A 115343-nucleotide genomic window follows, 5' to 3' on the forward strand; every position below is an offset into this window, starting at 1 on the left:
CCTCCGGTGAGCACCGGTGCGGCGTGGGCCGCGTTTCACGCTACCGGGCGAGGCATACCCCGTCCGTCCACCGGAGCCGCGGCTGGCGCGTCAGTCCACAGTTGGACTTGAGCCCCGCCTCCTCCTGCCACGCCTTCTCCGCCTTCTCGAGCGCCTCGAGCCGGGTCCGCAGCGTCTTCGCGTCCGTCGTCCGCGAGCACCAGGCGATGTACTCGCGCGGCCCGCCGCAGGGCTTGTGGCCGAACCCCGCCATCTCGCACTCCTCCACCTTCTCGCACCCGCGCGGATTGGCCAGCGCCCGAGCCTCGCTCGCGAGCGTCTCCGCCCGCTGCTTCAACTTCGAGCCACCCTCCTCCTCCGCCCCGCCGCCCGAGCCCATCAGCAACATCACCGCCCACGCCCCCATCTGAGCTGTCAGCAACGCCATGCCACACCTCCTCGCCTTCAAAAGAAGAACGCGCGGGTGGGGAGTGCCCCACACCCGCGCGTTCCAGTCAACCGGCTCGTCTCTTCAGCAACCGGGCGGAGCGCACCGCCCCACCCGGCCCGGTCCCGGCTTCACCCCTCAGGCGGCCTTGCGCGTCTGACGCCGCCGCAGGGACACGTACCGCGCCAGGGCGAACAGCCCCAGGTACAGGCTCGCGTCCGCGCCCGAGGTGGCGCCGCAGCCGCAACGCTCGGCCTTCACGGTGATGCCCACCGGAGCGGAGCCCACCACGTTGCCCGCGCTGTCGGAGAACACGGCCGTCACCGTGTGCGCCGTGCCACCCGCCACCTTGGAGCTGTCCCAGGCCGCCGTCAGCGTCGCCTCCGTGCCGGTGGCGATCACCTGGCCATCCACCAGGATGGAGAGCCGGGCCGGCGTGGTGCCCGCGGCCACCGCACCCACGGCGGTGATGCGGACCTCACCGGACACCTCCGTACCACCCGCCGGCTCCGTCACCGCCACGGTGGGCTGTGCGAAGGGCGTGACGTTGGTCTGCGCGACACCGTTCAGGCGATCCTGCTCGGCGTCCGTCAGGGTGAGCGTCCTCAGGCCCGAGGACATGAACGTCACCTTCAGGCCGGAGAGCACCCCGTCCACGAAGGCCGCGTTGGCCGGGAGGACTCCCGCCGCGTCCGAGCTCGTCACCCGGACCGCACCCGCGTAGGGGGTGGCCACGTTGCCATGCATGTCGTACGCCGTGGCGGAGAACGTCACTTCCTGGCCCGCGGTGACACTCGCCGGGAGCGTCAGCGCGTAGCCGGCCGCCGGGCCCGGCGTCACCACGAACCCCGTGGTGGTCCCACCCGTGAAGCCCTGGGCGCTCGCCACCAGCGTGTAGCCGAAGCCGGCCTTGCGCAGGGACACGCCCTCGAACTTCGCCACGCCGTTCACCGCGGACACCGGAGCCGCGCCGCGCAGCATGTCCGCCGCCGGGTTCGCCCCGAGGCTCAGCGACACCTGGGCCGTGCTGTTCGTGAGCACGTTGCCCAGGGCGTCCTGGAGCTCCACCTCGATGGGATCCAGCGGGACACCCGCCACGACCCGGGCCTGAATGCCGCGGAAGACCAGGCGCGCCAGAGCCCCGGTGGAGACCTCGAACGCCGAGCTCGTCACCGAGGACAGCGAGGCCATGCTCGCCTGGAGCGTGTAGCCCCGGGCGGAGCGGTCGAGCGACAGGTCCGTGAAGGTGGCCACGCCGTTGACGGCCGCCACCGCGGTGGTGCCCGTCAGCGTCGCACTGCCCGGGTTGGAGCCCAGGGAGAGCGTGATGATGTCCGACGCCCCCGTGACGACGTTGCCGAAGGCATCCAGGATGGACACCCGGATCGCCGGGCCGATCGCGGCACCCGCCTGGGTGGCACCGGGCTGGACCGAGAAGGCCAGCGCCGCCGCCGCACCGGGCGAGACATCGAACGTGCCGCTGGTGACGTCCACCAGACCCTCCGCGTGCGCCAGCAGCCGGTAGCCCGCCGCCGCCCGGGTGATGGTCAGGTCATTGAAGGCCGCCACACCGCCGCTCGCCGTCACCGTGGTGGTGCCGCCCAGCGTGGCACCCGTGCCGCCCTGGAGCGTCAGGGTGATGCTGTCCGCCGCCGCCACCGGGTTGCCGAAGGCATCGCGGATCTCCACCTCGACCGGGGCGAGGACCGCGCCCGCCGGGGTGTGGGCCGGGGCCGTCCGGAAGACCAGCCGGGAAGACTTGCCGGCCTCCACGTCGAACGCCGCGCTCGTGGCTCCCGAGAGCGAGCCCGAGGCAGCGACCAGCGTGAAGCCCGAGCCCACCCGGTTGACGGCCAGGTCGTTGAAGGAGGCCACGCCGTTGACGGCCGCCGCCTTCATCGTGCCCGCCAGCGTGGCACCCTCCGGGTTGCTCGCCAGGGACAGGGTGACCTCGTCATGGGCGCTCGCCACGACGTTGCCGTACTCGTCCTGGATGGAGACCTTCACCGCCGGGGCGAAGGCCGTGCCCGCCGCCACGTTGGCCGGCTGGACGGAGAAGGCCAGTGCCGCCACCGCGCCCGGAGCGATGTCGAAGGCGCGGCTGGTGGCCCCCGTCAGGCCCGTGGCGTTCGCGCTCAGCGTGTAGCCCAGGGCCGCCCTGCGGATGAAGAGCGACGGGAAGGTGGCCACGCCGTTGACGGCCGTCACCGTGGTGGTGCCGCCGAGCGAGCCGCCCGCCGGACCACCCAGGGACAGCGTCACCTCCGCCGTCGAGCCGGTGTTGAGGTTGCCCTCCAGGTCCTGGAGCTCCACCGTCACGAGAGCGAGCGCCGCGCCCGCCACCGCGTTGGCCGGAGGCGCGCGGAACGCCAGCCGGGCCGGAGCACCCGCGCTCACGTTGAAGCCCACGCTGGTGTCCAGGAAGAGCCCGCTGCCGCCCGCCTGCAGCGTGTAGTTGACGCCGGGGCGGGTCACCGTCAGGGCATCGAAGGTGGCCACACCATTCACCGCGTCCACGGTGGTGGTGCCACCCAGGGCGCCGCCGCTGGCGTTGTAGGACAGCGACACCGAGACGGGCGAGTTGGACTGCGTCGCCAGGTTGCCGAGCCGGTCATACAGGGAGACCTCCACCGCCGGGGAGATGGGCGCACCCACCGCCACGTCGGAAGGCTGCCGGGTGATGAGGGCGCGGTACGGAGCACCGGGCGTCACCTCGAACAACTCACTGCTCGCGCTGGTGAACGAGCCCGACGTCGCCGTCAGCCTGTTCCCGGTCCCCATCTTGTTGAGCGACAGGTTCGAGAAGGTGGCCACCCCCTTCACCGCCGCCACCGTGGTGGTGCCTGAGAGCGTGGCGCCGCCAGGGCTGGCGCTCAGCGCGAGGACGACGTTCGCCGTGGAGGTGGTCACGTTGCCGAACCGGTCCTGGATGGCCACCTGCACCGCGGGATCGATGGTCGCGCCCGCCCCCACGGTGGAAGGCTGGGTCACGAAGGCCAGCTTGTTCGCCGCGGCCGGGGTGATGTTGAAGGTCGAGCTGGTGGCGCCGGTGAGGCCGGTGGCGCTGGCCGTCAACGTGTAGCCCGTGCCCACCTTGTCGATGGACAGGTTGCCGAACATGGCCACTCCGCTGCTCATGGCCGACGTCGTGGTGCCGGACAGCGTGCCACCGCCCGCGTTGTCGCCAATGGCAATGGTGACGCTGGTCGTGCCCGTGGACACCGTGTTGCCGTACGCATCCAACAGGCCCACCCTCACGGGGGGCGCGATGGAAGCACCGGCCGCCACCGAGGAGGGCTGGATGGTGAAGACCAGGCGGGTCGGAGGGCCCACGGTGACGGTGGTGCTGGCACTGGCGGTCAGACCCGGGCTCGCCGTGTCCGTCGCGGTGACGGACTGCGCGCCCACGGTGCCGAAGGCAACGGGGATACCGCTCGCCACGCCCGCGGTGAAGTTCGCGGTGGAGGGCATCACCGCCCGGGAATCCGAGCTGGTGAGCGCCGCGCTGCCATTGTAGCCGCTGGCCACCACGCCCACGGCGTCCACCGCCGACACGGTCATGGACGACTCCGTGCCCACGGCCACCGTGGCAGGCAGCCCGGTCACCCTGTAGGCCACGGCCGGTCCCGGCGGCGGCGTGTTCGTGGTGCAGGTGGCCGCCGAGTCCGCCGTGATGCGGACGTCATCCACGTAGAAGCCCTCGTAGTTACCGGTGTTGTCACTGTGGAAGCGGAACCCGAACCACACCTTCTGCCCGGCGAGCGCGGACAGGTTGACGGTGACCGGCTTGAGCGCACCGTTGGCGTTGAGGCTCTGGTAGGTCCAGATGCGCGTCGTCGTGCTGCTGCTGAGCACGTTGTCGTAGCCACCCGCCGAGACGTAGGGCTGCGTCGACGACACCGTGTCGGACACCGCGGTCCACGGACCGCTCGCCCCCGTGGTGCTGTAGACGAGCCAGGCACCGTCGTACCGGGACTCGAGGTTGTACCAGACGTTGAACGTCATCTCCGGGCTGCGGGGAGTGGAGGGGATGGAGAAGCCGTTGATGTCCGCCGACACCGAGCCGTTGCCACCCAGCACCAGCACGAGCTGCTGGTTGGTGGAATAGGTGCCGCCGCACGTGGTGCCGGTCGAGGCCATCCGGTACGCGTTCGTCGCCGACTGGTAGTGGCAGCCGGAGAAGATCTTCATGCTGGCCGCGCTGCCGGTGGTGACCGTGGGAATCCAGTACGCGGACGCGCTGGCCGGACGGTTGGCGTCGAAGTCATCGAAGTAGCGAACACCCGGAGACACGGCGCCGGTGGGCGAGGCCCCCAGCTGGGCCGTGTTCGTCTCCTCGAACGTGGCCGTGCTCGTCTCGGTGGCGCGCACCACGTAGTAGTACGGCGTGCCGTGCGTCAGGTTCAGGTCATCCGAGAACGTGGTGCCCGTCACCCCGGTGGCGATCCGGTTGGCCGCCGAGGGAGTGAAGCCCGGCGTGGTGCTCCGGTACACCGAGTAGCCGAGGGTGCCACCGCAGATGGGCGAGCCCGCGGACCAGGCCAGGGTGTTGGCGCAGGTGCTGGAGGCGCCGTTGTTGACGGAGGTGAGACCCGCGAACGTGGGCGGCAGCGTGCACACGCCCGTGGCCGTCACGGAGGCCTCGTTGGAGTCCGGAGACTCGGCGCACTCCACCGCACGCACCACGTAGTGGTACGTCGTCCCGCCAGACAGGCCGGTGTCCGTGAACGGCGGTGCCGCCACGGTGCCCACGCGCGTATAGGGCCCGCCCCGCGTGGTGGAGCGGTAGACGTTGTAGGAAGCCGAGCCATTGGGCGTCCAGCTCACGTCGATGGCACCAGTGCCACCCGGAGCGGCCGTCACGCCGGCAAGCGTGCCACCCGGGGTGGCGCAGGCGTTGTAGACGACGAGCGCGAAGTCCTGATCCACCGCCACGCCGTTGTTGGGCACGCCGTCCGAGTTGAGGTTGGTGGCCGTCACCGTCACGGTGACGGGCCCCGTGGTGCCCGCCGGCAGGAAGACGCTCTCCACGTTGTTCTGGGCATCCGCGCTGCCACCGGTGACGGACGTGCCGCCGGTGAAGACGTTGCCCTTGTACGTGTTGCCGCCCACCGTCACGGTGAGGTCCAGGTTGTTCTTCCAGGCACTGCCGGTGGTGGAGCCCGGGGCGTCCGTCCACGCCAGCGTCACGCGGAAGGGCTTCGTCGCATCACCCACCCGGCTGGAGAAGATCCGCGTCTCACCGGTGGTGCGCAGGAGGTTCTCCGGGCGCTGGTCATCCAGCAGGCGCCCGACCCCGTCGAACGCCATGCCCAGATCCATCAGACCGGTGCCCTGGTTGTTGGAGTAGAGCGAGTCGTTGGCCCCCGTGCCCGTCATGTAGCGGGTGGAGCCCATCAGGAAGGCCTTCGTCATCGCCGGGCTGGGCGGAGTGCCGCCCTGGTTGATGAAGTACTGGCGGACGAGCGCCGCCGCTCCCGCCACCGCGGGCGTGGAGTGGCTGGTGCCGGAGGAGGCCGAGTACCACTGCTGGCCCGTCGGGAAGTAGAGGTTGGAGCCAACGCCACCGCAGACGCCGGTCCCATCGAAGCAGGAGAGCGCCGCGCCATTGGGGTTGCCTGGCGTGGTGGCGCGCTGACCCGCCGCCTGGGCCACGCCACCTCCGATGTGCGTACCCGGGGCCTGGATGTCCGGCTTCTTGCGGCCGTCGGCGGTGGGGCCGCGGCTGGAGAAGGACGCCACGTCATAGAGGCTGTTCGCCTCGCTGTCCGGGGTGCTGCAACCATCCGAACCCCCAAAGGGCCGGACGTTCTCCGAGGCGCCCACGCTCATGACGTTCTTCGCCGTGGCGGGGGTGCCGATGGAGCCCACGGTGGGGCCGTCGTTGCCCGCCGCGAAGGCGATGAACATCTCCTGGTTGCCCGCGTTCGGCACCGCCGAGCCCGTGGGCTGCGCGTCGCGCACCAGCGCGTCGTACCGCTGCGCGTCCGCGTCGTACAGATCGGAGGCGGCGCCCCAACTGTTGGAGCTGATGCGCATGCCGTCCCGGTACGCGCGCGACTGCAGATCCTCGTAGTCCGGATCCGTGAAGCTGCCCGGATCGAACACCACCGAGGAGCCCACCTTCACGAAGGGCGCCACGCCCAGGCCGTGGGTGAAGCCGCTGGTGTCCGTGTAGGGCGCCGCGGTCTGGTTGGAGAAACCCGCCACGATGTGGGCATTCAGGGTGCCGTGGCCATCGCAGCCCTGGATGGTGCTGCCCGAGTTCGCCGAGCCCTCCAGCCGGGCGTAGACGACGCGGCTGGCCGCGTTGACATCCCCGCTGACGTACAGGCCGAAGTGGTTGGGCAGCCCCGTGCCGTTGTCCAGGCCGCTGTCACTCACGTCCACGCCGAAGCCGGATGCGGTGAACTGCGCCTGGGTGAACCCCTTGGACGCCAGCCACGCCAGGTAGCCCGGCCCCGCCGGTCCGTTGCCGGTGATCTGCCCGGCGAGGATCATGTTCTGCCGCTCGTCGAACTTCTTGCGCTGCGGGCGCGGCTGGATGGACAGCACGTCCGGGCGCTGGACGATCTGATTGAGCGCCGCCTGGTCCACCCAGGCCACCACGTTCACGTAGTCCATCGCCTCCTGGACGACGCCCTCGCGCGACTGCAGCCCGCGGATGAGCGCCAGCGTCGCGCTGTTCGCCTCGTCATCCTTGATGAGCTGGATGGCGTAGGTGGGCGTGTCGATCGTCCGGACGGTGGGGTGCAGCTTGTAGTCGTCCAGGTACTCGCCGTCCCACTGGATGGTCCGGGAGGCGGTAATGTGCCGCTGCAGGCTGCCCAGCGCGGCGGAATCTCCATAGACGAGGTAGGCGTTGTTGGGGACGTACGTCACCACCTTGACGCCCGTGGCCGCCAGCTCCTCAAGCCACTCGGCACGCACCGGGCCGGAGAAGTGCACCAGGTGGAAGCGCTTGCCGCTGGTGGCCACCTGCTTCCGCATGCCCCGCAGGGACTGCGCGCTCGCGGACGCGGTGTCGATCACCCCCGCGTTCAACAGGATGTGATCGTAGTCATCGCGCAGCTCCACGTCCGGCGTCGCGGGCAACGACTTCAGCGTGGCGTCGTCCACCTGCACCAGCTTGAAGGTGCCGTAGTCCCCGAGCACCTTGGCGCCCTGCTTCTCCAGCGCGGCCGCCTGCTGCGCGCTGAGCTGCACCTTGTGGAACGGCGCCTCTGAACGGTAGCCCTCAAGCCGCTGTCCGGGCTCGTTCCCCGAGCCTCCACACGCCAGCGCCGTCGTGAGCCATGCGACTCCCAGCACTCTCGTGGATACACCACGAGCGCGCATACCGGCCGTCCGGTACGCCGATTCCTTCATTGTTCTACCCCTTGAAGACGAGCGGCCCACGCCCGCTGCCGTGGCTCCGCCCGGTGAAGACCGGTGGCTGCTCCGCTGTCGGCGCGTCCCCTTGAACGCCGGAGTTCACACGCCCGCTACCCACCACCGGTGTCTGATGAAATATCACACTCCCCCTGAAACTGACAAGAAGCGGACATTGCAAGGCTTTGATTGACGTTCAATCCATTGAACACTCAAAGATAACCGTTGCGAGAAGCTGCCCGGCAGCCAGGCGTCGCGAGCAGTGCCACGTTCTCAGAAGCCAAGAACCCCCGCGACGCTTGATGCTTGAACGAACGGCGGATTTCCGGAACGGTGCGGCCCGGCGGCCACAGTGGCCCCTGCCCCAAGGTGCTTCGACATGCCTTCCACCGTGCTCATCGTCGATGACGAGAAGAACATCCTCCTGACGCTCCAGACGTCGCTGCAGCTGGCGGGCTACCGCACGGAGCTGGCGGCCAGCGGCCAGGTGGCCCTGGACGTGGTGTCCGCGCGCCCGGTGGACGCGGTGCTGATGGACGTGAAGATGCCGGACATGGACGGGCTGACGGCCCTGGCCCGGTTGATGGAGCTCAAGCCGGAGCTGCCCGTCATCATGATGTCCGGGCACGGCACCATCGACACGGCGGTGAAGGCCACGCAGCTGGGCGCGCGCGACTTCCTGGAGAAGCCCATCGCGCGAGACAGGCTGCTGGTGGCGCTGCGCAACGCGCTCAAGCAGCAGGCGATGCTCGAGGAGTTGCAGGCCCTGCGCGCGGAGGTGGGCCGCTACGACATGGTGGGCAGCGGCCCGGCCATGCAGCGCATCTTCTCGCTCATCCAGCGCACGGCGCCCTCGGAGGGCCGGGTGCTCATCACCGGTGAGAACGGCACCGGCAAGGAGCTCATCGCCCGGGCGCTGCACCAGAATTCCAAGCGGAAGAGCGGGCCCTTCGTGAAGCTCAACTGCGCGGCGGTGCCACACGAGCTCATCGAGAGCGAGCTGTTCGGCCACGAGAAGGGAGCCTTCACCGGCGCGGTGAGCGTGCGGCGCGGCAAGTTCGAGCTGGCCCACGAGGGCACGCTCTTCCTCGATGAGATTGGTGACATGCCCCAGGCCATGCAGACCAAGCTGCTGCGCGTGCTGCAGGAGGGCGAGCTGGAGCGGGTGGGCGGCGCGGAGACCCTCAAGGTGAACGTGCGCGTCATCGCCGCGACGAACAAGAACCTGGAGAAGGAAATCGAAGCCGGGCGCTTCCGCGAGGACCTCTACTACCGCATCAACGTGGTGCAGATTCACTCGCCGCCCCTGCGCGAGCGGCGCGAGGATCTCCCGGCGCTGATCGACGCCTTCCTGAAGGAGGCGTGCACGAAGAACGGGCGCCGGCCGCTGTCGCTGTCCCCCGAGGCGCTGGCGGTGATGTCCGCCTACGACTACCCGGGCAACGTGCGCGAGCTGCGCAACCTGGTGGAGCGGCTGGCCATCCTCTGCGAGGGCCCCGTCGTCCAGGGCCAGGAGGCCGCCGAGCTGCTGCCTCGGGGCAAGGGAACGGTGCCGCAGTCCGCGGCTCCATCCGCCGAGGCCTCCGCGCCGCGAGCCCTTCCCCCTCCGATTCCCACGGCGGCTCCCGCGGCCCCGGCGCCTGGCGGCGGCTTCCGGCCCCGCGTGGACCGGACCTTCCGCGAGCAGGTGGAGGACGCCGAACGGGAGATCATCCTGTTCACGCTCGCGCACACGCAAGACAACGTCACCGAGGCGGCGCGGCTGCTCGATCTGGAGCGCGGTCACTTTTATAAAAAAATGAAGGCATTGGGCCTGCGGCGCGGCGCGGAGAAGGACGCGGGAACCAGCGGAGGAGAGGGCTGAGATGAATACGCATGGAGCCGCCATCGGTTGGACCCTGGTGCGGGTGGTGTTCGGCCTGACGCTGGCGCTTGCACATGGTCTGCCAAAAGTGACGGGAGACATCAGCCGCTTCGCCGAGGGCGTAGCGGGGCTTGGCTTCCCCTTCCCTGTCTTCTTCGCCTGGTGCGCGGCGCTGGCGGAGCTGGTGGGCGGGCTGCTCGTGGCGCTGGGCCTCTTCACCCGGCCGGCGGCGGCCTTCGCGGCCTTCACCATGGTGGTGGCGCTCTACCGCCACCGCGTGGACCCCTTCGGGCGCATGGAGCTGGCGCTGCTCTACCTGGCGGTGTTCGCCGCAGCCGTGCTGGTCGGCGGTGGGCCCTACAGCCTCGACGCGAAGGTGCGCGGCCGCAAAGCCTGACGCGGACCTCCGCAGGTTCTGCACCCGGCCGCCCGCACGCATGCAGGATTTGCGGGCAGCCGGGCGCCTCTCCGGAAGGCCCATTCCTCGCACGCTTGCTGCATCGCGGCGTCACCGGTCCCAGATCGTCTGTGATCCGCCGCGAGGTCCCCGAATGCTTCCGGTCCCCCACTTCCGCCCCGCCCGGCTGGCGCGGTCATCGAAGCAGCAGCGCTACCACCGGGCGGCGCTGACGCCCGATGATCGCGCGCTGCTCGACACGTGGCTGGCAGAGGTGCGGCGGCATCCCCTCCTGTCCCGCGAGGAGGAAGCGGCGCTCGCCCGGCACTTCCGCGAGCGCCGGGATCCCAAGGCCCAGGCCCGGCTGGTGGCCTCGAACCTCCGGCTGGTGTTGAAGCTGGCTCGCGAGCACCACCGCCCTCCCCTCCTCCTCATGGACCTCATCCAGGAGGGCAACCTGGGCCTCGTCATCGCCGTGGAGCGCTTCGAGCCCGAGCGAGGCGTGCGGCTGTGTACCTACGCGGCCTGGTGGATCCGCGCCTACCTGCTGCGCTTCATCATGGAGAACTGGCGGCTGGTGAAGCTCGGGACCACGGACGTGCAGCGCAAGCTGTTCTTCCGGATGCGGCAGGAGGAGGGCCGCCTGCTCGCCTCGGGCAGGGAGGTGAGCCCCCGGCTGCTGGCCGCGCGGTTGGGCGTCCCCGAGGAAGACGTGGTCGAGATGGATCAACGGCTGCGCCAGGACGAGCTGCGGCTGGACGCGGCCGCGCCCGAGGACGACTCGGGACGCCCCGCCCCGGCGCGTGCACTGCCCTCGGGCGAGCCGGACGTGGACGAGGAGCTCGGACGGCGGGAGCTCACACACTGGTTCCAGGCGAAGGTCCACGACTTCGCCCATGCGCTGCACGACGAGCGCGAGCGCTACATCCTGGAGCACCGGCTCCTGGCCGAGGAGCCCGAGACGTTGCAGACCATCGGAGATCACTTCCGGGTCAGCCGCGAGCGGGCGCGCCAGGTGGAGGCCGGGCTCATCTCCAGCATGCGGCAGTACCTGCACGAGCACATGCCGGACTTCACCTGGCTGGGCGCCGGGACCGGAGCCGGCCTGCACGCACCGGCCTGAGCCGGGCCTTCCTATACGCGGCGGAGGAATGGCACGTGAGCAGCGGGGAACACATGGGGACGCGGAGCGCCCCGAGGAGGCGGCGGATGCGCATCGGCGAACTGATGACCCAGGGCCTGGAGACCATCGAGGCGGATGCCACCCTCCGCGCGGCGGCCGAGCTGATGCGCTCGTACGGTATCGGCGCGCTGCCCGTCATGGACGGAGAACAGCTCGTGGGAATGCTGACGGACCGGGACATCACCGTGCGCGCGACGGCCGCGGGCAAGGATCCGAACCGGACGCGGGTGCGCGAGGCGATGACCCATGCCGTCATCACCTGCGACGCGGACGCCCCCCTCTCCGAGGCCGAACACCTGATGGAGGAGAAGGCGGTGCGGCGCCTGGTGGTGCTCGACGCGTACAAGAAGCCGGTGGGCCTCATCAGCCTGGACGACCTGGCCACCATCCCGGGCGAGACGCGTCACGCGGGCGAGGTGCTCCGCGAGCTCAACACTCCTCAGTAGGCGCGGTGTCGAACCAGTCGAAGATGGACAGCGTGTCGCCGCTCAGCCGGGCCAGGGTGTCCTCCATGGCTTCCTGGTTGCCCCAGAGGATGTCCCCGTCCCCGTGCTTCTCCAGCAGCTCGCGGATGAAGTGGCACCAGTTGCCCTGGTCCCGGCTCATGTAGAAGCCATACGTCCGGCAGGCCATGGGCCGATGCGCGTACACCCGGCAGCCGCCAGACTCGCGATCCAGGAAGGGGCAGGTATAGGGCCGCTGCGTGCCCTTCAGCCCGGCCACGCGGGCCCGGACCTCCGCCCGCGCCTCGGGAGGCAGGGCCTGGAAGCCCTCCCAGAGATACGTCCACTCCAGCCGGGTGACGGGCAGTGGCGCCGCCAGGTGACGGCAGCAGTGGTCGCACCCCTTCCGGCAGGGCCACCAGGCATGAGCCGCGGTGATGGGGGACACACGCTCGTCGATGCGCCGGTAGAGGTCTTCCAGTGTCTTGCGTTGCGCTTCGGTGAGTGGCTCCATGACGGGGGACCTCGCGGCGGCGGGAGGCTCCCACAGGAGGCGCCCAGACGCCATGTGTGAACGAGCGGCCCGGAGGGCGGATGGCGGGAAGCGCGGTTCGGACCCTGGTCCGGCGGCCAAGCGACGCGGGCACGGGAGCGCATAGACTGCCGCCCCATGTCCGAGCTCTCCGAGCCGCTGCCCACTCCGCCTCCCGAAGCGCCGCCCCCGCCGGCGCCCCAGCCGGAGCCGGAGATCATCCTCCGCACCCAGGGACTCACCCGCGCCTTCCACGACGTGAAGGCGGTGAACGGGGTGGACCTGGAGCTGCGGCGGGGCGAGGTGTACGGATTTCTCGGCCGCAACGGCGCCGGGAAGACGACCACGCTGCGGATGCTGATGGGCATCCTCCGTCCGGACACGGGTGACATCGAGCTGATGGGCCAGCGGGTCCGCCGGGTGGGCGCGGCCCAGAAGCGGCACCTCGGCTACGTGTCGCAGGAGCAGGTCTTCTACCCATGGATGACGGCGCTCGAGCTGGGGCGGTTCGTCTCCGGCTTCTACCCGCACTGGGACGACGCGCGCTTCCAGCACCTGCTCCACGTTCTGGACGTGCCGAAGGATCGCAAGTCCGCGCAGCTCTCCGGCGGCACGCGGATGAAGCTGGGGCTGGCGCTCGCGCTGTCCCACCGCCCTCCGCTGCTCATCCTCGACGAGCCCACCGCCGGATTGGATCCGGTCGCGCGGCGCGAGTTCCTCGACATCCTCCGCGACCAGGTCCGGCGCGAGGGGCAGACCGCGCTCTTCTCCTCGCACCTCGTCGGCGAGGTGGAGGAGGTGGCGCACCGCATCGGCATCCTCCACGAGGGCCGGCTGCGCTTCCAGGGGAGCCTCGACACGCTCCGGCAGTCGGTCCGGCGCGTGATGGTAATGGAGAGCGCACCGGAGCCGCTCCCGCCCGGCCTGTCGCTCGTGAGGCGCGAGCGCCCGCCGGATGGACGCCTGGCCCTGGTGCTCTTCGGGACCCCCGGGGACTGGGCCAACAGCCCCTTCGCGCCGGAGACGGTGGAGACGCTGTCCCTGGAGAACATCTTCCTCGCCTACGCGCGGCGGTCGGACGAGTCATGAGCCGGACCCTCCTCGTCAAGGAGTGGCGCGAGCACCGGGCCGCGTGGCTCCTCCTCAACCTCTTTCTCGGGATCGTGCTGTTCCTCCTGCTCCGGGCGCAGAAGGACATCGAGGACAAGGGCAGCGTGTTCGCGCTGCTCCAGGTGCCCGCCGTCTTCCTCTCCACTGTGGGAGCCCTCTTCGTGGGCCACCGGCTGGTGGTGCGCGAGTACGGCCAGCGGACCCAGCTCTTCCTCGAGGCGCTTCCGCTCTCGCGCCCGCTCATCCTCGCCACCAAGCTCGTGCTCGGGGCGGCCGTGCTGCTGCTCCCGCTCGCGGCGTTCCTCCTCTACCTGTGGAACAGGGCCCAGGCCCACGAGGACGTCACCGCCCGCTTCCTCCTCCTGCTCTCCCTTCGCGCGGGCACACCGGTGCTGCTGGGCTGGAGCTTCTTCGCACTCGCCGGGCTGCTCGGCCGCTACCGCAACCCGCTCTACATCATCCTGTTCATCTCCGCCGTCACGCTGGACCACCTCACGGAGTTCGATCTCTTCAAGGCCGGGCCCTTCGCGCTGCTCGGCAACGACTTCGCCTTCGAGCGTCAGCGCATTCCCTGGGACGACCTGCTTCCGTGCTGGGCCCTCATCGCTGGAGCGGTGGCGCTCTGCTTCGGGCTGGTCCTCTACCGGGAAGGAACCCTGACCGAGCTGTTCTCCCAGAAGATGAGCCACCGGGAGAAGGTGTTCATCGCATGCCTCATCACCGGATTCATGACGGCGAGCACCATGCTCGGCAAGGCGAAGCACCGGGAGCCGTTCGCCCTGCACGACGCGGAGCAGACCCGCGTGAAGAAGTCGGCCATCCAGGTGGGCGCGGGGGTGGGCTTCCCACGGGAGCGGGCCCAGGCACTCTCGGAGCGGCTCGCGCGGGAGCTGCTCGCGCTGAGCGACTACCTCGGGCTCGAGCGGCTTCCGGCCGTCGCGGTATTGCCCATCCGTGAGCTCGATGCGGACGTGTTCCAGCGCGCGAAGCTCGAGAAGGCCGATGGCATCGTGGTGCGGGCGAACCTCTCGGCACCGGACTTCGATGTGCATGCCTTCGAGGCCTTCCTGTTCCGCGAGGTGCTCATCCACGTCAGCGAGGGCGTGGTGCTGCGCGAGGAGCGGCAGTGGTTGCTCGATGGCTTCACCACGTGGTGGGCACACCGGAGCGGACAGGAGGAGCGGCTGCCGGTGAGGGCCGCGGTGGCCTCACGGGAGGGCTTCGACGCCCGGAGCTGGTTGACCACGCGCGAGCGGCTCGGGCCGTGCCTGTCGGGAGCACTGGCCGCCCGGGGAGTGCGGGCGCTGCACACGCGGCTCGGCGAGCCCTCCTTCCAAGCGCTGATGCGGCACCTCCTGGCGAGGCCACCCGGCACGGGCTTGTGGGGATTCTGGACGGAGCCACGGCTGGCCTCGCTGCTGCGCGAGCGGGACGGGTTCTCCGAGGAGGAACTGCTGCGACGCTGGTCCGAGACACTCCGTGAGGACCGCGAAACCCACGCGAAGGAGTTGGAGCGGGTGGCGGGGATGAAGCCCTCGCTGTCCCTGGTGGCGGAGTCGGCGGAGACCTTCCGGTTGGAGCACACCCTCCAGGCGGCGGAAGGCCAGACGCTTCCCCCCCGGTATGCCCTGCTCCACCACAAGCTGGAGCCCTTCGAGAACGAGGTGGCCGCGCACGAGCTCTCCCGGCAGGACACGGTGCCCTCGGCGAGCGGGGCGCGGCTTCCCCTGGGGCTCGCGCGAGGAGACCGGTGGCTCTTCGTGGTGCAGGTGGAGTCCGAGACACTCGGGTGCCCCATCCGCCTGCTCGCGGAAAGGAAGGAGATCCGATGATCCGCCCGCTCGTGGCCAAGGAGGTGCGGGACCAGCGGCCGTTCCTCTGGCTCGCGCTCTTCTTCATCGCGCTCGACGTGGTGTCGGACCTGTGGACCGAGCCCCTGGGGTTCTCGCCCTACGCGGACACCTTCGAGCGGTTCAAACCGGACGGCGATCTGTCCCTGATGACGTTCATCCTCGCCTTCGCGCTGGGCTGCGGCCTGCTCGTGCGTGAGCAGGATGACCGCACGCTGGAGTTCCTCGACGCGCTGCCCACCTCCCGCTGGACACTCTTCTGGGTGAAGCTGCTCGTCGCGCTCGCCACCGTGCTGGTGTTCCCGCTGGGAACGATGCTGTGGATGATCTTCCACCAACTCGTATCCAGCACGTCGCTGGAGCCGGGCCTGCACCTCGACATGATGGCGGCGGCCACCGTGCTGCGGGTGGCGCAGGCGTTCACGGCCCTGGCCCTGGCGCTGGCCCTCGCGCCGTTGCGGCGGCTGTGCTGGACGGCGCTGGCGGTGCTGATGCTGACCCAGTCGATCCTCGAGGAGCGCGAGCCGTGGTTGGCCGTGATCAACCCGTTCCGCCTCACGGCGCCGCGATTCGAGGGCATCACCTGGCGGTGGCCCATGGAAGCCCTGCGCATCCAGCTCTCGGTGGCCATCGTGCTGCTCGGCCTGGCCCTGGCGCAGTTCCTCGGGTGGGGCGAGCGGCTCACGGCCTCCGTCCAGCGGCGGATGCAGGGCTCGTGGCTGGGGACACTGGCGACGCTCGCCACGGTGGGCCTGTTCCTGTGGATCTTCGGCCGGTGGTCCGGGAACGACGACACGAAGAAGGACGGTGACGGCAAGGGCCCCACGGTGGAGTTCCCCACCGCGGCCACCGCGCAGGCGGAGACCGGGCATTACCAGTTCAGCTACCCCGCGAGCCTGCGCAAGCGCGCCGAGCCGCTGCTGGATGGAGCGGACGGAGTCTTCGAGAAGACGCGGGCCTTCCTCGGAGTGGAGGCGGGAGACACCATCCGAGCGGACCTCAACGGGAGCGCGAGGCACACGGCGGGCACGGCCTACTGGAACACGCTCCGGATGAACCTCGCCGGGCTCTCCGATGCCGAGGAAGGGCTCGCGGTGCTCGGACACGAGACGACACACGTGCTCGCCCAGCGCATCGCCGGAGTGGACGCGGCTCCGCACCTGTCGGCCCTGAAGCTGCTCAGCGAGGGACTGGCCAGCTACGTGGAGTACCGCCTCTTCTACCCGCCTGGAGCGGAGGAGGAGTTCCAGCTCATCGCCGCGGCGCTCCGGGCGCGGCGGGAGGTGAGGACGGAGGAGTTGCTGGACTACGAGAAGCTCGCGGCCGATCAGGACGAGAATCAGGTGTACCCACTGGGGAGGGCCTTCATCGAGGTGCTGGTGCGGCGGCATGGGGACGGAGCCCCGGCGCGTGTCATCTCCGCGCTCGGGAGGAAGGACGCACCCGAGGGACTGGAGGGCGCACTGGCGTGGCAGGACGCGTTCCAGACAGCGGGGATCGACCTGTCCCAGGTGTTCGACGACTTCTTCGTGTACCTGGACGAGCAGGTGGAGCTCCGCCGAGAGGTCATCGACGCCCTGCCGCGCCCGCGAGGAGCCGTGGAGCGCGAATCGGGGCGGGTGGGCATCCGGGCCATCGTGGATGGGACGGTGCCCGATGGCTGGGAGGTGGTCTGCCGCTTCCGCTCGAACGAGACGTCCAACCGCCACACGTTCGACGGTCCCCACCTCGGAACGGGCCCACATTGGCGAGCCCCGGCGGATATCTCGGAGGGGCGGCTCTGGTACCAGCTCGGGCTCAGGACTCCCCGAGGGCTGGTGCTCTACGAGCCGTGGACGATGGTGCGGGTGGAGTAAGGAACGAAAACGGCGCGGGGGGCCTCATTGCCTCCCCCGCGCCGCCGGGAACTTCGAGTCTGAATCGAGTGACTACCGGGTGATGTTCAACGCGGTGTCATCGAGGAAGAAGCTCGTGGCCAGCGACGAGTCCTCCGTGCCGTTGAAGTACACGCGGATGGTCTGGCCCTTGTACGCCGACAGGTCGATCGTCTTCTGCACGTAATCCGTCGACTTGTTCAGGTTGCTGTAGGTGGCCGGCGTCGCCAGCACCGTGCCCGAGCTGTTCCGCACCTGCACCGCCAGCTTGTCGTAGGCCGTGGTGGTGGTCGTCTCGGAGGTGGTGATCTTCACCCAGAAGCTCAGCGTGGCGCTGCACGCCGTCGAGGGGATGGTCACCTGCTGGTACGCGTACTCGGTCCGGGTGTAGCCGGCGCCGCCCAGCCACACCTTGTAGCTACCCGTGCGCGCCGCGCCTCCCGTGGCCGTGTTGTCGATGACGCCCGTGCTCGCCGTCCAGCTCACGTTGCCGCTCTCGAAGCCGGGGTTGGCCAGGAGCTGCTCGGTGATGGAGCAGCTGCCCGTGCCGTTGCTCACGGTGACGGACACCGTGGACGAGCTGCCCACGTTGCCCGCGGCGTCATACGCCTTGGTGCTCAGCGAGTACGCACCATTGGCCACGCCAGTGGTGTTCCAGTCGAAGCTGTACGGGGCCGTGGTGTCGGTGCCGAGCAGGCTGCTGCCCAGGAAGAACTCCACTCGGCTCACGCCCACGTTGTCGGAAGCGTTGGCGCTGATGGTGGTGGTGCCGCCCACCGTGGAGCCGCCCGCCGGAGCGGTGATGGAGGTGCTCGGCGCCGTGGTGTCACCACCGCCGCCGCCACCGGTGATGAACAGGCTGTAGAGCAGCAGGTTCGGCGAGCCGGTGCCCGGGCTCGTCACCTTGCTCGGGGTGGCGTTGGTGAGGATCGCCGCCATCGTCTGGGCCGGGGTGGACGAGGGGTTGGCCTGCAGGTACAGGGCCGCCACGCCCGCCACGTGCGGCGACGCCATGGACGTGCCGCTCATGGAGGTGCTGGCGGTGTTGCTGGAGTACGAGGACGAGGTGATGCTCGAGCCCGGCCCGAAGATGTCCAGGCACGTACCGTAGTTGGAGAAGGACGAGCGCGCGTCGCTGCTCGTGGTGGAGCCCACCGTGAGGGCGTTGGGCGTGCGGGCCGGCGAGTAGTTGCAGGCATTGTCGGTGTCGTTACCCGCGGCGACGGCCGTCACCACGCCCGCGGCGATCATCCGCTCCACCGCGTCATCCAGCGCCTGCGACGCCTCACCGCCGAGGCTCATGTTGGCCACGGCCGGCTTGACGTGGTTGGCCGTCACCCAGTCCAGGCCGGCGATGACCTGGGCGTCGGAGCCGTAACCGGTGCAGTCCAGCACGCGCACCGGGTGCAGCGTCACGTTCTTCGCCACGCCCCAGGTGGTGCCGCCCACGGTGCCCGCCACGTGCGTGCCGTGGCCGTGGCAGTCCGCCGCCGTACCGCCCGCGGTGATGGCGTCGAAGCCGTTGCCCACGCGCCCGGTGTACTGCGAGTGCGTCAGCCGCATGCCCGTGTCGATGATGTACGCGTGCACGCCGGTACCATCGAAGTTGTAGTTGTACGTCGAGTCACGCGGCAGGTTGCGCTGATCGATTCGGTCGATGCCCCACGTCGCGCTCGTCTGCGCGGCCGACGTCGACACCACGCCGTTCTCCTCGACGTAGGCCACCCGGGGGTCCGCCAGCAGCTCGCGCACCTGGGCCTCGGACATCTTCGCCCAGAAACCCTTGAGCGCACGGTCGTACGTGTGCAGCACCTGGCCGCCACGCGCCGCCACCATCTCGCGCGCCACGTCCGGGGAACCGCGCAGCGCCACGTCCTTCACGTCCTCGCGCAGCACGACGATGTACTCGCCCGGAATGGCCCTCGGCTTGCGCAGGAGCTGGGCCATCTGGCCCACGTCCTTCGACGGGAGGATTCCCTCCTCCTCGGGCAGCGGGCCACCGCAAGCGGCCACGCTCAACAGGGAGCAGGTGAACAGCGCACGGCTCAGCTTCATCTTCATGAACGGCCTCCGGGGGGAGTCGAGGACTCCAGGTGAAGAAAACGAGCGCGACCGGTGGAATTAGTCATTCCTGGACCCACCGGTCAAGACGGCTAATCTCGTTTTCTCCGATTCCGTCTCCCCGGAAGCCGGAGGCCTACTGACCCGGAGCCACGTTGGGCCCGAAGCCCAGGGCCAGGGTGGGCAGCACCTTCCACTCGGTCCACGCCGGGCGGGCCCAGGAGGCCTCGGACGAGGCGCTCGCCCCGAGGCCCAGGCGCATGGAGCCGAAGCGCCAGGCCACACCCGCGTGCGCGCCGTAGGGCATCAGCAGCCGCGTGTGCACGCTGGCCGTCCAGAAGAGGCCGCGTCCGTCCTCGGAGCGCCACAACGGCCCCTCGTAGGAGAGCGACTGCGAGGCGATGGAGGCCCCCGCGTACAGCCCGCTCACCGGCAGGGAGAGCACCACCTTCACCTGCGTGACGAAGCGCAGGGCCGTCATCGCCGGGTAGGCGGGCGCCATGGGCACCTCGTAATGCAGGAAGGTGCCCGAGTCCTCGCTGAGCACGTCCACGCGATCCAACCGCACCGGCGCGGCCAGGGTGAGGCCCGCGGCCACCAGGGAGAGGGTCAACGGCATGGCGCACGCTCCACGTAGTCGGTGATGAGGTAGTCCAGGGGCCAGCGGCAGTAGGACGCGAGCTGGGCCTCGGTGTTGGGTGTCCACAAGGCCGTCTTCAGCCCGGCCTTGCGCACGGACTCGATGGCGGCACGGTCCGCCACCGGGTACGCCACGGCGATGCCATCCGCTCCCGCGTCGCGCGTGAGCTGGATGAGCTCCTGCGCGCCCACGGTGCGCTTCAGCTCGTGGAAGAGCCCCACCAGGGTGGTGTTGTCGTCCGCGGCGAAGGCCGGCCAGATGAGGAGCGTCTCCACGTCCTGACGCGCCTCGAAGGTCTTCAGCAGCTCGCCGCGGGTGGAGGTGACGTACATGCGGTTGGGCAGCGCCGCCGCGTTCCAGCGGCCGAGGATTGCATCCGCGTAGACCTCGGGCGGCTCCGTGTAGGCCGGATGCTCCTTGACGTCGAGCTGCACCACCGTGTCCGGGAAGTCCTTCAGCGCGATGAGCAGCTCGTCGAAGGTGAGGTACTTCTCCGCCACCTGGACGGCGTCGGGCATCGACGGGTCCTCCAGGCCACCGCAGCGGTAGTCGCGGTGCAGCTCCTCCAGGGTGAAGTCCTTGATGAGCGGGCGCGAGCCCTCGGGCAGCCGGCGGGCCACGAGCTCACCTTCCAGGAGGGCGTACGTGCACAGCTCCGCGTCGATCCATGCATCATGCGTGAGGATGGGGATGCGATCCTTCGTGAGGACGACATCCACCTCAATGGCCGGGTAGCCCTCGCGCAGAGCGGCGATCACCGCCGAGCGTGAGTTCTCCGGGTAGTTGCCCGCACCGGACCGGTGCGCCACCACCCGGGGATCACCCGGAGCATCCACGAGGCCGCAGCCCGTGGCCAGCAGCAGCGCGCAGGTCAGCGCGCCTCCTCTTCGATTCCACCTGGTTGTTGTCATGGGGGGCCCGATTCGTACCACGAGCCCTCCCCCTCCAACCACGCCACCGCGGTGAAGCTCAGGCCCCAACCGCGGCGGGACGCGCGGCGGTCTCCCCCAAGGGCTCGTCCACCTGCCGCCGGGCGGGGATGAAGGTCATGGCGCGCTCGGCCAACGCCGTGATGGTGAGCGAGGGATTCACCCCGGGGTTGGCGGAGATGGCCGAGCCGTCGATGACGTACAGGCCCTCGTAGCCAAAGAGGCGGTGCTGGGAGTCGATGGTGCCCGTCTGGGGCGAGTCCCCCATGCAGCAGCCACCGAGGATGTGGGCCGTGGTGGGAATGCCCATCAACGACTCGGAGGCCAGGGTCATGGGGAGGCCGTCCAGCTTCTCCGCCACCCGGTTGGCCAACTCGGTGGCCTCGGGAATGTGCGCGGTGGGCGCGGGGCCCTCCTGCAGACCGGTGGTGAGGCCCTTCGCTCCGCCCGTGAAAAGCCCGCGCCCGCGCCGCATGCGCAGGTGTCCGTCCAACGTGCGCATGTAGAGGAGGATCATCGACCGCCGGGCGAAGTCGCTGGTGAACCAGGAGCGGAGCAGCTTGATCGGGTGGCGCAGGAAGAGGCCGGCCAGGTTCGCGATCCGCGACAGGGCGGTGGTGCCTCCCACGTGGGGCGCCATCAACGTGCGGAAGAAGTCCGAGCCCGCCGCGTAGCGCACCGGCTCCAGGTGCGAGTGCGCGTCCGTGTGGAGGATGGAGCCGATGGCGATGCCCTTGGACAAATCTTTGTCGTGGAAGCGCTTGCCGGCCACCACGCCGATGAGCGCCTCCGAGTTGGTCCGCACGCCATCTCCGAGCCGGTCCGACAGCCGGGGCAGCCCGTCCGGGTGCGCCTTGAGCTTGAGCAGCAGATCCACCGAGCCCAGCACACCGCCGGAAAAGATGACCTGGCGCGCGGTGAAGCGCCGCTTGCGCCGGGAGAAGCGCGAGGTGCCCTCGAGCGCCTCCACCTCGTAGCCCCCGCCGGGCAGCGGGCGCACCCACGACACCTCGGTGTCCGCGTGGAGGGTGAGGCCGCGCTTCTCCGCGAAGTAGAGGTAGTTCTTGTCCAGCGTGTTCTTGGCGTTGAAGCGGCAGCCCGTCATGCAGCCGCCGCACGCGTTGCAGCCGGTGCGCTCGGGGCCCTCTCCGCCGAAGTACGGGTCCGGCACCGTCACCCCGGGCTTGCCGAAGTAGACGGCCACCGTGGTGGACTGGAAGTCCTCGCGGCCCATGTCCTTGCCCACCTGCTGGATGATCTCGTCCGGCAGCGTGCGCAGCGGGTTCACCGTGGCCCCGAGCATCTTGCGCGCGGTGGCGTAGTGCGGCGCCAGCTCCGTCTTCCAGTCCGCCAGCGCTCCCCAGGACTTCGCCTGGAAGAAGTCATCCTTCGGGATGGGCAGCGTGTTCGCGTACACCAGCGAGCCTCCGCCCACGCCCACGCCGGACAGCACCGTCACGTGGCGGAAGAACGTCATCTTGAACAGGCCCCGCCACCCGAGCCGTGGCATCCACAGCCACTTCTTCAGGCTCCAGTTCGTCTCGGGGAAGTCCTTCGCCTGCAGGCGCCGGCCCTTCTCCAACATCACCACCCGGTAGCCCTTCTCCGTCAGCCGCAGCGCGCTCACGCTGCCCCCGAAGCCCGAGCCGATGATGAGCCAGTCGCAGTCGAAATCCATCGTGTCCTCCCCCCTTACCGGGGATGGTTCACAGCCTACCCGGGAGCCCGCTGGATGCGCTCCTCTTCCCGCTCGGAGAGCAGGCGCACGGGCATGGGTGGGAACCTGGGGCCCGTGGCACCCTCACCCCGTCCCTCTCCCGAAGGGAGAGGGGAGATGGGCTCGGTGTTACTCGGGGGTGCTCAATTTCTGGCGAGCGGTCTCCCGGCGCTTCGCTCGCACCTTGCCCGCGACGTTGAGCAACAGCCGGTCCCTCTCCCAGCGCTCGCGCGTGGGCGCGTCCACCTGCTCCCAGAGCGCTCCCAATCCGTCCACCCGCTTCCGGAAGAGGTCGATGGCTCCGGCCAGTGCCAGGTGCACCGATGGTGAGGCCGCGTCCGCCTGCGCCAATCCCCGCATCGTCACCGCGAGCGCCAGGAGTTCCTCGCGCACCTCGTCCGGCCAGTCCGAGCGCCGGGCCACCTGCAGCAGCCACCCGAGCACCGCCGCGAACACGTGGCAGTCCTCCACCGTGCGGAACGGTTTGACGTAGCGCTCGTAGCCATCGCCGGGCAGCACATCCTCGGGCGCCACCGCCACCTCGTGCAGCCGCAGCTCCGCGTGGGGCACCTCGGGAACGAAGGGTGTCTCGGGTAGTTCGGTGACCGTTACCCCCGCGCGCCGGGAGTCGATTCGCACCAGCCGCAGCCGATTGCGCCCCTGTGCGTCCTGTCCCTCGCTGGCCACCACCAGCAGCTCATCCGCCGCGGTGCCCAGGGTGACGAAGGCCTTGGTGCCCTCCAGCCGCAGAGGCCCATCGACCGAACCCGTGAGCCGGGTTTGCATGGCCGCGGGATGTCCGCCCCCGGCCTCAGTGACGCACAGCGCGTAGCGGTGCTGCGGCGGCAGCTGGGGCAACAAGGTGCGCAGGGCCGAGTGGTAGCCCGATGCGAACGCGTAGCCCAGGCGATCCGCCGAGAAGCCTCCGGCGAACGCCACGTCCACGGGCAGGGAGAAGCGCGAGGACAGTTGAAGGTGCCGCGTCCACCAGTCCTCGACGGAGCCGAGGGGCGCCGGAGTAGGAGACTCGGTGAGGAGGAACCGCAGGAGCTCGTCCATGCGGCCACTCTAGCCCGAAGCGTGGCTCCTCACCGTGACCCTGGCGTCAGTCCTTGAACTCGGTCCACACCGGCGCGTGGTCCGAGGGCTGCTTGCCCTTGCGCGCGTCCCGGTCCACTCCCGCCGCCACCAGCCGCTCCACCAGCGGCGACGTCGCGAAGATGTGATCGATTCGCAGCCCCTGGTTCTTCGGGAACGCCAGCATCCGGTAGTCCCACCAGCTGAACTTCTGCTCCGCCGGGTACAGCTTGCGGAACGTGTCCGTCAGCCCGAACGCGCACAGGTGCTCGAGCGCCTTCCGCTCCTTGTCCGTGCACAGCGTCTGCCCCTGCCACAGCGCGGGATCCCACACGTCGATGTCCGCCGGCGCCACGTTCCAGTCCCCGCACAGCACCAGCGGCTCGCCCGGCTTGTGCCGCGTGTCCAGGTAGCGTCTCAGCCGCCCGTACCACTGCAGCTTGTACTCGTACTGCTCCGAGCCCACCGACTGCCCGTTCGGCGCGTACGCGCTCACCACCCGCACCCCGTTCACCGTCGCCGCGATCAGCCGCGCGTGCGTGTCGTCCACCCCGTCCGACAGGCCTCGCACCACGTCCGTGGGCTCCGTCTTCGCCAGGATGCCCACCCCGTTGTACGTCTTCTGACCGTGCACCACGGCGTGGTAGCCCACCTCCCGCACGGCCTCCATCGGGAACTCGGCGTCCTGGCACTTCAGCTCCTGCAGGCACACCACGTCCGGTTGAGCGCTCTTCAGCCAGTCCACCAGCCGATCCTTCCGGGCGCGGACCGAATTCACGTTCCAGGCAGTGATCTTCATCCCGCCCAACGTCGCACGTCACCTCCGCCCTCGCCACGGTTTTTCCCCGCGGCCCCACCGTGGCCCCTTCGTGGGTTCTGTAGCGCGGTGTCGCACCGTGACCCTCGGGCCCCGGGTTTCCCTGGTGTGGCCCGCGGGCCGCACGGGGCTTGTCCGGGGAGCGGGGAGGCGTCCTCGTAGACCCTCACCCCAACCCTCTCCCAGAGGGAGAGGGAGTCACCGGCAGGGCTGGCACGGGCATCGCATTGGGCTCCTCCCGACAAGGAGCCGCACCATGAGGAATACCATCCTGTCCGCCTGCTTCGCCGCCCTCTCCCTCACCGCCTGCGACGTCAGCCAGCTCCGGCGGCCCCAGGGGCTGCTCCCGTCCACCGCCAACCGCATCGACAACCGCGTCCTCCCCTCCCGCGAGCCCACCACCGAGGTTGCCCTCTTCACCCCGCCCTCGCTCCCCTCGCCAGGCGATGCCCTGCCCGAGACGGCCGGCCTCCCCCCTCCTCCCCAGATGCCGGACGAGGCCCTCTCGCCTGCCGAGGAGCTCGCCCCCGCCGAGCCCGCGGACTCCATCTCGCTCGCTCACGAGCCCCACCTCTACCCCGTGGCCCACCTCGACCGCGCTCGCGCCCTGCACGAGGAGGGTGACCTCTCCGGTGCCCTCACCGAGGCCCGCCGCGCCGTCCATGATGCGGGCGATGACGTCGACGCCGCCGAGCAGGCCCTCGATGCCCTCATCCAGCTCGCCCGCCTCACGGGCCAGAAGCAGCTCGCCGCCGATGCCTACCGGGAGCTCGCCGTCCTCTTCCCCGATGGCCCCGAGCCCCTCGTCCAGCAGGCCCGCCTCCTCCTGGAGCTCGGCGACACCGAGGGCGCCTTCCGGGCCGCCGAGTCCGCGCTCGAGCTCGACCCCGAGTACCCCGAGGTCTACCAGGTGCTCGGCCGCATCCACCTCGACGCCGGCCAGCCCACCGAGGCCATCATCCGCTTCCGGCAGGCCGTGCACCTCGACCCGTACCACGCGTATGCCCTCAACAACCTCGGGCTCACCTACCTGCGGACCGGCCAGGACACACTCGCCGTCGAGGCGCTCGCCCAGGCCGCCTACCTGCTTCCCCAGGTGGGCTTCGTCCACAACAACCTGGGCCTCGCCTACGAGCGGCTCGGCCGCTACGAGGAGGCTCGCATGGCCTTCGACACCGCCATGCGCCTGTCCCCGGGGGACCTCAAGGCCCGCCTCAACCTCCAGCGATTGAATCGCGAGGCCCGCGCCTCCGTCGATGTCCAGGCGTTCCTCGGGGACCGCCTGTCTCCGGGGTGCCCGGAATAGCCAGGGGCCCCATGTGTCTCGGGAGGCTCCCCGCCCGGTGGGCCACCAGCCCATTCCGGTTCTCCGCCCGGCGGTTTAACGTCGCCCACCTTTGTTGTCCCCGCGTCCCATGAACCCGGCCCGAGAGATGAGCTCCCAGCCCTCTTCCCTTCCTCCTGCCCCTCCTCCGGCGCCCCCGGCTCCTCCGGCCCGTCCCGGCCTGGGCGCCCGGCTGTGGCTCTGGACGAAGCGGCTCCTCGTCCTCGGCGCCGTGGGCCTCGTGCTGCTCGCGCTCACCCTGGTGGGCGTGTACCTGTACTACAGCCGGGATCTCCCCTCGGTGGAGGCGCTGCGCAACTACAGCCTCCCCCAGGTCACCAAGGTCCGCTGCGCCGACGGCTCCATCTGCTCCGAGTTCTTCCAGCCGCAGGGCCGCCGCACCGTGGTGGACATCAAGGACCTGCCTCCCCACGTGCGCAACGCCTTCCTCGCCGCCGAGGACGCCGACTTCTACAAGCACGAGGGCCTCGACATCTTCGGCATCATCCGCGCCGCGGTGAAGAACCTCATCCCCGGCAGCCGCAAGTCCGGTGCCTCCACCATCACGCAGCAGGTGGTGAAGAACATGCTGCTCACGCCCGAGCGCAGCCTCTCGCGCAAGATTCGCGAGTGGATCCTCACCCCGCGCGTGGAGCAGGCGCTCACCAAGGATCAAATCCTCGGCCTCTACATCAACCAGTCCTATTACGGGCAGGGCCGCGATGGCATCGAGGAGGCCGCGCTCTACTACTTCGGCAAGCAGGCGAAGTTCCTGACCATCGGCGAGGCCGCGGTGCTCGCGGGCACGGTGCAGTCCCCCAACCGCATCAACCCGGAGAAGAACATCGTCAAGGCCAAGCAGCGCCAGACCTACGTGCTGGGGCAGATGGCCGGGCAGGGTTTCATTCCCCAGGACGTGGTGGACAAGGAGCTGCAGAAGCCCATCGTCCTCTCCCCGCGGCCGCCTCCCGAGGTGGGCTCCTACTACGCCGAGGAGATCCGCCGCACGCTGGTGGCCCGCTACGGTGGGGACGCCGTGCTCACCGGTGGCCTTCGCGTGGACATCGCCATGGATCCCAAGCTCCAGGTGCTCGCCGACGACGCCGTGCGCAAGGGACTCGAGGCCGTGGACCGGCGCCAGGGTTACCGCGGCCCCGTCGGCACGCTGGAGCCCGCGCGCTTCGAGCAGCTCAAGCCCCTCCTCGCGAAGCAGATCGAGGAAGCGGGCCGCCGCCAGAAGGAGGGCGCCTACGTGGCCGACCTCTCTTCTCTCGCGCAGTCCCCCACCACGCCCCCGCCGCCCGAGCAGACGCCCGTGGTGGTCACCGAGACCGAGCAGGAAGAGGAGGCCCGGCTCTCCGCCGACGAGAAGCTCGCGCTCGCCGTGCAGTTGCAGCCCCTCAAGGAGGGCCTGAAGGTGCACGGCTTCGTCTCCCAGGTGGATGACACGGGCAAGAAGGCCCGCGTGGAGCTGGTGGGCCGCGCCGCGGAGATCACCTTCTCCACCGTCACCTGGGCACGCATCAAGGGCAAGGGCGCCCCCTCGAAGATGTCCGACGTGATGAAGCCCGGCGACATCGTCCGGGTGCGCGTCACTCGCGTCACGCCCTCCCCCGCGCTGCTCGAGGCCACGCTGGACCAGGTGCCGCTCGTGCAGGGCGGCCTCGTCGTCATCAACCCGAGCAACCGCCACGTGGCGGCGCTGGTGGGCGGCTACGACTTCGCCACCTCGCCCTTCAACCGCGCCACCCAGGCCAGGCGCCAGCCCGGCTCGTCCTTCAAGCCCTTCCTCTATGGCGCCGCGCTCGGCAGCGGCCGCTTCACCCCCATCAGCACGGTGAACGACGCCCCCGAGGCCATCCGGGATCCGTACACCGGCAAGACGTGGAAGCCGCAGAACTACGACCGCGCCTTCGACGGCCCCATGACGCTGCGCCAGGCGCTCACCAAGTCCAAGAACACCGTGTCCGTGCGCCTCATCGAGGCGGTCACCCCGGCCACGGCCATCGACTTCGCCCGGCGCGCCGGCATCCGCTCGGAGCTGCCGGAGAACCTCACCCTGGCGCTGGGCACCGGCGAGGTCACCATGCTGGAGGCCGCCAACGCCTACGCCACCCTGCAGGCCAACGGCCGCTACGCCGAGCCGCTGATGATCCTCAAGGTGACGGACGCACAGGGCAAGGTGCTCGAGGAGCACCAGCCGGCCTTCGAGGAGACGCTGCCCCCGGCGGTGGCCTACCTCACCACCTCGCTGATGCGCAGCGTGGTGGAGGAGGGCACGGCCCGCGCGGTGACGGAGCTCAACCGCCCCGCCGCCGGCAAGACGGGCACCGCCAACGAGAGCCGTGACACCTGGTTCTCCGGCTACACCGCCGACTGGGTGGCCAGCGCGTGGGTGGGCTTCGACGACCACTCGCCCCTGGGCAGCTCCGAGACGGGTGGCCGCGCTCCGCTCCCCATCTGGCTGGAGTTCATGCGCGCCGCCCACGAGGGCCTGCCCTCGCGCGAGTTCGAGGTGCCCCCGGGCGTGGTGCAGGTGCGCATCGATCCCGCCACCGGCCTGCTCGCGGGCAACTCCGTGCCCGGCCGGCTCGAGTCCTTCCTCGATGGCACCCAGCCCACCGCCGAGGCGCCCCCGCCCGGCCACGTCAGCCCGAGCGACTTCTTCCTCGAGGAAGGTAGCCGGGGGGGTCTGTGAGCCGGGCCCTCGCCGCCGCCCTCCTGCTGGCCGCGCTCCCCGCTGCCGCCGCCCAGACTCCCGCTCCGCCCCAGGCCGCCACGGCGGCCCCGGCCACCCCCGCCCTCGAGCGGCTCGCCCAGGCCGTGGCCACGGACGTGCGGGCGATGAAGCCCGAAGCGCCCGTGGCCCTGCACCTGTCCGGTGGTGCGCCCGAGCTGCGGCGCGCCTTCGGAACGCTGCTCGCCTCGCGCCTCGCCTCCGCCGGGCTCGCCCCCGTGGTGCTGGAGGCCCCCTCGCCCGAGGCCGCCGAATCCCTCGCCCGTGAGCAGGGCGCCCGGGCCCTGGTGCGGCTCGGCTTGAGCGTGGAGGGCGGTGAGCTGCGCGCCCGCGGGGATGCGTTCGGCACCTGGGTGAACTTCTGGTCCGGCCGCACCGCCACCCGCGCGCCCTCGCCCGCCGCCGCCATCGCCCAGGCCGTGGAGGCGGATGCCGCGGCGCTCGCGCTCGCCGCCGTGGAGCCTCCACGCACGCCCACCCCGGCTCCCGAGGAGCCACGCCCTCTGCGCCTGATGGGTGCCGTGCTCGCGCGCCTGCCCTCTCCGCCCGCCGCGCTCGCCGCAGGAGATCTCGATGGGGACGGCAAGGACGAGGTGGCCGTGCTCACCGCGCACGCCGTGCATGTCTTCACCGCCGAGGGGAGCCTCCTCGCGGAGCGCTCGCTGGACGTGCTGCCCCCGGGCTCCGCGCCCACCCGAGAGCCATTCGGGGCGCTCGCCATCCTCTCCGGGCCGCCGCGGCTCGCCGCCTGGTCCACCCGCTTCGCCCATGGCGAGATGCTCACACTGGAGAACGGCGCGCTGCGGGGCATGACCCGGCTCGACGCCGTGCCCCTGGGCTCCGATGCGCGCGGCGCCTTCGTCCCGGGCCAGACGGCCTTCGCGCCCGAGGTGCGGCTCGGCCAGGGCGAACAGCGGCTGGCGGTGACGTCCCGTTTCACCACCTTCAGCGCCGCCAACTCCCGCGTGCTGCTCGTCCACCCGGATGGCTCGGCCTCTTTCTTCTCCCAGCCCTCGGTGGCGCCCGTGCCGCTCTCCGGGCTCGGCGCCGGCAGCGCGCTCGGAGACCTGGACGGGGATGGGACGCCGGAGCTGCTCACCACCTCGCCCGAGCTCCAACCCTCGCCGGACGTCCTGCGCGTCTTCAAGACGAACGGAAGCGAGACCACCTCCCATGAGCCCCTGTGGCAGGGCTCCCTGCCCTCCGGCCGCGCCCTGTATGTGGTGACGGCCAACCTGGACGGGGACAAACGCCGCGAGGTGGTGGTGGGCCTCACGAAGCCGGACGGCACCGGCGAGCTCTTCCTCCTGCGCCAGGGTGCGCCATGACGCTCCGCCACGCCCTCGCCAGCCTCCTCCTGCTCGGAGCCCCGTCGACGCTCGCCGCCGGCCGGATTCCGTACGGAGGCGAGCTGCGCGTCGCCCACACCGGCCCCGCCGAGCCCGGAGAGCCGGCCCTCGCCGACAGCCCCCTCGAGGCCACGCTGCTCGGGTTGCTCTCGCGGCCCGCCTGCCACCTGGCCCCGGATGGGCACCTGTCGCCCGCGCTCGCCCGCGAGCTGTCGCGCCCCGCTCCGCAGGTGGTGCGCCTCACCCTGCCCTCGCCCGCACAGGCCACCGCGCTCGCCCGGGCCTGGATCCGGCTCGCCAGCACCGAGGCGCCCTCGCCCTACCGCGCCCTCCTCTTCCCGCTGCGCGGTGAGGGCCGGATGATCTCCCCCACCGGAGACACCCTGGAGCTACCGCTCGGCTTCCCGTGGCCCGACATGGAGCGAGCGCTGTGCCATCCCGCGCTCGCCCCGCCACGCTCCGTCCCCGCCGCGCTCGGCCCGTTCTCCGCCGCCAGTGCCAACACCGTGGACGCGCGGCTCGCGTGGAGCCAGGGCCGGCCCTACCTGGACAGGGTGCGCCTGCAAGCGACGGATGAGCGAGGACTGTCCCGCCTGTGGTCGAACCAGGAGGCGCAGGTGGCGCTCGGTGTCCAGACCGATGCGGGCACCCCTTCCGGCGCGGCGCTGTACGCCACGTACCTGGCCTGGTCTCCGAGGCGCGTGCCCCCGGACTTCCGGCAAGCGGTGGAGAGCGCCCTGGACCGGGAGGATCTCACGCGCCTCTTCGTGCGAGGGCCGGCCGTGCCCATGCCGAACCTGCTGCCTCCCGCGCTGTTGCCGGTGTCCCCGGGCGCGCGCCCCACGCCGCCACCCGCGCCGCAGAAGGGACGCAAGGTGACGCTCGTGTATGACGCGAGCAATGAGGACCAGCACGCGGTGGCCGAGCGCCTCCAGGTGAGGCTGCACGACCGGGGCTACGCCGTGGCCCTGGAGGCCCTGTCTCGCGCCGAGCTGCGCACCCGCTGGGCCCGGGGTGAGTACGAGCTGATGCTCCACTCGCTGCTGCTGCCCCCCGTGCCCGGCCCGGCGCTGGCGGTGGTGCTGGACGCCGCGGGCCGGAAGGATCTGCTCGGGGTGGAGCTGCCGCGCATTGGCGCCCTGCCCGACGCCGCGGCGCGAGACACGCGGGCGAGGGAGCGGGCCCTGGCGCTCGCGCCGTCCGTGCCGCTGCTGCCGCTCTACGCACAGGGGCTGGCACTGCGCGCGGTACCGGAGGTGGGAGGCCTCGTCTTCGACGCCCAGGGGCTGCCCATGCTGGACGGGGCCTGGCTGCAACCGGCGGTGACGGGTGTCCCGGGAGCCCGGAGATGAGACTGAGGACGAGGCTGGCGTTCGCCTTCGCCCTGCTGGCGCTGGTGCCACTGGCGGTGATGGTGCCCTTCACGCTGACGGAGCTGCGCTCCACGCTGTCGCGAGGGCTGGACGCACGCATGGTAGGCGCCACGGCCTCGGCGCAGGAAGCCGTCGAGCGCGCCGCCGCCAACGCGCGCAGGGCGGTGGAGGAACTGGTGGAGAGCTCCGCCATGGAGGACCTGGCGCGAGAGGCCCGCGAGTCCCCCGCCCGGGCCATCCGCGCGGACACGGCCCAGCCGTTGATGAAGAGCCGGGGCCTCACGGTGCTGTCGCTCTTCGACCGCAAGGGCACCACGCTATCCTCCGGGCACCTGCCCGCGCGGCGGGGAGATCCGGATCCAGCGCTCTTCGCGGTGACGAAGGAAAGGTCCCCCAAGCCGGTGCCGGTGAAGGTGGCGGTGCGAGGGGACCAGGGCCTGCGCGAGGTGCCCGCGCTCGTCACGGCGAGGCCGGTGGACTACGGGGACTCACGGCTGTGGGTGGTGGGCGGAGTGCTGCTGGACCAGGGATTGGCGGCACACCTGTCGAGGCTCACGGGAGCGGAAGTGTCGCTGCTGTCCGGAGACACGGTGGTGGCGAAGGCGGGGAGCGTCACGCCGCCCACGGTGGCGCGCGTGCTGCCGCTGGGCGAGGCGGCCACGGTGCGGCTCGTGTTCAGCCGGGCGGCGGAGCGGGAGGCGACGGTGGGCGTGTTCCGCTCGTTCCTGTTGCTGGCCGGATTGGGGCTGGGCTTCGCGGTGCTGCTGGGACTGCTGATGTCGAGGCGGATCACCCAGCCGGTGGAGGCACTGACTTCAGGCGCGAGACGCGTGGGCGAAGGCGCGTGGGACGTGCAGGTGCAGGTGAAGGCCACGGGCGAGGTGGGCGAGCTGGTGAAGACGTTCAACCACATGACGACGGAGCTGCGCTCGACGACGGAGCGGCTGGTGGCCACGGAGCGAGTGGCGGCGTGGCAGGAGGTGGCGAGGCGGCTGGCGCATGAGATCAAGAATCCGCTGACGCCGATCCGGATGTCGCTGGAGACGCTGATGGCGGTGCAGGACGCGCAGGACGCGCGCTTCCCGGCGCTGTTCCGGGAGAGCGCGGGCGTCATCCTGGAAGAGGTGGACCGGCTGAAGCGGATTGTCGACGAGTTCAGCCGGTTCGCGCGCCTGCCCAAGCCGCAGCTGGAGCCGGTGGACCTGGGCGAGCTGGCGCAGAACGTGTTGTCGCTCTACGCGTCACCCCCGGAGGGAATCAGCATCCACTCGGAGGTACAGCCGGGGGTGGTGGCGAAGGCGGACCGGGACCAGTTGACGCAGGTGCTGGTGAACCTGGTGAAGAACGCCGAGGAGGCGATGGCCAAGGGAGGCGGAGCGCTGCACGTGCGAGTGCGGGGCAGCGAGCAGGATGCGGTGGTGGAGGTGCAGGACAGCGGCCCGGGGATTCCGCCCGAGCACAGGGCCCGCATCTTCGAGCCCTACTTCACGACGAAGGACGGAGGCACGGGCCTGGGATTGGCGATCGCGGCGAGGATCCTCCAGGAGCACGGCGGCAAGCTGGACGTGGGCGGCGAGCCCGGCCAGGGCGCCTGCTTCACGTTATCGCTGCCGCGCGAGCGCTGAAGAACCGACTCAATTCACCTAGCCGTCAAACTACCACCGAGAAAGAATTTGCCCGGGATAACGGTCATCGTGCTCCCTATAGAGAAGGATTCGCCCAGGAAGCGCGGTCAACTGCCAACCTGAGGGAAGGTGTGCACATGCCATGGCGAGCCACTCTGTCACGGTCGCACGTCGCAAATCATTGAACTGGAAATACCCCCCCTGCCCAAGTTCAGCTAGCGCTTGCGGGTCTTTCTCCTCGAATCGAAGCGTGAATGGGAGCGATTTACGCAACGCCTGGAGAAGTTCCAGAGCTGAAAAACTCCCAGCGGGTACTTCAACGATGTAATCGTGCCGAATGGGATACTTCTCATCGAACCACGATGTTTTCCCTTTGTCTCGCTTGCGCCCGGGATCATTCGACCCAAACCCTCGCGAATTCCATTTGGCGCGGCCCTTTTTGTTATAATGCTTTATCAGCAAAGGCTCCCCGAGTTTCACGAGCCCATGCTCAAGAAAATATATGTAGCGGCACGACATCTCGTCCAAAGAAATATTGTGTCGCGCGGATATATTGTCGGCATGTCGCGAGAGTCGCCCCGCGAGATCGTAATCCGCCTTTCCTACGTACACCTCGACTCCGCCCTGCAACAGAATATAGATTCCTGGCGAATTCACCGCTTGATGCGCTCTCAGTGGCCTCTCTGGACGGCCAGTGAGCTTCTTCAACAATTGCTCTGAATACGCCTTCTCAAAATCGAGCACGAATATTTCATCAACGTACGGACCATTATTCTGCGTGGCCATTTTTCTCTTCTTCAAGGATGGACACCGCAGCCTACCCGCTCACCCACATCCTCGAACACGACCCAAGGCGTCAACCACAACGACAGAACCACCCAGGGAAGGCATCAGGAGACAAGGGGCTTCACCCCAGCTGAACCCGCCCCGGTTATAGAGCAACAGAACGATTGACTCCGTCGGCGATAGTAACTCAGAAGGTGCTGAACAGGAGCAATCAGGCGAGGCAGCGCAGCATGAGCCGCGTCATGCCCAGACGGATGAAGGCTTCGGAGGATTCCTCCTTCCGTTCATAGTCCTTGGATAGACGCCGTTCCCGATTGGGCCAACCGAAGGTGCGCTCGACAACCCAACGCCTGGCTTGGACAACGAAGCCCTGTCCTTGTCCGAGCATTTCACCACCTTGAGGGTGAGGCCACTCTCGCTGGCCACCTTCTCCACCTGTTGTCCCTGGTAGGCCCCGTCTGCCCACGTCTTCTTGAGCGTGGGGTAGTCGTGTGCCGCCAGGGGCAAGACCGCTTGGGAGGAAATAACCTCCCGCGAAATGCGCGGGAGGTAGCCCTGCTCCCAAGTCGGAGTACTCCAAAGTAGGCATCGCCTTATCAAAAAGGCGTATTCACCTCTGAGGAGATGACTGAGCCCTGCTCAATGCATTTCACAGCGAAGCTCAGTTGAAAGCGTGGGAACGGCCCACCGCAGCCCAACCGGAACATTCAAATCGCCGCTGTTTCAATCCTCATCATCCTCCATGAAGCGAGACGGATCGGCATTAAGTGCCGGCATCGAAGTTCCTGGCTTGTGGTTCTTCAGGAACTCCCTCACGCGCTTATCCGCCTCGCCCCTGGTGCGAGTCTCTTTCAAACGATTGGCCCAAGACCGCCCAGGATGAAGAACGTCCCACCAGCTTCGCTGCCCCTGGTAGCGCCCGCTCCCCGGATCATGGAGACCGAATCCCTCGATGCAAACATTCCAAACAGGCTGGAAGTTCTCGATAAGGAACCGCTCGGCCATGGTGATCCACAACGGAGTCACCACGAGATAGCGACACACGAAGTCGTCCGAGGAGAGATTGTCGGCCGCATCAATGGAATCGCGATGCTCACGCAGACGCTGGAAGAGCGCACGAGAAGGCCCAGAAGACTTGGCTCCCTTCCTCGCGCCAGGAGGAACCGCCTTACCCACGTAGATCGGCCACGCCGCCTCGATTGAACGGATGGGTCGATAAGGCGCGAAAGTCCCCGTGTAAAAGAGCGCGTACACACCCGACCCGGAAAAGGGATCCGGAAGCTCAAGCGAGTACGGCCCTCGGCTCATCAATTCCTGTACGCAATTCTTGGTGAGGTTCGCGTAATCGAGGGGATTGTACTCGTCAGTGGCCATCCGCAGCCCTCAGCTTGGCGGCGACGCTGCGAGCGACCACCGCCGCGAGTTCCACGGGCACCGCATTCCCAAGCTGACGCATCGCCTCAGACCAAGCTCCCTCGAAGTGCCAGGTGTCTGGGAACGTCTGGAGCCGAGCGGCCTCGCGTACGGTGAAGTAACGCAGTTGTCCATCGGGAAAGGCCACCATGTTCTCTCCGCCCGGAACCCCATGCACACCGGCCTTCAGCGTCTTGGCGGGCATGTCCAAGGGACTACCGGTGTGCCCAGGATATGCCTTCGCACCAGGGTTGAGCTTGTGGTTCGAGAACTTGCTGGACTCACGGTCAACGCGCGGCTCGGGCAGACCCTCGATGGCATCACGGACAGTCTTCCACGGCTTCGTCGAGAAGGGCTCATCCCGCTCTTCCAACTCACTCAGCTTCAAGCCCAATCGAACGGGCTTGCTGGTGGGGGCGCGAACACCATGCCGCTTCCAGTAGTCGCCACTGATGTGCTGCTCCCACACGAGGGCGTCCAGGCTGTGAGTGGGTTCGGGGAAGTGCCACTCCAAGCCCGTATCCGCGCGGAAACCGACGATGAACACGCGCTCGCGCACCTGTGGCACGCCGTAATCAGCGGCGTTTAGCAGTTCGGCGATGACGTTGTACTGGAGCCCCTTGTGGCGTCCCTTCGTCTCCACCTCCTCCAGACGATGGAGATGGGCGCTCCACTCCTCGTCACGCTTCTTCGTGACGGTGGGATAGGAGAGTTGGAGGCGGATGTACTCGAAGTAGTTGCGGAAGCTCTGACGGGTCAGCCCCTTCACGTTCTCCAGGATGAAGGCGCGCGGCTGCAGCTCACGCACCGCCCGCACGAACTCCGGAATCATGTTGCGGGAATCATCCTGAGCCCGGTGCTTGCCGCCGAGGCTGAAGGGTTGGCACGGAGCCCCTCCAGCCACCAGATCCAACACCCCTTGGCCGAAGATCGCGTAGGAATTTATCCGCACGTCGGCTTGGTGGATGCGCCACTCGCGAATTCCCTTCAGCGCCTCCGCACGGGCGTTCTCGCGAAGCGTCTCGCAGGCGTCCTCATCCCACTCGTACAGGCCGAGATGGTGGAAACCAGCGACATGCGTACCGAGGGCCAGCCCACCAGCACCGGTGAACAGCTCGATGGAGTCCATGATGCTCGATCCATGCAGCACCTTGCGACATGTCGCAAGCTTCTGATGCAGGCCGGTTCACTTTCGGCCTGATCCACGGACTTGGCCCAGCTCAGACCGTAGGGCCATCCAGGAAGAGGCGGAGAGTCTGTCGCAGGGATTCCTCGTCTCGCAGTTGGCACTCCCAGACGACGTGCACGTCCCACCCCCTCTCCTTCAGCTCCCGCTCCTTGCGCAGGTCCCTGGCCCGGTTGCCCTCGAGCTTCGGGAGCCAGAAGTCCAGCCTGGACTTCGGTAAGCGCGCGAGTGGGCAAGCCGGGTCCGGGTGGCGATGCCAGAAACACCCGTGCACGAAGATCGCCTTATGCCGACCCGGGAAGGCGAGGTCCGGATGACCTGGAACCTTCTTGTAGTGCAGTCGGTACCGGTAACTCATTGAGGACACGAGGCGTCGGACACGGAGTTCAGGAGTGGTGTCCTTGTTACGGACTCGGGCCATCCGTTCGCTGCGCTCCGCGGGAGTCAAGGTATCCATGCGGAAAGTCTCGTCGTTCGAGGGGCGACCAACCAGGGAGGTGAGGTCTCAAGCGTTATCTTTCAAGTAGTCCGCCGATTTCAAGCGCTCTGTGTCATCTCGACTGGCCGAGAGCTCGAGGGCCTGCCTCCACCCCAATCCATCAACCCCCCTGGCGACCCTGATGTGCCCCCGGGTTCCCTTGCCGTGCCCTCGTCGTCTCCCGGCCTCACATCACCAACAAGGAGGGCGACACCTCCTCGGGACCCAGCATCACCGCCTGCCTCCTTCAGAAGCACCGAAGCAAGCTGGACATGGGCTTCCCAAGTCGCATGGTGAAGGAACTCGCTCTCGGCGAGTAGGCCCCGATGTCGCTGTCCGTATGCGCACCGCATCGAGCGCCCGGAAACGCACGTCCTCCGATTCAAGCTCAGGCGCCCCATTCACATTTCTCATCGGCCCTCCGTCAGGCTCCCCGGTGCCCGGCCGTATGTGCTGCGCGATGACTCAGACCCGACTGATTCCTCTCCTCGTCCTGCTTCTCGTTGGTTGTCAGCCTCCCACCACCGTCGAGCCGGCACGCGACGGGGGTACGGGACAGGAGGAACCCACGTCTCCTCCCACCTTCACCGTCCACGTGCCGGAGATCGTCACCGCCACCTTCCAGCAGTACAGGAACATCGACGTATTGCTCGGCGATGGCAGCAGGTTCCGCAAGCGCCTCGATAACAGCGGCGTGGTGCGCTTCCATGACCCCGCCATCGAGGGGCCGCAAGACGTGAGTCTGGTGATGGTGAGAACCACCGGCCAGGTGGAGGTGAAGACCTACCTCGCGCTCAACGGACCCGAGGTCCGGCTGCCGAACTCGCTCTATCTCATAGGGGCGCTCCCTTCCACGACGCAGGGCACGATCACCGGCAAGGTGACGGGCGCGTCCAATCCCAGAGCCCTCTCCGTCACCGCGGCCGGCAATGGCCTCTACGGCCGCACGACCCTGTCCGAAGATGGCTCCTTCAGCATCGACATCCGCGGTGAGGCTCCCGGCAAGGTGGACCTTCTCGCCAAGGAGATCCACGGTACCGATGGAACGATCCTCCGGGTCGGGCTCAAGCGCGACATCGCCGTGAGCGCCGGCACCACCCTCAGCGGACAGGACGTCGCACTCGACCACCCCATGGACCAGTCGCTCGGCGTCACGGTGGCGGGTGGCGAGCTCCCGGATACCCACCTGAACGCGTCGCTCCGCTACATCCTGGGCGGCCAGGTGCTGTTCAGCACGAGCGGCTCCGGGACGCAGCCCCTCTCGCTCCCGATGGTTGCCCGAACGGCCCCCTTCGACACCTTCCCCCCGATGCTCGTCGTCACCTCGGGTGAGGCAGTGAAGTTCCCCGGCGGACAGGTCCAGACGGACATGCCCGTGGGCGCCAGCTCGGACGCGCAGGTCACGTTCCTGAATCAGCTGAGCATCACCGCTCCCGCCGTGGGACCCCTGGAGGCTCCGGCCAGCGCCTCGCGCTCCGGTCTCGTCCTGCGCTGGACTCCCGATGCCTCCGCCCACCTGACAGAGGTGGAGCTCGTCGCGATGACCAGCCCGCTTCCCCTGTATGGGTGGACCGTGGTGGCGCCCACGTCCATCACCTCGTTCACGCCCTTCACCCTCCCCACGGACATCGCCCCGGTCACCACCTTCCCCGCGGGCTCCTACCGCGTGTGGGCAACCACCACATGGCGGGCCAACGCGACGAGCGGCTACACGAGCTTCTTCACCGGAAGCCTGCCCTACGACCCGTACGAGGAGACCCGGACGACCCGTCTCCTCGCCTGCGTCGAGCTCCAGTAACCCGCCCATGCCGGGCTCGCGCCTCCCGCCTCACTTCCGAGGCGTGCGCCCGTGCGACTTCGCGTGCCGGCCTGGTGTCTGTCCCGGCTCCCGCTTGGACACACCGTGGTCCTTCTGCGGTGGGCCCGGGTCTCGCTGCGAAGCCTGGTGGCGCTCCCACTCCGCCTGGAAGATGGGGTCCTCGCGTGGCACCGTCGCGCGGGGAATCCCCGCCCGCATGATCTGCTCGATGCGCTCAGTCATCAGCCGGTCCTTCGCCGTGACGAACGTCGAGGCCACTCCGCTCGCCGAGGCCCGCGCCGTGCGGCCAATCCGGTGCACGTAGTCCTCCGGTGCGTGTGGCAGGTCGTAGTTGATGACGTGCCCCACGTCCTCCACGTCCAGCCCTCGCGCCGCGATGTCCGTGGCCACCAGGCACCGGTAAGTCCCATCCCGGAAGGCTTTCATCGTCTGGTTGCGCTGGCTCTGCGTCCGGTCCGCGTGCAGCACCCCGCAGCTGTACCCCGCCCGCTCCAACGCCTTGTGCACCTTGTCCGCCCGCTCCTTCGCCCTCACGAAGATGAGCGCCGTCGCCTCGTCCCTCGCCAGCAACGTCAGCAGCAGCGCGGACTTCTCCTCGGGCTTCACCACGTACAGCCGCTGCTCGGCGCGCTCGGCCGGCGTCCCACTGCGCGTCACCTCCACCCGCACCGGCCGGTGCAGTTCCGCGCGCGCGAAGCTGCTCACGTCCGGCCCCAGCGTCGCAGAGAACAGCAGCGTCTGCCGGCGCCGGGGCAGCGCCGCGAGGATGGTCTCGATCTGCGGCTGGAAGCCCATGTCCAGCATCCGGTCCGCCTCGTCCAGCACCAGGGCCTCCAACTGCGGAAACGCCGCGACACGAGATCCCAGCAGGTCCACCAGCCGCCCCGGCGTCGCCAGCACCAGCGTGGGCCGCCGCTTCAGGGCCTCGGCCTGAGCCGCCATGTCCTCGCCGCCGATGACCACCGCGTGCGAGACACCGCGCGGGCCACCGAAGAACTCCACCGGCCCGGCGATCTGCTGCACCAGCTCGCGGGTGGGCGCCAGCACCAGCCCCAGCGTCCCCTTCCGGCTGGCGAAGCGCTCCACCAGCGGCAGCACGTACGCGGCCGTCTTCCCCGTACCCGTGGCGGCACAGCCGATGACATCCCGGCCCGCGAGCGCCGGGGGAATGGCTTGCGCCTGGATGGGCGTGGGACGCTCGAACCGCGCGCGGCGGATGGCGTCGAGGGACTCGGAGGACAGGCCGAGCTGGTCAAAGGTGTCGCTCACGGCATGGGGGGTACCACGCCGCCCCCTTCAGGGCCACCCGGCTCGTGAGCCGTTCGTCCTGTCCGTGGCGCTGTCGGGGGCCGGACGCCTCCCGGGCTCGCGAGCCCTCAGAAGCAACCGGTCAGCACCAGCGCCTGGTGGCGGGAGGAGAGGACGACGGCCGGCCGCAGCTGGAGTCCCTTCACCTTCTTCCGGATGCCGGAGGAGAGCTCGTACCCCAGGAAGGAGCCCACCACTGGCAGGGGGATGGCCACGCCCTTGAGCACGCCGGAAAGTGGCGGATTCGAGCGATCGGACAACGCCCACAAGCCCACCGCCCCGAGCCCTCCCACGGCGGCCCCCCCGAACGTCGCGAGCAGGCTCCCGTCACCCGCCATCAGCTCGCCGCCCCACCAGACGCCCAGCGGAAAGCCGATGGCCGCTCCCACGAGCATGAAGGGAAGCACCGTCGGGCCCTCTCCGGGCTCCAGGAGCTGGATTCCGCTCCCGATCATGTACGTGCCCAGGCCGACGAGCGCTCCCGCGAGGCCCGTGCCCACGCCCGCGCCCCCTTCGACGAGCAACCGCTGCCACAGGGGATGCACGGGCGGCGCGACCGGCTCGGAGTCTGGGAGGGCCCTCGGCGTAGTCTCCACGATCGGCACCTGGACGAGCCGCAGCCGCCTCGGTTCGTCCCAACGCCGCCCCTCCCCGGCCCGGGCCGCCGTGGGGAGCAGGAAGAAGAGCACCAACATCCACCGCATGGCCACGCATCTGGACAAGGGGAGCCTCCCGCCCGGTGTCGTTCAGGCGGGGCATTAGCACACGCGCTACCTGCCCGGCGCGGGCAGCCCCACGGCCGTGAGTTGAACTTCGTAGAAGTCGCCATTTCCGTTGCCCGGCGACTCCAGCTTCGAGGCAAACTCCTTCGTGGTCAGCGGGCGCGCGGGCGTCTCGGAGAGGAAGGGCCGCCGCTGGGCGTAGATGAGCGAGCCCCTCGCTGGCACCACCGTCGGGGTGAGCCCCCCATCGAGCTGGTTGACGGCCGGTCCCAGGTTGCGCGGCACGCCCCACTGCCCGTCCTTCCGCTCACTGACGTACAGATCGTAGCCCTCCGGCGCCCGCCCTCCCGGCCGTTGCGAGGAGAAGACGAGGTAGCGCTCGTCCGCGTCCACGAAGTGGTTGCCGTCCCCGTGGCCCGAGTTGATGACCTCCGGCAGCGGCTCGCCCGGGCCCCACCCCGCTCCCTGGGGCGCGTGCCGGTAGATGCGCCGCTTGCCGTCCTTCGGGCTGCGGGTCACGTAGACGGCGCCCTCGCGCGTCACGGACGTGTTCGTCTCGGTGTCCGGGGTGTTGAGGCCCTCGGCCAGCCGCGGCGTCCCCCAGCCCTTGTCCGTGCGATCGACGAACCAGATGTCGAAGTCCGCATGCACCGCCTCGCTCGCGGACTGGGGCCGCACCGAGGCGAAGAAGAGCCGCTTGCCGTCCGGAGTGAAGGCCGGATCGATGTCCCGGTAGCGGCCCGAGAAGGGCAGCACCTCGGGCGCCGTCCAGCGGCCGTCCCGCCAGTGCGAGACCATCAGCAACTGGAACTTGAAGCGCGTGGGATCCGCCCGGTTGAACACCACCGTGCGCCCATCCGGCGAGAACGAGATGCCGAACTCCTCGTGGGCGGTGGACACCACGCCCGGAGCGAAGAGCACGGGCTCGGGGGTGGCGGCGGGAGCGGCGTGGAGCAGCAACGCCAGGGGAAGGGACAGGAGCGAGGACATGGGGATTCCTTTCCGCCCGGAAGCGAGTCCGGGCAGGCAATGACGGCCAGGGTGGAAGGGAGAGTCAGGCCCGGCGCAGGACGAGCACGGGCATCGAGACGAGGGCCAGGCCCGCCACCAGTCCGAGCACTCCGCTCAGGCCATAGAGGACACAGCCCAGGGCACCGCAGAGCGTGGCCACCGTGCCCGAGGCCAGGAGGAAGCGCTCATGCCCCTCGCGGAGCCGGAGCGCCGCGAACGCGAGGACCGCTCCGGCGGCCAGCCCTCCGCCCACGCAGGTCATGAGACAGAAGGCCCGGCAGCCGCCGGTGTAACAGACATGCCCCGCCCCGCTAACCACGAAGGGGAGCAGCAAGGGGAAGAGCCCAGCGGCCAGCCCGGGAGCCACCGCCCGGTTCCACTGCCGCCCCCACCAGCCCAACCCGAGGCACAGCAGCACCAGCAGTGCGCCCAGCATGAGCACGGAGGGCTTCAGGCGGTGCTGGAGCACGGCCGCCATCACCGTCACGCCCACCGCATGCAGGGCCCCGGGCAGTGCGGCCCGCAGACGTCCCCACTCATAGGCCCGGCGCGCGCGCCGCTGGAGGCGCTCCAGTTCACTCGACACCATGACGCATCCTCCATGCCTCGCGCAGCCGACCGAGCGAACGCTCGAGCCGTTTGCGGAACGTGGCGCCAGGAATCGCGGGCCGCTCCCGCTCTCCCATGGCCGCCTCCAGGGTCTCCACATCCTCCGGCCTCAATCCGCCCATCACCTCCGCCAGCGCGTGCCGCAGGTCCTCCGCGAGCAGCCGCGCCTCGGGCCCCGCGGCCCCGTCCACCACCTCCACGCCCTCCGTCCCGGAGGCCTCCCGCCGGCGCGCCCGCGCCTTGAGCACGGTGCGGCACTCGTACGCGGCGATGCCCAACACCCACGGCAGGGCCTCACGCGCCGCGTCGTACTCCGAGGCCCGGGCGAATACCTTCAGCAGCGCCGCCTGCGCCGCATCCTCGGCGTCCTCGCGGCAGGGCAGCAGCCGCGCGCAGAAGCGCTCCAGCAGCGGCCTGAGGCAGGCGAAGGCCGGCGTGAAGGCCTCCCGGTCGCCCTCGGCGAGCCGCCCCATCCATCGCCCGAGCTGTTCCCGCGTGCCGTGGTCCACCCGCATCGTCCTCTCGGTCCGTGCCGTCGTGCCCTTTATAGGCCGCTGCCGGAAAAGCGTGACACCCCGTCAGGAGTTTCCGGCCCGGCGCGTCCGTGCTCCCTGGATTCCTTTTTCCTTCCGACGGCCATGACCTCCTTCGCGCCCACGTCATCAGTCTCAGTCTCAGCGGCGAACCGCTCGTCGCGAGACCCGCGTGTGCGGCGCGAGGAGGTGCCCTGACCGGCTGAGACCGTCAGGGACTTCCCCGTCCGACCCCTCGGGCCCGCGTGGCTCGAGGGGTTTTTCTTTTTCCAACGCCTTCAACCCGGGCCGGCCCGGCCCACAACCAGGAGCACTCCCATGGGCACCAAGACGCACGTCAACGTTGGCACCATCGGCCACGTGGACCACGGCAAGACGACCCTCACCGCCGCCCTCACCCAGGTGATGGCCGCGATTCATGGCGGCAAGGGCCTCGGCTACGACCAGATCGACAGCGCGCCCGAGGAGAAGGCTCGCGGCATCACCATCAACATCACCCACGTCGAGTACGAGTCGGCCACGCGTCATTACGCCCATATCGACTGCCCCGGTCACGCGGACTACGTGAAGAACATGATCACCGGCGCTTCCCAGATGGATGGCGCCATCCTGCTGGTGGACGGCTCGCAGGGGCCGCAGCCGCAGACGCGGGAGCACATCCTCCTGGCCCGCCAGGTGGGCGTGGAGCGCATGGTCGTGTTCATCAACAAGGTGGACGTGGCGGACCCGGAGCTGCTCGGGCTGGTGGAGCTCGAGACGCAGGAGTTGATGGCGGCCCACGGCTACGCGGACGTGCCGGTGGTGAAGGGCTCGGCGCTCGAGGCGCTCGAAGCCGTCACGGCCGGGCGGGTGGAGGACGAGGCCACCCGCTGCATCCGTGAGCTGGTGGACGCGCTGGACAGGCACATTCCGGACCCGGTGCGGGACTACACCTCGCCGTTCCTGATGCCCATCGAGGACGTCTTCACCATCTCGGGGCGCGGCACGGTGGTGACGGGCCGCATCCAGCGCGGGGTGCTCACGGCGGGGGCCGCGGTGGAGCTGGTGGGGTTGGGCGGGCCGGAGACGCGGGAGGTGGTGGTCACCAGCATCGAGTCCTTCCACCGCCAGTGCCCCGAGGCCCGGGCGGGTGAGAACGTGGGGTTGTTGCTGCGCGGTCTCAAGCGGGAGGAGGTGGCTCGCGGCCAGGTGCTCTGCGCCCCGGGCTCCATCCACCCGCACGCGCAGGGTGAGGCCGAGCTGTACGTGCTCTCGGCCAGCGAGGGAGGCCGCCACACGGCGTTCGGCACGGGGTACACGCCGCAGTTCTTCTTCGGCAGTACGGACGTGACGGGGACGATCGAGGTGAAGGGCGAGGGGCTCGTGGAGCCGGGGGGCCGGGCCCAGGTGGGCTTCCGGTTGCTCCGCCCCATCGGCGTGGAGCCGGGCATGCGCTTCGCCATCCGTGAGGGTGGGAAGACGATCGGCGCCGGGGTCGTCACCGCCGTGAGGTGATGTGAGGAGCGCCGCTTCCGGAGACGGGGGCGGCGCTCTTCCATTTTCATTGAGCCCGCCCCTCGAGGGCAGCGAGCGAAGACATCCCCTCTCCCGGAGGGCGAGGGAAAGGGTGAGGGTGCCTGTCTCGGTTCTCCAACCCGTGGCCCTCGAGTGGGGACAGAGGGTTCAACCCGGGATGCGTGGAACCCTCACCCCGTCCCTCTCCCGGAGGGCGAGGGGAAATAGCCGCGGTCAGACCACGGGCTCAGATGCGTCCAGTGAGGTGGGGAGTCCTCTCCAGCACCCGCGGACATCGGTCCGGGAGTGTCCTGGGGTCGGGGGCTCCCCTATCGGAGGCCGCGAGGCCGGGGTTCGATTCCCCAACGGAAGCTCCGGGAGCCAGCGCCCTCGAGGCGCACCGTGCGGAACGGCCATGCGGGCGAAGAGCCCCCGCCACGCCGCCGGGGCTCCCGGAGCCGACGTCTTTCGCTGAACGAGGTAGAGGCCGATGGACACGTTCCCATTCTTCCCGCTGCTGGTGGTGGTGCTCGTGCTGGGCGCGGTGGCCTACAAGCTGCTCGTGCTGAAAGTGGTCGTCCCCGAAAGCTTCACCGCCCTGCTCTACCGCCAGGGCCGCTTCGTGCGTGTGCTGAAGCCCGGACCCCATCGGGTATTGCGCCAGGGCCACGGCACGCAGCAGGTGGACATGCGCCAGCGCTACCTCACGGTGCCCGGCCAGGAGGTGCTCAGCCAGGAGCAGGTGGGCCTCAAGGTGAGCCTCGCCGTACGCTTCGCGGTGGCCGAGCCCGAGCCGGCCCTGCACCGCGTGCAGAACTACACGGAAGCCCTCTACCTGGCCGTGCAGCTCGCGCTGCGCGAGGAAATGGGCCGCCATCCGCTGGAGGAACTGGTGGCGGGGCGCGTGGACCTGGGGCAGCGGATGCGCGAGCGCGTGGCCGCCGAGGTACGTGCCTTCGGCCTCTCGGTGGAGTCCGTGGAGGTGAAGGACGTGATGCTGCCGGCGGATCTGCGCCGCTCCTTCTCCGAGTCGCTCAAGGCGAAGAAGGAGGCCCAGGCCATGCTGGAGAAGGCGCGCGGCGAGTCCGCGGCCCTGCGTAACCTGGCCAACGCGGCGCGGCTGGTGGAGCAGCACCCATCGCTGCTCGACCTGCGCATGCTGCAGACGCTCGGCGGCGCGAGCACCACGCCCGGCAACACCTTCGTCCTGAACGTGGGCGCGGAGCTGGCACCCCGTGCACGCAAGCGCCCGGCTCCCGGTGGAGCACCCGTGCCCCCCTCCGAGGAGGACGAGCCCGAGTCCACCTGAGCGCGGCGGGGCCTCACTTCCCGCCGAGGCCCGCCCGCTCCGCCGCCAGCGCCCCGAGCGCCGACCAGTCCAGGTCTCCCCTGCCCTGGGCCACGCCGCCCAGGTAGTGGTCTCGCAGGAGGCTGGCCAGGGGCATCGGCACCTCCGCGGCTCCGGCGGCCTCCAGCACCAACCGCACGTCCTTGAGCCCCAGCTTCAGCTTGAAGCCCGCGGGCTCGTACTGCTCGTTGGCGATCAGCACCGCGTAGCGCTCGAAGATGGGCGAGCGCGCGAACACCGACTGGAACAGCTCCAGGAACACCTGGGGCTCGACACCCGACTTGCGGGCCAGCGCGAAGGACTCCCCGAGCGCTTCGATCATCGAGGCAATCAGGAAGTTGCCCGACAGCTTCACCACGTTCGCCGACGAGGCCTTTTCCCCGAGCACCGACAACCCACGTCCGATCGCCTCCAGCAGCGGCCGGCACCGCTCCACGTCGGCCTTCGCGCCCGCGGCCACCACCCAGAGTTGCTTCGCCTCCGCCGCCTCGGGCCTGCCGAACACCGGCGCCGCCACGTACCGCTGCCCGGCCTTCGCATGGGCCTCGGCCAGCCGCTCCGAGAGCGCCACCGAGATGGTGCTCGACGACACGTGGAGCGCCCCCTTCTCCAACCCGGCCAGCAGGCCCGAGCCTCCGAGCACGGCGGCCTCCACCGCGGCGTCGTCCGAGAGCATGGAGAAGACAACTTCCGCCCCCCGCGCCGCGTCCGCCGGCGAGTCCGCCACCCGGGCCCCCTGCTGGCGCAGCGCCTCGGCCTTCTCGCGGGTGCGGTTGTAGACCACGAGCTCATGCCCCGCGGCGCGCAGGTTCCTCGCCATGGGCTGACCCATGTTGCCAAGTCCAACGAAACCCACCTTCATGTGTCCCTCCTCGAAAGCGAGCCGCCACCGCTACCAGGAAAAGCGAGAGGGCCCCAGGTCCTCGAGACCTGGAGCCCTCTGGAGACAACACTGCGGCGCCGGGCGCGTCAGTCCTTGACGGGCGTCGCCTTGAGGGCCGCCTTGCCCTCCTTCACGTACACCTGGAAGCGCACCGTCTTGCACGCGTACTTCTGGACGAGCTGCTCCTTGTTCTTGCGCAGCTTGGCCACGAACTTGTCGTACGTGAGCCCGTCATTGGGCTCGCCGCACTGGTCCCGCGTCGCGACAAACTCGCGGAAGACGTCCTGGAAGTGATGCTCCTCGGCCATGGCGATGGCACCGCTGCCGGTGGGAGGCGGAGGCGGAGGCATGCCCATGACGGGCGTGGGCGCCGTGGACGGAGCGGCCATGCCGGGGTGGCCCGGCCGCTGGCCCGCGAGGGGGACCTCGGCCGTATTGGGACGCGCCGAGCGCGCCAGCAACTCCTGCGGGATGGCGGCCACGCGGGTCGTCTCGGGAGGCGAGTCCTCGCCAAAGCTCGGAGCGTTGCCCGCCTGCGCGGCGGCCGCGGCGAAGGGATCCGCCGCCTGCTGCAGCGTGTAGGCCGCCGTCGGCTGATCCTCGAAGGCGAACGCGCCCCGCCGGGCGGCGGCCGTGGCCACGCCCGCGCCCGAGTCTCCCGTGGGGAACGGGAACGCATCTCCGGCTCCGGCCTGCGCGGCGAACGGATCCTTGCCCGGCACCGTGGGCGAGCCGAACGGATCCGCCACCGGGGGCGGCGTGGGGAACGGGTACGCATCCCCACCGGAAGCCGCGTGCGCGTCCCCGCCCGGAACAGGCGGCGCGGGGAACGGGAACGCATCTCCCTCGGCGGCGGCCGGCGCGGCGGGAGCCGGAGCGGCACGGGCCGGGAAGGGGAAGTCATCCGGGCTGGCAACGGGCGGCTCCTGCACGGGCGCCACGGGGAGCGGCGCCGCGGCCGGGGCGGGCGCCTCGGCCTCCTCCTGGCCCTTCTTGCCCTTCTTCTTGTCCTTCTTCTCGTCCTTCTTCTCCTTGGCGGCGGCCGGGGCGGCGGCGCGGCCCGAGCCCATCAGCACCAGCCACACCAGCGAGAAGCCCAGCAGGCACATCAGCCCGAAGAGGACGATCTGCTGGTAGTCCGCCAGCGCCGTCATGAAGGGAAGCACGCTGCAGACGGCCACGACCTCGAGGCCACCCTCGAGCGCCCGGCGCGAGCCCACCGCGAGCGTAGCCTCGGTGCTCTTGAGATCATCGGAGCGGGTGAACAGCGGCAGCTTCACCTGCGGCACCAGGGAGTGCCACCCGCGCACGCTGCCACTGCGCACCACGTGGCCGTGCTGGCCCTTGCGCAGCACCTGGATGCCCCCGGCGGCCAGCTCCTTCTGCGCGCCCGCGGTGCCCAGCACCTTGTCGCCCTGCACCAGCGCGAGCGCGGCGACACCGGAGGACAGGGCCGCGCCCTCCAGCGCCTTGACGTCCACCAGCGGCGCACCCACCACCAGCGTCGCGGCTACCTGGGAATGGCCGCCCTCGGCGTTCCACAGCACCGGCACGGAGTAGAAGACGTGGAGCGCGTCGAACGCGTCCACCAGCACGCCCTCGCTGCCCGCCTTCAGCAGCGCCTGCACGTCCAGCTTGTCGTCCGACACGGGCTCCCCGCCGGCGAGCGCGTACAGCGAGCCCTCGGTGGTGGAGAGCGCGAGCACGAGCGAGCCCGCGAGCGGCTCGCGCACCAGCTCCTTGGCGGCGGCGCGCAGGTTGGTGAAACGCTCACCCGTGGGCGGCTCCACGACGCGGATGCCCTTGCCCCTGGGCAGCGGCACCACCTGCGGCTGCACGGCGGTGGCCACGTCCGGACTGGCCGCGAGCTTCAGCGCCAGGCCTTGCACCGCGAGCCGGCGCGCGTCGAATGCTCGGGAGACCTCGGCGATGGCCGCCGTGGCGGGGGCCGCGGCATCCTGGGTGGCGCGCTCGCTCAGCGCTCCCGAGACCAGCGGGAGATGCGCCACCCCGAGTCCGAGGACCAGAAGTGCGAAGACGAAGAACTTGAAGCGGACCATCGCCGACCTTTAGCCCGGGGGGTGTGAAGTGTCCGCTTATAGCGTCCACCGCTCGGGGCCAGCAAGAAACCGGGAAAGGTCCGCCTGGGAGCCCGGACACCAGGCAAGGGGTCCGGGCTCCGTCCGCGCGCTAGAAGCGCACGTCCTGGGGAAGCCCCTGGCTGCCCTGCTCCCGGCGCTTCTCCAACGTCCGGGTGATCATCTTCTCCAATGTGTCACGCGCCGCGTCGATGGCGTGGAACATGGTCTCCGCCGTCTCCGTCACATGCATGCCCGCGAAGCCCGGCATCCGCACCGTCACCCGGCACTCCTGGTCCACGCCGCCCTTGGGACCATTGATGTCCACCATGGCGATCTCGAGTTCGGTCGCCTCGTCATCAATGAACTTGACGAGGGGATCCACCAGGTGCCGGTTGGCGTAGTCCCGCAGCTCGTCCGTCAGTGACAGGTGGACACCTCGCATCAGTACCTTCATCGCGTCACCTCCCCTTGGACCCTCAAGATGGGCAGCCCGCCGACATTCGGTGAGCGTCGTTTTCGCCCGCTCCCTTGCCCGCTCTCCGGGCCAGGGACGGAGCGCCCGGGAGTCGCGGACGTTTCTGGAGGGCTCCCGGGTTGCTCAGTCGCATGGGAGAGCGAATCAAGGTGTTGCTGGTCGAGGATGACGGCGACAGCCGGGAGCTTCTCGCGGAGCTGCTCGAGATGGACTTCGACGTCGTCACGGCGTCGGACGGTCTCGCCGGACTGCGGGCCTTCGAGAACGATCACCCCGACGTGGTGGTCACGGACGAGTCGCTGCCCGGCATGTGTGGCACCGAACTCGCCCAGGAGGTCAAGCACCGCCAGCCCAAGGCGGGTGTCATCCTGGTGTCCGGTTACACCAATGTGGACGCCGGCTGCTGTGACGTGGTGCTCCGCAAGCCCATTGATGTCGAGCGTTTGTCAGCCGCCGTGGGAAGCCTGGGGGAAGCAGCCAGGCATTGAGGCCGCGCGTGCTAACCTCGGGCCTGGTTGCCAGGGTGTGGATCCTGGAGGGAGGCACGATGAAGTACTGCACGCAGTGCGGTTCCGAATACCAGGATGGTGTGAAGACGTGCGCCGATTGTCCCGGCAGTGAGTTGGTGGACGCGGAGGCCATGAGCCAGCGCCACATCCCGCTGTCGAGCGAGAGCGACACCCGCAAGTTCGTCCGGGCCACCACCGCGGATGATCCCCTCACCGCCGAGGACTACGTGCGCGTGCTGGAGGTCGAGCGCATCCCCGTCTTCGTCCGGCCGCGCCGCGGCGGCGCCGTGGACGTGCTCACCACCGGCGCCCTGGAGCCCTGGTGGGAGATCATGGTCGGCGAGGAGCACCTGCAGCGCGCCCTCACCCTGCTGGCGCAGGAGAAGGCCCGGCTGGACTCCACCGCCGAGGAGGCCGCCCGCGCCGCCGAGGAGGAGGAGCGCGAAACGGAGGCCACCGCGCCTCCTCCCAGCGCCCTCTGAGTGGAGGTACATGTACGCCCTTGCCGCACCTCAAGTGTAGACGTCTACACCTGAGGGCGGGGAGAGGCCGTCACGGAGAGCGGACGAGCTCGCCGCCGCCCGCCTCGGGGCGGCGCGGCTCGTAGAGGCTCACTCCGGAGACCTTCCACTTGTCGTACTTCGCGTTGCGAGCGAGGAAGGTCTCCAGGTCCTCGTCCACCACCCGGCCGTTGCCGTCCACGCCGCGCCGGGCGTGCCGCAGCCAGGTGCGCTTGCCCTTCTGCACCACGAAGCCCAGGTGCGTCACCCGGGTGGCCTTGAGCGGCAGGTCCTCGCGGAGCACCACGAGGATGGTGCCCGAGGGCACCTGGCGCGCGTGCGCCATCACCCGCTCCAGCGGAATCATGTCCAGGTTGTAGGTGCCCCGCGGCTGGTGCGTCTTGGGCAGCGCCAGCGCCTGCGAGGAGCGGGACGTCCACGTCACCGCAGTGAGCGTCTTCTGCACCCGCACGGTGTCCTCACCGCCGTAGCGCCGCGTCACGTCCGCCAGGAAGCCCTTGCGCTGGTTGTTGGGCAGCCACTGCGCCTCCATCAGGTGGTTGCGCTCCTCGTAGGTGGGCGTGCTCGCGTAGCGCAGGCGCTCGAGCACCCCCGCCACCTCGGGCTCGGCGGAGGCCAGGCTCATGGCCAGCGCCTGCTCCACGAAGGTGAGGCAGTCCACCGCGTCCAGCCGGAACGTCGGGTCCGGATCCACCCCGCTTCCCTCCCCCAGCGGAGAGTGGATGTAGGGCGTGCCCAGGAAACGCTCGCTCACCCGCAGCAGCCGCTCCTTCAGCGGCAGGCCCGCGTCCCCGGTGATGAAGGAGGCGCGCTCCTGGGGGCTGAGCGAGGCCCAGACCACCATGGGCTCCTTCACGGGCGCCTTGAGCGTGTTGCGCGCCGGTGCGCCGGACGGAGCCGGTGCCGCGGGCACGGTGGCGGCGGCGGGCGTCTGGGCCAGCAGCGCCGAGACAAGGGCGAAGGCCTTCACTTCACGACCCCCGCCTTGCGCAGCAGCGCCTTGCGCTCGTCGTCGGCGAGGTGGAGCGTCTCCAACTCCTTCTCGTAGGTGAGCTTCTCCTCGCCCTGGGCGTTCCAGGAGGCCAGCACCAGCCAGGACATCATCGTCTTGTCCCCTCCCTGGTAGAGCACCCGGGCCGCGCCGGCCGCGAGCGTGCGGTCCTTGTCCTCCAGCAGCGGGCGGAGCACGGCCGCGGACTGCTTCGCGGACACGCCCTCGTAGAGGGCCAGGCCCTGGCGGCGCACGTGCTTGTCCTCGGAGGACAGCAGCTTGCGCGCGAAGGCGAAGCCCTCGGGAACCCCCAGCAGGCACAGGCCGCGGGCGGCGGCGAAGCGGGTGCTCTCCGAGCTGTCGTCGAGGAAGGCCTTGAGGGCCGGCGCCTGCTTCTTGTCACCGGAGGCCCCCACCGCCTCCAGCATCATCACGCGCGTCTGAGGATCCGACTCCGCCCGCGCCGCGGCGAGCAGCGCCTTGCCCACCTGGGGGTTGCCGGTGGCCCCGAGCGCGCGAGCCGACTCCCGGCGCGCCCCGAGCGACTTGTCCTCCAGCAGCGGCAGCATCACGTCCACGCGCCGGCTGCGCACCTTGCCCAGCCCCTGGACGGCGTACATGCGCACCGCGCTGTCCTCATGCCCGGCCAGACCCACCAGGGCGGGCTCGGCCGCGCGCGTCTCCAGCCCCGCCAGCACCGCCGTCACGTCCCGCAGCCGCCGGGGCTCCAGCACCTGGGGAAGCTCCTCGACGATCAGCCCCGCGGCGAAGGCCTCCTCCCGCAGAATCCGCAGCCGGGAGACGGCGGTGGGCACCGAGAGCCTCCCCGCGAACACTTCCCTGACGAGCGCCCGCGTCTCCGTGCGGCGCTCCTGGCGCTTCTGCACGGAGGGCGGGGCGGCCTGGACGGCCGGAGTGGTGAGGGCGAGGACGAGCAACAGGCAGGCTGGCAGGGTGCGCACGGCCAGCCACGATGACAAGGCCGGAGCGAGGCTGTCAAAACCCCGGCCGGGCCCGCTCCCTTCCTCGGGGATGTACGACTGACCGATTCTTGACCCTCCCCGAGGCGATTGATACGACCCATCTCCTAGTGTCTTCCAGCCCTTATCCCGAGGCTCCTTCCATGAAGCGACTCCTGGTCCTGGTGGCTGCGGCGGGAGCCGTCGCCGGGTGCGGCCCCCTGAGGTCCACCTCGAACCTGCTGGACGCCGAGGTGCAGATCCAGGCGGCCCGCACCGCTGGCGCCGAGAAGCTCGCCCCCTACGAGTGGACGGCCGCCAACCTCTACATCCGCAAGGCGCGCGAGGAGGTCGGCTACTCGGACTTCCAGGCCGGGGTGGACTTCGCCGAGAAGGCCTCCCGTTTCGCCTCCGAGGCCCGCACCAAGGCCATGGCCAACGCCAACGCGGAAGACGCCGCTTCCGCCAGCCCCAACCCCTGACGCGAGAGCACCCACCCGATGCGACGACTCATCGCCTCTTCGTTGCTGCTGCTCTGCGCCGCTTGCGTGAGCGGTAACAAGGTCCGCGCGCAGTCCGAGGTCCTCCAGGCCGACATCGAGCGCGCCCGCCGCGGCGGCGCCATGCGCTGCGCCCCGGTGGAGCTCGCCACCGCCGAGGCCCACCTCGACTTCGCCCGCGGCGAGCTGAGCCAGGGCACCAGCTACCGCGCCTCCGAGCACATCCGCGTCTCCGAGGAAGCCATCAAGAAGGCCCTGGAGCTCTCCAAGGGCTGCGCTCCCGCGAAGGTGACGGTCAAGGACAAGCCGGACGGCACCACGCCCCCGCCCCAGCAGCAGACGGACCAGCCGCCCACCCAGGTGGAGATCACCCCCAAGCCGTCGCAGCAGGTGGTGGTGCAGATCGAGGAGAAGGACACCGACGGCGACGGCATCCTCGACAAGGATGACCCGTGCCCGGACCGTGCCGAGGACCGTGACGGCTTCGAGGACACGGACGGCTGCCCCGAGCCGGACAACGACCGCGACGGCGTGCTGGACGGCAACGACAAGTGCCCGCTCACGGCCGGTCCGCTCTCCAACCAGGGCTGCCCCGAGGAGGCCCCCGGCGACGCCGATGGGGACGGCATTCCCGACAACCTCGACAAGTGCCGCGACCAGCCCGAGGACAAGGACGGCTTCGAGGACTCGGACGGCTGCCCCGACTCGGACAACGATCAGGACGGCCTCATCGACACCGCGGACAAGTGCCCGGACGCCTCCGGCCCCATCCAGAACCTGGGCTGCCCTCGCACCGACAAGGACGGGGACAACGTCGAGGACTCGCAGGACAAGTGCCCGGACGAGCCCGAGGACAAGGATGGCTTCCAGGACGAGGACGGCTGCCCGGATCTGGACAACGACTCGGATGGCATCCCCGACGGCCTGGACCGCTGCCCGCTGAAGAGCGGCCCGCTGGAGAACGGCGGCTGCCCGGACGATGACAAGGACGGCGACGGCGTGGTGGACCGCATGGACGTCTGCCCGGATCAGCCCGGCCCCAAGGAGATGCGTGGCTGCCCGGATCCGGACAAGGACAGCGACGGCATCCCGGACCGGTTGGATCTCTGCCCGGATGCGGCCGGCCCCCAGGAGACGCGCGGCTGCGCGGACGTGGACACGGACAAGGACGGCCTGGTGGACCGCCTGGACGTCTGCCCCAACGAGGCCGGCCCCAAGGAGATGCGTGGCTGCCCGGATCCGGACAAGGACAACGACGGCATCCCGGACCGCGTGGACGTGTGCCCCGAGGAGCCCGGCGTGCAGAGCGAGCGCGGCTGCGCCAAGAAGTACAAGATGGTCGTCGTCAAGAAGAACAAGGTCGAGATCAAGAAGCAGATCCTCTTCGCGTCCGGCTCGGCGAGGATCATCGGCAAGCAGAGCACCGCCGTGCTCGACGACGTGGCGCAGGTGCTGCGCGACATGCCGAGGATCAAGAAGATCCGCATCGAGGGTCACACGGACTCGCTCGGCAAGGAAGTGACCAACCTGAAGCTGTCCCAGGCGCGCGCGGACTCGGTGATGGCGCAGTTGCTCAAGCGCGGCATCGACCCGGGCCGCATGGAGGCGGTGGGCTTCGGTGAGGAGAATCCCATCGACAACAACGCCACGGCGAAGGGCCGCGCCAACAACCGCCGCACCGAGTTCAACATCGTCGAGCAGTAGCTCCCTCCCCCACCGGGAGGGACCCAAGAGGGTGCCGCGAGCCTCCGGGCCGCGAGCACCCTCTTCCTTTTCGCGGGCAGGCTCACCGGCCCCACCATGAAGGCGAGCCCCCAAGCCCGCCCTCCACGCGTCAGGGCGCGCCGTCACCCGAGGCCTGGACGGACAGCTTGCTCATCACCCGCTCGACGTGCTGCTGATAGGCGGGGTGCACCTTGTTGGCCTGGATGCCGAGCGCGAGCGCGCGCCGGTAGCTCTCGAGTGCCTCCTCCAACTGGCCCGCGGCCTCCAGCGCCTCGCCCAGGCTGTCATGGACGTTGGCCGAGTCCCCGTGCCGCTCGACGTTGCGCCGGAATGCGGTGAGGGCGGCCTCCACCTTCCCGCGCTGCAGCAGGGAGTACCCCATGACGTTGATCAGCTCCTCGGGGGGCTGGAGCTCGAAACCGAGCCGCTTGGACAGCTGGGCGTAGCGCGTCTCCACCTGCGCCAGCTCACCCGTGCGGGCCTCCCATTGGGCGAGCCGCAGATCCTCGAAGGCGGCCTCCAACCCATCGTAGAGCGTCCGGTGCGGCGTGCTGGCGTGGTGGTCGTTCGGGAGGAAGGCGTAGCGCCACACCAACCGCGCCGGCCTGGCCTCCTCCAGCGTCGCCGCGAGCCGCTGGATGGGCTTCAGCATCTCCTCCCCCTCCTCGCCCATGGACATGTAGAGGAAGCGCTCCTGCTCGGGCAGGCGCTCGAGGGACTTCACCGCGCCGGCTACCAGCTCGCCGTTGTTCCACCAGAGGCTCGGGCTGATGGCGATGTACGCGTTGAAGCTCTGGGGGCGGTTCATCAGGGCATGGATGGCGAAGAGCCCGCCGAACGAGTGGCCCACGAGGACGCGGTACGGCCGCGTGCGGTAGTGCGCCTCGATGTGCGGGGCCAGCTCTTCCTCCAGGAAGCGCAGGAAACGGTCCGCGCCGCCAGCGGTGGGGAGCGACTGCGCGATGCTCCGCGCTGAAGTGTCCCCGGGCATCACGGTGTCACCGTGCGGCGGAGGGGTGAGATCCCTCGTGCGCTTCGTGTTCGGCACGCCCACCACGATCATCGGGGGGATGTGCGAGTTGCCCGCGAGGAACTGCACAACACCGGTGGCGTGATGGAAGTGCGCATCACCATCCAGGAGGTAGAGGACGGGATAGCGCTCCGAGGACTCCGCGTACCCGGGTGGGAGGTAGAGCTGGAAGCCACGCTCCTCCTCGAGGATGGCGGAGCGCAGGCTGTGTTTCTCCCCGAGGAAGATGGGCTGTCCCTCGGGCGGAGGGGTGGAGCCCACGCGAGAGGACAGGGACTGGCAGGAGGCGAGGAGGAGCACTGCCCCCAACAGGGAGAGGAGTCGGCGCATGGGCCAACGCTAGCACTGCTCGCGCCCTCCCCTCCCCGGGCCCGTCTCTCAGGCCCAGAGCTCCTGCTCGAGCGTGGCCAGCAGGGAGGCGGCGACGTCCGGCGTGGGCACGCCCGCCTCGGTGACGAGCACGGCGTCCGGCGGCAGGGCCCCCTCCACCTCCTCGCGCAGCGTCGCCACGGCCTCACGCTGGGCCTCGCGCAGGGTGGCGCATTCCGCGGCGGTCAGCTGCTCGCGCGCCCAGCGGTCGATGGCCCAGGACAGCTCGGCGTGCCGCGTCTCGTCCTCTGCGATGCGCGTCATGGCCTCGCGCACCTCCGCGTCCCGCGCGTGCAGCGCCTGATGGTGCCCCACCAGCGCCCCGAACGTCTCGCGCACGCAGCCCTCCACCGCGTTCTCCAACGCCACCTCGAAGAGCGAGCGCAAGGGCAGCTCCGCCACCTCGGGCCGCTGGGGCGTCGCGCCGAAGCGGCGGGCGAGCCGCGTGCTGACGTCCGTGTGCATGACCTCCTCCAGGGCGCTCACGAGCGCGGCGTCCCGCAGCGCGACATCCGCGCCATGCAGGGCGAGCTCCTCCCTCAGCCGGAGGAAGGCCTTGATGGAGGCGGCCTCCAGGTGCGCGGCCGATGCGAAGTGACGGCCCAGCGCGTCCACGCAAGCAACACCGTCCGAGGCGCGCAGCCCCACGGGCCGCCGGCCGACGACGCAGTTCGGAAGGCCCCGCTCCAGGATATGGCTGCTCACCTCCTTCACCTCGCCCGAGGCGGACACCTCCAGGACGTGCTGCGTCAACGCCGTGTTGGGCCCACAGGCGTAGCCGGTGGTGCCAATGACGTTGAAGCCCCCCTTGCCGTTCGCCCGGACCGCGCCCCGCTCCAGGTCGCGGCAGGACAGGTCGTATTTGGACGCGAAGGCGAGGAGCGCGGCCTCCTGCGCCGTGTCGATGGAGCCCAGGAAGCCCTTGAGCGCCTCCAGCGTCGTGTGGGCCGTCACCTCGTCGCCTCGAGTCGTCGCGAGGTAGTACGCGCTGCAACTCATCTCGCAGATGGAGCGGAAGCCCGTTGGCGAGGAGAGGTTGCTCAGGGCCGACTCGCACGCCGCCTTGTCGGAAGCCGTCTCGCAGGCCGTCCCCGAGGAGTTGCGCTGCGCCTCATTGATGTAGCTCCCATCCCCGTTCATGAAGGTGAGCCGCAACTGCACGAAGTCCGGGGCGGCCGTGGGAGACAGGCCGCTCACCGTGGGGAAGCCATCATCACAAGCGAGCGCGGAGTAGCCCGTCAGGTCCGCGCCTCCACAGCCCGCGAGGACCAGTGGAGAGGCGAGCGAGGCGCGCAGGGCACGCGAGAAGAGACGGCGCAGCAAGGGCGAGTCCATGGATGGCTCCGGTGGAAATGAGATGCCATCCCCTGGAGCAATGGGGATGCCATCGCCTCCCCTTCCCTCTGTCCGAAGGCTCGGGCACGGAAAGAGAGCGCGCTCCCGGGCTCGGAAACGCGCCATACCGGGCTCAGAAACCTGAGGGACTCAGCCGTCCTTCAACAGCTCGTGGAGGACCTCGGTGGCGTAGGAACCCTTGGGCAGCTCGAAGGTGAGCACCAGGTCCTCCCCGTCCACCTCCAGCGAGGGGTTGCCGAGCCGCACCCGGTAGGGCCTGCGCCCGCCCTGGGTCTCGTCACCACCGCGCCGGAAGTCGTCCAGCGTGACGCTCTCGTCCGCGAGCAGCTTCGCCTCGGCCTCGGCCACGGCGTGGGCGGCGGCGGTCATCTTCGGCCCGAAGAGGGGCCCGGCGGGGCTCACCTCGAAGGAGGCGGCGCGGGGCCCATCCACCTCGGGCGCCTCGCAGACGAAGAGGCCGCCCGAGTCCTCCTTGCGAAGCACGTCCCCCAACAGCGCCGTGTCGAAGGTGCCCGCGCGCAGCCGGTCCACGAGGGCCCGGTTGAAGAGGCGGGACTGGAAGGCCGAGAGGTACAGCTTGCGCTGGAACTTGTCCGGGCGGCGCGGCAGCCGCTGTCCCAGCACCAGCAGCCGGCCGAAATCCGCGTTGTCGCCCTCGCGGCCGAAGCGCTGATCTCCGAAGTAGTTGGGGAGGCCCCGGGCGCCCAGCCGGGTGAAGCTCTCGCGCGCCGCGCCCACGTCCTTCACGCCCCGCAGACGCAGCCGGAAGCGGTTTCCCTTCAGGTGCCCGGTGCGCAGCTTGTTGCCATGGCGCCGGCTCCACAGGACGCTCACGCCCTCCAGGGAGAACTCCGGCAGGCGCGCCTCACCCTTCGCGGGCACGGAGATGAGCTGCCGGGTGATGGCCTGCCGGTCCTTCATCCCGGCCACGCCCACGTCGCCCTCGTCCACGCCGAGCGCGGAGGCCAGGGCCTTCACCACCTCACGGGTGTCCCGGCCGCGCTTCTCCAGCCAGAGATAGAGGTGATCTCCCTCTCCCGAGGGCTGGTAGGCGGGCAGCTCCTCCACCTCGAAGTCCTCGGGAACGAGCTTGAAGGCGCCACCGCACCCCGGCACGTCCTCCGTCAGCCGGGGCCGCTCCGTGCCCATGTCAGGACCCGCCGAGCGAGGCGAGCATGTCCTTCACGCGCCGGGCGAGGTCCTCGTCCGCGCGCGACTCGAGCAGCTCTCCCGCCTGGAAGAGGAGGAAGAACATCACGTCGCTGAGCGCCTGCCGGAAGGAGGCGAGCGGCTCCGAGCCCAGCGAGCCGCGGTACTGCTCATAGGCGCTCACCAGCTTCGCGTCCGGGAGGCTGCCGTCCGGCGCGAAGGCCAGCCCCGCCAGTACCGGCGAGGAGGACAGCGCCTGTCCCGAGAGCGCGGCGTTGGCCGAGGCGATGAACTCGCGCGCCAGGCCCTGCTTGGACACCTCGGCGGCGATCTCCCGGAAGATGCGGTTGAAGACGTGCACCACCTCGCGCACGTCCACCACCGGGGCCGGCTGGGGCGGCTGGGTGATGGCGCGCAGGCCCGACTGCGAGTGCCTCACCGTGGGAATGCCGGTGGAGGACGGGCGCACCACGGGGATGCCCATGAAGGCCTTGGGGCGCACCGCGGGGATGCCGGACAGCGACTGCATGGAGCCGCCCAGGGGCTTGTCGGACAGCTGCACGAAGCCACCCTCGAGCAGGCCGTAGACCACCTTGGTGACGTCGAACTCGGACAGGCGGGCGCCCTGCCCCAGGTCCAGCACCGTGCGGCGTCCATCCACCAGGGCCAGCACCTTGTCCTCGTCCGGCTCCAGCCGGGCGTTGGCCATGCCCTTGCGCAGCACGTAGAGGCGGCTGTGGGGGATGCGTTTGCGGAAGTGCGCCAGCTCGTCGATCTTCCGGATGCTGTCCATCAGCAGGCTCTGCGTGGACAGCTGGATGTTGTGGCCGAGCTTGTCCTCCACCGGCTGGTCCACCAGGAAGAAGCTGCCCTCCCGGCACAGGACGATGGCGTGGAAGATCTCACTCACCTGGTGGGTGACGCACTTGAACAGGTCATGCGCCTGGAGCAGGCCCCGCTCCACCAGGGCGCGGCCAATCTTGGAGGGAGGGTGCTCGCGCAGCACCGTCTCCAACTGGGTGCGCTCCAGGTAGCCCAGCCGGACGAGCACCTCGCCGAGCCGGTCCGCGGCCACGTCCGAGGTGGCGCCGCGCACCTCGCCCTCGCGCAGGATGACGGAGCGCTCGCCGCCGGGGGCCTGCACGCGCACGACGCCGCTCCAGCGCGCCTGGCTGAGGAAGGCGATGAGATCGGACAGGGGGAATCCGGAGGCATCTCCGGAGAGCACCACCCGGGGGGTGGGCAGCGAGCCCCCCTCGGCGGGCGTGCGCGAGAAGACGAGCAGGTCCGGCGAGGTGGGCTGCAGCACGTACGAGCCCGTGCGGCCCGCCAGCGCTGGCGGCTGTGGCTGTTGAGTCCCCTGGCGCTCGTCGGGGACGAGCTGGGTGCCGTCGATGCGGAAGCGCTGGCTCATGTCACCGTCAGTCGGCGGCCCACGCGTTGTTGTTCGCGCGCCACTCGAGTTCGTCTTCGAGGCTGTGGGTAAGGGAATCCTCGTTCAGGCCGATCTGGATGTCGTAGGCGCGGCCGTTGAAGAAGAGGCTGGGCGTGCCGCGGACGTTGGCGGCGTTGCCGAGCGCCTTGTACTTCTCCAGCTCCTGGGCGTAGGTGCCGGCCTGCAGGGCCTTCTGGAGGTCCGCGCCCTTGAGGCCCAGCTTGTTGGCGATGGCCACGATGTTGGCGGTGGACAGGTTGCGCGCGTTCTCGAAGAGCGCGTCGTGCATCTCCCAGTACTTGCCCTGATCCCTCGCCCAGAGCGCCGCCTGGCCGGCGGGCACCGCGTTGGCGTGCATGGGCAGCGGGTAGGGCACGTTGCAGAAGCGCAGCCGGCTGGCGTTCTTCTTCGCGAAGGCCTCCAGGATCGGGCGGGCCGTGCCGCAGAAGGGGCACTCGAAGTCGGAGAACTCCACCAGCGTCACCGGGGCCTTGGGGTCGCCCATGCACATGCGCGGGTCCACCTCGAGCTTCTGCCGGGTGGCGCGGAAGCCGGAGTAGTACTCGGAGAGGGCGACGATGATCTCCGTGGCCGGCACTCCCGAGGCGGCCTGCCGGGCGGCGAGCCGGGCCATGCGCTTCGCGTGCTGGCAGGTGGTGTGCCCCTTGAGGCACTGGCCCAGGGTGTGGGGGCAGCCGCAGTAGCAGAACTCGTCCGTGAAGACGGTGGACAGCTCGCGCTGCGCGGAGGGCGGCAGGGCGGAGAAGTCCATGCCGGGGATGCCGGAGAGGACCGAGCCCCCGGAAGCGGGAGCGGCCGCCTGGGGGGGCGGAGCCGCCGGGGCCGGGGTGGACGGCTTGGGCGCGGTGGGCTGGGCGGGCTGGGCCGCCTCGGAGTTCTTGGTACAGGCCGAGAGGGCCGTCAGCGCCAGGGTGAGCGCCAGGAGGACGCGATTGCGACGGTCGGGGAGCACCAGCCGGTCTTAGCGATGCGCGCGGGGCTTGTAAAGCGACCCCGGCTCTGACAGGGAGGACCCGCCTATGCCCAGAATCCTCCTGCTGCACACCGGCGGTACGCTGGGGATGGCCGGAGGCCGGCCGTCCGCGCTGCGCCCCGCGGCCTTCTTCAAGACGCTCAAGTCCCGCTGCCCCGAGCTCTTCCGGCTCGCCGACATCGAGCTGGAGCTCTTCTCCAACCTGGACAGCTCGGAGATGCAGCCGGAGCTGTGGAGCCGCCTGGCCGCCCACCTGCACCAGCGGCTGCCGGACTTCGACGGCGCCGTGGTGACGCACGGTACAGACACCCTTGCCTACACCGCCAGCGCCCTCTCCTTCATGCTGCCCGGGCTGCCCAAGCCGGTGGTGATGACGGGCTCGCAGCGGCCCCTGGGGGAGATCCGCTCGGATGCGCGGCTCAACCTCATCGACGCGGTGCTCTCCGCCCTCCAGGGCCCGCCCGAGGTGAGCATCTGCTTCGACTCCCACCTCTACCGCGGCAACCGCACCCGCAAGGTGAAGGTGTCCGAGTACGACGCCTTCGAGAGCCCCAACTTCCCCCTGCTGGGTACGCTGGGAGTGGATGCCACCTTCGCTCCGGGTCTGCGTCAGAAGGGCCCCTTCCGCCTGCGCGAGAAGCTGGAGCCCCGGGTCTTCCTGCTCAAGGTCTTCCCGGGGTTGGACCCCGCCCTGCCCCTGGCCCTGCTGCCCCACCTGCGCGGTCTGGTGCTGGAGGCCTATGGTGCGGGTAACTATCCCAGCGATGCGTCGCTCGGCCGGTCCCTGCTGCCGCTCTTCCGGGAGGCCCGGAAGCGGGACGTGCCGGTGGTGGTGGTGAGCCAGGCCTACCGCAACGGGGTGGACCTGACGCTCTACGAGTCCGGTGCGGCGGCCCTCCAGGAGGGGGCGTTGAGCGGCGGCGACATGACGCCCTCGGCGGCGCTGGTGAAGCTGATGCAGGGGCTCGCCTACCACCGGGACAGGGAATCGCTCGCGCGCTTCATCGAGACCCCAATTGTCGGGGAGATGACCGAGCGGCCGCCGGCCGTGGTGGAGCCGCCGGCCAAAAAGTCGAGGCAAGCCCGTTAGGAGCCGACCATCCCGGTAGGTCCGTCGTGGGGTCTGCTTGCTGCTGACAATCCTCGACCCATAAGATGGGGGGCACGATGTCCGACGAGAAGACCGCCGTCCATTCGATTTCGGACCTGCTGGGGGACGCCCCCCAGCAGCAGAGCGCGTATCTCATCGTCATCAGCGCGAAGTCCGCGGCCGGAATCGGCCGGATGTTCAAGCTGGACAAGTCCGAGACGGTGCTCGGCCGCAGCGTGGAGGCGCAGTTCCAGGTCGAGGACGATGGCATCTCGCGCAAGCACGCGAAGGTGGTGTCGCTCGGCGAGGGCCGCTTCCAGCTGGTGGACCTGGGCAGCACCAATGGCACGTTCCTCAACGGCCTGAAGGTGAGCGCCGCGCCGCTCTATGACGGCGACAAGATCCAGATCGGCTCCAACACGGTGCTGAAGTTCTCCATCCAGGACCAGTTGGAGGAGGCCTACCAGCGCAGCATCTACGAGTCGGCCACGCGCGACGGTCTGACGCGCCTGTACAACAAGAAGTACTTCATGGAGACGCTGCGCAAGGAGTTCGCGTACTGCCTGCGCCACCGGGTGGCCCTGTCCCTGGTGATGTTCGACGTGGACTACTTCAAGAAGATCAACGACGTGTACGGGCACCCGGCGGGTGACTACGTGCTGACGCGGATCGCCCAGCGGGTGAGCGACACCATCCGCACCGAGGACGTCATCGCGCGTTATGGCGGCGAGGAGTTCGCCCTGATGTTGCGCGAGTCGGGCGAGGACCAGGCGCTCGCGTGTGCCGAGCGCTGCCGGGTAGCGGTGGACCGCACCGACTTCATCTTCAGTGGGACGCCCATCAAGGTGACCATCAGCCTGGGCGTGGCCACGCTGCACGATACGGACTTCGCGCAGGCGGAGGACATCATCAGCGCGGCGGACAAGTACCTCTACCGGGCCAAGCGCGCCGGCCGGAACCGGGTGGACGGCAAGGCCATCAGCGGCCCGTAGCCGTCCCCTCCCCTACGTCCCTTCAATCTCCAGTCCCGGCGTCTCCGCGAGCATCTCCACGCGGTTGCCGCCAGCGGCCTGGGCGGACTCGAGCGAGCTCTGCGCCTGACGCACGAGGTCGGCGAAGGACACCTCCCGGCCCGGGGTGAGCGCGGACAGGCCCACGGACACGGTGGGGCGGATGACCTGGTCATCGAAGGCGAGGCTGGAGCGGGCCACGCGCTCGCAGACACGGCGGGCCAGGGTGTGGGCTCCGGCCAGGTCCGTGTGCGGCAGCAGCAGCAGCACCCGGTCCGCCGAGTATTGCACCGGGAAGTCCGTATCGCGCAGCGAGCGCCGGATGGCGAGCGCCAGGCCTCCATGGAGCTGCTCGCGCAACTCGCGCCCCGCTCGCACCGGGAGCGGATCGAACGCCACCAGCGCCAGCGCCAGGGGCAGGCCATGGCGCCGGGAGCGCTTCACCTCGACGAAGAGGAAGTCCTTGAAGTGCGCGAAGACGTAGAACTGGGTGAGCGGATCCAACAGCGGCTCGCCCGAGGCGCGCACCGGCTCGGGGGCGGGAGCGGCGCGAGCCTTGCGCGCCGGGGTGCCCCGCGAGAGCGTCCGCAGCTTCACCAGCTCGGGCAGGCGCACCTGGAGGTCCTTCGCGGAGACGGGCAGCGGAAGGATGCCATCCGCGAAGCCGGCCTTGCCGGGCGTCTGCTGCGCGGCCAGCACCAGCGCCTGCGGCAACTGCCCCCGCACCGCGCGAGCCACCCGCTCCGGCCGCTCCACCGAGGGTCCCAGCACCACCAGATGGGCCCGGCCCGGCGCCTCCTCCCACTCCGACACGGCGGACACCTCGAGTCCCGCCTTCTCCAGACCCTCCTTCAACTTGCGGCGCCCCGCCGCCCCCGGCTCGATGACGATGGCTCGTGTAATCTTCATGCACACTTCTCCAGACCTCGAACCATACCCACCTACCCGGAGCACCTGCAAGGACTGCCTTCAAGGAGGCCGGAAGCCGAGCCGCGCCAGTCCGCGCCGGGCCACATGCTGGACATGGGAGTCCGGATCCTTCGCGGCGGCCTGACTGAGCGCGGAGGCGGCGAAGGGGCCTCCGAGGATGGCCAGCGTCTCGGCGGCGGCCACCCGCACCGAGGCGACGCTGTCCTGCGCGAGCATCTGGGCGAGGTGCTTCACATGTTGGGGGCGGCCGATCCACTCCAGTGCGCGGGCAGCACCCTCGCGCACATCGGCGTGCGGAGAGCCGAGCAGGTTCACCACGCTCTCCACCCGCGCCACCTGGCGTTGCCGCCCCACCACACCGAGGGCGGCGGCCACCACCTCTGGCATGGAGTCCTCGAGCGCGGCGGCGACGGCGGCATCCACCTCGGGCGAGCGCGGCAGGACGAGCGCCCGCACCGCCCCGGCCCGCACCGCGGCCTGCTGATCCTTCAGCAAGGGAGCCAATCGCTTGAAGCGGCGCGTGGCATCGCCATCGCAGTCGGCGAGCCTGGCCGCCGCCTCGCCTCGCGTGTCGGCGAGAAAATCGGTGTTGTGCGCCACCTCCAGGAGGAACGGCTCACAGGTCTTCTCGGTCGCGACCACATCCATCCAGGTACACCGGGTGTCCAGCGAGGCCCCGTCGTCCCAGATCTTCCGGCGCGCGGCCTCCATCAACGACAGGCCCTCGGCCTCGGCCAGTCCCCTCGCCGCCAGCCGGCGCACCTGGGCCTCGGAGTCCACCAGCGCGCGCTCCAACTCCCGCTGCGCCAGGGGACCGTAGCGCCACAGCGACTGCACGGTGGCGCGCCGCTCGGTGACGTCGAGGGAGGCCAGCCCCTTCTGCAGCTTCTCCAGGTCCGCCGAATAGACGGCGAAGAGACGGTTGATGAGGGCTTGATCCGGCGGCTTCGCCTCCGCCAGCAGCATCCGCCCCACCGAGGAGCCCTTCTTCTCGGCCACCGAGAGGAGCGCGGAGGCGGCGGCCACGTCCCCCGCCTCGGGGCGCCGGGCCATGGACTCCAGCAGCACCCGGGCGGGCGGCCTGCCCAGGAAGGTCGCGAGGTGGGAGAGCGCCTCGCCCCGGAGCACGGGCTGCTCGGAGTACACCTCCACCTCCAGGGCCTCCCGGATGGCGTCCCGGCGGGCCCAGACGCGGGCGGCCGCCGTGCCCCCCTTGGCCCCCGCCTCCTTCAAATAGGAGGCAGTCGACTTGCCCGTGCTGGCGGCGGCTCGCGCGGCGGTGAGGCAGGCGAGCACCTCGTCCCTGGCCGGGGCCTCGGCCACCCAGTCCGCGAGGGTACGCGGCTCGGTGTGCCCCCGGGCCTTCGCCTGGGCCCGCAGCACGGCCCAGCGCACCCGCCAGTCCGGATCCGTCAGCGCCGAGCGGAGGCCCTCCTGGGCGGGGAGCCCCCGGGTGCGTCCCAGTTCCAGCACCCAGGAATCAGCGCGGCCGGTGGTGACGCACAGTTGGCAGAGCCGGGCGCGGAGAGCCTGGTCCTGCACATGCCGCTGGCAGGAGGACCAGCAACCCAGGGATCCCTGGCCGCCATGCTGGCCAGCCGACAACAACAGGACGAGGAAGAGGGCGGCGCTCACGAGGGTCCACTTTAGCCTACCCGGCAGATCCTTTTCTGCGGGTGTCCTTGCGTTTTCACGCCCGCTGCGTCATATGGCGCCCCCTGGATTTTTTAGCGCACACGGAAGGAGGTGACAGGCATGCCCGGCATTCGAGTCAAGGACGGCGAGTCCATCGAGAGCGCCCTCAAGCGCTTCAAGAAGGCCACCGAGAAGGCTGGTATCCTCTCCGAGATCCGCAAGCGCGAGCACTACGAGAAGCCTTCCGTGAAGAGGAAGAAGAAGGCTCTCGCGGCCAAGAAGCGCGCGGTGAAGAAGGCGCGTAAGACGTACTAGCCGCCTCCTCGTCCGGGAACCGGGGCCGCGTCAGTCCAGCGCCCTGGTTCCCGTCCGTGTAGCACCCTTCCCACACATATCCTGGAGCACTGCCATGGCCACCGTCAGGGAGCGCATCGACGCCGACCTCAAGGACGCGATGCGGGCGAAGAACGAGCTCAACACCAGCGTCCTTCGGATGCTCAAGAGCGCCATCAAGTACAAGGAAGTGGAGCCCGGCGCTACCGGCCCTCTCGACGAGGCCGCCATCCTTCAGGTGATCGGCACCCTCATCAAGCAGCGCCGCGATTCCGTCGAGCAGTTCAAGTCCGGTGGCCGCCCCGAGCTGGCCGAGAAGGAAGAGGCGGAGATCTCCGTCCTCCAGAACTACCTGCCCAAGCAACTGAGCGCGGACGAGCTGCGCGCCGAGGTCCAGGCCGCCATCACCGAGGCCGGTGCCAAGAGTGCCAAGGACATGGGCGCGGTGATGAAGCTCCTCACCCCCAAGCTGCAGGGCCGCGCCGAGGGCCGCGCCATCTCCGAGGAAGTGAAGAACCAGCTGTCCAAGCTGTAGCAGTCCCGGTCTTCCGGCCTCGAACGGCGCCGGGCGGGTTCTTCGAGAACTTGCCCGGCCGCTGATCGGCCATTAAGGGTATCCGGTCGCTTCCCGTCCCCCTATCCGGACGGTTTCCGACGCGCCGAAATGCCCTTCCTTTTCCACATCGTCGACCCGAACCGGACCCGCATCCGCCATGTCAGGGGCCGAGCCCATACTCGTCCGCAGGGGCTGGTGTGCGGATCATGGCGGTCCGCTCGCGCCGGGCGGAGGGGGTGGGACACATGATCCCCGACCACAAGATCCAGGAAGTCCTCGAGCGGGTAGACCTGGTGGGACTCGTCTCCCGATATGTGGAGCTCAAAAAAGCCGGGCGCGAGTTCAAGGGCCGCTGCCCCTTCCACCAGGAGAAGACCCCCTCCTTCTACGTCGTCCCGGAGAAGCGCTTCTATTTCTGCCACGGCTGCCGCGCGAGCGGGGACGCCGTGTCCTTCGTGCAGCGCTACCTGGGCAAGACGTTCCTGGACGCGGTGAGGGACCTGGCCCGCGAGGTGGGGGTGGACCTGGAGGCGGCGCAGGACCCCGGCGCCCGGGAGCGGCAGCAGCTCAAGGAGGCCACCGACCTGGCGGCCGAGCACTTCCGGGCGCTGCTGTGGGAGGAAGAGGGCCGCAGCGCCCGCGCCTATCTCGCCAGCCGCGGCATCTCCGAGGAGACGGCCCGGGCCTTCGGGCTGGGCTGGGCCCCGGCGGCGTGGACGTCGCTGGCGGACCGGCTCACCAAGGCGGGCATGGTGGAGTGGGGCCTCAACGCGGGCCTCGTCAACAGGCGCAACAAGGGCGACGGCTACTTCGACTTCTTCCGCAGCCGCCTCATCATCCCCATCCGCGCCCCCGAGGGCCGCCCCATCGCCTTCGGCGCCCGGCTGGTGGACGCGGAGGAGGGCCCCAAGTACCTCAACTCCCGCGAGTCCCGGCTGTACAACAAGAGCGAGACGCTCTTCGGCATGGACCAGGCGCGCGATGAGATCCGCCGCCGCAAGGCCGCCGTGCTCGTGGAGGGCTACTTCGACTGCATCGCCCTGCACCAGGAGGGGGTGAAGCACACGGTGGCGCTGTGCTCCACCGCGCTCACCCCGGGCCACCTCAAGGTGCTCGGCCGCGCCGAGGCCCGGGAGCTCTTCCTGCTGCTGGACGGAGACCAGGCGGGCCTCGCCGCCGTGGAGCGCCTGGCCGGCCCCCTGCTCGCCGCGGGAGCGGCCGCCAAGGTGGCCCTGCTGCCCGAGGGCGATGACCCGGACACCTTCATCCGCCGTGAGGGCTCCGTGGGCCTGGAGCGGCTGCTCACCGAGGCCCGGCCCCTCACCCAGCACGTCTTCCTCACCATCCTGCCCCAGGGGAAGGAGGCCAGCTTCGAGGAGAAGATGGCCGCCCTGGAGCGTCTCAAGCCCGTGTCGGCGCAGCTGCCGGTGGGGCTGGTGCGCTCGGCCTTCTTCGGGGCCCTGAGCGCCTGGTGCGGGCTGCCCGCGGCCGAGCTGGAGGCTTCCCTGCGCAGCAAGGCACCGCCCCCGGCGGTGAAGCCCGCGCCCAAGCCCGGCCAGCCACCAGCCAGGGGAGCGGCTCCCCAGGGCCCGGCGGCGCCCCGCCCGCCCCCGGTGAAGCCCCCGGACGCCCTGGAGGCCCTGTACGTGGCCGCCGTCCTGCGCGAGCCCCGGCTCGTGGTCCGCGACACCTTCCGCGTCTACGACGAGCTGTCCCACCCCGGCCTCCGGCTGGTGCTCGCCCACGCCACCTCGGGCCATGGCGCCGAGGATGCCCTCTTCGAGGCGCACGACACCGTCAAACGCTCCGTGGAGGCCGCCTCCCGCCAGCTCTCCGAGCAGCAGGGCTCCGCCCTGGAGCACTACTTCCTCCAGCTCTGCCGTGCCATCATGCTGCGCCGCATCAATCAGCAGCTGGACTACATCAAGCGCACCACCAGCCAGATGACGGGGGCCATCGACCTCTCGGAGGAGACGAAACAGCTCCTCGCCCAGCGAATCGAGCTGCTTTCGCTCAAGAAACGCGTGGAGGAAGAAATCCGCCCTCCCCCCCCGGGAACAAAGGCCCCCATGCAACCGGTTTGAGTTCGCGTTTGTAAGAATCCTCTACTTTGCGATAGATCGGCCGGCTCGCTCCAGGCCAGGTCCCTGTTTTTCCAAGGAGAAGTACCCGAATGCCGACGCAGAAGCCCTCCTCGAAGGTGGCCGTCAAGCCCAAGAAGAAGGTGGCCCCGGAGATCCGCAAGAAGAAGAAGCCGGAGGACGCCTCGGCCAAGGGTACGGAGACCGCTGAGGCCGCCGCGCCCGTTGCCGCCAAGTCCAAGGCGGAGAAGGCCGAGCGGAGCGAAAAGACCGCCGCCGCCGAGAAGGCCACCGAGACGCTCAAGAAGCGCAAGGCCGTGACCCAGGTGGACGACGGCGACGTCGACCCCGAGGAAGCCGCCGAAGAGGCCGCCGCCGCCGTCGAGGTGGATCCCGACGCCGTCGAGGACGAGGTGGATGAGGAGCCCATCGCCGACCGCAAGGAGGTCAAGGACCTCCTGGCCGCTGGTCGCGAGAAGGGCTTCCTCACGTACGACGAGGTCAATGACGCCCTGCCCGCGGACATCGTGTCGTCGGATCAGATCGACGACGTGATGAGCATGTTCGGCGACAACGACATCGAGATCGTCGACGCCCAGAAGGCCGCTCAGAGCACGGAGATCAAGCCCACGGTCGCGGTGGAGGAAGAGCGCGCCGAGGCCGACGAGGACGAGAAGGACGAGGACGACGAGCCGGGTGGCAAGTCCAACGACCCCGTCCGCCTCTACCTGCGCAAGATGGGCAGCGTGAGCCTCCTCACCCGCGAGGGCGAGGTGGAGATCGCCAAGCGCATCGAGGACGGCGAGAAGGAAGTGCTGCGCGCGCTGCTGGCGTGCCGCGTGGCCATGGTGGAGATCCTCGACATCGGCAACCGGCTGAAGAACGGCAAGCTGCGCGTGCGCGACGTCATCAAGGACGCGCCCGAGGAGGCCCAGAGCGAGGGTGAGGAGCCCGAGGCCGAGGCGTCCGAGGAAGGCGCCGAGGGTGAGGGTCAGCCGGCGCAGCTCGCGCAGAGCGAGCTGAACAAGATCGAGCAGATCAACAAGCAGATCGAGCGCATCCGCAAGTTCGCCAAGGACTGCGAGGCACTCGATGCGGAGCTCTCCGGCAAGAAGAAGCTCACCGACGTCAAGAAGAAGGAGCTCAAGCAGGAGGTGAAGGATCTCCGGACCAAGATGATGGAGGTCCTGGAGGAGATGCGGCTGAACAAGAAGCAGGTGGACCGCATCGTCCTGAACCTCAAGGGGCTCATCGAGCGCGTGGAGAAGGCGGAGTCGGAGCTGCGCGAGCAGGAGCGCCGCTACGGCGTGCCGATGGACACGCTGCGCGAGCTGCTGCGCGAGGCCAAGGAAGACCCCGAGGCCATGAAGAAGGCGCAGCGCAAGCTGAACGCCACCTCGGAGCAGATCGAGGCGGTGGAGCGCGACGTGCGCACGGCCACGCGCAACATCAAGCGGGTGGAGGAGGAGGCCAACCTCGAGGTGGACGAGCTGCGGCGCAACTACGAGGCCATCCGGCTGGGTGAGCGCCGGGCCGAGCGCGCCAAGACGGAGCTGGTCGAGGCCAACCTGCGTCTGGTGGTGTCCATCGCGAAGAAGTACACGAACCGCGGCCTGCAGTTCCTGGACCTGATCCAGGAGGGCAACATCGGCCTGATGAAGGCGGTGGACAAGTTCGAGTACAAGCGCGGCTACAAGTTCTCGACGTACGCCACGTGGTGGATCCGCCAGGCGATCACGCGCGCCATCGCGGACCAGGCGCGCACCATCCGCATCCCGGTGCACATGATCGAGACGATCAACAAGCTCATCCGCACCAGCCGCTACCTCGTGCAGGAGATCGGCCGCGAGCCGACGCCCGAGGAGATCGCGGAGAAGATGGAGCTGCCGCTCGACAAGGTGCGCAAGGTGCTGAAGATCGCCAAGGAGCCCATCTCCCTGGAGACGCCGATTGGCGAGGAAGAGGACAGCCACCTGGGCGACTTCATCGAGGACAAGAGCCTGGTGTCGCCGTCGGACGCGGTCATCAACATGAACCTGGCCGAGCAGACCCGGAAGGTGCTGGCCACGCTGACGCCGCGCGAGGAGAAGGTGCTGCGGATGCGTTTCGGCATCGGCGAGAAGAGCGACCACACGCTGGAAGAGGTGGGCCAGGACTTCGAGGTGACGCGCGAGCGCATCCGTCAGATCGAGGCGAAGGCGCTGCGCAAGCTGCGTCACCCGAGCCGCTCCAAGCGTCTGCGCTCCTTCGTGGAGAGCTGAGCCACTCCCCTCGCCAAAAACCCTCCCTCTCCCCCCGGGAGAGGGTCGGGGAGAGGGTGCCCGCCCCCCTGGGTCATGCCCCGAGGGCCGGAGAGTGAGTAAGAAGAAGCCCCCGTTCCGAAAAGGACCGGGGGCTTTTTCGTGTGCGATCCCCTCTCCCTCTGGGAGAGGGCCAGGGTGAGGGTCTGCCCTGAGCAGGGATGCCATATGCCGGCGAAACGGAAGACAGCGAGCAAAACGGCACCAAAACCCAAACCGGAGCCCCAGAAACCCCTCCCCTTCCCCGAGGCCGTGCGCCGGGCGGTGCGAGCCATTCCGAGGGGCGAGGTGCGCTCGTACGCGCAGGTGGCGCTCTACGCGGGGAGGCCGGGGGCGGCGCGAGGCGTGGGGCGGGAGCTGAAAACGCTGGAGAACGTGCCGTGGTGGCGGGTCATCCGCTCGAGCGGGGTGCTGGCGCCGCCGGTGGCAGTGGAGCAGGCGCGGAGGCTGAAGGCCGAGGGGGTGCGCCTGGAAGGCCAGGGCACGCACTGGCGCGTGCAACGCTGAGCAGCGAGGCACGCGCCCTCTTGCGCGCGCGCGGGGTGCGCGATACTTCCCAGGTCAGTACGGCGCCTAGGCGCCGTCCGGTGTGTTTGGGGGCCCTTAGCTCAGCGGTTAGAGCTGTCGGCTCATAACCGATTGGTCCCTGGTTCGAATCCAGGAGGGCCCACTCCCCTTCCCCACCGTCAGGCCTTGGCGCCCTCGCGGCTCTTCTCCTTCTCGTCGCGACCGTGCACGGAGGCCGGCGGGCTGGTGGCCTCCACCGCCGTGAAGGCCTCGAGAATCTTGTACGTGTGGCTCGCGCCCCGCGGCACCAGCCACGAGTCCCCCGGGTTGAGCAGCAACACCTGCCCCTCCAGGTGCAGCTCGGCGCGGCCCTTGATGACGTAGCCGACCGTCTCGTAGTCGCGCGTCGTGGCGGGCAGCGGCTCGGCGGGCTGCTCGTTCTCCCACAGGCGCATGGAAACCCGGATGCCTCCGGCCAGGTACTTCTGCCCCATCTCACCCTTCGGGGAGAATTGGGAGTCGACCTTCTTCACACTCGTGTCGCCCATCTCGTCTCCTTCGCGGACGCTGGCGGTTGCCTTTGCCGGACAAGGTAAGGAGCGCCGGGCCATACAAACCCCGCAACGACACGCCCGCTCCCCCCTCGAAGGGAAGAGCGGGCGCGAAGACACGTCCGTCAGACCGTGGAGGCGAGGCCTGTCACCCGGCCGCGCGCACGTTCTGCGCCTGCAGGCCCTTGGGGCCCTTGGTCACTTCGTATTCCACCTTCTGGCCCTCGGCCAGGGAGCGGAAGCCATCCATGTTGATGGCGGTGTGGTGGCAGAACACGTCCTCACCACCGGCGTCCGGCGCGATGAAACCGAAGCCCTTCGCGTCGTTGAACCACTTCACGGTACCAGTTGCCATGTACTTCCCTGCTTTCTGCAATTGCGTTCTACGGACTACAAACGGGCACTCCTACCCATGGAGTGCCTGTGGGGGTTAACGGTCCGTACCTCCCCCCCATTCCTCAGGTGGCCTTCACACTTCTTCATAAGTACTGGGCGCCCGCTTCACACCCCCCCCGTACCTTCTGCACCAACCGATGGATGCCGGGTCGCTGAGTGCCCGGCCGCTCACGGAAGGAGCAGCACATGTTCGGATTCGTGTTTGGTACCGCTTGCCTGGCCGGTCTCTTCTACACCCTGCGCCGCGGCCGCTGGCACCACCGCCACGGTGGCCCCGGCCGCTGGAGCTGGCGCGGCCGCATGCGTTGGCTCTTCGAGCGCCTGGACACCTCCCCCGGCCAGGAGAAGGTGCTCGTCCAGGCCGCGGATGATCTCACCGAGGCCTTCGCGAAGATGCGCGATGAAATGAGCGCCACCCGCGCCGCTCTCGCCCGCTCGCTCCGGGGCGAGGCATTCGACGCCGCCGCGCTGCGCGAGCTCGACGCGAAGCACGACGAGCTCATCGACAACCTGCGCAAGACGCTGCGTGCCTCGCTCTCCAAGACCCACGAGGCGCTGGATGTGAAGCAGCGCCGCGAGCTGGCGGACCTGATCGAGCACGGCTGGGGCCACGGCTACGGCTACCGCCACTACGGCTACGGAGGCGGCTGCGGCGGCTGGCGCGGCGCCCGTCCCTGCTGAGCACTCCGTCACCCGGAACCAGGAAAGGAACACACCATGCGCCGCCGCTTTCTCATCGCCCTGCTCGCCCTCGGCACCGTCGCGGGCTACTCCTCCGGCTTCGCCAGCCTCTACCGCTGGCACCGCTACGGTCACTCCTCCGGTGGGCACTGCCGCCAGGGCCGGACCTTCCACGACAACCACTTCCGCTCCGGCTCCCCGTCGTGGGCGCCCGCCCAGGCTCCCCAGGGACAGCAGACCCAGGCCCAGGCGTCCCAGGGTCAACAGGTGCAGTAGAGTCGGACCCCTCCCATGGCCACCCGCGTCCTCCTCATCGACGATGACACCCGGATGTACGAGCTGCTCGCGCAGTACCTCGGGCAGAACGGCATCACCGTCACCCACGCCCCCGATGGAGGCCGCGGCCTGGCCGCGCTGGAGGCCAGCACCTACGACGCCGTGCTGCTGGACGTGATGATGCCGGGCATGGACGGGCTCGAGGTGTGCCGGCGCATCCGCGCGAAGAGCACCCTGCCCGTCATCATGCTCACCGCGCGCGGCGACGAGACGGACCGCGTCGTGGGCCTGGAGCTCGGCGCGGATGACTACCTGGCCAAGCCCTTCAGCCCCCGCGAGCTGCTCGCGCGCCTGAGGGCCGTGCTGCGGCGCGCCCAGCCCGCGGCCGTGGCCGAGAAGCTGGAGTCCAGCGGCGTCTCCATCGACGTGTCCGCCCGGGAAGTCCGCGCGGGCGGCAAACTTGTGGAGCTCACCGGGCTCGAGTTCGACTTGCTGGTGGCGCTGGTGCGGCGGGCCGGGCGCGTCATTCCCCGCGATGCGCTGCTCGGCGAGGCCGGCCGGAGCGACACCGTGGTGGGCGAGCGCACCGTGGACGTGCACATCTCCCACCTGCGGCAGAAGCTGGGGGACGAGGGCAACCGCCTCATCAAGACGGTGCGTGGCGTGGGCTACCTCTTCGCCAAAGAGGGCCCATGAGACGCCATCCGCACGGGCACCCGGGCCATCCCCGGCACGGGCCACGGCACGGGCCCCCTTTCAGACCCATGAGCCGGTTGGGGAACTTCATCCGCGCGCGGCTGCGCCGCCGGCTCTTCCTCTGGTTCGGCGTCTCCATCCTCACCACGGGCCTGGTGGTGGGCACGGTGGTGAGCGTGATGGCCGGGCTGATCGGGGATAGCGCCTGGCATCAGGAGATGAACCGCGCACGCACCTTCGTCAGCAACCGTCTCGCCGAGGTGTGGGACGACCCCGTGCGCCGGGACGCGCTCGTCCGCTCCGTCTCCGAGGACCTGCTCGTCAGCGTGGAGCTGAGGGATACCTCCGGGGCGATGCTGGTGCGCACGGGCGGGCACTGCCCTCCGCACGCGGAGGTGTCCATGCCGGTGGAGCGCGGCGGGGTGAGGCTCGGCACGGCGCGGGCCTGCTTCGAACATGCCCGGCCCCGGGGAAAGCCCTGGCGTGGACCGATGGTGCTGATTCTCGCCGGGACCACGCTGTGGATGGCCTCGGGGTGGCTCGCCCGGAGACTGTCACGGCCCCTGGACACGCTGGCGCAAGCAGTGCAGCAGTTGGGCGAGGGCAAGCTGGACACGCGCGTACAGCTGGGCCGCCACGCCACGGGAGAGATGTCCGTGCTGGCCGACGCCTTCAACGAGATGGCCGCACGCATCGAGCGGCAGATGGCGGACCAACGCGAGCTGCTGGCCGCGGTGTCCCATGAGCTGCGCACGCCGCTGGCGCACCTGCGGGTGCTCGTGGAGCTGATGCGCGACGCGGGAGGCCCGGAGCGGACGGCGGACCAGATGGAGCGCGAGGTGGTGGAGCTGGACGCGCTGGTGGGCGAGCTGCTCGCGAGCTCGCGGCTGGACTTCGGCCAGCTGACGCCCCGGGAGCTGGACGGGAAGGACCTGGCGGCGCGGGCACTGGAGCGGACGGGGCTGCCCGCGGAAGCACTGTCGGTGGAGGCGCCCGAGGCGAAGCTGGTGGGCGACGCCACGCTGCTGGGGCGCGCCCTGGCCAACCTGCTGGACAACGCGCGCAAGCACGGCCAGGGGGTGGAGGCACTGCGGCTGCTCGAGCGGGACGGACAGCTCGCCTTCTGCGTGGACGACCGCGGCCCGGGGCTGCAGCCCGGCGAGGAGACGCGCATCTTCGCGCCCTTCTACCGGAAGGACCGGGGAGGCGAGGCCCGGGAGGCGGGCTCACTGGGACTGGGGCTGGCGCTGGTGCAGCGGATCGCCCGGGCACACGGCGGAGACACCTTCGCGGAGAACCGTCCGGGAGGAGGCGCCCGGGTGGGCTTCACCCTGAGGCGAGAGGGCCCGGCTTCGACCCAGACCCCACCGGCATCATCTCGCGCCCAGGCGTAGACACTCCGTGGAACCACCACTCCCTCTCCCCTCGGGAGAGGGCGGGGGTGAGGGTATCCGGGCCCCGGGTTCCCACCGGAGCCCCGGACCCGTGCCTACTTCACGCCACCGGAAGCAGTACCCTTGGCGTCCTCGGCGGAGAACTCGAAGGAGGCCGTCACCGTCTCGCCCTCCTTGACGGTCACCTCGGCCGTCTTGGTCCCGAGCGTCTCGTGCCAGGCCTCGAGGGTATAGGTGCCGGCGGGCAGGTGCTCGATGGAGAAGGCGCCATCCGTGCCGGAGGTGGCGAAGTACGGATTCGGGTTCACCACCACCCAGGCGGCCATCCACGGGTGGATGTCGCACTTGAGGCGGATGACCTCGGCATCGGCGGGCAGGGGGCGGGGCACGGCCTTGGCGTTGGGAGGCTGGGCCACGTTGAAGACGGTCTTCGTGCCGTTGAGCGCGCGCGCGTTGTGCAACGTGCCATCGCTGTTCTTGATGAACACCTGCTGCCCGGCGGTGACGCCCTGCACGCGTGGCGTATAGGTGCACTTCTGCTGGTCGATGAGGGCGGGCTGGGACGGAAGTGAGTGGGGCACCAGGCCACGCACGCGCACGAGCGCGTTGGCCAGCTTGCCGTCCGTCGCCAGCAGGGACTGGTCCTTCAGCGCCATGCCGTCACAGGCGGGATCATCGCTGGGCTTGACGGCCGCGGGCGCGGGGACGGCGCCCTTGAAAGCAACGGTGCCCTGGACGGTGCCTCCACCGGTGACGGGCGCGGCGGGCGCCGGAGCGGGAGCCTCGGCCTTGGGGGCGGGAGCGGGGGCGGGGGCCACGGGAGCGGCCGGGGGGGCCTCCTGCTTCTGGCAGGCCGGCACGGTGGCGAGTCCCACCGCACCGAGCACCGCGACGCCCAGCGTACGCAGCTTCATGTGAACACTCCTCGTGCCGCCGGCGCGTGTCAGAGCGCGCATGGGCGGACAGATGTCATGGGGACCCCTCGTAACAGAAGAGAGGTCGCGGAACCAACGGAACGACGGCTATTCCGGCTATTCACGTCGAGTGATGCTCAGGGCGGCGAGCCCCAGGAAGGCAGTGGCGAACACGAGCAGCACCGGCACCTCGAGACCCGCGCCGGAGGAGGCAGTGCCCACGGCGAGCGAGGCCTCGGCGCCGTACAGCGCGCGCCGCACGCCCTCCACGGAGAAGCGCATGGGATTGAGGCGCATCACCCACGCCAGCAGCGGCCCGGCGCCCTTGAGGGGAAACATCGCACCGGAAAGCACCCACATGGGCAACAGGACGATGCTCATCACCGCGTGGTAGCCGGCGGTGGAGCGCACCCACCAGGCCAGGGCGATGCCCATGCCGGTGAGGCCCAGAGCGGAAAGCACCATCACCGTCAGCAGCAGCGGCACGTCCAGGGTGGCGGCCTTCACCCCGGCCAGCGGGGCGAAGAGGAGGAAGAGCGAGGCCTGCAGCAGCGCGATGGCCGAGGAGCCCAGCGCCTTGCCCAGCACCACCGACAGGCGCGAGCCCGGCCCGGCCAGCACCGACTGGAGGAAGCCCTCGCGCCGGTCCTCGATGACGGAGATGGTGGCGAAGATGGCGCTGAAGAGCACCACCATGGTGACGACGCCCGGGAAGGAGAAGCGCTGGTAGTCCAGGCCCTGGGCGCCCTCGACGCGGAACGAGCCGGCGAAGCCCGCGCCGATGACGAACCAGAAGAGGATGGGCTGGGCGAGCGCGCCGACAATCCGGCTGGGCTGGCGGAAGAAGCGCACCACGTCGCGCGCCAGCAGCACGCGCACGGTGGACCACTGCAGCGCGACCCCTCCCGGAGCACGCTCCTCGGCGAGGGCAGGAGCGTCCACGCGGGACACCTCCTGCTCCGCCTCACCCGAGGTATCGGGAGTGGGAAGAGTGGTAGCGGGGGCGTTCATCGACGGCGACTCCTGCGAGCGGGCTCGGCGGTGGGCTGGTCCGCGCCGAGCACCCGGCCGGTGAGTTGGAGGAACACGTCCGCGAGCGTGGGACGGCGCAGGGACACCGAGGCGAGCCGGCCGGCAGGGAAGGCCTCCACCAGCCGGGGCACCAGCGCATGCCCCTGCTCCACCTCCACCTGCACCCTCCCCTCCACCACGCGGGCATCCAGGCCCAGCCGCTGGCGCAGCTCGGCCGCGAGCGACTCGGGCTCCCGGGCCTCCAGGGTGAGGATGTCTCCGCCCACCCGCGCGGCCAGCGCCGCGGGCGTATCCGTGGCCACCAGCCGGCCCGCATCCAGCACCGCGAGCCGGTCACACATCTCCGCCTCGTCGGCACGGTGCGTGGTGAGCAGCACGGTGAGGCCCTCGGCATCGCGCAGGGCGCGCAGGTGGGACCAGAAGGAGCGGAAGGAGGCCTCGTCGAGCCCCTGCGTGGGCTCGTCCATGAGGACGATGCGCGGCTGGTGCACCAGGGCACGCGCCAGCTCCAGCCGCCGGCGCATGCCGCCGGACCAGGTGGAGACGCGCTCGTCGCCGCGGTCCTGGAGGCCGATGAGGCGGAGCATCTGCTCCACGCGCTCGTGGGCCCGCGCGCCCGTCAGCCCGTACAGGCGGGCGCCGAGCCGCAGGTTCTCCCGCGCGCTCATCAGGTCATCCAAGCTGCCGCGCTGGAAGATGATGCCCATGCGCCGGCGCAGGGCCGGATCGTGGAGCGACAGGGGCCGCCCCTCGAAGAGCACGCGCCCGGCGTCCGGGGAGAGGAGGCCGGCGAGCAGCTGGAAGGTGGTGGATTTGCCCGCCCCGTTGGGGCCGAGCAGACCGACGATTTCGCCCGCGCCCACCGAGAGGTTCAGCCCCTCGAGCGCCACGCGCGCCTTGAATCGCCGGGTGAGGCCGTCGAGCTGGAGCAGTGGCACCGCGGAGTGCATCATCCTCGAATCAACCGTGTCCCCCACTGTCGAGCATCAGCGCGGCGAAGAGGCCGGCCAGGTACAGCAGGCTGAACAGGAACGTCTGGCGCGCCCAGGGCCTTCCCAGGCTCCGGAAGAGGCCGGTCGCTCCCAGCCCGAGGAAGGACAGGCCCAGCACCACCGCCGCCGCCAGGTACCACGCCCCGGCGATGCGCAGCTGGAAGGGCAGCAGCGTCATGGGCACCAGCGCCACCAGGTAGAGGACGATCTGCAGCCGGCTGGAGTCCTCTCCGCGCTCCAGCGGCACGGTCTTGAGGCCGGCCGCCGCGTACTCGTCCTGGCGGAACAGGCCGATCGCGATGCTGTGCGGAATCTGCCACAGGAAGAGGATGGCGAAGAGGACGTAGCCGCCCGCGTCGATCTGCCCGGTGACGGCCGTCCAGCCCATGAGCGGAGGCAGCGCGCCGGGCACCGCGCCCACCAGCATGGAGACGGAGGTCCGCGCCTTGAGCGGCGTGTACGCGAGCACGTAGCTGAGCAGCGCCACCAGGCCCAGGCCCGCGGTGAGCAGGTTGGCGCCCAGGGCGAGCGCCGGCAGGGAGAGCGCCGCCAGGGCCAGCCCGAAGCCCAGCGCCACGCCCGGCTCCATGCGTCCCGAGGGCAGCGGACGGTTGCGGGTGCGCGCCATGAAGCGATCGCTCTCCCGCTCCCAATAGCAATTGAGCGCGTTGGCCGCGCCCACCGTGCCCGCGGTGGCCAGCAGCGTCACGAGGATGCGCGGCACCGTCAACTCGCCGGGCGCCAGCCACATACCGCCCGCCGCGGTGGCGATCACAAACCCGGACAGCCTCGGCTTGGTAAGGGACAGCAGATCCGAAGCGAAGCTCGACTCACTCAAGGCACGCGCGCTCACGCAGGACTCCCCAAGGCACGCCAGGCTCGCTGCTGACGCGGTGGGAGGCGGAGCGGACTCCGCCCGTGGTAGAAAACGCCCCTCCCCTTACACAGGGGGGAGTCGCACTTCAAGCAAACGGGCGCGGGATTTTCACCATCCCCGCGCCCGTCGATATCAGCACCGCTTGTCGGAAGCGGCAGTCCGGCTCACAACGCGCCGGCCTGCGCCACGTACTCGCCCTTGGGCGCGCACGTGATGTACTGCTGCGCCAGCGGCTTGGCCTTGGAGGCCTGCTTCGGGTCCTTCTTGAGGAAGGCCGCGTAGAAGTAGTAGGCCGGGCAGTAGTTCTCGTCCGCGTTGAGCGCCTTCTGGTACGTCTCGTCGGCCTTGGCGGGGTCGCCCTTGCCCTCGAAGACGCGCGCCAGCTCGAGCAGCGCGGTGGCGTTCCGGTCCGGCTGACCGATGAACTCGGTGCTCGCCTTCTCCAGCGACTCCTGAGCCATCGTCCACTCGCCACGCTCGCGGAAGATGGTGCCCATGGCCAGACGGGCCTCGGGGTTCTTCGCGTTCGGCTCCTTCACGGAGCGCTTGTACGCGTCGATCGCCTCGTTGAGCTTGTTCTGCTTGCGGTAGGCGTTGCCCAGCATGGTGAGCAGCTTGGGGCTGTCCCCCATGGTCTTGATGGCGGTGACGAGCGCCTCGGAGGCCTCCTTCTCGCCGCCCTGCTTGCCCATGAGAGCCTTGGAGAGCTCCACGTAGAACTGGGCGCGCGTGGCGTCGATCTTGATGGCCTTGCGGATCTCCTCGGCGGCCTTGTCGTACTCGTTCTCGGAGAGCAGCCGGCGGCCCTTGATGAGCGACAGCTCGGGGCTCGCCTTGTCCAGCGTGAAGCCCGTCTCCTCGGCCTTGACCAGCTCCTGGCGCGCCTTCTCCTTCTCGGCGGGCACCCCGGTGGCCTCGGCGAGCTTGGCCTGCTCGTCGGGCTTGAGCTTCTCCATGGACGCGGACACGCGCGAGATGAGCAGCGAGCGCGCCAGGTTGGCCGCCGCGAGCTGACGGGGCGACGGGGGCGGCTCGGCCTCCAGCAGCTTCTTGATCATCACCGCGGCCAGCCCGAAGTTGGCCTCGTCCTGCTCCAGCATCAGCAGGGACTTGCCGAGCAGCGACTCGTGGTGGTCCTTCTCGTAGCGCAGCGCGAAGTCGTAGTTCTTCCAGGCGATGGCGTCCTGGCCGAGCCGGCGGTACGCGGCACCCAGCGCGGCGTAGATGCGCGGGTCATCCGGAGACAGGCCCTGGGCCTTCTCCAGGTTGTCCTTGGCGCGGTCCAGGTCACCCGCGTTCATCTGGATGAGGCCGAGAGTGAGGTACAGCAGCGAGCTGCGCTTGCCCTCCTCGTCGAACTTCTTGACGCGGCCCTCGAGCTCGGTGAGCGCGTCCTTGCCCTTGCCACCGTACGTCTTGATGAGCGCCTCGGCGGCGTACAGGTGCGAGCTGATCTCCCCGCTCTTCTGGGCGGAGGCCAGGTGCTCCTCGGCGCGCTTGCGGGCGTCGTCGCCGCCGCCGTGCTCACCCCAGCGGATGGCGTAGGCGTAGGCCAGGTAGCCGTGGGCGGCGGTGGAGGTGTCATCCACCTCGAGCGCCTTGTCGGCCGCCTCGCAGGCCTTCTTGTAGGAGGCGAACGAGTCGTGCTTGAGCTGCTCGGTGGCGGCGTCGAGCTGCTTCTTGATCTCCCGGTTGCGCTGGGCGGCCAGGCGCCCCTGCCAGAAGTAGCCGCCCAGGATGAGGGGGACGGCGATCACCAGGCCGAGCGTGATGAACTTGGCGCCGCCGCCAGAACCCTTCTTGCGCGACTTGCGAGGCGCGTCGTCGTCGTCATCGACGTCATCGTCCTCGTCGACGACCACCGGCGCGGCGCGGCGGGCCGGAGCCGCGGGCTTCTCGGCGCGGGCCTTGGGACGCGGAGCCTCCTCGTCCTCCTCGGCGGCCACCGGACGCTTGCGGGCGGCGGCGGGAGCCGGAGCGGGCTCGGCGGCGGGAGCGGGCGCGGCGGCCACGGGCGCCGGAGCGGCCACGGGCGCGGCGACAGGAGCCGGAGCGGCCACGGGCGCAGGAGCGGGCGCGGCGGCCTGGGGCGGCTGCACCTGGAACTGCTGCATCGCCGCGAGGGTCTCGGCATCCGCGGGATCCACCGCGTAGGCCTTGAGGAGGTTGGCTCTGCCAGCCTCGCCCTCGCCGGTCTTCAGCTGCAGCGTTCCCGCCATGCGCAGCGAGGCCTTGTCATTGGGCTGCACCTGGAGCGCGCCGAGCACCTCTTCCAGTGCCTTCTTGTCCTTGCCCTGGTCCGCGTACACGCGGGCGAGGAGGAGACGAGGGTCCGCGCGATCAGGGTGGGCCTTCACCCCTTTCTTGCAAACGACCATCGCCTCCATGAAGCGGCCGGCTGCGAGGTACGCCTCGGCCAGCGGCTTGTACGCGTCGGAGGAAGGGTCGGACGCAAACGCTTGCTCCAGCTTCGTAATCTCGGCCGGGCTCAACTTCGATGAGGGAGTAGACATTCCGATTGGAAGCGCCTGATGGGAGGGGGTTCTTATGACACCCCGAGTTGCCGCGCGTCAATCGCGCAAGAGGCCCGGAAGATTCCCGGCTTGACACGTGGAATAGGGTCCTGTATCTGCCCGTTCGTCTTTCGGCGGCGGAGAAAAAGCCCCGCCGCTGAGACACGTTGGGACACATAGTGGTTGCGGGGGTGTAGCTCAGTTGGGAGAGCGTCGCGTTCGCAATGCGAAGGTCGTCGGTTCGATCCCGTCCACCTCCACCATGCAACAGAGAAGGGCCTCACTGGAAACAGTGAGGCCCTTTTCATTTGGGCTACGAGTGAATTGAAAAGCTCCAGGGGTCTGTTATCCGGAGCCGATGACCGACCAGCCTTCGCTCTCGTTCTTCGCTCGTTTCTGGCTCGCGTTCGTGTGCTTCTGGCGGATCTGGTTCGACCAGGCGTTCGCGCAGGCCGTACTGCCCGTGCGTGAGGCCGACAAGGCCGGCCAGTTGCCCGCTGGGACGCCCACCGAGCTGCCCGCCGGACAGCCCGCCCAGGAAAAAGCGCCGGAAAAAAAGGAGCCGGTTGCCGCGCTGCCCCCCGAGCGGGAGCACGCCCCGGCCCTCCAGTTCCTCTCCATGCTGCAGCGCGAGGGGCGGCTCATCGACTTCCTGCAAGAGGACGTGGCGGCCTTCCCGGACGCGGACGTGGGCGCCGCGGCCCGCATCGTCCACGAAGGGTGCCGCAAGGTGCTGCGCCAGTACCTCACGCTGGAGCCGGTGCTGCCCCAGTCCGAGGGCGACCGGGTGGACGTGCCCGCCGGCTTCGACGCCCAGCGCATCCGCCTCACCGGCAACGTGGCGGGCCAGCCTCCCTATAACGGAGCACTCAAGCACCACGGATGGGTGACCACGGCCGTGAAATTCCCGTCCACCAGTCCGGCGATGGATCCCCGGGTGCTGTCGCCCGCTGAAGTCGAGCTGTCCTGACACCAGATTGGAGCGCATATGGCCCGATACGCGATTGGAATCGACCTCGGCACCACGCACTCCGCGGTCTCCTACTTCAACCTGGAGGAGGCGAAGGCGCGCGGCGCGGCGCAGTCGATGCTGCCCATCCCGCAGCTGACGGCGCCCGGCACCGTGGAGGCCCGGACACTGCTGCCCTCGTTCCTCTACCTGCCCGGCGGCCAGGAGTTCCCCCCGGGGAGCCTGGCGCTGCCGTGGAACCCGGCCGCCACGAGCATCTCCGGTGAGTTCGCCCGCGTGCACGGGGCCAAGGTGCCCACCCGGCTGGTGTCCTCGGCGAAGAGCTGGTTGAGCCACCCCGGGGTGGACCGGCGCGGCGCGCTGCTCCCCTGGCAGGCCCCCGAGGAGGTGCAGCGGGTGTCTCCGGTGGAGGCCTCCACGCGCTACCTGCGCCACCTGCGCGAGGCGTGGGACCACACCTTCGCCCGGACGAAGGAGGACGCCGGCAACGCCATGGCCGCGCAGGACGTCATCATCACCGTCCCGGCCTCCTTCGACGCCGCCGCGCGCGACCTGACCCTCGAGGCCGCGAAGGCCGCGGGTCTGGAGAACATCATCCTCCTGGAGGAGCCGCAGGCGGCGCTCTACGCCTGGCTGGAGGCGCAGGGAGAGACCTTCCGCAAGCGGGTGAAGGTGGGCGAGGTCATCCTCGTGGTGGACGTGGGTGGCGGTACCACGGACTTCTCGCTCATCACCGTGCGCGACCGCGCGGGCGACGTGGAGCTCACCCGTGTGGCGGTGGGCGACCACATCCTCCTGGGCGGCGACAACATGGACCTGGCGCTGGCGCACACGCTCAACCAGCGCCTCACTGCCGAGGGCAAGAAGCTCGACGCGTGGCAGTTCAACGCCCTCACCTATGGCTGCCGCATGGCCAAGGAGACGCTCTACGGCGATCCGTCCATGGCGAAGGCGCCCATCGCGATTCCGGGCCGTGGCTCGTCGCTCATCGGAGGCACGCTGCGCACGGAGCTGGCCCGCGAGGACCTGGACCGCGTCCTCACCGATGGTTTCTTCCCGCCCTCCCCCGTCGCGGAGCTGCCGCGCGTGGCCCGGCGCACCGGCCTGGCGCAGATGGCACTGCCGTACGCGCAGGACCCCGCGGTGACGAAGCACCTGGCCGCCTTCCTCACCCGGCAGGCCCAGGCGCTGGCCAACTCGCCGGACTCGCCGGTGAACGTGGGCGGCAAGTCCTTCATCCACCCCACCGCCGTGCTCTTCAACGGCGGTGTCTTCAAGGCGGGCCCGCTCAAGGCCCGGGTGATGGAGGTGCTCAACTCCTGGCTCACCGCGGACGGTGGCCAGCCGGCCCAGGAGCTCGCGGGCGCGGACCTGGACCTGTCCGTGGCGCGCGGCGCGGCCTATTACGGCTGGGTGCGCCAGGGCCACGGACTGCGCATCCGCGGCGGCACGGCTCGCGCCTACTACGTGGGCGTGGAGACGGCCATGCCCGCAGTGCCCGGCATGGAGCCCCCGGTGAAGGCCCTGTGCGTGGCCCCCTTCGGTATGGAAGAGGGCACCCAGGCGGACGTGCCTCCGCAGGAGTTCGGCCTCGTCACCGGAGAGCCCACCAGCTTCCGCTTCTTCGCCTCTTCCGTGCGGCGCGACGACAAGGTGGGTGTGCTGGTGGACGACGTGGACGGCAATGACGAGTTCGAGGAGCTCGCCCCCATCGAGACGACGCTCCCGGGCACGCCCGCGCCGTACGGGGATCTCACCCCCGTCAACCTCCAGGCCGCCGTCACCGAGGTGGGCACGCTGGAATTGCGGTGCCTGCAGAAGGACGGCCCCGGGAAGTGGAAGCTGGAGCTCAACGTCCGCATGAAGGAGTAGAAGGAGCCCCGCGCGGCCAGGGAGGGCCGCCCGCACGCCTATGCACATCGTCGGCATCGACCTCGGAACCACGCACTGCGCCGTCGCCTCGGTGGACCCCTCGAAGGGCCCCACCGCTCCCGTGGAGGACTTCCCCGTCCCCCAACTGGTGCGCCAGGGCGAGGTCAGCCCGCGGCCCCTGCTGCCCTCGTGTGTCTACGTGCCCGCCGGCCATGAGCTCGCCGCCGGCTCGCTCCGCCTTCCCTGGGGAGACAGCGGCTCGCAGGTGGTGGGCGAGCTCGCCCGCTGGCAGGGGGCCCGGGTACCGGGCCGGGTGGTGACGTCCGCGAAGAGCTGGCTGTGCCACCCGGGCGTGGACCGTTCCGCTCCCATCCTCCCGTGGGGCGCTCCGGCGGACGTGGCGAAGCTGTCCCCGGTGGAGGCCAGTGCCCTGCTCCTCCAGCACATGGCCCGGGCGTGGAACCACGCCCACCCCGAGGCCCCGCTGGCACAGCAGGAAGTGGTCATCACCGTGCCCGCCTCCTTCGACGAGGCGGCGCGAGCCCTCACGGTGAGCGCCGCGCGCAAGGCGGGCCTGGAGAAGTTCACCCTGCTGGAGGAGCCGCAGGCGGCCTTCTACGACTACACCGCGCGCCACCGGAAGGACCTGGCGCAGTCGCTGGAGGGCGTGCGGCTGGTGCTGGTGGTGGACGTGGGCGGTGGCACCACGGACTTCACCCTGGTGCACGCGGGCGTGTCTCCCGAGGGCCCCATGTTGCGGCGGCTCGCGGTGGGCGAGCACCTCATGCTCGGCGGCGACAACATGGACGCCGCGCTCGCCAAACGCGTGGAGGAGAAGCTCTTCCCGGACGGCAACCGGCGCCTGTCCGCCACCCAGTGGACCCAGGCCATCCAGGCGGCGCGCACCGCCAAGGAGGCCCTGCTCGGCAACAACCCGCCCGAGCGTTATGGCGTGTCGCTCGTCTCCGAGGGCAGCCGGCTGCTGGGCGGCTCGTTGTCCACGGAGCTCACGCGCGAGGAGGCGGAGAGCCTCGTCATGGACGGCTTCTTCCCGCGCTCGGGTGCGCAGGAGCGGCCGCGGCGCGTGTCTCGCATGGCGCTGCAGGAACTGGGACTGCCGTACGCGCAGGACGCGGCCATCACCCGGCACCTGGCGGCCTTCCTCGCGCAGCACGCGGCGGCGGGCTTCGCGGCGCTGGGAGAGACGGCGCCCGCGGAAGGAGCCCTCCCCCGCCCCGACGCCATCCTCCTCAATGGAGGTGTCTTCAACTCGCCCCAACTGGCCGAGCGGCTGGTGGAGGCGGTGAGCGCGTGGTGGCCGGGGGCTCCGCGCATCCGGCTGCTGAAGCACGAGTCGCTGGAGCTGGCGGTGGCGCGCGGCGCGGCGTACTACGGACTGGTGCGGCGCGGGCACGGCCTGAAGATCGGCGGCGGCGCGGCGCGTGCGTACTACGTGGCCCTTCAGCGGCCGGCGGATAGCACGGAGCAGCCGGTGCTGTGCCTCATTCCGCGAGGCTTCGAGGAGGGTAACCAGGTCGACATCGGAGAGCGCTCCTTCACGCTGACGCTGGGGCGGCCGGTGCAGTTCACGCTGTACTCCACCACGAGCGACCGCATCGACAAGCCGGGCGACGTGGTGCCGCTGACGGAAGAACTGAAGCCGCTGCCGCCCATCCACACGGTGCTCAAGGGCGCCGCGGGGAAGACGGCGGAAGTGCCGGTGCACCTGCAGGCGGGGCTCACGGAAATTGGCACGCTGGAGCTGTTCGCCGTGTCGAACGTGGCGGACGAGCGCTGGCGCCTGGAGTTCGAGCTGCGAGGCACGAGCGGCGAGCGGGAGCTGACGGTCACCGAGTCCATGCCCGCGCGCTTCGCCGAGGCGAAGGAGAACGCCGAGCGGGTATACGGCAACAAGCCGCTGCCGATTGGCCCCAAGGATGTGAAGCAGCTGTCGCGCACTCTGGAGAAGGTGCTGGGCCCCCGCGAGACGTGGCGGGTGCCGGTACTGCGCGAGCTGTGGAGCACGCTCTTCGCGGGGGCGTCCAAGCGGAGGCGCACGGCGGACCACGAGCGCGTCTTCTACAGCCTGACGGGCTACACGCTGCGGCCGGGCTTCGGCTACCCGCTGGACCACTGGCGTGCGGAGCAGACGTTCACGCTCTTCGAGCCGTTGGTGCAGCACCACACCGAGAAGTCGGTGTGGATCGAGTTCTGGGTGATGTGGCGGCGCATCGCGGGAGGCCTGAGCGAGGCGCAGCAGCGGAAGCTCTACGACTACCTGAAGCCGCACATGGCGAGGAAGGTTCCGCCGGACGCGCCGCAGCCGGCGGGCAAGCTCAAGGGCATCCTGCCCGAGGGCCTGGACGAGATGGTGCGCACGGCGGCGTCACTGGAGCACCTGGAGCCGGGAGACAAGGCGGAGCTGGGCGGCTGGGTGGCGGCGCGGCTGAAGGCGGAGAACAAGAGCGGTGGCCCGTGGGCGTGGGCGCTGGGACGCCTGGGCGCGCGAGTGCCCCTCTACGGCAGCAGCCACAAGGTGGTGGACGTGGATGTGGCGGAGGCCTGGCTGTCACTGCTGTTGGAGCTGGACCTCAAGCACATCGACGGAGCCCCGTTCGCGGCGGCGCAGCTCGCACGGCTGACGGGAGACCGCATGCGGGACATCAGCCCCGAGCTGCGAGCGAAGACAGCCCAGGCGCTGCGAGCGGCGAAGGCAGCGGACACCTGGGTACAGATGGTGACGGAAGTGGTGGCGCTCGAAGCGGCGGATGAAGCGCGAGCACTCGGCGACACCCTGCCCGCGGGCCTGCAACTGTAACCAGACCCCTTCGCGGACGTCCCTAGAAGCAACATCCCCTCTCCCTGGGAGAGGGACGGGATGAGGGTGCCTAGTACTACTGTGTCATAAACGTCTGGACTCCCTTCGGAAACGCCCTGCTCCAGCGGCTCTGCCAGCACACCGTATTCCGAGTGAGAACAAACTTTGTGACATAGCAATACTAGGCCTCGGGTTTGAAGCCGTACCCTCTGTGTCAGAACTTTTCCGAACCTACCTCGTCAAACTCTCGAGTTCTGCCCGGGCCTTCTCGATCGCCACCAACGCCTCAAGAAGCTCCTTCTGCTCTTTCGCGGCCTCAAGTTCCGAGGGGCCCTTCACCGCTTTCACTCCTGTCGTCAGCAAAGATCCTCCTGCTTCAATTGCACTGGTTGGGTCGACGGCGTCGCCCGTCAGCTCGATTGTCTTCAGTTCTCCGGTGGTCGGATCGAACACAATCTTGCTCTCAACCGTTGCTTGACTCACGCGAGGCAGGCATGCGACCTGCCCGAGTTGCGGGATCCATTCCTGACGGCGCTCCGAGACATCTCTTGAGACATTGTTCGAAACGTCCCGCACCACCACTGTCGCAGGAGCGGGGCGGCGGTAGTGATAGCTCCAGCTATGATTCGTCTTCCCATCCTTTGAGACAGCAGCACAACCGGCTGGCGCGTTATTCCAGCCCCACGCCTCCGCCAGGATGTTCAGTGACACCTTGTGCCCCACTTTAAGCTTATTGGGAGGAGTCCCAACGGGTTCGAATTGAGTGGATTGGAATTCGGGAGGAACGACGCAGGTCGCTCCCTGGCTCGTCACACCACCCGCTCCGGTCCACGAGAGCAGTTCCTGGGCGTTTGCCTTGCTCACGTCGACATCGCAGACGATCGTGCCTACCGTTGCCTTCGTTCCGGTGAAGGCGCTCTCCATCGCGAACAGGTCGGCCTTCAGCTTCGCCTCCTTCATCTCAAGCACCTCTTTTGTGCTCGCCCCATCGAGTGGCCCGCGAAGGTTCAAAAGGTACAGCCGTGCCGTTTTCACTGAACCACTGAGGTCAGTGCACGCATTATCAGTTGCCTTGGTTCCACCAAACCCGAAGAAGCTCCCAACAACACTAGCTCCGAGTTTGGCGAATGATGTCGCGTAGGCGCTGGACATGTCTTCGGAGCGGAAACTCGCTTCGGATGCAATGCCACCCGGCGCCCAGGCAAGCGCAAGCTTCTGCTTTCTTGGAATTTCTCCCCCCTCAAGCTCGACACGATAGACTTGGTCGAGGTCGGGCACCGGATACGTGCTCCACTTCACGGCAGACACGCTCAAGGTCGGGCCCTTGTACTGCGGGGACGTCAACCCCAGTTCCCCCCCCTTATCGAGGCAGCGCGCGGTATTGTCGTACTCGAACTTCGTAACGGTCAACTCTACCCGGACCCGCTTGCGAGGCAAGACGTAGACAATCGCACCGGCATCAAGATCGGATAACTTCACAGGCTTGACCTCGGGCAAACTGCCCGCACATGCAGTGCTAAAGATCAACGCCAGGACAGGAATCTTCCGCATCGTTACTCCTCCTCATGTTATGCAACATCGGCTCGAGCTTGAGGATCGATGACCCAGCTCTCAACAACCAAGCTCGAATCAGCGAGCCGTTCGGGTAGCCACCAGTGCCCGGCCTTGCCGATTCGGTCGCCACGGGAATCACGAACCAAGAACGTACCTTGGGACCAGCCCACCACCAGCACCACATGCTTATCCACCGCAGGACCCATCCCCGGCTGCAACACATCCTCGCCATCGAATAGGCGCTCGTAACCAGGGGGGATATCGAGCCCCACCATGACTGGGACGCCACGCGCGAGCGCAGCCTTCCAGCGCCGCGCCTGTTGACCCGGCGGTACCCTCAAGTACTGCCAGGGCAGCACTTGTAGTCGAAATGAGGCAGCAGCGAAGTCAACGGTGGACGAGGGGCGCTCCGCGGCCACCACCGGGGTCAAGGGCAGATAGGGATCGATCGCCGGTAGGTGGACGGCCAGCGGCGCTACACCAATCGTCCGCGCGACCTGCAGGCCGTGCCGTGGATCGACCAGCGTGATTGCCGGGGGCAACGGTCGGGCGTGCCAATAATGGTGTAGCGGCGAAAGCTGGACAGGATTCCCCGCCGCAAGGAGCAACGACTCCATCGCACCAACGATGGCCATCGACACACAGCAGGGCACGTCACCCTGGTCGTACGGAAGAAAGGGCTGGGCGACGCGCAAGTCCCCACTCGGATAGGACCAACCACGCCAGACGGCATCCCGCCCGTCCCAGGCACTGCGCTCAAAGCCAGACGGTACGGACCAGATCATGCCACAATCCCCTCGCTGCTGCCGTGACTGTAGGAAGTCCTCATTAACGAGCCCAAATTCTTCACCATGCCCGCTGGAGCCTCTTCAGCACGTGCGCTCGGCTCAAGGAGCCGGAGTCCTCGGTGCGGTGATCTTCTCGAGCATCCCTGATCTCTGGAGCCAGAGCATCAACGTGAAGTTGATCGTATTGAACGCCGCATGCGCCAGCATGACGGAGGGCAACCGGAAGCGGCGGACGAAGACGAAAACGAAGCCGAAGTAGGCGCCGAGCACTGCGGTCTGCACGACAGCGAGGACGCCTTCGTAGAAGTGCCCCAGCCCGAAGAGCGCGGCCGAGAGCACCACCGCGGCGGGCCAGTTCCCCAGGAGCAGCTTCAACCTCGGGACGAGGAAGCCTCGGAAGGCGAGCTCCTCGAAGCCCGCCACGAGCACCATCGCCGCGGCGAAGACCGGCACGCTGAGCCCCATCTCCACGAGTCCCGTGGCCACTTCCTTGCGAGCCACGAGCTCCTTGTCGGTGAGCTTCAAGAACACCCCCAACAAGGCGAGCGGAATGGAGGCGGCGATGTTGGCGGCGTACGCGCCGACAACGACGGGAACGGAGATGAGGAGCTCCCGCCCCAGCCCCTCGCGAACGAGCCCGAGCTGAGCCGGCCCCTGCCCGTCCCTCCAGAGCAACAGCCCCACGAGGAGGCTCACCCCGAGCGCACGCAGACACAGCCACAGAATCGCGTCGGGCTTCTTGAAGGGACTGGCATTCGGCGTGGGCCCGACAGGCACCTTCACCTCGCTCATCTCGCCTTTGCGCTGGACGATGAACCGCATCTCGGTGCTGGCCCCGTCTCCCGCCGTCCGGATGCGCTCCTGGAATTCCTCCTCGGGAGCCGATGAGGACAGCATCTGACCATCCACCCCGAGGATCCGGTCTCCCACCTCCAGGCGGCCGTCCGCCGGCGCTCCCGGCACCACACGCGTGATCTCCACCACCTTCTGCACGTCCTGCCCATCCCCCTCCACGGAGACACCCTTGTGCTGCACGCCGAGCCGGGGCGGAGGCACAACCCCCTCCCCTCCGAACCAGCCACTCGCCATGGAAGCCCCGAGCGCCAGCCCGAAGAGCAGGACAGTGCCCACTGCCCGAGGCATCTGGCCCGCACGCCAGTCCACCCAGGGACGCAGGAGGGCGAGCCCCCAGGCGGCCAGGAGGCAGGTGATCACGAGGCGTGGCACCAGGCCGACCAGGGCAAGAGACCCCGGAACGAACACCGTGACGAGCACGAGCGCCGCTTCGGACAAGGCCCGCCGGCGTGAAGGAGCGTTCTGGAAGAGCTGAGCGTCGTTGGACACGCGCCCAAGCTACTATCATCCGTGACGAATGCCCCTCACCCTGCCCGCCCATGCCGCCGCGATCCTGCCCCTGTGCCGGTTCCGCGGGCTGCCCCCGGCCGCGCTCGTGGTGGGAGCCAGCGTCCCCGACCTCGCGTACCTGTTCGGAATGGGCTCGGGCAGCTCCCACACTCCGGAGGGATTGCTGCGCTTCAGCCTGCCCGTGGGACTGATCCTCTGGGTGTGGCTGGAGGTGCTGGTGCTCCCGGTGCTGCACCGCACGCTGCCCTCCGTGGGCGGTGTCCAGTGGGGCCGATTCCTCCGCACCCGGGGACTCCCTCGCGGCGCGCGGGCCTGGGCCCTGGCGATCCTCGCGCTGGGGCTCGGAGCGGCCACGCATGCGATCTGGGACAGCTTCACCCACCGCTACCGCTGGCCCTCGAGCGTGCTCTTCCCCGGCAACCCGCTCACGCTGGGCCCCTGGGAGCTGCCGCTCGCCACGTGGCTCCAGCACGGCTCCTCGGTGGTGGGCTCGCTGGTGGTGCTGGGATTCCTGGCTCGCCACTACGCCCGACTGCCCGAGGCGCCCGGAGGCCGCTGGCGCGACTTCCTCCTGGTGCTGCTGCCCACCGCCGCCTTCGGCGCGTTGCTGCTCGCACCGAGGCTGGCGCACGCCCCGCCGTCAGGACCGCTCGACCTGAAGCTGAAGTGGGTGCTGTGGCACGTGCTCGACGGAGTCCTCGCCGGACTCACCCTGGGCTGCGTGCTGGCCCGACGCCGGGCCGCGCCAGCCCCTGGGTAGATCCCTCCATCCAGGGTCGAAGCGAAGCGCTCCGCCCCTCGGAGGGACACAGCCAGGCTGGATCAGTTCAGCCCTGCGAGGCGACGGCGACCGGGGCCTCTTCCTCGGCGGAAGCGGCGGCCGGAGCCGGCACCACCTGGAGGTTGGGCGCGACGGCCGCGGGAGCCTCGGCCACCACGTTCATCGTCTCGGTGGCCTTGTCATCCTTGGGCTTGCGCGTCCCCGCGCCCGAGCGGCACCCACGGCACCAGGGCTGATTGCGGATGGCCCCGTCCGCCATCTTGCGCAGACCGAACTGCGCGAGCGGCTTGAGCGTGCGGCACTTGAGGCACATCAGCGAAATGAGCACCTCGTGCCCGTCGGCATCGTAGACCGCCGACTTGCGCCGCTTGCGCGGCTGCCCCGGCTCGCGCGCCGTCTTGGCCTCCTTCGAGGCCGGTGGCGGCATCATCGGGGTAACCTTGTAAAGCATGTGTGTCCCTCCCAGCCGGCGGCCGCGATCGGTGCCTTCCAAGGCTTCCCGGATCACGATGCGCCTCCCCTAGACTAAGGAGGAAAACGGTCGTTGAAAACTGATCCCAGGCCGATTTTTCGGCCCAGGATGGGATCCCTCCGGATCTCGGCCACTTGCGTGGACTCCCGGGGGAGGCGCAATCGCGCCCGAGCCGATTTACCGGCCCGCGCGCGATTCCGTGCCCGTTGTCAAGGGCGCTCGGAACGAACTCCAGCGGCGTCCTTGGAGGGGCACACCGCGCCCTCATCTACGAAGCTGATGCGGCCTGTAGCGGGCGCGGAGATGGCCGTGCCCCGGCCCTTCCACCAGTTGGCGAGCCCATCCCGGAGGATCACCTCGCGGTCGCTGCCCAGATCGATGCGCTCGGCGGGCAGTTGCGACAAGACCGGAGCCAGCCCGCCGGCACCCCGCGCCAGGAAGTCCGGCATGACCACCCGGTAGAGGCGGCCGGACTCGAGCGGCTTGCCATCCGCCAGGGTGACGTCGCGCAGTCGCTCGGGGCCAGGGCAACGGGAGAGCTTCACCTTCAACCCGGACTGCTGGAAGACGCCGGAGCCCGAGCCATAGGCGGCCGTCAGCAGGCGCCGCAGCTCGTCCCCGTTGACGGTGACGATGGACACCGTGTTGTCGAACGGCAACACCTCATAGATGTCGCCGTAGGTGAGCGTACCGGCCTTCACGTTGGCGCGCAGGCCGCCGGAGTTGAGCAGCGCGATGTCCGCCTTCTCCATCTCCCGCAGAGCGTCCGTGAGGACGTCACCGAGCGCGCTCTCGGCCTCGTAGTTGCGGCCCAGGGGCGCGGTGACGGTGACACCGAGGGACTGGCGCTGCACCTCCTCCACGCGGGCGAGCGCGGGGGCCACCAGCGCCTCCACCGCCTTGTCCGGCTCCACCGTGCCCCCGAGGAACGTGGCGGGCACCAACTGCGCCGAGGCTCCCACGTCCTTCAGCTTGCGTGGATCACAGTGACCCGTCGTCGCCTCCACCTTGCCGCACACCGGAATGGCGGCCTGGATGCGGGTGCTCGCGGGCACCACCTTCCGGCTCACCGGGTCCACGAAGAGCTCCACCACGCCGAAGGAGCGGCCCAGGCCCGAGGTGGACAGGACGGGCACGTCCTTGAAGAAGTGGCCCATGGGCTGGTGGGTGTGGCCGGCGAAGACAGCGTCCAGGGTGCCCGCGGGCAGCGCCTCGACGAGCTCCACGATCTCCGCGTCCTCGCGAGCACAGCTCGAGGTATCGCGCGGGTTGGAGAGGTCCGAGCACTTGCCACCCGCGTGGGCGAGGCCCACCACCACCTCGGCGCCCTGGGCGCGCAGACGCTTCGCGGCCTCCAGCGTGGTGGGCAGCATGGGCTCGAAGCGCAGGGAAGCCACGTGGGTGGGGTTGGAGATGCGCGGGGTGCTCGGGGTGGTGAGGCCCACGACGCCCACCTTCACGCCCTTGAGCGTCACCAGCAGCGTGCCGTCATTGCCGAGCCACGCGGGGGACTGGCCAGAGGCCGCGTCGCGCACGTTGACGGTGAGCAGCGGGAAGCGCGCCTGGCGGATGCGCGCGGTGAGCGCTCCGACGGCGTCCTCGCCCGGCCCGGGCACCGCGCGGGGGCCCACCGGCCCGTAGTCGAACTCGTGGTTGCCGAGCGCCGCGGCCGCGTAGCCCAGCTGGTTGTAGACGTCGATGACGGCGGCGCCCTCGGTGAGGTTGGAGGCGAGCGTGCCCTGGAAGAGGTCTCCCGCGTCGAGCAGCAGCACCCCGCCCGGGTTGTCCGCGCGCAGCCGGGCCAGGTAGCCAGCGAAGACGGCCGCCCCTCCCTGCTCCACCTCGAGCCCACCGGGCAGCGAGGTCTTCTGGGGCATCAGCCAGCCGTGGAAGTCATTGGTGGCCACCAGGGTGAGCCGCACGGGCTCGGCGGAAGCCTGGAGGGCCTGGGAGGAAGGACGCGGAGCGCTGGCACAACCCGCGGCCACGAGGGCCGCCAGCGCGAAGAGGAGTCGGGAGGAGTGCATGCGGGCGGCGAGTTGAGCCCAGCCGCCCCCCGCAGGCAACCCGCATCACGCCCTGGGGCGCCGGCGCGAGAGCAGCAGCACGCCCGCCAGCACGAGCAGCACCGAGCCCGGCACGGACACCGAGGAGCAGTAGCAATTGAGGCCGTTGTCGTTGTAGCCCGGCGGCAACGGGCCCGGCTGTGCCACCGGCGGAATGTCGGGGCTCGAGCCCCCGTTCCCCCCATCTCCCGTTCCAGCGTCCGGCGTGCCTCCATCCGTGGGCGTGGTGGGATTGCCCGTGTCCACGACGAGCGGCGTCGTGAAGCCGGTGGCGATGGACTGCCACGGAACGAGCTTGAAGTTCTCGTTGCCGCCCGTGGCGTTGGTGCTGTCGTGCACGGCCACCATCCCCAGCGGAAAGCCCGTCAGGGGCCGGTTGGTCACCACCACGTGGCGCGGACGATCCACCGCGTCGATTCCTCCGTCCTGGGCCACGGTGAAGCTGCCCCGGAGCGTATGGGCGGAAGGCTGGCGCTCGTAGATGCGCACCGCGTTCGCGCCGCCACTCACCGCCAGCAGGTAACCCCGGGCTCCGGACGCCGTGTAGAGGGCCACGCCGCCCAGCGGTGCATCGAGCCCTCCTCCGTTTCCGGTGGTCCCATCCACCAGGAGCCGGGCATCCGCGGCGTCGGGCTCGGCGCCGTACTGCCAGATGCCATTGCCCTGCTCGACGACGTAGAGCGTGCGCTGGGTGTCGTCGACGGCCAGGCCCACCACGGAGTCCCCCACGTCGAAGGTGCGCACCGGGGTGACGCCGACGCCTCCGTCTCCCACCTGCCCGGTGAGCTCGTACTGCGCGACAACGCCCGTGGCACTCCCGGCGAAGGCGAAGAAGCGTCCGGTGGTGGGGCTCACGTACAGGGCCACGCTGTTGGGCACGAAGCCCGTGGTGCTGATGGGGGACAGCCCCGCGCCACGCAGGCCGAGCGTCGTGGGATCGACGATGTACGCCACGAGCGCCTGGAGGCTGGGGTTGGCCACCATCACCAGGGACTGGGAGATGCCCGTCACCTGGACGTTCTCCTGCACGTCCACGCCCGCGGCCACGCCCTCGGAGGACTGAGAGAACAGCAGGGTGCCCGAGGTCCGGTAGACGAGCAGCCCGACCTGGTTGTCCGCCACGAGGAACAGACTGTTGGCCGGGTCCGTGGGATGCACCCACAGGGCCGCGCCCTGCACTACGGCCCCAGCGCCGAGCACCTGCGCCGTTTCCAGAGAGGGCGGCACCTGGATGTTCTGCTGGGCCAGCGTGGGCAGGCCGGCGAGCAGGCCGGCCACGATGAGAAGTGTGCGAAAACGCACGACGGCCTCCTGGGCGGAATTCGAGCCAACGTGTTGGCCACACGCCCCTGCCCGCGCAAGGAGGAACGTGCCGGAGACGTTCACCCGCGAGCGCATCGCCCGGGGCTCCGGTATCCTCCTGGACATGCACACCGGTGAGGGGGACACCCAGGGGCTCGCGGGCAACCGCGGCGAGGCGGCACTTCCAGCGTCAGGGGCGCGGGCATTGCCCTGGTGGAAGGAGCCCACCCGGCAACAGTGGCGGACGTTCCTGGCGGCGTGGGTGGGCTGGGTGCTGGATGCCTTCGACTTCACCATCTACCTGCTGGTGATGCCGGAGATGGCGAAGGAGTTCGGCGTCGGCGTGACGGTGCTGGCGGGCTCCATCACGCTCACGCTGCTGGTGCGCCTGGTGGGTGGAGTGGCCGCGGGAGCGATGGCGGACCGGTGGGGCCGCAAGCTGCCGCTGATGCTCTCCATCCTCTGGCTGGCGCTGTGCGACGGCGCGGTGGCCCTGGCGCCCTCCATCACCTGGGTGCTGGTGCTGCGCACCCTCTTCGGCTTCGGCATGGGCGCCGAGTGGACGAGCGGCGCCACGCTGGCCATGGAGAACTGGCCCGAGCGCAGCCGCGGCATCGCCTCGGGCATCCTCCATGGGGGCTGGGCCGTGGGCTACCTGCTGGCCGCGGTGGTGTCCGCCTTCGTGGTACCACTGTGGGGCTGGCGGGCGCTCTTCGTCATCGCCGCGGTGCCGGCACTGCTGGTGCTGCCCATCCGCTACGGCGTGCCGGAGAGCTTCGATCGCGAGAAGGCCCTCGCGGAGCGGCGGGCGCGGGCCTCGCAGGGGCTCATGGATCCGGTGCTGTTGACGCGGCTCGCGTGGGGCTCGCTGGTGATGGCGTGCAACTTCGGGGGCTACTACGGGCTCACCAGCCTGTACCCAGTGCTGCTGAAGACGGAGCTGGGGATGTCCGTCCAGGGGGTGTCGGTGCTGGTGGCGATCGTCAACGTGGGCATGCTGCTGGGGACAGCCATGTGCGGGGCGATCGCCTCTCGGCTGGGCGTGGCGAAGGCGGTGGCCATCGCCGCGTTCGGCATGCTGCCCTTCCTGCCGCTCTACGTGGGCCTGGTGCCCGGGCTGATGTGGCTGGGCGCCTTCGCCGGTGGCTTCTTCGGCGCGGCCCCTCCGGGCATCGCCCCGCTGCTGCTCACCTCGCTCTACCCGGCGAGCATCCGCGGCAAGTGCGTGGGGCTCGTCTTCCACGTGGGCGCCTTCGTGGCGGCCTTCATTCCCACCGGCATGGCGGCGCTCGTCGAGCACGCCGGCTTCACCCACGCCCAGGTCATCATGGTGGTGGGCGGTGTGTGTCTGGTGGCCATGGCCCTGGCGCTCGCGCTACGCCCCAGGGCCACGCTGGACGAGGCGCCCTCCGAGGCCCCCTCCCTCCTCCACGGGTGAGAGGGCCTCGCTCCACCGCCGTTACCGCGGGACGATGGTGAAGGCGATGTCCTTCATGTCGATGCCGGGCCCGCGGATGCGCAGCTTGCCCTCCACCCGGGTGACGCCCTGGGTGGATGCGTCCACCTGCGTGACCGAGCCCACCACCTCAGAGGCATCCGCCACGCTGCTTCCGAAGAGCGGCATCGCGAAGGGCTGCATCAGCCACCGGTCCCCATCCAGCCGCGCCCAGACCTGCTGACGCTGCTGGCTGCCCGAGCCCTGGGGAAGGACCGTCACGGTGAGCCCGCCGGGACGGGAGGCCTCGGCCGTCTCGAGCACGAAGTCCACGGGCGAGGTGCCCCCGCGCCCCGGAACCTGGACCGTCATGCGCATGGCCACCGGCCAGGTGCCCGCGGCCGGCTTCGCGACGGTGAACTCGCTCCCGAGCTCGCCCCAGAGCGCGCCTCCGGAGAGGAACGGCAGGCCCGGCAGCACCCGGAAGCGGTAGCGGGCCCCCTGCGCGAGCGGCGCCGCCGGCACGAACGTCAACCGTCCGCCCTGGACCTCCACCGTGCCGGACACGCGATTGCCGAGCGCGTCCTCCAGCACCACGAACTCCGCCGCCACCTCGGCGGCCGCCTTCCCCTGGGAGTCATCCACCAGGTCCGCGAAGGCCACGGACGGGCGCACGTCCGGGTAGACGCCTTCGTCGCTGTCGATGTCCGGCCAGATGCCCATCGGCGCCCCGCCCTTCGGCGTCAGCTCGCGCAGGAATGCCAGGAGATCCGCGCGCTCCTCGGCGCTGAGTGACACCTTCACGTAGTCGATCGCCACATCCAGGGCGGACTCCAGGCTCCGGGCCTTCGCGCCCACGAAGTAGATGCCGTGGCGATAGACGCCCAGGAGCGTGGGGATGTCGGCCGGCTCACCGGACTTGCCCTGCGTGACATACTCGCGTGACGTGTACAGCGGCGGCGTGTGGCACCCCGAGCAGGAAGCCTTGCCCTCGAAGAGCTCTTTTCCACGCAGGGCGGCCTCGGTGTAGCTGCCGTCCAGCCGGGTGTGACCCGTGGCCCTGGGAGCCCCGAGCAGCGAGCCCAGGAAGGCCTGGAGGCCGAGCGCCTCTTCCGGCGTGGCCGGACGAGACACGATGGACGCGGGCCCCTGGTAGCCGAAGTTGTCGGAGCTGGAAACATAGGCACTCCACCCCAGCCGCGTGGTGGCATCCAGCAACTGCAACGGGCGGACGTTGTGCCAGATGGACGGACCGAAGCGCCACACCATGCCGTCGTTCTGCGCCTCCACATGGCAGCCCGAGCAGGAGTGGTTCGCCGCGAAGCTCGCACCGGGCCGGGTGAAGACGCGCTCGCCGAGCGCCACGTTCGCGGGACGCGGATCCTCCGCGAGCTTCACCTTCTGGAACACCGTCCCGTCCGCGCGCAGCACCCACAGCTCGAAGCTCTCGAAGCAGTGCACGGCCACCGTGCCCGCGGCATCCAGCGCCACCATCTGCCGGGCACCCGGACCCACCGCGACCCGGGCCTTCTCCGCGAGCGTGTTCCGGTCGAGCGCCACCACCACCTCCGAGGACTCGGAGGAGACCCACAGCGTGTCCCCCACCGCGAGCACCCCGGCGGGATTGACCACGGGGCCTCCGGAGCCAGCCTGTCGCGTCAGGTCCGCGCGCCGCAGCACGCTCGGCACCGTCGCGTCCGCATCCACCACCACCACCTCGTGCACGAAGGGCTTCGCCGTGAGCTCCGCCTGCGAGGGCTCGGGGTCTCCATCGGTCGCGGCGACGTACAGCTCGGCACCATCCGCGGAGAGCGCCAGGGCCCGCAGATCAGCCGAGACCCCATTCACAGTGGCGATCTTCGTCAGCGACGCGGTGTCGACGACCGAGATGTCCTGGTCATCCCCCGGCCCGTACGTGCCGCGCGTGTCCTTGATGCGGTTGCCGGAGCGGTACGAGGCCACGAAGAGCCGCCGGCCATCCGCCGAGAGCGCCATGGCCCGGGGATCGAACCCCACCTCCACATGCGCCACGACCTCGCGCACCGTGAGGTCCACCACCGCCACCCGGCGCTGCGTGGCCAGCGACACGTACAACCGCCGGGCGTCCGGTGAGAGCGCCAGACCCGAGGGCTCGTCCCCCACCCACAGGGAATCCACGAGCACGCCGCGCGCCCGGTCGATGAAGCCCACGGTGTCGCTGCCGCGTTGGGCGACGAGCACATAGGGCAGAGGCTCGCGCCAGGCCAGCGCCGAGGGCCACGCGCCCACCGTCACCTCGCCATGCGTGCGCCAGTACGTGCCGTCCACCCGCGCGAGGCGGCTCACCGTGTAGGACGCGCCGTTCGCGGTCCACAGTTCCTCTCCGACGCGCACCACGCCGGAGAGCGGCGTCAGGTAGTGGTTGCGGAAGCGCTCGGCCGGCGAGCGGGCCACGACATGGAGCGACACCTCGGAGCTGCTCAGCTCGCCTGCCCGGAGGACGTAATCGCCGGGCACGTCGGGGGTGAAGCGCGGCTCGGGGGCGCCCCGCGTGTAGGCGGTGTTGCGGCTGCCCTCGGGCGCGGAGACGACCTGCCACTCCAGGGTGGAGGGGCACTGCGCGTCCTGCTTCAGCCGGGGCAGGTAGAAGGTTTCGCCCAGGGTATGGGAGCGCGGGTTCTGCAGCGGGAGCGTCGCTTCGGTGCAGACGGGCTCCGGGTCCGGGTCCGGCTCATCACGGCACGCACTGGCCGACAGCAGCAGCAGCGACGCGGAATAACAGAGGAGGAAACGATTGGCTCGCATGGGGTCCCTGGATAAAGGCCCCACCCCTCGCGAGCAACTCCCCCGCGCACACCAGGAAACGCACGGTAGGATGGCTCACATGTCTCGAACGCTGAGAATGATGACGTGGGAGCGGGTACGGACCGAGCTCGACGCGCTGGAGCGCGCGGAGGGAGCCTCGGTGCCCGGCCCCTGGACGCTGCCACAGGTGCTCGTCCACTGCGCCCAGAGCATCGACTGCTCGCTCGACGGCTACCCGAGACTGCGCCCGGCGCTGTTCCGCGCGACGATCGGCCGCATCGCGAAGCGGAAGTTCCTCTCGCAGGGATTCATGTCCCACGGGCTCGACGCGGCCATTCCCGGCGCGCCCGCGCTGGAGGACGCCGGCCTCGCTCCGGCCCTGGCGCGGCTCCGCCAGGCCATCACCCGCTTCGAGGCGGCCGATGCCTCGGCGTTGAAGCCCCACCTCGCCTACGGCCCGTGCGACAAACGCGAGTACGAAGCACTGCACGCCATGCACCTCGCCGACCACCTGTGCGCGGTGCAACGGTTTCCGGCCCCCCGCGCGGCGTGAGGCGGGTGGCGGTGACGCGTCGTTCCCGAGGCTGTCAGGGGCGGTGGTAGGCTGTCCGGCATGGCCAGCAACATGTCGTGCATCGGCATCACCGCGAGGGATCCGCAGGACTTCGGACGCCGCATGTCGTTGCTGCTGGAGCGCAGCGAGTCCGCGGGAAAGTGGGGAGCCCACGAGCTGCGCGTCTGGTCGGATGCGAGTGGCGCCAGCGTCAGCTTCGTGGTGTCGGAGGACGGCGTGGAGTGCGCCACCCCGGGCTTCCGCGCACGGTCGCGGCTCCAGGCGCGCGCGGCGCGGTTCGCCAGCGATCCGGATTGCCGCTTCTGCGACCCGCTGCTCGTGGAGATCCTGGACGCGAAGGGTGAGCCCTTCTACCCGTTGGCCACGCAGCTCGATGACCTGTTGCTCACGCGCGAGCGGGTGAGCGAGGGGGCGCTGCTCGAGCTGGGCCTGTGCGCCTTCGCTCGCGGCATCGAGGTCTGGACGGACGAGGCGGCCTTCCTCACGGCGCAGGCGGACGAGGAGGTGAGGTTCGCCGCCGAGTCCCTCATTCCCTCCGGCCTGTTCTCACCAGAGGGAGAGGAGCATCCCGAGGCGGCCGAGGCCTTCCTCACGGGCCGGGTGCTGGAAGCCGGGCTGCGGGAGAACCTCGTGACGGGGGAGACGTTCCAGCACGCCATCGTGCGGACGTTGGGAGGGAATTACGACGTGCTCGCCTCGCCCCGGGAGCTGGGGTCGCCGCTGGAGCCCGGCAACATCATCCAGGGCGAGTTCTGGCTGGTGGGGAGGGTGACGTCCGGCCTCACGGAGGCGTCCCGCCCCGGGATGCAACAGAGGCTCTTCCGCGCCTGAGCGTCCGCGCCGCCGAGCGGATATCCTGCGCGGTGAGGAGCTGGCATGGCGAACAGTCACAGGGGTCGAGGCAGCCCGGGGCGGTCCGATGAGACACGCATTGCCCCGCAGGAAGAAGACGAGCGCACGCCCCCACCCCGCGCAAGGCGGGCGGACGAGACGCGCATGGCTCCCGCGGTGGAGCCGGACGCGGAGCCGGAGGCCGAGCAGCCCGAGGGTGAGTACCGGACGATGTTCGCGACCCACGCGGCGCTGTTCGCGGAGAGGCTGAAGGACAGGTTCGCGAAGAAGATCTACGGGCGCACGCCACACCGGGTGCTGCGCATCGACGAGCCCGAGGGACCCAGCACCGCCGGAGGGAAGCTGGCGCGGCAGCCCATCTCGCTCGTCCCCAGGAAAGGCACGGCGCCGACGATCGTCTGCGGCTGGGTGGACGTGGCCCGGAAGGAAGCGCACCTGCGCGGCCACGAGTCCGTGGCGAAGCGGTACGAGGCCCACCACGGCACGCCGATCGACATCGCCGAGGAGGACTACGAGCGTTGCATCGACGACCTGTCAGAGGCCCTCACCGCGGGCGGCATCAAGGTCCGGGTGCTCATCCCGGAGGAGCCCGCCGCGCGCCCTGCGTCTTCCCCCGCGCCCGAGGCGGGAGCCCAGGGCTTTCCCCTGTGGATGGTGGGTGCCGCGGGCGCGACGGCCTTCCTGCTCGGATTGATGGTGGGGCGGATGACGGGCTGACGCAGCAGGACTGCCTCTACCCATGAGGTAGAACCTCTGCCCCATGTCCATGAGGGTACCTGTCACTGCGCTCCTCCTCACCTTGGCCCCGGTGCTGACCGCCCTCGGTGGGCCGCCGAACACGCTCCGGATGGAACGGGATGTGTCCATCAAGGTGAGCGCACTGCTCGAAGAACGACTGAAACTCTCGTTCGAGCTGTCTCCTCTCTCGCAGCGAAGCTTCACCGTTGAGGAGGCCCGCTCCATCCTGGCGTTCCAGCACGATTCGCTGACCGCCCCAGAACCACGCGGGCGCTTGCTCGCCACCACCAGCACGGTGCCATGTGCCTCGGGTTGCACGCCTGGCACCTGGGAGAAAGAGCTCCGCGAGGAATACCTCGCGAAGTATGGCTCCCCCACCCTGAGGCTGCCGGAATCTCTCGAGAACAGTCGGCAGGTGATGGCCCTGCGCCTATCGACCCGGTTCATGGGCGATGGGTTCCGCAATGCCGCACATGAGTTGTTCAATGACCCGCTCTTCGTCTCGGGAGTAGTCCTCTCCACGGCCCTCTACATGGCCGCGTGGCTGGCGCCCGAGCCTTTCTTCTCGAAGTTGTTCGCCGCGAGGCTGACCCTCTTACTCATGACGAGCTTCACCGTGGCCGAACTCCGCAACGTGGCCGTGACCGTCATGCGGCTGTACAAGGACGCGGAGCAGGCCCGAACGGTGCGGGAGTTGGAGAAGGTCGCGGAGCGCTTCGGTAGGGCACTGGGAGGAACCGGACTGAGGCTACTGGTGATGGTGGCGAGCTACGGAGTGGGCAAGGCACTTCCGGGCGTCCCGCCGGGCGGCTTGCGAGGCAGACAATGGGCTCCGGCCGGTGCGGCTGCGCTGGATGATTTGCTGATGACCGAAGCAACGACCGTGCAGGTCGTGGCGAATGGCAGCGTCATCATCGCAGGAGCGACTCTCGGGAACACGGCAGCCGCCGCACGGGCCGAGAGCATCTGTGACGACGGCTCGAACAAGAACGGCGAGTGGCATCACCTCGCCACCATCGGCAACCGGAAGTCATCCGCGCGAGGTGGCCCGTGGACTCCACGGTTCGAGGGGTTGTTTGAACAAGTGGGTATGAACCTCAGTGACCCCGCGAACCTCATCCACATCCAGGGCCACGAAGGGCCACACTCCGAAGAATACCATCAGGAAATCTTTCGGCGACTCAGGGCCATATTGATTGAGTGCACAAGCCTGGATGAATGCAGGCGAGCATTTACGAATGAGCTCAAAAAGATTGCCGGCGAACTCTGCACCCCTGGTACCGATTTGAACAAGATGTTGCTCAAGAAGACATCGCCATGAACCCTCGCGATACCAGCTACCCCATGTATTTCGAACTCGCCGAGAATTTGTACGCCCCTGACGGTAGCGACGGTTGGGTGCTGCAAGGCCCATTCGATGAACATGGCTCGAGGATCGCCGACCCCGGTCAATATTGCAGAGGGCAGTATCTCGAAGCGGCGGAGCCCCTTACGTTCCGAATCGCTCAACCTGCTGGCACGCCTGTTGAATTCAACATCTCGCCCGTGGGGATTCCCATCGTTCCCACTCGAGTCGTACGCCTGTTCGAGCGAATGGGAATACAGGACGTGCAGTTCCTGCCAACGAAGATTGCTTCACACCCAGACCCCTGGTTCATCCTCAATGTCACCCGGGTGGTACGGTGCATCGACGATGCACGCTGTCGTGCGGTGATGTACTGGCAACCCGAGGATGGAGAGCCCAAGAAGGTCGGGACCTACCGGGCCGTCCACGGCATGCGCATCGACCCGGCAAAAGCCGAGGGTGCCCGCATTTTCCGAACCTGGGGATGGCGCGTGGCAATCGTCATCTCCCAGGACATCAAGGAGGCCCTGGAGCAACAGCAGATCTCCGGGGCCAAATTCATCGAGGTGTGAGCGTCAGAACGGCGCTACATCACCGCCACAGGGCTCCATCAAGGCCACGACAGCCTTCGTGCTCGGATTGATGGTGGGGCGGATGACGGGCTGAGCAGCCCTTACGCGCCGATCAGCGAATCCCAGTCCCCGCGCAGGTACGCGTCCAGCGTCAGCTTGCGTCCGAGCCGGTGGTCCGTGACGAGGCCATCCTGGCACCGGATGGTGCGCACCTTGTCCCCACGCTGGCCGCTGCCCAGCTGGCTTCGCCGTTCCGCATTGGCGACCCTGGCCGATCCCTCCTGACGAGCCTGGAGGAGCCGTGCACGCAGCACGCGCAGCGCCGTGTCTCGATTGCGGTGCTGGCTGCGCTCGGACTCGCAGCGGACGGTGAGCCCCGAGGGCAGGTGCGTGAGGACGACGGCGCTCTCCGTCTTGTTCCGGTGCTGGCCGCCGGGCCCACTGCCGCGGCTGGTACGCCACTCCAGCTCGGAGGGAGGAATCACGAGCGCGGAGTCCTCGGGCTCCTGGAGGACGGCCACCGTCACCGTACTGGTGTGCACGCGGCCACGCTTCTCGTTGGGAGGAACCCGCTGCCAGCGGTGGCCGCCGGGCTCATGCTGGAAGATTCGGGCCGCATCCGCCCCACTGGCCCGGAAGACGATGAAGCCAGGGCGCTCCTCGAGCACCTCGAGGTCAAAGGCCCCTCCGCCCCCCCAGCTTCGTGTAGAGGGTCCACTGCTCTCGGACGAGGAGCCGGGCGTCGTCGCCCCCCTCGGCCGCACGGATTTCCACGATGACCGCGGTCATGGATGTGTCCTGATGGTCTGATCTGCGGGAGGGATTTCCCGCAGGCCACCGGACGGCACAACGCGGGGAGCCTGACGGACTGACACAAAGCCCGCCTCCTGGGCGAACACCCCGCCTTCGACGCCAGATTACCGCCGCAGCGCCTTCTCGTAGGCCGCGAGCGTCTCGTCCGCGCAGCGCGCCCAGGTGAACAGGGCCGCCTGCCGCTTCCCCTCCTCCGCCCAGCGCCGCCGCTCGGTATCCGAGCGCAGCAGCCGGTCCATCGCTTCCGCCAACCCCTCGGCATCATCCGGCCGCACCGCCAGGGCCCCCTCGCCGCATACCTCCGGCGTGGCCCCCGTCGTGGACACGATGGCCGGCGTCCCCAGCCGCATGGCCTCCAGCGGCGGCAGCCCGAAGCCCTCGTACTTCGAGGGGAACGCGAACACCGCCGCCCGCCGCATCAGCTCGAAGAACACGGCCTCGGACTGGTACCCCAGCGAGCGGATGTCGTGCCCCTCCGAGCGCATGCGCGCCACGCGCGTCTCCACCGCCCCCGAGCCGAACCAGCTCTGCCCCGCCATCACCAGCGCCGCCGGCCGCCCCCGTGCCTTCAGCCGCTCGAGCGCGTCCAGCACCAGGCTCACGTTCTTCCGCACGTCCAGCGAGCCCGCGTACAGCACGTACCGCTCCGGCAGCGACAGCGTGCGCAAATAGGCCTCGGCGGTGGCATCCGGCGCATGGCGGTCCACATGGTCCACCCCGTTGTAGACCACCGACACCTTGCTCTCGGCCTCGGGGTGGCGCGCCAGCAGGTCATCCCGGGTGCACGCGCTCACACAAAGAATCCGGTCCGCCACCCGGACGCTCCGGGCCAGCCACAACTGGAACTGCCAGCGGTAGGCCCGGGACACCGTCTCGGGCATCAGCAGGGGAATCAGGTCGTGAACGGTGACGACGTACGCCTTACCCGGAAGGCGCACCAGCGGGAGGTTGAAGTTGCCCAGCGCGTGGTACACCCGCGCCTCCGACTCCCTCAGTACCTGGGGCAGCCGGCCCAGCACGTAGGCGGTGCGCCCCAGGTGACCCCGGGGATCCTCCCCGGAAACCCGGGCGCCCAGCCGCTCCAGGCGCACGCCCCGGGCTTCCAGGCCCTCGGCCAGACAGCGGGTGTAGAGACCGATGCCCGTGGTGGGCTCGTCCCAGAGACTCGCATCGAAAGCGACAGGACCCATTGACACGGTGCGCCTCATAGCACGGCGCTGTGATAGGCAGGGTGCCCCTATGGCGGTCCATCAGCTGATTCCGAGCTTCGTGGCGGGCGACGCCTCCGGACAGGCGGCGCTGCACCTGCAGCTCCTGCTGCGCCGGCTGGGCATCTCCGGCGAGCTCTACGCGGGCGAGGTCGGTGCGGGCCTCGGCTCCCTGGCGCACCCCGCCTCGGCGCTGCGTCCCGGGCCGGACGATCTCGTCCTCTACCACCACGGCATCGCCTCGCCGCTGAGCAGCCGGCTGATGCACCTGCCCTGCCGCCGGGGCGTCGTCTTCCACAACATCAGTCCAGCGCGCTACTACACGGGCACCCCGCTGGCCGAGGCGCTCGTCACGGGACGGGCCCAGCTGGCCGCCATGGCCCCCTTCGTGGAAGTGGCCATCGGCGTGTCGGACTACAACTGCGCCGAGCTGCGCGAGGCCGGCTACCGCAACGTCCACACCGTCCCGCTCTTCGTCGAGCCCCAGCGCTTCTCCGAATCCAACGCGGACAAGGCGCTGCTGCAACGCCTGTCCGGGACGGGCCCGGTGGTGCTCTCGGTGAGCCGGGTGGCGCCGCACAAGCGCTTCGAGGACCTGCTCGCACTGCACGCGGAGCTGCTCGAACTACGGCCCGAGGCGCGCCTGCTGGTGGTGGGTGGCTACGAGCCGGGCAGCCGCTACTTCAAGTCGCTCCAGCACAGGGCGCGCGAGCTGAACGGGGTGCACTTCCTCGGGAGGCTCAACCACGCGGAGCTGGTGGCCGCGTACCGCACGGCGGACGTCTTCGTCTCCATGAGCGAGCACGAGGGCTTCGGCGTCCCGCTCATCGAGGCCATGGCCGCCGAGGTGCCGGTGCTGGCCTACGCGGCGGCGGCCGTGCCCGAGACGCTCGGGGGCGCGGGCATCGCCTTCGACCAGAAGCGCTTCGCCTTCCTCGCCGAGCTGGTGGTGGACATGTGCGAGGACGCATCCCTGCGCGAGCGCCTGCTCGCGGGCCAGGCCCGGCGGCTGAAGCACTTCTCCGCCGAGGAGACCCAGAAGGCCCTCGCGAAGGCCCTCGGTGAGGACAAGCACCCCAGGCGCCGCGCCCCGCCGGCGAGGAAGAAGCCCCGGGTGGGCGTGGTGGTGCAGCGCTACGGCGAGGTGACGGGCGGAGCCGAGCGCCATGCACAGCAGGTGGTGGAGCAGCTCGCGCCGCACTGGGATCTGACGGTGCTCACCACGTGCGCGAAGAACCACCTCACGTGGGAGAACGTCTTCCCGCCGGGCGAGGAGCAGGACGCGCACGTGGAGGGCGTGAAGGTGCTGCGCTTCCCGGTGACGCGGGTGCGGAACATCCGTCCCTTCAACGCGCTGTCCAAGCAGGTCTTCGACAAGCCCAACGAGCGGCTGCGCGAGGAGCACTGGGTGGCCGAGCAGGGCCCGCTGGCCCCCGGTCTGCTGGAGCACCTGGACGCGCACGGGGCGGACTACGACGGCTTCGTCTTCTTCACCTACCTGTACGCGCCCACGGTGTGGGGCCTGCCGATGGTGGCGAACCGGGCGCTGATCGTCCCCACGGCGCACGACGAGCCGCCCATCCGCTTCGGTGTGTACGCGGACGTCTTCGAGCGCCCGCGGGCCCTCCTGTGCAACACGCCCGAGGAGGTGGAGCTCATTGGCCGGTACTACCCGGACCATGCGCCCGCGCGGGTGGTGGGCGTGGGCGTGGACGTGCCGGAGAAGGTGGACCCCCAGCGCTTCCGCGAGCAGTACGGCGTGCGCAACCCGTACCTGCTCTACGTGGGGCGGCTGGAGGCGGGCAAGGGCATCCCCGAGCTGCTCGCGCACCACCGGGAGCTGCGCGCGCGCTTCCACGACGCGCCGGACCTGGTGCTCGCGGGCGAGGCCCACATGGACTTGCGTGGCGAGGGCGTGCGCCACGTGGGCCGCATCGGCGAGCAGGACAAGTACGACGCACTGGCCGGGGCGCTGGCGGTGGCGGTGCCCTCGCGCTTCGAGAGCCTCTCGCTGCTCACGCTGGAGGCCTTCGCCTCGGGCACACCGGTGCTGGTCAACGGGCACTCGGAGGTGCTGGTGGGCCAGGTGGAGCGCAGCCGGGCGGGCCGGACGTACACGGATCTGGAGTCGTTCATCTCGGGGCTGCGCGAGGTGGGCGAGCAGCGCGCCGTGCTGAGCCGGCGGGCGAAGACGTACGCCGCGAAGTACACGTGGCCCCGGGTGGTGGACGCCTACCGGGAAGAGATGGATCGCATCCTCAGGGAGAAGAGCCGATGAAGCTGATGGGACGGGACATCCCCGCGCGCGAGCTGCTCGCGCGCATCGAGGAGCGCCTGCGCACGAGGGGCCTGCCCACCTCCGAGCCGGCGGACGTGCCCGAGGAGGGCGTGGAGCCGCGGGTGGATCCGCTCTCCTTCTATCTCCAGGCGCTGGAGGAGCACTCGGACGCCACGCGCGCGCTGCCGCTGCACACCCACCGGGGTGGCGCGGGCCAGTTGGTGCTGGTGGCCAAGTGGGCCTTCCGCAAGACGTGCCAGGTGTTCATCAACGAGGCGCTCTCGCGCCAGCGCGTCTTCAACGGGCACGTGCGCGACTCGTACGCCGAGCTCTCCGCCGAGGTGATCCGCCTGCGCGCCGAGGTGGAGGCCCTGCGCGCCGCCCAGGCGGGCACCCAGGCCCCGACGCCTCCTTCCGCCGAGGCTCCGGCGCGCCCGCGTCGCACGGCGAAGCAGGCCAAGGCCCCGGACGGGAAGTAGCCCCCCTTCCCACCCCCTGGAAGCGTGCTAGAGAGGGCCGTCCCCGAGGACCTCCGTCCGTACCGGGGGAGGCACCCATGCTCAACAACAAGAAGATCTGCGTGGTGATGCCCGGCTACAACGCCGAGCACACCGTCAAGAAGACGTACGAGGAGATTCCCAAGGACATCGTGGACGATGTGATCCTCGTCGACGACAGCTCCAGCGACCGGACGGCCGAGGTCGCGCGCTCGTTGGGAATCCACACCATCGTGCACCCGAAGAACCGGGGCTACGGCGGCAACCAGAAGACCTGCTACACCGAGGCCCTCCGGCGCGGCGCGGACATCGTGGTGATGGTCCATCCGGACTATCAGTACACCCCCAAGCTCATCCCCGCGATGGCCTCGGTCATCAGCAGCGGCATCTATGACGTCGCGCTGGGCTCGCGCATCCTCGGCAACACGGCGCTCACGGGCGGCATGCCGCTCTACAAGTTCGTGGCCAACCGCTTCCTGACGGCGGTGGAGAACATCCTCGTCGATCAGAAGCTGAGCGAGTACCACACGGGCTACCGGGCCTTCTCGCGCGAGGTGCTGCTCTCGCTGCCGCTCGAGGAGAACGATGACGGCTTCGTGTTCGACAACCAGATGCTGGTGCAGGCCATCCGGTTCGGCTTCCGCATCGGCGAGGTGAGCTGCCCCACGCGCTACGAGGAGCAGTCGTCCTCCATCGGCTTCATGAAGAGCGTGCGCTACGGCTTTGGCGTGCTGGAGGCCGCGGCCCAGTACCGGATGATGAAGATGGGGCTCATGCACCCCCGGTTCCTCGCCGACGACGGGCGCAGGCTGCAGATGGATCCCGAGACCGCCCAGGGCGCTCGGGAGGCGAGTTGACGTGACGCCCGGTACCCAGGAGCGTTCCCACCTCGCGCCCCTGCTGTCCGTGGCGGCCGTGACGTTGGGTTACGCGGTCCAGTTCGGCAATGGGGCCCGCCACCCGGACTCCATCCCCCTGCTGACGGTGGCACTGGTGGCCTCGCTGCTGGCCGTGGTGCTGCCGGAGCCCCGGCACGCCAGGCTCGTCCAGCTGGCCGAGCGGGCGACGATCCTGCTGCTGGGCATCGGGCTCATCGGGCAGTTCATCTTCCTGGCCACCAGCTCGCCCGCCGTGCACCTGCGGCTGGGCCGCGGTGGCTTCACGTCCTTCCTGACGGGCATCGCGGTGGCGGCGGTGCTGGCCGGGGCGGGACTGAGCGGAAAGCCCTGGCTGGGAAGGCTGCGGCTGCCCGTGCTGGTGGGCGTCCACGTGGCGCTGGGTTCGTGGATCATCCACTACTCGCCCCACCCGTTCATCGACGTCTACACGTTCCACGTCGAGGCCTTCAAAGCGCTCGCCCAGGGCATCAACCCCTTCGCCATCACCATGCCGAACATCTACGGGCACGAGCAGTTCTACGGGCCCGGGCTGGTGGTGAACGGGCGGCTCCAGGTGGGCTTCCCCTACCCTCCCTTCAGCCTGATGCTGTCGTGGGTGGGTCACCTGCTGGGCGGGGACTACCGCTACACCAACCTGGCGGCGATGGCGCTGGCCGCGCTGCTGATGGGCACCTGCCGCCCGGGACAGTGGGCCCAGGTCGCCGCCGTGGTCTTCCTGTTCACGCCTCGGACGTTCTTCGTGCTCGAGCAGGGGTGGACGGACGCGTACGTGGCGCTGCTCGTGGCCGCCACCGTCTGGAGCGCGTGCCGGGCTCCCCGTCTGATACCGGTGGCGCTGGGCCTGCTCTTCGCCGTCAAACACTACATGGTGCTCGCCGCCCCGCTCGTGGTGCTGCTGTACCCGGGTCCCCAGCCGTGGAGGGAGACGCTGCGCACCCTCTTGAAGGCCGCGGGGATCGCTGCGGTGGTGACGCTGCCCTTCGCCGTGCTGGATCCGGTGGCCCTCTACAATGATCTGCTGGGGTTCCAGATGCGTCAGCCCTTCCGCATGGACGCGCTCAGCTATCTCGCCTGGTGGGCCGCCCGGACGGGCCAGCAGCCGCCCTCGTGGCTCGGCTTCGCGATGGTGCTGCCCGCCCTCGGGCTCTCGCTCTGGCGTGCGCCCCGGACCCCCGCCGGCTTCGCCGCGGCGATGGCCATGACCTTCACGGTCTTCTTCGCCTTCAGCAAACAGGCGTTCTGCAACTACTACTACTTCATCATCGCCACCCTGTGCACGGCTGTCGCGGCATGGACTCCTCCCCATCAGGAGGAGCAGAGGGCCTCACAGTGAACCCGGGAACGATGAGCGAGACAGGGCCCGACAGGTGGCGGGTACTCGTGACGGGCGTGCTGCTGGCACTGGGCACGCTGCTGTTCCGGCTCCCGGCGTTCCTCAACTCCGACGCGGCCGACTCGGACATCACCGTCGTCGGACTGCAGGCCTGGCACCTGGCACGAGGGGAACGCTCCCTGCTGCTGTGGGGCACGGACTACCAGGGCATCACCGCGTCCCTGGCCGCGTTGGTCTTCCAGACGCTGCTGCCCGTGCGCCCCTCGCTGGCCCTGCTGCTGTCCTCGGTGCTCGGGCACGTGGTGCTGGTGCTCTCCTTGTTCGGGGTGTTGAGACGGGTGCTCCCGCTGGCCCTGGCGGTGCTCGCCGCGGGCTGCGTCGCGGTGTGTCCCGAGCCGCTCAACTACCTCACCTACAGCGCCTTCCGGATCTGGTCCTTCGCCCTGGTGTTCCTGGGGCTGTACCTCGCCGAGCGGGCCGCGGGGGAGTTCCGCCCCCGGTGGCACATGCTGTTCGCCGGCCTGGCGGGCGTGGCGGTGGGGATGGGCTACTACTCGGACCTGTTCGCCATGCAATTCCTGCCGGGGCTGGTGCTGTACCTGCTCTGGTGGACCTGGGGCGCGGCCCGTAAGCCGAGGTGGCTCGCCCTGGGCGCCGTGGTGGCCGGCTTCCTGGTGGGCAGCATTCCCCGCTTCCGCGCCCACATGAAGCCGCCCGCGCTCAGCGAGCTCTCCCTCGAGCAGCTGAAGCGGGTCTGGCCGCTCTTCTGGGAGCAGTGCCTGCCCTACGTCACGGGGGCGAAACTGTTCTCCTCGCTGGACGGATTCCATCGGCCGGAGGTGCGGCCCGAGGGATTCTGGTTCGTGCTGATGGTGCTGGGACTGGGCACCTTCCTCCTGCTAGCGCTCGCGGGAGGCCTCATCGCCCTGCTGCCCATCGCGGACAGGACGGCCCGCCGGCTGGCGTGGTGTGGCGCGGGCTGGATGGGGGTTTCCCTCATCGGCTTCCTCTTCACCGGCCGGGCTGTGGACGTGATGAGCGCGCGCTACCTGGTCCCCGTGCTGCTCGGCTTTCCGCTGATGGCGGCACCGGTGCTCGACAGGCTCGTGCGCAGCGGGAGGACGGCGGTGGGAGTGGCCCTGGTGCTGCTGGTGGTGGCGCACTTCGGGGTGGCGGGCTGGCGGGGCTATGGCGGCTGGGTCGACGGCGCCCTCCCACACGTCACGCGCTACGGCCGTGGAGAGGACGAGCAGGCCCTGCTCCAGGAGCTCCAGCGGCGGGGCGTGGAGGCGGCCACGGGCGACTACTGGGCCGCCTACCGGCTCACCTTCCTCTGGAAGGAGCAGCTCCTGATGCCACCGGCCTATGGGGCGGAGCGCTACGGCCCATACCAGCGGAAGTTCGCCACCGCCCGCCGCAAGGCGCTGATCTTCTTCCCGGCCATCCCGGTGACGAGCTTCAAGGTGCCCGAGCCCTGGGAGGAGCGCTTCCGCCGCGAGGGGCGCCCCTACGAGCGGGTCACGGTGGGCCCCTACACCGCGCTCATCATCCAGTGAGAAAAAGCACCCAGGCCCTCTCGCCCGTGGGGCAACCGGCCGTAGGGGATTTCCGTCACCGGACCGAAGCAGGCGCGCCATCAGGCCGAACCGATGTGGATGTGGCTCGCACGTTCTGCGCGTTGAAGAAGGCGCACGGCCGGGTAGAGGGGCCCCAGTAGCCCATCTGATCGAGTCTGCTTGCTTTCCAGTCGGCGGGCCGCGAAATAGGGCCCGCTAGGCAGCCGTTTTGCCCTGGTTGCTTTCCAACACTCCTAGTGACATGCGCCCCTTGACCGCTCTTCCTTCCAACGACGGCCCCACGCTGACCCTCGGCATCTCCGGCTTCAGCTTCGAGGATCTGTACCGCCCCCGCGGCCTGCGGCGCCTGGCCGAGCGCTTCGACGAGCAGCTCGCCGCCGACGAGCCCGAGCTCTTCAAGGCCTTCGAGGCCTACCGCAAGTCCGGAGGCGAGAGCCTCAACGGCCCGGCCGAGTCTGATCTGCTCATCCGCGTGTCGCGGCACGTGTCGGCCTTCATCACCCGGCTGTTCGGCCTGGAGACGGAGACGGACCGGCTGGCGCGCCACCTCAAGGGCGAGCTGCCGCTCTTCGACTTCAAGCGCGAGTTCATCTCCCGCCGGGTCTTCAAGAAGGGCGCGGCGGACCGTCCGGCGCTGTCCGAGTACCCGTCGCTGGACGCGCGGATGCGGCTGATGCTGTCGCTCGCCTTCCCGGAGGCGCTCGCCAGTGACGACGTGGAGCGCGCGCTGGCCGAGTCCATCCTCACGCTGATGGACCTGGAGCGGCTCTTCTCGAACACGTCCGGCAACCTGCCGCCGCTGACGCCCGAGCAGGGCGAGGCGCTGCGGGCGAAGTGGACGGGCATCCGCGCCGCGCTGCTGTCCGGGCCCGAGGGCAAGGAGGCGTTCGGCTCCAGCCTGGTGACGCAGGGGGATGACGCGGCGGAGCTGCAGTCGGTGCGCAACCTGCTGGCACTGGCGGACCGTTGGACGTACGCCCGCGCGCTGCACCCGGAGATGAAGGAGCTGTTCCACAAGTGGCCCACGCACCGGGTGCCCAAGCCGCTGGTGTTCGACCAGCTGGTGCACCTGGAGCGTCCGGACGAGAAGCTGCCGGAGATCACCCAGGGCTCGGACCACCACCTGCGTTACCGCGACGGCTTCAAGCTGACGGATCCGCGGGGCACGCCGCGCGAGGTGATGGGCGAGGTGGATTACTGCGTCATCTGCCACGAGCGCGAGAAGGACTCGTGCTCCACGGGCTTCAAGGCGAAGGACGCGGTGGCCGAGGGCCACACCTTCAAGAAGAACCCGCTGGGGATTCCGCTCACCGGCTGCCCGCTGGACGAGCGCATCTCCGAGGCGCACGCGCTCAAGCGCGAGGGCAACTCGCTGGCGTCGTTGGCGGTGGTGATGGTGGACAACCCGATGTGCCCGGGCACCGGCCACCGCATCTGCAACGACTGCATGAAGGCCTGCATCTTCCAGAAGCAGGAGCCGGTGAACATCCCCATGGTGGAGACGGCCGCCCTGACGGACGTGCTGAACCTGCCCTGGGGCTTTGAAATCTACGGCCTGCTGACGCGCTGGAACCCGCTGAACGTGCGCCGTCCGTACGCGCTGCCGTACGTGGGCCGCAACGTGCTGGTGGTGGGCCTGGGGCCCGCGGGCTACACGCTCTCGCACTACCTGCTCAACGAGGGCTTCGGCGTCACGGGCATCGACGGCCTGAAGATCGAGCCCTTCGAGGACGAGCTGGTGGGCCGCAACGGCAAGGCGATGAGGCCCATCCGTGACTGGAAGGCGCTCACGCGCGAGCTGGACGAGCGCATCCTCGAGGGTTTCGGCGGGGTGTCCGAGTACGGAATCACCGTGCGCTGGGACAAGAACTTCCTCACGCTGATGCACCTGACGCTGGAGCGGCGGCAGAACCTGCGCATCTACGGCGGCATCCGCTTCGGTGGAACGCTGACCATCGAGGACGCGTGGCAGATGGGCTTCGACCACATCGCCATCGCGGCGGGCGCGGGCAAGCCGACCATCATCGGGATGAAGAACAACCTCATCCGGGGCATCCGCAAGGCGAGCGACTTCCTCATGTCGCTGCAGCTCACGGGTTCCTTCAAGAAGGACTCGCTGGCGAACCTCCAGGTGCAGCTGCCGGCCATCGTCATCGGTGGCGGCCTGACGGGTATCGATACGGCCACGGAGCTGCTGGCCTACTACCCGGTGCAGGTGGAGAAGACGCTGGAGCGCCACGAGAAGCTGGTGGCGGAGCTGGGCGAGGAGACGGTGCTCGCGCGCCTGGATGCCGAGGAGAAGGTGACGTACCAGACCTTCCTGGAGCACGGACGGGCGGTGCGGGCCGAGCGTCAGGCGGCGCAGGACGAGGGCCGGGCGCCGGACTTCATCCGGCTGGTGCGCAGCTGGGGCGGCGTGAGCCTGGTGTACCGCCGTGGCCTGACGGAGTCGCCGGCCTACCGGCTCAACCACGAGGAAGTGGCGAAGGCGCTGGAGGAAGGCATCCGCTTCATCGAGCGGATGAGCCCGGTGGAGGCGCTGCCGGACGAGAAGGGAGCGGTGAAGGGCATCCGCTTCGAGCGCATGGTGACGAAGGACGGCAAGCTGCGGGGCAGCGGCGAGTTCTTCGAGCTGCCGGCGCGCACGGTGTGCGTGGCGGCGGGCACGGCGCCCAACGTGACGTACGAGAAGGAGTACCCGGGCACGTTCGAGCTGGACGAGAACGGCGAGTACTTCAAGAGCTACGAGCTGGCGGAGCAGGCGGACGGCTTCGGGCTGGCGCCGGTGGAGCCGGTGGAGGACATCGCGGCGAAGGTGGGCTTCTTCACCTCGTACCGGAAGGACGGGCACCTCATCTCGTACTTCGGCGACAACCACCCGACGTACGCGGGCAACGTGGTGAAGGCCATGGCGAGCGCGAAGGACGGCTACCCCGAGGTGGCGCGTCTGTACGCGAAGGAAGTGGCGGCCATGGACTTCAGCGACGAGCTGGCGCAGGCGCGGCGGGACGAGAAGCTGGCCGAGCACTTCGCGAAGCAGGACGAGGCCTTCCTGGCGACGGTGGTGACGGTGAACCGGCTGACGCCGACCATCGTGGAGGTGGTGGTGAAGGCGCCGTTCGCGGCGAAGCACTTCGAGCCGGGCCAGTTCTACCGGCTGCAGAACTTCGAGCGGAGCGCGCCGGTGGTGGACGGGGTGCGCCTGACGATGGAGGGCCTGGCGCTGACGGGCGCGTGGGTGGACAAGGAGAAGGGGCTGATGGGCACCATCGTGTTGGAGATGGGCTCGTCGTCCCGGCTGT

92 protein-coding genes, 2 tRNA genes and 1 pseudogene (1 of these 95 cut by a window edge) are annotated in these 115343 nt (G+C 69.6%); 48 read left to right on the forward strand and 47 right to left on the reverse strand.

Annotation, left to right across the window (positions count from 1 at the left end):
- Positions 1–40: 40 nt before the first annotated feature.
- Both BO221_RS19505 and BO221_RS19510 read right to left on the reverse strand, forming a co-directional pair.
- A complete protein-coding gene (locus BO221_RS19505; RefSeq protein WP_073561995.1) occupies positions 41–427 on the reverse strand; it encodes a hypothetical protein in 387 nt (128 codons plus the stop codon).
- 138 nt (positions 428–565) lie between these two features.
- Positions 566–7738: a S8 family serine peptidase gene (locus BO221_RS19510; protein WP_233166161.1), complete on the reverse strand. Its 7173-nt coding sequence runs from the start codon at positions 7736–7738 to the stop codon at positions 566–568.
- 439 nt (positions 7739–8177) lie between these two features.
- Here BO221_RS19510 and BO221_RS19515 point away from each other — a divergent pair, with 439 nt between their 5' ends.
- From BO221_RS19515 to BO221_RS19530, 4 genes are all read left to right on the forward strand, one after another.
- Positions 8178–9662 carry a sigma-54 dependent transcriptional regulator gene (locus tag BO221_RS19515; RefSeq protein WP_073561997.1) on the forward strand — a complete coding sequence of 495 codons (1485 nt, stop codon included), beginning with the start codon at positions 8178–8180 and terminating at the stop codon, positions 9660–9662.
- Position 9663: 1 nt separating this feature from the next.
- Positions 9664–10059 (forward strand): DoxX family protein, encoded by a 396-nt coding sequence (locus BO221_RS19520; protein WP_073561998.1) that lies wholly within the window; start codon positions 9664–9666, stop codon positions 10057–10059.
- A 154-nt stretch (positions 10060–10213) separates the two neighbouring features.
- Positions 10214–11182, forward strand: coding sequence for an RNA polymerase factor sigma-32 (locus BO221_RS19525; RefSeq protein WP_143195558.1), 969 nt, complete (start codon positions 10214–10216; stop codon positions 11180–11182).
- A gap of 86 nt (positions 11183–11268) precedes the next feature.
- Positions 11269–11688 (forward strand): CBS domain-containing protein, encoded by a 420-nt coding sequence (locus BO221_RS19530; RefSeq protein WP_043403660.1) that lies wholly within the window; start codon positions 11269–11271, stop codon positions 11686–11688.
- On the opposite strand, the gene BO221_RS19535 is transcribed toward BO221_RS19530, so the two are convergent.
- On the reverse strand, positions 11672–12199 hold the full coding sequence (locus tag BO221_RS19535) for a YkgJ family cysteine cluster protein (protein ID WP_073561999.1): 528 nt from the start codon (positions 12197–12199) through the stop codon (positions 11672–11674). The two genes, BO221_RS19530 and BO221_RS19535, sit on opposite strands and share 17 nt — an antisense overlap.
- 156 nt (positions 12200–12355) lie before the next feature.
- Between BO221_RS19535 and BO221_RS19540 the strand changes: the two genes are divergently transcribed.
- Genes BO221_RS19540 through BO221_RS19550 form a run of 3 tightly spaced genes read left to right on the forward strand, consistent with a single transcriptional unit; the run spans position 12356 to position 17033 of the window.
- The gene (locus BO221_RS19540; protein ID WP_073562000.1) at positions 12356–13306 is read left to right on the forward strand and encodes an ABC transporter ATP-binding protein; all 951 of its coding nucleotides are present in this window, start codon (positions 12356–12358) and stop codon (positions 13304–13306) included.
- Complete coding sequence (locus tag BO221_RS19545; protein WP_073562001.1) at positions 13303–15159, forward strand: ABC transporter permease; 1857 nt, start codon at positions 13303–13305, stop codon at positions 15157–15159. Before BO221_RS19540 ends, BO221_RS19545 begins: the two co-directional genes overlap by 4 nt.
- Positions 15156–17033: an ABC transporter permease subunit gene (locus BO221_RS19550; RefSeq protein ID WP_073562002.1), complete on the forward strand. Its 1878-nt coding sequence runs from the start codon at positions 15156–15158 to the stop codon at positions 17031–17033. The genes BO221_RS19545 and BO221_RS19550 overlap by 4 nt, the downstream gene beginning before the upstream one ends.
- 72 nt (positions 17034–17105) lie before the next feature.
- Here the strand turns inward: BO221_RS19550 and BO221_RS19555 are convergent, their stop codons facing one another.
- The 6 genes from BO221_RS19555 to xth form a co-directional block, all read right to left on the reverse strand.
- Positions 17106–19112, reverse strand: a complete 2007-nt coding sequence (locus tag BO221_RS19555) for a S8 family serine peptidase (RefSeq protein ID WP_143195559.1) — start codon at positions 19110–19112, stop codon at positions 17106–17108.
- A 136-nt stretch (positions 19113–19248) separates the two neighbouring features.
- Entirely contained in the window at positions 19249–19731 is a 483-nt protein-coding gene (locus BO221_RS19560; RefSeq protein ID WP_073562003.1) for a hypothetical protein, read from the reverse strand.
- On the reverse strand, positions 19722–20663 hold the full coding sequence (locus tag BO221_RS19565; protein ID WP_073562004.1) for a glycerophosphodiester phosphodiesterase: 942 nt from the start codon (positions 20661–20663) through the stop codon (positions 19722–19724). Before BO221_RS19565 ends, BO221_RS19560 begins: the two co-directional genes overlap by 10 nt.
- Positions 20664–20721: 58 nt before the next feature.
- On the reverse strand, positions 20722–22359 hold the full coding sequence (locus BO221_RS19570; RefSeq protein ID WP_073562005.1) for a GMC family oxidoreductase: 1638 nt from the start codon (positions 22357–22359) through the stop codon (positions 20722–20724).
- A 168-nt stretch (positions 22360–22527) separates the two neighbouring features.
- Positions 22528–23457: an acyl-CoA dehydrogenase family protein gene (locus BO221_RS19575; protein WP_073562006.1), complete on the reverse strand. Its 930-nt coding sequence runs from the start codon at positions 23455–23457 to the stop codon at positions 22528–22530.
- 46 nt (positions 23458–23503) lie between these two features.
- Positions 23504–24274, reverse strand: coding sequence for an exodeoxyribonuclease III (xth, locus tag BO221_RS19580; RefSeq protein ID WP_073562007.1), 771 nt, complete (start codon positions 24272–24274; stop codon positions 23504–23506).
- A 274-nt stretch (positions 24275–24548) separates the two neighbouring features.
- Here xth and BO221_RS19585 point away from each other — a divergent pair, with 274 nt between their 5' ends.
- The 5 genes from BO221_RS19585 (at position 24549) to BO221_RS19610 (ending at position 32700) form a co-directional block, all read left to right on the forward strand.
- Positions 24549–25598 (forward strand): tetratricopeptide repeat protein, encoded by a 1050-nt coding sequence (locus tag BO221_RS19585; protein WP_073562008.1) that lies wholly within the window; start codon positions 24549–24551, stop codon positions 25596–25598.
- 127 nt (positions 25599–25725) lie between these two features.
- Complete coding sequence (locus BO221_RS19595) at positions 25726–28314, forward strand: penicillin-binding protein 1A (RefSeq protein WP_198956144.1); 2589 nt, start codon at positions 25726–25728, stop codon at positions 28312–28314.
- Positions 28311–29681, forward strand: coding sequence for a VCBS repeat-containing protein (locus BO221_RS19600; protein ID WP_073562011.1), 1371 nt, complete (start codon positions 28311–28313; stop codon positions 29679–29681). The genes BO221_RS19595 and BO221_RS19600 overlap by 4 nt, the downstream gene beginning before the upstream one ends.
- Positions 29678–31054 (forward strand): peptide ABC transporter substrate-binding protein, encoded by a 1377-nt coding sequence (locus tag BO221_RS19605; RefSeq protein ID WP_073562012.1) that lies wholly within the window; start codon positions 29678–29680, stop codon positions 31052–31054. The genes BO221_RS19600 and BO221_RS19605 overlap by 4 nt, the downstream gene beginning before the upstream one ends.
- A complete protein-coding gene (locus tag BO221_RS19610) occupies positions 31051–32700 on the forward strand; it encodes a PAS domain-containing sensor histidine kinase (RefSeq protein WP_073562013.1) in 1650 nt (549 codons plus the stop codon). Before BO221_RS19605 ends, BO221_RS19610 begins: the two co-directional genes overlap by 4 nt.
- A gap of 30 nt (positions 32701–32730) precedes the next feature.
- On the opposite strand, the gene BO221_RS19615 is transcribed toward BO221_RS19610, so the two are convergent.
- The 5 genes and pseudogenes from BO221_RS19615 to BO221_RS57630 form a co-directional block, all read right to left on the reverse strand.
- Positions 32731–33486, reverse strand: coding sequence for an Eco29kI family restriction endonuclease (locus BO221_RS19615; protein WP_083681203.1), 756 nt, complete (start codon positions 33484–33486; stop codon positions 32731–32733).
- 211 nt (positions 33487–33697) lie between these two features.
- A pseudogene (locus tag BO221_RS53845) lies at positions 33698–33859 on the reverse strand (transposase); the annotation flags it as partial.
- A 350-nt stretch (positions 33860–34209) separates the two neighbouring features.
- Positions 34210–34860 carry an Eco29kI family restriction endonuclease gene (locus BO221_RS19625; protein WP_073562015.1) on the reverse strand — a complete coding sequence of 217 codons (651 nt, stop codon included), beginning with the start codon at positions 34858–34860 and terminating at the stop codon, positions 34210–34212.
- On the reverse strand, positions 34850–36028 hold the full coding sequence (locus BO221_RS19630) for a DNA cytosine methyltransferase (protein WP_073562016.1): 1179 nt from the start codon (positions 36026–36028) through the stop codon (positions 34850–34852). The genes BO221_RS19625 and BO221_RS19630 overlap by 11 nt, the downstream gene beginning before the upstream one ends.
- 91 nt (positions 36029–36119) lie before the next feature.
- Positions 36120–36542 carry a very short patch repair endonuclease gene (locus BO221_RS57630; protein WP_073562017.1) on the reverse strand — a complete coding sequence of 141 codons (423 nt, stop codon included), beginning with the start codon at positions 36540–36542 and terminating at the stop codon, positions 36120–36122.
- 481 nt (positions 36543–37023) lie between these two features.
- On the opposite strand from BO221_RS57630, the gene BO221_RS19640 reads away from it, so the two are divergent.
- The gene (locus BO221_RS19640; protein ID WP_143195560.1) at positions 37024–38361 is read left to right on the forward strand and encodes a hypothetical protein; all 1338 of its coding nucleotides are present in this window, start codon (positions 37024–37026) and stop codon (positions 38359–38361) included.
- Positions 38362–38391: 30 nt separating this feature from the next.
- Here the strand turns inward: BO221_RS19640 and BO221_RS19645 are convergent, their stop codons facing one another.
- From BO221_RS19645 to BO221_RS19665, 5 genes are all read right to left on the reverse strand, one after another.
- Complete coding sequence (locus tag BO221_RS19645) at positions 38392–39651, reverse strand: DEAD/DEAH box helicase (RefSeq protein ID WP_073562019.1); 1260 nt, start codon at positions 39649–39651, stop codon at positions 38392–38394.
- A gap of 107 nt (positions 39652–39758) precedes the next feature.
- On the reverse strand, positions 39759–40412 hold the full coding sequence (locus BO221_RS19650) for a hypothetical protein (RefSeq protein ID WP_143195561.1): 654 nt from the start codon (positions 40410–40412) through the stop codon (positions 39759–39761).
- Positions 40413–40460: 48 nt separating this feature from the next.
- Positions 40461–41402: a PD40 domain-containing protein gene (locus BO221_RS19655; protein ID WP_073562021.1), complete on the reverse strand. Its 942-nt coding sequence runs from the start codon at positions 41400–41402 to the stop codon at positions 40461–40463.
- Between the two features lie 64 nt (positions 41403–41466).
- Entirely contained in the window at positions 41467–42012 is a 546-nt protein-coding gene (locus BO221_RS19660; RefSeq protein WP_073562022.1) for a hypothetical protein, read from the reverse strand.
- Entirely contained in the window at positions 41999–42547 is a 549-nt protein-coding gene (locus BO221_RS19665) for an RNA polymerase sigma factor (RefSeq protein WP_073562023.1), read from the reverse strand. The genes BO221_RS19660 and BO221_RS19665 overlap by 14 nt, the downstream gene beginning before the upstream one ends.
- Positions 42548–42883: 336 nt before the next feature.
- Between BO221_RS19665 and tuf the strand changes: the two genes are divergently transcribed.
- Positions 42884–44059: an elongation factor Tu gene (gene tuf / locus BO221_RS19670; protein ID WP_073562024.1), complete on the forward strand. Its 1176-nt coding sequence runs from the start codon at positions 42884–42886 to the stop codon at positions 44057–44059.
- A gap of 490 nt (positions 44060–44549) precedes the next feature.
- Positions 44550–45368 (forward strand): slipin family protein, encoded by an 819-nt coding sequence (locus tag BO221_RS19675; RefSeq protein ID WP_073562025.1) that lies wholly within the window; start codon positions 44550–44552, stop codon positions 45366–45368.
- 13 nt (positions 45369–45381) lie between these two features.
- Here BO221_RS19675 and BO221_RS19680 read toward each other — a convergent pair whose 3' ends face one another.
- The 3 genes from BO221_RS19680 to hpf all read right to left on the reverse strand — a co-directional run bounded on the left by BO221_RS19680 (position 45382) and on the right by hpf (position 48825).
- A complete protein-coding gene (locus BO221_RS19680; RefSeq protein ID WP_073562026.1) occupies positions 45382–46269 on the reverse strand; it encodes an NAD(P)-dependent oxidoreductase in 888 nt (295 codons plus the stop codon).
- 107 nt (positions 46270–46376) lie between these two features.
- The gene (locus BO221_RS19685) at positions 46377–48350 is read right to left on the reverse strand and encodes an MXAN_5187 family protein (RefSeq protein ID WP_073562027.1); all 1974 of its coding nucleotides are present in this window, start codon (positions 48348–48350) and stop codon (positions 46377–46379) included.
- Positions 48351–48480: 130 nt separating this feature from the next.
- Positions 48481–48825, reverse strand: coding sequence for a ribosome hibernation-promoting factor, HPF/YfiA family (hpf, locus tag BO221_RS19690; protein ID WP_073562028.1), 345 nt, complete (start codon positions 48823–48825; stop codon positions 48481–48483).
- 152 nt (positions 48826–48977) lie between these two features.
- Between hpf and BO221_RS19695 the strand changes: the two genes are divergently transcribed.
- Both BO221_RS19695 and BO221_RS19700 read left to right on the forward strand, forming a co-directional pair.
- Entirely contained in the window at positions 48978–49334 is a 357-nt protein-coding gene (locus BO221_RS19695) for a response regulator (RefSeq protein WP_043403629.1), read from the forward strand.
- A gap of 59 nt (positions 49335–49393) precedes the next feature.
- Positions 49394–49837 (forward strand): putative signal transducing protein, encoded by a 444-nt coding sequence (locus BO221_RS19700; RefSeq protein WP_073562341.1) that lies wholly within the window; start codon positions 49394–49396, stop codon positions 49835–49837.
- Between the two features lie 70 nt (positions 49838–49907).
- Here the strand turns inward: BO221_RS19700 and BO221_RS19705 are convergent, their stop codons facing one another.
- Together BO221_RS19705 and BO221_RS19710 are read right to left on the reverse strand one after the other, a co-directional pair.
- Complete coding sequence (locus BO221_RS19705) at positions 49908–50846, reverse strand: N-acetylmuramoyl-L-alanine amidase-like domain-containing protein (RefSeq protein WP_073562029.1); 939 nt, start codon at positions 50844–50846, stop codon at positions 49908–49910.
- Positions 50843–51829 (reverse strand): HEAT repeat domain-containing protein, encoded by a 987-nt coding sequence (locus BO221_RS19710; RefSeq protein ID WP_198956146.1) that lies wholly within the window; start codon positions 51827–51829, stop codon positions 50843–50845. Before BO221_RS19710 ends, BO221_RS19705 begins: the two co-directional genes overlap by 4 nt.
- 161 nt (positions 51830–51990) lie before the next feature.
- Between BO221_RS19710 and BO221_RS19715 the strand changes: the two genes are divergently transcribed.
- A complete protein-coding gene (locus tag BO221_RS19715; RefSeq protein WP_073562030.1) occupies positions 51991–52308 on the forward strand; it encodes a DUF4398 domain-containing protein in 318 nt (105 codons plus the stop codon).
- Between the two features lie 18 nt (positions 52309–52326).
- On the forward strand, positions 52327–54030 hold the full coding sequence (locus tag BO221_RS19720; RefSeq protein ID WP_083681205.1) for a thrombospondin type 3 repeat-containing protein: 1704 nt from the start codon (positions 52327–52329) through the stop codon (positions 54028–54030).
- Between the two features lie 130 nt (positions 54031–54160).
- On the opposite strand, the gene BO221_RS19740 is transcribed toward BO221_RS19720, so the two are convergent.
- The 5 genes from BO221_RS19740 to BO221_RS19760 form a co-directional block, all read right to left on the reverse strand.
- Complete coding sequence (locus BO221_RS19740; protein ID WP_073562031.1) at positions 54161–55411, reverse strand: alpha/beta fold hydrolase; 1251 nt, start codon at positions 55409–55411, stop codon at positions 54161–54163.
- 48 nt (positions 55412–55459) lie between these two features.
- On the reverse strand, positions 55460–56785 hold the full coding sequence (locus BO221_RS19745) for a ferritin-like domain-containing protein (protein WP_073562032.1): 1326 nt from the start codon (positions 56783–56785) through the stop codon (positions 55460–55462).
- A 150-nt stretch (positions 56786–56935) separates the two neighbouring features.
- Positions 56936–57955: a tRNA pseudouridine(13) synthase TruD gene (truD, locus tag BO221_RS19750; RefSeq protein WP_073562033.1), complete on the reverse strand. Its 1020-nt coding sequence runs from the start codon at positions 57953–57955 to the stop codon at positions 56936–56938.
- 1 nt (position 57956) lies between these two features.
- The gene (locus BO221_RS19755; RefSeq protein WP_198956147.1) at positions 57957–59369 is read right to left on the reverse strand and encodes a DUF4388 domain-containing protein; all 1413 of its coding nucleotides are present in this window, start codon (positions 59367–59369) and stop codon (positions 57957–57959) included.
- 7 nt (positions 59370–59376) lie between these two features.
- Positions 59377–60363 carry a thioredoxin domain-containing protein gene (locus BO221_RS19760; RefSeq protein WP_073562035.1) on the reverse strand — a complete coding sequence of 329 codons (987 nt, stop codon included), beginning with the start codon at positions 60361–60363 and terminating at the stop codon, positions 59377–59379.
- A gap of 67 nt (positions 60364–60430) precedes the next feature.
- Here BO221_RS19760 and BO221_RS19765 point away from each other — a divergent pair, with 67 nt between their 5' ends.
- Together BO221_RS19765 and BO221_RS19770 are read left to right on the forward strand one after the other, a co-directional pair.
- Positions 60431–61474 (forward strand): asparaginase, encoded by a 1044-nt coding sequence (locus tag BO221_RS19765; protein WP_073562036.1) that lies wholly within the window; start codon positions 60431–60433, stop codon positions 61472–61474.
- Positions 61475–61551: 77 nt separating this feature from the next.
- Entirely contained in the window at positions 61552–62466 is a 915-nt protein-coding gene (locus tag BO221_RS19770; RefSeq protein ID WP_073562037.1) for a GGDEF domain-containing protein, read from the forward strand.
- A 12-nt stretch (positions 62467–62478) separates the two neighbouring features.
- Here BO221_RS19770 and BO221_RS19775 read toward each other — a convergent pair whose 3' ends face one another.
- Positions 62479–63393, reverse strand: coding sequence for a GGDEF domain-containing protein (locus tag BO221_RS19775; RefSeq protein WP_073562038.1), 915 nt, complete (start codon positions 63391–63393; stop codon positions 62479–62481).
- Positions 63394–63453: 60 nt separating this feature from the next.
- Positions 63454–65049, reverse strand: coding sequence for a HEAT repeat domain-containing protein (locus tag BO221_RS19780; protein WP_083681206.1), 1596 nt, complete (start codon positions 65047–65049; stop codon positions 63454–63456).
- A 120-nt stretch (positions 65050–65169) separates the two neighbouring features.
- Here BO221_RS19780 and rpsU point away from each other — a divergent pair, with 120 nt between their 5' ends.
- The 6 genes from rpsU (at position 65170) to BO221_RS19810 (ending at position 70989) form a co-directional block, all read left to right on the forward strand.
- The gene (gene rpsU, locus BO221_RS19785) at positions 65170–65364 is read left to right on the forward strand and encodes a 30S ribosomal protein S21 (protein ID WP_002621505.1); all 195 of its coding nucleotides are present in this window, start codon (positions 65170–65172) and stop codon (positions 65362–65364) included.
- A gap of 94 nt (positions 65365–65458) precedes the next feature.
- Complete coding sequence (locus BO221_RS19790; RefSeq protein ID WP_073562040.1) at positions 65459–65917, forward strand: GatB/YqeY domain-containing protein; 459 nt, start codon at positions 65459–65461, stop codon at positions 65915–65917.
- Positions 65918–66183: 266 nt separating this feature from the next.
- Complete coding sequence (gene dnaG, locus BO221_RS19795; RefSeq protein WP_073562041.1) at positions 66184–68022, forward strand: DNA primase; 1839 nt, start codon at positions 66184–66186, stop codon at positions 68020–68022.
- 89 nt (positions 68023–68111) lie between these two features.
- A complete protein-coding gene (gene rpoD / locus BO221_RS19800; RefSeq protein ID WP_073562042.1) occupies positions 68112–70280 on the forward strand; it encodes an RNA polymerase sigma factor RpoD in 2169 nt (722 codons plus the stop codon).
- A 207-nt stretch (positions 70281–70487) separates the two neighbouring features.
- The gene (locus BO221_RS19805) at positions 70488–70826 is read left to right on the forward strand and encodes an MGMT family protein (protein WP_083681207.1); all 339 of its coding nucleotides are present in this window, start codon (positions 70488–70490) and stop codon (positions 70824–70826) included.
- Between the two features lie 90 nt (positions 70827–70916).
- A tRNA-Ile gene (locus tag BO221_RS19810) sits at positions 70917–70989 on the forward strand.
- A gap of 16 nt (positions 70990–71005) precedes the next feature.
- Here BO221_RS19810 and BO221_RS19815 read toward each other — a convergent pair.
- Positions 71006–71374: a cupin domain-containing protein gene (locus tag BO221_RS19815; RefSeq protein WP_073562044.1), complete on the reverse strand. Its 369-nt coding sequence runs from the start codon at positions 71372–71374 to the stop codon at positions 71006–71008.
- A gap of 151 nt (positions 71375–71525) precedes the next feature.
- Positions 71526–71732 carry a cold-shock protein gene (locus BO221_RS19820; RefSeq protein ID WP_073562045.1) on the reverse strand — a complete coding sequence of 69 codons (207 nt, stop codon included), beginning with the start codon at positions 71730–71732 and terminating at the stop codon, positions 71526–71528.
- Between the two features lie 227 nt (positions 71733–71959).
- Here BO221_RS19820 and BO221_RS19825 point away from each other — a divergent pair, with 227 nt between their 5' ends.
- The 4 genes from BO221_RS19825 (at position 71960) to BO221_RS57360 (ending at position 74820) form a co-directional block, all read left to right on the forward strand.
- The gene (locus tag BO221_RS19825; RefSeq protein ID WP_073562046.1) at positions 71960–72454 is read left to right on the forward strand and encodes a periplasmic heavy metal sensor; all 495 of its coding nucleotides are present in this window, start codon (positions 71960–71962) and stop codon (positions 72452–72454) included.
- Between the two features lie 36 nt (positions 72455–72490).
- A complete protein-coding gene (locus tag BO221_RS19830) occupies positions 72491–72730 on the forward strand; it encodes a hypothetical protein (protein ID WP_073562047.1) in 240 nt (79 codons plus the stop codon).
- 15 nt (positions 72731–72745) lie between these two features.
- Positions 72746–73426: a response regulator transcription factor gene (locus tag BO221_RS19835; RefSeq protein ID WP_073562048.1), complete on the forward strand. Its 681-nt coding sequence runs from the start codon at positions 72746–72748 to the stop codon at positions 73424–73426.
- A 68-nt stretch (positions 73427–73494) separates the two neighbouring features.
- Entirely contained in the window at positions 73495–74820 is a 1326-nt protein-coding gene (locus tag BO221_RS57360; protein WP_304528718.1) for an ATP-binding protein, read from the forward strand.
- Positions 74821–74915: 95 nt separating this feature from the next.
- On the opposite strand, the gene BO221_RS19845 is transcribed toward BO221_RS57360, so the two are convergent.
- The 5 genes from BO221_RS19845 to BO221_RS19865 all read right to left on the reverse strand — a co-directional run bounded on the left by BO221_RS19845 (position 74916) and on the right by BO221_RS19865 (position 81148).
- On the reverse strand, positions 74916–75734 hold the full coding sequence (locus tag BO221_RS19845; protein WP_073562050.1) for a carboxypeptidase regulatory-like domain-containing protein: 819 nt from the start codon (positions 75732–75734) through the stop codon (positions 74916–74918).
- Between the two features lie 117 nt (positions 75735–75851).
- The gene (locus tag BO221_RS19850; RefSeq protein WP_083681208.1) at positions 75852–76745 is read right to left on the reverse strand and encodes an ABC transporter permease; all 894 of its coding nucleotides are present in this window, start codon (positions 76743–76745) and stop codon (positions 75852–75854) included.
- A complete protein-coding gene (locus BO221_RS19855; protein WP_073562051.1) occupies positions 76742–77716 on the reverse strand; it encodes an ABC transporter ATP-binding protein in 975 nt (324 codons plus the stop codon). Before BO221_RS19855 ends, BO221_RS19850 begins: the two co-directional genes overlap by 4 nt.
- A 10-nt stretch (positions 77717–77726) precedes the next feature.
- Positions 77727–78611, reverse strand: a complete 885-nt coding sequence (gene cyoE, locus BO221_RS19860; protein WP_073562052.1) for a heme o synthase — start codon at positions 78609–78611, stop codon at positions 77727–77729.
- A 188-nt stretch (positions 78612–78799) separates the two neighbouring features.
- Positions 78800–81148, reverse strand: coding sequence for a tetratricopeptide repeat protein (locus BO221_RS19865; protein ID WP_073562053.1), 2349 nt, complete (start codon positions 81146–81148; stop codon positions 78800–78802).
- Positions 81149–81335: 187 nt separating this feature from the next.
- On the opposite strand from BO221_RS19865, the gene BO221_RS19870 reads away from it, so the two are divergent.
- The 4 genes from BO221_RS19870 to BO221_RS19885 all read left to right on the forward strand — a co-directional run bounded on the left by BO221_RS19870 (position 81336) and on the right by BO221_RS19885 (position 86808).
- Positions 81336–81411: transfer RNA gene (locus tag BO221_RS19870), tRNA-Ala, on the forward strand.
- A 95-nt stretch (positions 81412–81506) separates the two neighbouring features.
- Complete coding sequence (locus tag BO221_RS19875; protein ID WP_073562054.1) at positions 81507–82118, forward strand: DUF2760 domain-containing protein; 612 nt, start codon at positions 81507–81509, stop codon at positions 82116–82118.
- Positions 82119–82136: 18 nt separating this feature from the next.
- Positions 82137–83990, forward strand: a complete 1854-nt coding sequence (locus BO221_RS19880) for an Hsp70 family protein (protein ID WP_073562055.1) — start codon at positions 82137–82139, stop codon at positions 83988–83990.
- Between the two features lie 40 nt (positions 83991–84030).
- On the forward strand, positions 84031–86808 hold the full coding sequence (locus BO221_RS19885) for an Hsp70 family protein (RefSeq protein ID WP_073562056.1): 2778 nt from the start codon (positions 84031–84033) through the stop codon (positions 86806–86808).
- Between the two features lie 231 nt (positions 86809–87039).
- On the opposite strand, the gene BO221_RS19890 is transcribed toward BO221_RS19885, so the two are convergent.
- From BO221_RS19890 to BO221_RS19900, 3 genes are all read right to left on the reverse strand, one after another.
- A complete protein-coding gene (locus BO221_RS19890; protein ID WP_073562057.1) occupies positions 87040–88359 on the reverse strand; it encodes a hypothetical protein in 1320 nt (439 codons plus the stop codon).
- Positions 88360–88376: 17 nt separating this feature from the next.
- Positions 88377–89057 carry a C1 family peptidase gene (locus tag BO221_RS19895; RefSeq protein ID WP_143195563.1) on the reverse strand — a complete coding sequence of 227 codons (681 nt, stop codon included), beginning with the start codon at positions 89055–89057 and terminating at the stop codon, positions 88377–88379.
- 192 nt (positions 89058–89249) lie between these two features.
- Complete coding sequence (locus tag BO221_RS19900; RefSeq protein WP_073562059.1) at positions 89250–90494, reverse strand: type II CAAX prenyl endopeptidase Rce1 family protein; 1245 nt, start codon at positions 90492–90494, stop codon at positions 89250–89252.
- A gap of 28 nt (positions 90495–90522) precedes the next feature.
- Here BO221_RS19900 and BO221_RS19905 point away from each other — a divergent pair, with 28 nt between their 5' ends.
- Entirely contained in the window at positions 90523–91275 is a 753-nt protein-coding gene (locus tag BO221_RS19905) for a DUF4184 family protein (RefSeq protein ID WP_073562060.1), read from the forward strand.
- A gap of 67 nt (positions 91276–91342) precedes the next feature.
- Here the strand turns inward: BO221_RS19905 and BO221_RS19910 are convergent, their stop codons facing one another.
- The 3 genes from BO221_RS19910 to BO221_RS19920 all read right to left on the reverse strand — a co-directional run bounded on the left by BO221_RS19910 (position 91343) and on the right by BO221_RS19920 (position 95136).
- Positions 91343–91747 carry a hypothetical protein gene (locus BO221_RS19910; RefSeq protein ID WP_073562061.1) on the reverse strand — a complete coding sequence of 135 codons (405 nt, stop codon included), beginning with the start codon at positions 91745–91747 and terminating at the stop codon, positions 91343–91345.
- 230 nt (positions 91748–91977) lie between these two features.
- Complete coding sequence (locus BO221_RS19915) at positions 91978–93795, reverse strand: bifunctional UDP-sugar hydrolase/5'-nucleotidase (RefSeq protein ID WP_073562062.1); 1818 nt, start codon at positions 93793–93795, stop codon at positions 91978–91980.
- Between the two features lie 45 nt (positions 93796–93840).
- Positions 93841–95136 (reverse strand): myxosortase-dependent phytase-like phosphatase, encoded by a 1296-nt coding sequence (locus BO221_RS19920; RefSeq protein WP_158079880.1) that lies wholly within the window; start codon positions 95134–95136, stop codon positions 93841–93843.
- Between the two features lie 67 nt (positions 95137–95203).
- On the opposite strand from BO221_RS19920, the gene BO221_RS19925 reads away from it, so the two are divergent.
- Positions 95204–96574: an MFS transporter gene (locus BO221_RS19925; protein ID WP_073562064.1), complete on the forward strand. Its 1371-nt coding sequence runs from the start codon at positions 95204–95206 to the stop codon at positions 96572–96574.
- 21 nt (positions 96575–96595) lie between these two features.
- On the opposite strand, the gene BO221_RS19930 is transcribed toward BO221_RS19925, so the two are convergent.
- A complete protein-coding gene (locus BO221_RS19930; protein WP_073562065.1) occupies positions 96596–99355 on the reverse strand; it encodes a hypothetical protein in 2760 nt (919 codons plus the stop codon).
- A 79-nt stretch (positions 99356–99434) separates the two neighbouring features.
- Here BO221_RS19930 and BO221_RS19935 point away from each other — a divergent pair, with 79 nt between their 5' ends.
- The 5 genes from BO221_RS19935 to BO221_RS19955 all read left to right on the forward strand — a co-directional run bounded on the left by BO221_RS19935 (position 99435) and on the right by BO221_RS19955 (position 103436).
- Complete coding sequence (locus BO221_RS19935) at positions 99435–99908, forward strand: DUF1569 domain-containing protein (RefSeq protein ID WP_073562066.1); 474 nt, start codon at positions 99435–99437, stop codon at positions 99906–99908.
- A 60-nt stretch (positions 99909–99968) separates the two neighbouring features.
- On the forward strand, positions 99969–100760 hold the full coding sequence (locus BO221_RS19940) for a hypothetical protein (RefSeq protein WP_233166165.1): 792 nt from the start codon (positions 99969–99971) through the stop codon (positions 100758–100760).
- Positions 100761–100925: 165 nt separating this feature from the next.
- Entirely contained in the window at positions 100926–101498 is a 573-nt protein-coding gene (locus BO221_RS19945; RefSeq protein WP_073562067.1) for a hypothetical protein, read from the forward strand.
- A 142-nt stretch (positions 101499–101640) separates the two neighbouring features.
- The gene (locus BO221_RS19950) at positions 101641–102840 is read left to right on the forward strand and encodes an AHH domain-containing protein (protein WP_073562345.1); all 1200 of its coding nucleotides are present in this window, start codon (positions 101641–101643) and stop codon (positions 102838–102840) included.
- Complete coding sequence (locus tag BO221_RS19955) at positions 102837–103436, forward strand: imm11 family protein (RefSeq protein WP_233166167.1); 600 nt, start codon at positions 102837–102839, stop codon at positions 103434–103436. The genes BO221_RS19950 and BO221_RS19955 overlap by 4 nt, the downstream gene beginning before the upstream one ends.
- Before the next feature lie 101 nt (positions 103437–103537).
- Here the strand turns inward: BO221_RS19955 and BO221_RS19960 are convergent, their stop codons facing one another.
- Positions 103538–104104 (reverse strand): peptide chain release factor-like protein, encoded by a 567-nt coding sequence (locus BO221_RS19960; protein WP_073562068.1) that lies wholly within the window; start codon positions 104102–104104, stop codon positions 103538–103540.
- A gap of 249 nt (positions 104105–104353) precedes the next feature.
- On the reverse strand, positions 104354–105439 hold the full coding sequence (locus tag BO221_RS19965; RefSeq protein WP_073562069.1) for a glycosyltransferase family 1 protein: 1086 nt from the start codon (positions 105437–105439) through the stop codon (positions 104354–104356).
- 49 nt (positions 105440–105488) lie between these two features.
- Here BO221_RS19965 and BO221_RS19970 point away from each other — a divergent pair, with 49 nt between their 5' ends.
- The 6 genes from BO221_RS19970 to BO221_RS19995 all read left to right on the forward strand — a co-directional run.
- On the forward strand, positions 105489–107735 hold the full coding sequence (locus BO221_RS19970) for a glycosyltransferase family 4 protein (RefSeq protein WP_073562070.1): 2247 nt from the start codon (positions 105489–105491) through the stop codon (positions 107733–107735).
- The gene (locus BO221_RS19975) at positions 107732–108214 is read left to right on the forward strand and encodes a hypothetical protein (protein ID WP_073562071.1); all 483 of its coding nucleotides are present in this window, start codon (positions 107732–107734) and stop codon (positions 108212–108214) included. Before BO221_RS19970 ends, BO221_RS19975 begins: the two co-directional genes overlap by 4 nt.
- 77 nt (positions 108215–108291) lie before the next feature.
- On the forward strand, positions 108292–109089 hold the full coding sequence (locus BO221_RS19980) for a glycosyltransferase family 2 protein (protein ID WP_073562072.1): 798 nt from the start codon (positions 108292–108294) through the stop codon (positions 109087–109089).
- Position 109090: 1 nt separating this feature from the next.
- Entirely contained in the window at positions 109091–110464 is a 1374-nt protein-coding gene (locus BO221_RS19985) for a hypothetical protein (protein ID WP_073562073.1), read from the forward strand.
- A gap of 11 nt (positions 110465–110475) precedes the next feature.
- A complete protein-coding gene (locus tag BO221_RS19990) occupies positions 110476–112020 on the forward strand; it encodes a hypothetical protein (RefSeq protein WP_143195565.1) in 1545 nt (514 codons plus the stop codon).
- Between the two features lie 262 nt (positions 112021–112282).
- On the forward strand, positions 112283–115343 hold the 5' portion of the coding sequence (locus tag BO221_RS19995) for an FAD-dependent oxidoreductase (RefSeq protein WP_073562075.1). 728 nt of this gene lie beyond the right edge of the window; 3061 of the gene's 3789 nt are visible here — the first part of the coding sequence; it begins with the start codon at positions 112283–112285; its stop codon lies beyond the right edge, outside the window.

The organism is Archangium sp. Cb G35 (assembly GCF_001896145.1).
Classification (GTDB): domain Bacteria; phylum Myxococcota; class Myxococcia; order Myxococcales; family Myxococcaceae; genus Archangium; species Archangium violaceum.

Bases quoted from the DNA above. Each gene is read 5' to 3' on its own strand.
- BO221_RS19820 (WP_073562045.1), bottom strand. From the start codon at position 71,732: ATGGCAACTGGTACCGTGAAGTGGTTCAACGACGCGAAGGGCTTCGGT.
- BO221_RS19525 (WP_143195558.1), top strand. From the start codon at position 10,214: ATGCTTCCGGTCCCCCACTTCCGCCCCGCCCGGCTGGCGCGGTCATCG.
- BO221_RS19845 (WP_073562050.1), bottom strand. From the start codon at position 75,734: ATGAAGCTGCGTACGCTGGGCGTCGCGGTGCTCGGTGCGGTGGGACTC.
- BO221_RS19640 (WP_143195560.1), top strand. From the start codon at position 37,024: ATGACTCAGACCCGACTGATTCCTCTCCTCGTCCTGCTTCTCGTTGGT.
- BO221_RS19595 (WP_198956144.1), top strand. From the start codon at position 25,726: ATGAGCTCCCAGCCCTCTTCCCTTCCTCCTGCCCCTCCTCCGGCGCCC.
- rpoD (WP_073562042.1), top strand. From the start codon at position 68,112: ATGCCGACGCAGAAGCCCTCCTCGAAGGTGGCCGTCAAGCCCAAGAAG.
- BO221_RS57360 (WP_304528718.1), top strand. From the start codon at position 73,495: ATGAGCCGGTTGGGGAACTTCATCCGCGCGCGGCTGCGCCGCCGGCTC.
- BO221_RS19505 (WP_073561995.1), bottom strand. From the start codon at position 427: ATGGCGTTGCTGACAGCTCAGATGGGGGCGTGGGCGGTGATGTTGCTG.
- BO221_RS19615 (WP_083681203.1), bottom strand. From the start codon at position 33,486: ATGGCCACGCAGAATAATGGTCCGTACGTTGATGAAATATTCGTGCTC.
- BO221_RS19570 (WP_073562005.1), bottom strand. From the start codon at position 22,359: ATGGATTTCGACTGCGACTGGCTCATCATCGGCTCGGGCTTCGGGGGC.
- BO221_RS19515 (WP_073561997.1), top strand. From the start codon at position 8,178: ATGCCTTCCACCGTGCTCATCGTCGATGACGAGAAGAACATCCTCCTG.
- BO221_RS19630 (WP_073562016.1), bottom strand. From the start codon at position 36,028: ATGGACTCCATCGAGCTGTTCACCGGTGCTGGTGGGCTGGCCCTCGGT.
- BO221_RS19720 (WP_083681205.1), top strand. From the start codon at position 52,327: ATGCGACGACTCATCGCCTCTTCGTTGCTGCTGCTCTGCGCCGCTTGC.
- BO221_RS19560 (WP_073562003.1), bottom strand. From the start codon at position 19,731: ATGCCGTTGACCCTCTCCCTGGTGGCCGCGGGCCTCACCCTGGCCGCG.
- BO221_RS19765 (WP_073562036.1), top strand. From the start codon at position 60,431: ATGCCCAGAATCCTCCTGCTGCACACCGGCGGTACGCTGGGGATGGCC.
- BO221_RS19675 (WP_073562025.1), top strand. From the start codon at position 44,550: ATGGACACGTTCCCATTCTTCCCGCTGCTGGTGGTGGTGCTCGTGCTG.
- BO221_RS19835 (WP_073562048.1), top strand. From the start codon at position 72,746: ATGGCCACCCGCGTCCTCCTCATCGACGATGACACCCGGATGTACGAG.
- BO221_RS19770 (WP_073562037.1), top strand. From the start codon at position 61,552: ATGTCCGACGAGAAGACCGCCGTCCATTCGATTTCGGACCTGCTGGGG.
- BO221_RS19535 (WP_073561999.1), bottom strand. From the start codon at position 12,199: ATGGAGCCACTCACCGAAGCGCAACGCAAGACACTGGAAGACCTCTAC.
- BO221_RS19755 (WP_198956147.1), bottom strand. From the start codon at position 59,369: ATGAGCCAGCGCTTCCGCATCGACGGCACCCAGCTCGTCCCCGACGAG.
- BO221_RS19790 (WP_073562040.1), top strand. From the start codon at position 65,459: ATGGCCACCGTCAGGGAGCGCATCGACGCCGACCTCAAGGACGCGATG.
- BO221_RS19685 (WP_073562027.1), bottom strand. From the start codon at position 48,350: ATGGTCCGCTTCAAGTTCTTCGTCTTCGCACTTCTGGTCCTCGGACTC.
- BO221_RS19715 (WP_073562030.1), top strand. From the start codon at position 51,991: ATGAAGCGACTCCTGGTCCTGGTGGCTGCGGCGGGAGCCGTCGCCGGG.
- BO221_RS19865 (WP_073562053.1), bottom strand. From the start codon at position 81,148: ATGTCTACTCCCTCATCGAAGTTGAGCCCGGCCGAGATTACGAAGCTG.
- BO221_RS19540 (WP_073562000.1), top strand. From the start codon at position 12,356: ATGTCCGAGCTCTCCGAGCCGCTGCCCACTCCGCCTCCCGAAGCGCCG.
- BO221_RS19850 (WP_083681208.1), bottom strand. From the start codon at position 76,745: ATGAACGCCCCCGCTACCACTCTTCCCACTCCCGATACCTCGGGTGAG.
- BO221_RS19885 (WP_073562056.1), top strand. From the start codon at position 84,031: ATGCACATCGTCGGCATCGACCTCGGAACCACGCACTGCGCCGTCGCC.
- BO221_RS19990 (WP_143195565.1), top strand. From the start codon at position 110,476: ATGAGCGAGACAGGGCCCGACAGGTGGCGGGTACTCGTGACGGGCGTG.
- BO221_RS19545 (WP_073562001.1), top strand. From the start codon at position 13,303: ATGAGCCGGACCCTCCTCGTCAAGGAGTGGCGCGAGCACCGGGCCGCG.
- BO221_RS19665 (WP_073562023.1), bottom strand. From the start codon at position 42,547: ATGCGGGTGGACCACGGCACGCGGGAACAGCTCGGGCGATGGATGGGG.
- tuf (WP_073562024.1), top strand. From the start codon at position 42,884: ATGGGCACCAAGACGCACGTCAACGTTGGCACCATCGGCCACGTGGAC.
- BO221_RS19680 (WP_073562026.1), bottom strand. From the start codon at position 46,269: ATGAAGGTGGGTTTCGTTGGACTTGGCAACATGGGTCAGCCCATGGCG.
- BO221_RS19910 (WP_073562061.1), bottom strand. From the start codon at position 91,747: ATGCTTTACAAGGTTACCCCGATGATGCCGCCACCGGCCTCGAAGGAG.
- BO221_RS19660 (WP_073562022.1), bottom strand. From the start codon at position 42,012: ATGGTGTCGAGTGAACTGGAGCGCCTCCAGCGGCGCGCGCGCCGGGCC.
- BO221_RS19695 (WP_043403629.1), top strand. From the start codon at position 48,978: ATGGGAGAGCGAATCAAGGTGTTGCTGGTCGAGGATGACGGCGACAGC.
- BO221_RS19655 (WP_073562021.1), bottom strand. From the start codon at position 41,402: ATGTCCTCGCTCCTGTCCCTTCCCCTGGCGTTGCTGCTCCACGCCGCT.
- BO221_RS19575 (WP_073562006.1), bottom strand. From the start codon at position 23,457: ATGGACGAGCTCCTGCGGTTCCTCCTCACCGAGTCTCCTACTCCGGCG.
- BO221_RS19875 (WP_073562054.1), top strand. From the start codon at position 81,507: ATGACCGACCAGCCTTCGCTCTCGTTCTTCGCTCGTTTCTGGCTCGCG.
- BO221_RS19585 (WP_073562008.1), top strand. From the start codon at position 24,549: ATGAGGAATACCATCCTGTCCGCCTGCTTCGCCGCCCTCTCCCTCACC.
- BO221_RS19905 (WP_073562060.1), top strand. From the start codon at position 90,523: ATGCCCCTCACCCTGCCCGCCCATGCCGCCGCGATCCTGCCCCTGTGC.
- BO221_RS19880 (WP_073562055.1), top strand. From the start codon at position 82,137: ATGGCCCGATACGCGATTGGAATCGACCTCGGCACCACGCACTCCGCG.
- BO221_RS19520 (WP_073561998.1), top strand. From the start codon at position 9,664: ATGAATACGCATGGAGCCGCCATCGGTTGGACCCTGGTGCGGGTGGTG.
- BO221_RS19915 (WP_073562062.1), bottom strand. From the start codon at position 93,795: ATGCACTCCTCCCGACTCCTCTTCGCGCTGGCGGCCCTCGTGGCCGCG.
- xth (WP_073562007.1), bottom strand. From the start codon at position 24,274: ATGAAGATCACTGCCTGGAACGTGAATTCGGTCCGCGCCCGGAAGGAT.
- hpf (WP_073562028.1), bottom strand. From the start codon at position 48,825: ATGAAGGTACTGATGCGAGGTGTCCACCTGTCACTGACGGACGAGCTG.
- BO221_RS19940 (WP_233166165.1), top strand. From the start codon at position 99,969: ATGGCCAGCAACATGTCGTGCATCGGCATCACCGCGAGGGATCCGCAG.
- truD (WP_073562033.1), bottom strand. From the start codon at position 57,955: ATGGGCACGGAGCGGCCCCGGCTGACGGAGGACGTGCCGGGGTGCGGT.
- BO221_RS19740 (WP_073562031.1), bottom strand. From the start codon at position 55,411: ATGCGCCGACTCCTCTCCCTGTTGGGGGCAGTGCTCCTCCTCGCCTCC.
- BO221_RS19565 (WP_073562004.1), bottom strand. From the start codon at position 20,663: ATGACAACAACCAGGTGGAATCGAAGAGGAGGCGCGCTGACCTGCGCG.
- BO221_RS19555 (WP_143195559.1), bottom strand. From the start codon at position 19,112: ATGAAGATGAAGCTGAGCCGTGCGCTGTTCACCTGCTCCCTGTTGAGC.
- BO221_RS19930 (WP_073562065.1), bottom strand. From the start codon at position 99,355: ATGCGAGCCAATCGTTTCCTCCTCTGTTATTCCGCGTCGCTGCTGCTG.
- BO221_RS19605 (WP_073562012.1), top strand. From the start codon at position 29,678: ATGACGCTCCGCCACGCCCTCGCCAGCCTCCTCCTGCTCGGAGCCCCG.
- BO221_RS19825 (WP_073562046.1), top strand. From the start codon at position 71,960: ATGTTCGGATTCGTGTTTGGTACCGCTTGCCTGGCCGGTCTCTTCTAC.
- rpsU (WP_002621505.1), top strand. From the start codon at position 65,170: ATGCCCGGCATTCGAGTCAAGGACGGCGAGTCCATCGAGAGCGCCCTC.
- BO221_RS19935 (WP_073562066.1), top strand. From the start codon at position 99,435: ATGTCTCGAACGCTGAGAATGATGACGTGGGAGCGGGTACGGACCGAG.
- dnaG (WP_073562041.1), top strand. From the start codon at position 66,184: ATGATCCCCGACCACAAGATCCAGGAAGTCCTCGAGCGGGTAGACCTG.
- BO221_RS19975 (WP_073562071.1), top strand. From the start codon at position 107,732: ATGAAGCTGATGGGACGGGACATCCCCGCGCGCGAGCTGCTCGCGCGC.
- BO221_RS19970 (WP_073562070.1), top strand. From the start codon at position 105,489: ATGGCGGTCCATCAGCTGATTCCGAGCTTCGTGGCGGGCGACGCCTCC.
- BO221_RS19890 (WP_073562057.1), bottom strand. From the start codon at position 88,359: ATGCGGAAGATTCCTGTCCTGGCGTTGATCTTTAGCACTGCATGTGCG.
- BO221_RS19530 (WP_043403660.1), top strand. From the start codon at position 11,269: ATGCGCATCGGCGAACTGATGACCCAGGGCCTGGAGACCATCGAGGCG.
- BO221_RS19955 (WP_233166167.1), top strand. From the start codon at position 102,837: ATGAACCCTCGCGATACCAGCTACCCCATGTATTTCGAACTCGCCGAG.
- BO221_RS19855 (WP_073562051.1), bottom strand. From the start codon at position 77,716: ATGCACTCCGCGGTGCCACTGCTCCAGCTCGACGGCCTCACCCGGCGA.
- BO221_RS19700 (WP_073562341.1), top strand. From the start codon at position 49,394: ATGAAGTACTGCACGCAGTGCGGTTCCGAATACCAGGATGGTGTGAAG.
- BO221_RS19830 (WP_073562047.1), top strand. From the start codon at position 72,491: ATGCGCCGCCGCTTTCTCATCGCCCTGCTCGCCCTCGGCACCGTCGCG.
- BO221_RS19980 (WP_073562072.1), top strand. From the start codon at position 108,292: ATGCTCAACAACAAGAAGATCTGCGTGGTGATGCCCGGCTACAACGCC.
- BO221_RS19610 (WP_073562013.1), top strand. From the start codon at position 31,051: ATGAGACTGAGGACGAGGCTGGCGTTCGCCTTCGCCCTGCTGGCGCTG.
- BO221_RS19550 (WP_073562002.1), top strand. From the start codon at position 15,156: ATGATCCGCCCGCTCGTGGCCAAGGAGGTGCGGGACCAGCGGCCGTTC.
- BO221_RS19945 (WP_073562067.1), top strand. From the start codon at position 100,926: ATGGCTCCCGCGGTGGAGCCGGACGCGGAGCCGGAGGCCGAGCAGCCC.
- BO221_RS19745 (WP_073562032.1), bottom strand. From the start codon at position 56,785: ATGGACTCGCCCTTGCTGCGCCGTCTCTTCTCGCGTGCCCTGCGCGCC.
- BO221_RS19815 (WP_073562044.1), bottom strand. From the start codon at position 71,374: ATGGGCGACACGAGTGTGAAGAAGGTCGACTCCCAATTCTCCCCGAAG.
- BO221_RS19805 (WP_083681207.1), top strand. From the start codon at position 70,488: ATGCCGGCGAAACGGAAGACAGCGAGCAAAACGGCACCAAAACCCAAA.
- BO221_RS19965 (WP_073562069.1), bottom strand. From the start codon at position 105,439: ATGGGTCCTGTCGCTTTCGATGCGAGTCTCTGGGACGAGCCCACCACG.
- BO221_RS19625 (WP_073562015.1), bottom strand. From the start codon at position 34,860: ATGGCCACTGACGAGTACAATCCCCTCGATTACGCGAACCTCACCAAG.
- BO221_RS19775 (WP_073562038.1), bottom strand. From the start codon at position 63,393: ATGAAGATTACACGAGCCATCGTCATCGAGCCGGGGGCGGCGGGGCGC.
- BO221_RS57630 (WP_073562017.1), bottom strand. From the start codon at position 36,542: ATGGATACCTTGACTCCCGCGGAGCGCAGCGAACGGATGGCCCGAGTC.